This window comes from Hyphomicrobiales bacterium, assembly GCA_016710435.1.
Classification (GTDB): Bacteria; Pseudomonadota; Alphaproteobacteria; order Rhizobiales; family Aestuariivirgaceae; genus Aestuariivirga.
The window spans coordinates 3105715-3220232 of the sequence record JADJVV010000001.1 but is presented as its reverse complement, the minus strand read 5'-3'; the positions used below and the strand labels follow the sequence as shown (position 1 = coordinate 3220232).

The 114518-nt window shown below is 62.6% G+C and carries 106 protein-coding genes, 2 tRNA genes, 2 pseudogenes and 2 riboswitches (2 of these 112 only partly in view); of the genes and pseudogenes, 74 read left to right on the top strand and 36 right to left on the bottom strand.

Annotated elements, in window-relative coordinates; all coding sequences use genetic code 11:
- The 14 genes from IPM06_15680 to IPM06_15615 all read left to right on the top strand — a co-directional run.
- A protein-coding gene (locus IPM06_15680) for an NADH-quinone oxidoreductase subunit G (protein MBK8771861.1) crosses the window boundary here: on the top strand, positions 1-1692 show its 3' portion. Its footprint begins 387 nt before the window's first position; 1692 of the gene's 2079 nt are visible here — the last part of the coding sequence; its start codon lies beyond the left edge, outside the window; its stop codon occupies positions 1690-1692.
- Positions 1693-1696: 4 nt separating this feature from the next.
- Positions 1697-2734, top strand: coding sequence for an NADH-quinone oxidoreductase subunit NuoH (gene nuoH, locus IPM06_15675; GenBank protein MBK8771860.1), 1038 nt, complete (start codon positions 1697-1699; stop codon positions 2732-2734).
- Positions 2731-2979, top strand: coding sequence for a hypothetical protein (locus tag IPM06_15670; protein ID MBK8771859.1), 249 nt, complete (start codon positions 2731-2733; stop codon positions 2977-2979). Before nuoH ends, IPM06_15670 begins: the two co-directional genes overlap by 4 nt.
- Position 2980: 1 nt before the next feature.
- Positions 2981-3469 carry an NADH-quinone oxidoreductase subunit NuoI gene (gene nuoI / locus IPM06_15665; GenBank protein ID MBK8771858.1) on the top strand — a complete coding sequence of 163 codons (489 nt, stop codon included), beginning with the start codon at positions 2981-2983 and terminating at the stop codon, positions 3467-3469.
- A 10-nt stretch (positions 3470-3479) separates the two neighbouring features.
- The gene (locus tag IPM06_15660) at positions 3480-4088 is read left to right on the top strand and encodes an NADH-quinone oxidoreductase subunit J (GenBank protein MBK8771857.1); all 609 of its coding nucleotides are present in this window, start codon (positions 3480-3482) and stop codon (positions 4086-4088) included.
- A gap of 1 nt (position 4089) precedes the next feature.
- Positions 4090-4395 carry an NADH-quinone oxidoreductase subunit NuoK gene (gene nuoK / locus IPM06_15655; protein MBK8771856.1) on the top strand — a complete coding sequence of 102 codons (306 nt, stop codon included), beginning with the start codon at positions 4090-4092 and terminating at the stop codon, positions 4393-4395.
- Positions 4396-4406: 11 nt separating this feature from the next.
- Positions 4407-6461, top strand: a complete 2055-nt coding sequence (gene nuoL / locus IPM06_15650) for an NADH-quinone oxidoreductase subunit L (GenBank protein ID MBK8771855.1) — start codon at positions 4407-4409, stop codon at positions 6459-6461.
- The gene (locus tag IPM06_15645) at positions 6461-7972 is read left to right on the top strand and encodes an NADH-quinone oxidoreductase subunit M (GenBank protein MBK8771854.1); all 1512 of its coding nucleotides are present in this window, start codon (positions 6461-6463) and stop codon (positions 7970-7972) included. Before nuoL ends, IPM06_15645 begins: the two co-directional genes overlap by 1 nt.
- Positions 7973-7979: 7 nt before the next feature.
- The gene (nuoN, locus tag IPM06_15640; protein MBK8771853.1) at positions 7980-9422 is read left to right on the top strand and encodes an NADH-quinone oxidoreductase subunit NuoN; all 1443 of its coding nucleotides are present in this window, start codon (positions 7980-7982) and stop codon (positions 9420-9422) included.
- A 1-nt stretch (position 9423) separates the two neighbouring features.
- A complete protein-coding gene (locus IPM06_15635; GenBank protein MBK8771852.1) occupies positions 9424-10155 on the top strand; it encodes a biotin--[acetyl-CoA-carboxylase] ligase in 732 nt (243 codons plus the stop codon).
- Positions 10152-11819 carry a ribonuclease J gene (locus IPM06_15630; GenBank protein ID MBK8771851.1) on the top strand — a complete coding sequence of 556 codons (1668 nt, stop codon included), beginning with the start codon at positions 10152-10154 and terminating at the stop codon, positions 11817-11819. Before IPM06_15635 ends, IPM06_15630 begins: the two co-directional genes overlap by 4 nt.
- Before the next feature lie 30 nt (positions 11820-11849).
- On the top strand, positions 11850-14102 hold the full coding sequence (gene parC / locus IPM06_15625; protein ID MBK8771850.1) for a DNA topoisomerase IV subunit A: 2253 nt from the start codon (positions 11850-11852) through the stop codon (positions 14100-14102).
- Positions 14103-14239: 137 nt separating this feature from the next.
- On the top strand, positions 14240-14983 hold the full coding sequence (locus IPM06_15620) for a hypothetical protein (GenBank protein ID MBK8771849.1): 744 nt from the start codon (positions 14240-14242) through the stop codon (positions 14981-14983).
- Between the two features lie 127 nt (positions 14984-15110).
- Positions 15111-15872 carry a hypothetical protein gene (locus tag IPM06_15615; GenBank protein MBK8771848.1) on the top strand — a complete coding sequence of 254 codons (762 nt, stop codon included), beginning with the start codon at positions 15111-15113 and terminating at the stop codon, positions 15870-15872.
- On the opposite strand, the gene IPM06_15610 is transcribed toward IPM06_15615, so the two are convergent.
- Positions 15790-16542, bottom strand: coding sequence for a hypothetical protein (locus IPM06_15610; GenBank protein ID MBK8771847.1), 753 nt, complete (start codon positions 16540-16542; stop codon positions 15790-15792). The genes IPM06_15615 and IPM06_15610 overlap by 83 nt on opposite strands.
- Before the next feature lie 89 nt (positions 16543-16631).
- Positions 16632-17369 carry an arginyltransferase gene (locus tag IPM06_15605; GenBank protein ID MBK8771846.1) on the bottom strand — a complete coding sequence of 246 codons (738 nt, stop codon included), beginning with the start codon at positions 17367-17369 and terminating at the stop codon, positions 16632-16634.
- Positions 17370-17480: 111 nt separating this feature from the next.
- Here IPM06_15605 and IPM06_15600 point away from each other — a divergent pair, with 111 nt between their 5' ends.
- On the top strand, positions 17481-18353 hold the full coding sequence (locus IPM06_15600) for an NAD(P)-dependent oxidoreductase (protein MBK8771845.1): 873 nt from the start codon (positions 17481-17483) through the stop codon (positions 18351-18353).
- Positions 18354-18357: 4 nt separating this feature from the next.
- Here IPM06_15600 and hemB read toward each other — a convergent pair whose 3' ends face one another.
- On the bottom strand, positions 18358-19359 hold the full coding sequence (hemB, locus tag IPM06_15595; GenBank protein ID MBK8771844.1) for a porphobilinogen synthase: 1002 nt from the start codon (positions 19357-19359) through the stop codon (positions 18358-18360).
- 53 nt (positions 19360-19412) lie between these two features.
- A complete protein-coding gene (locus tag IPM06_15590) occupies positions 19413-20225 on the bottom strand; it encodes an extensin family protein (protein ID MBK8771843.1) in 813 nt (270 codons plus the stop codon).
- A 147-nt stretch (positions 20226-20372) separates the two neighbouring features.
- On the opposite strand from IPM06_15590, the gene IPM06_15585 reads away from it, so the two are divergent.
- The 7 genes from IPM06_15585 (at position 20373) to IPM06_15555 (ending at position 28559) form a co-directional block, all read left to right on the top strand.
- On the top strand, positions 20373-21197 hold the full coding sequence (locus IPM06_15585) for a hypothetical protein (GenBank protein ID MBK8771842.1): 825 nt from the start codon (positions 20373-20375) through the stop codon (positions 21195-21197).
- 215 nt (positions 21198-21412) lie between these two features.
- Positions 21413-21928 carry a winged helix DNA-binding protein gene (locus IPM06_15580; protein MBK8771841.1) on the top strand — a complete coding sequence of 172 codons (516 nt, stop codon included), beginning with the start codon at positions 21413-21415 and terminating at the stop codon, positions 21926-21928.
- Positions 21929-22186: 258 nt separating this feature from the next.
- Positions 22187-24214, top strand: coding sequence for a L,D-transpeptidase family protein (locus tag IPM06_15575; protein MBK8771840.1), 2028 nt, complete (start codon positions 22187-22189; stop codon positions 24212-24214).
- A 52-nt stretch (positions 24215-24266) separates the two neighbouring features.
- Positions 24267-25487 carry a 5-aminolevulinate synthase gene (gene hemA, locus IPM06_15570; protein ID MBK8771839.1) on the top strand — a complete coding sequence of 407 codons (1221 nt, stop codon included), beginning with the start codon at positions 24267-24269 and terminating at the stop codon, positions 25485-25487.
- Positions 25488-25571: 84 nt separating this feature from the next.
- A complete protein-coding gene (locus IPM06_15565; protein MBK8771838.1) occupies positions 25572-26915 on the top strand; it encodes a serine hydroxymethyltransferase in 1344 nt (447 codons plus the stop codon).
- Positions 26916-27038: 123 nt separating this feature from the next.
- Entirely contained in the window at positions 27039-27503 is a 465-nt protein-coding gene (gene nrdR, locus IPM06_15560; protein MBK8771837.1) for a transcriptional repressor NrdR, read from the top strand.
- A gap of 75 nt (positions 27504-27578) precedes the next feature.
- The gene (locus tag IPM06_15555; GenBank protein MBK8771836.1) at positions 27579-28559 is read left to right on the top strand and encodes a DUF1906 domain-containing protein; all 981 of its coding nucleotides are present in this window, start codon (positions 27579-27581) and stop codon (positions 28557-28559) included.
- A gap of 4 nt (positions 28560-28563) precedes the next feature.
- Here IPM06_15555 and IPM06_15550 read toward each other — a convergent pair whose 3' ends face one another.
- On the bottom strand, positions 28564-29490 hold the full coding sequence (locus tag IPM06_15550) for a DMT family transporter (GenBank protein ID MBK8771835.1): 927 nt from the start codon (positions 29488-29490) through the stop codon (positions 28564-28566).
- 77 nt (positions 29491-29567) lie between these two features.
- Positions 29568-29694: riboswitch (FMN riboswitch) on the bottom strand.
- Between the two features lie 168 nt (positions 29695-29862).
- Here IPM06_15550 and nusB point away from each other — a divergent pair.
- Positions 29863-30336 (top strand): transcription antitermination factor NusB, encoded by a 474-nt coding sequence (gene nusB, locus IPM06_15545; protein MBK8771834.1) that lies wholly within the window; start codon positions 29863-29865, stop codon positions 30334-30336.
- Complete coding sequence (locus IPM06_15540; GenBank protein MBK8771833.1) at positions 30333-31517, top strand: MFS transporter; 1185 nt, start codon at positions 30333-30335, stop codon at positions 31515-31517. The genes nusB and IPM06_15540 overlap by 4 nt, the downstream gene beginning before the upstream one ends.
- 48 nt (positions 31518-31565) lie before the next feature.
- Here the strand turns inward: IPM06_15540 and IPM06_15535 are convergent, their stop codons facing one another.
- Positions 31566-35261 carry a hypothetical protein gene (locus IPM06_15535; protein MBK8771832.1) on the bottom strand — a complete coding sequence of 1232 codons (3696 nt, stop codon included), beginning with the start codon at positions 35259-35261 and terminating at the stop codon, positions 31566-31568.
- Positions 35262-35641: 380 nt separating this feature from the next.
- Between IPM06_15535 and IPM06_15530 the strand changes: the two genes are divergently transcribed.
- Entirely contained in the window at positions 35642-37741 is a 2100-nt protein-coding gene (locus IPM06_15530; GenBank protein ID MBK8771831.1) for a sodium-translocating pyrophosphatase, read from the top strand.
- 241 nt (positions 37742-37982) lie between these two features.
- Positions 37983-38708: a porin family protein gene (locus tag IPM06_15525; protein MBK8771830.1), complete on the top strand. Its 726-nt coding sequence runs from the start codon at positions 37983-37985 to the stop codon at positions 38706-38708.
- Positions 38709-38718: 10 nt separating this feature from the next.
- Here the strand turns inward: IPM06_15525 and IPM06_15520 are convergent, their stop codons facing one another.
- The 3 genes from IPM06_15520 to IPM06_15510 all read right to left on the bottom strand — a co-directional run bounded on the left by IPM06_15520 (position 38719) and on the right by IPM06_15510 (position 40868).
- Positions 38719-39069 (bottom strand): hypothetical protein, encoded by a 351-nt coding sequence (locus IPM06_15520; protein ID MBK8771829.1) that lies wholly within the window; start codon positions 39067-39069, stop codon positions 38719-38721.
- Positions 39070-39167: 98 nt separating this feature from the next.
- On the bottom strand, positions 39168-40301 hold the full coding sequence (locus IPM06_15515; GenBank protein ID MBK8771828.1) for an amidohydrolase/deacetylase family metallohydrolase: 1134 nt from the start codon (positions 40299-40301) through the stop codon (positions 39168-39170).
- Positions 40302-40373: 72 nt separating this feature from the next.
- Positions 40374-40868 (bottom strand): outer membrane protein assembly factor BamE, encoded by a 495-nt coding sequence (locus IPM06_15510; GenBank protein MBK8771827.1) that lies wholly within the window; start codon positions 40866-40868, stop codon positions 40374-40376.
- A gap of 45 nt (positions 40869-40913) precedes the next feature.
- On the opposite strand from IPM06_15510, the gene IPM06_15505 reads away from it, so the two are divergent.
- The 8 genes from IPM06_15505 to IPM06_15470 all read left to right on the top strand — a co-directional run bounded on the left by IPM06_15505 (position 40914) and on the right by IPM06_15470 (position 46524).
- Positions 40914-41423, top strand: coding sequence for a ubiquinol-cytochrome C chaperone (locus IPM06_15505; protein MBK8771826.1), 510 nt, complete (start codon positions 40914-40916; stop codon positions 41421-41423).
- Entirely contained in the window at positions 41420-41923 is a 504-nt protein-coding gene (locus IPM06_15500; protein ID MBK8771825.1) for a DUF177 domain-containing protein, read from the top strand. The genes IPM06_15505 and IPM06_15500 overlap by 4 nt, the downstream gene beginning before the upstream one ends.
- A gap of 124 nt (positions 41924-42047) precedes the next feature.
- The gene (gene plsX / locus IPM06_15495) at positions 42048-43106 is read left to right on the top strand and encodes a phosphate acyltransferase PlsX (protein MBK8771824.1); all 1059 of its coding nucleotides are present in this window, start codon (positions 42048-42050) and stop codon (positions 43104-43106) included.
- Positions 43060-44076: a ketoacyl-ACP synthase III gene (locus tag IPM06_15490; GenBank protein ID MBK8771823.1), complete on the top strand. Its 1017-nt coding sequence runs from the start codon at positions 43060-43062 to the stop codon at positions 44074-44076. Before plsX ends, IPM06_15490 begins: the two co-directional genes overlap by 47 nt.
- Before the next feature lie 102 nt (positions 44077-44178).
- Entirely contained in the window at positions 44179-44499 is a 321-nt protein-coding gene (locus IPM06_15485) for an integration host factor subunit alpha (protein MBK8771822.1), read from the top strand.
- Positions 44500-44519: 20 nt separating this feature from the next.
- The gene (locus IPM06_15480) at positions 44520-45032 is read left to right on the top strand and encodes a MerR family transcriptional regulator (GenBank protein ID MBK8771821.1); all 513 of its coding nucleotides are present in this window, start codon (positions 44520-44522) and stop codon (positions 45030-45032) included.
- A gap of 73 nt (positions 45033-45105) precedes the next feature.
- The gene (locus IPM06_15475) at positions 45106-46398 is read left to right on the top strand and encodes a hypothetical protein (protein MBK8771820.1); all 1293 of its coding nucleotides are present in this window, start codon (positions 45106-45108) and stop codon (positions 46396-46398) included.
- A gap of 49 nt (positions 46399-46447) precedes the next feature.
- A tRNA-Pro gene (locus IPM06_15470) sits at positions 46448-46524 on the top strand.
- A gap of 18 nt (positions 46525-46542) precedes the next feature.
- Here the strand turns inward: IPM06_15470 and IPM06_15465 are convergent.
- From IPM06_15465 to IPM06_15440, 6 genes are all read right to left on the bottom strand, one after another.
- Positions 46543-47358, bottom strand: coding sequence for a glycosyltransferase (locus tag IPM06_15465; GenBank protein ID MBK8771819.1), 816 nt, complete (start codon positions 47356-47358; stop codon positions 46543-46545).
- On the bottom strand, positions 47359-48705 hold the full coding sequence (locus IPM06_15460) for a lipopolysaccharide biosynthesis protein (GenBank protein MBK8771818.1): 1347 nt from the start codon (positions 48703-48705) through the stop codon (positions 47359-47361). It abuts the gene before it with no gap.
- Positions 48702-49994 carry a hypothetical protein gene (locus IPM06_15455; protein MBK8771817.1) on the bottom strand — a complete coding sequence of 431 codons (1293 nt, stop codon included), beginning with the start codon at positions 49992-49994 and terminating at the stop codon, positions 48702-48704. The genes IPM06_15460 and IPM06_15455 overlap by 4 nt, the downstream gene beginning before the upstream one ends.
- A gap of 2 nt (positions 49995-49996) precedes the next feature.
- Complete coding sequence (locus IPM06_15450) at positions 49997-51514, bottom strand: undecaprenyl-phosphate glucose phosphotransferase (GenBank protein MBK8771816.1); 1518 nt, start codon at positions 51512-51514, stop codon at positions 49997-49999.
- Between the two features lie 110 nt (positions 51515-51624).
- The gene (locus tag IPM06_15445; protein ID MBK8771815.1) at positions 51625-52707 is read right to left on the bottom strand and encodes a glycosyltransferase family 4 protein; all 1083 of its coding nucleotides are present in this window, start codon (positions 52705-52707) and stop codon (positions 51625-51627) included.
- Between the two features lie 14 nt (positions 52708-52721).
- Positions 52722-53411, bottom strand: a complete 690-nt coding sequence (locus tag IPM06_15440; protein ID MBK8771814.1) for a polysaccharide export protein — start codon at positions 53409-53411, stop codon at positions 52722-52724.
- A 210-nt stretch (positions 53412-53621) separates the two neighbouring features.
- On the opposite strand from IPM06_15440, the gene IPM06_15435 reads away from it, so the two are divergent.
- The gene (locus IPM06_15435; protein ID MBK8771813.1) at positions 53622-55886 is read left to right on the top strand and encodes a hypothetical protein; all 2265 of its coding nucleotides are present in this window, start codon (positions 53622-53624) and stop codon (positions 55884-55886) included.
- A gap of 544 nt (positions 55887-56430) precedes the next feature.
- On the opposite strand, the gene IPM06_15430 is transcribed toward IPM06_15435, so the two are convergent.
- Positions 56431-56649 (bottom strand): hypothetical protein, encoded by a 219-nt coding sequence (locus IPM06_15430; GenBank protein ID MBK8771812.1) that lies wholly within the window; start codon positions 56647-56649, stop codon positions 56431-56433.
- A 46-nt stretch (positions 56650-56695) separates the two neighbouring features.
- Here IPM06_15430 and IPM06_15425 point away from each other — a divergent pair, with 46 nt between their 5' ends.
- On the top strand, positions 56696-56905 hold the full coding sequence (locus IPM06_15425) for a hypothetical protein (protein ID MBK8771811.1): 210 nt from the start codon (positions 56696-56698) through the stop codon (positions 56903-56905).
- 97 nt (positions 56906-57002) lie between these two features.
- On the opposite strand, the gene IPM06_15420 is transcribed toward IPM06_15425, so the two are convergent.
- Entirely contained in the window at positions 57003-57212 is a 210-nt protein-coding gene (locus IPM06_15420) for a DUF2842 domain-containing protein (GenBank protein ID MBK8771810.1), read from the bottom strand.
- 99 nt (positions 57213-57311) lie between these two features.
- Between IPM06_15420 and IPM06_15415 the strand changes: the two genes are divergently transcribed.
- Entirely contained in the window at positions 57312-58337 is a 1026-nt protein-coding gene (locus IPM06_15415) for a COX15/CtaA family protein (protein MBK8771809.1), read from the top strand.
- On the opposite strand, the gene IPM06_15410 is transcribed toward IPM06_15415, so the two are convergent.
- The 6 genes from IPM06_15410 to IPM06_15385 are packed head-to-tail and all read right to left on the bottom strand — an operon-like array spanning position 58322 to position 62878.
- Complete coding sequence (locus IPM06_15410; GenBank protein ID MBK8771808.1) at positions 58322-59599, bottom strand: O-acetylhomoserine aminocarboxypropyltransferase; 1278 nt, start codon at positions 59597-59599, stop codon at positions 58322-58324. The two genes, IPM06_15415 and IPM06_15410, sit on opposite strands and share 16 nt — an antisense overlap.
- A 58-nt stretch (positions 59600-59657) precedes the next feature.
- Entirely contained in the window at positions 59658-60212 is a 555-nt protein-coding gene (locus IPM06_15405) for a cytochrome b (GenBank protein MBK8771807.1), read from the bottom strand.
- A 50-nt stretch (positions 60213-60262) separates the two neighbouring features.
- A complete protein-coding gene (locus IPM06_15400) occupies positions 60263-60796 on the bottom strand; it encodes a CoA-binding protein (protein ID MBK8771806.1) in 534 nt (177 codons plus the stop codon).
- Positions 60793-61242 (bottom strand): VOC family protein, encoded by a 450-nt coding sequence (locus IPM06_15395; GenBank protein MBK8771805.1) that lies wholly within the window; start codon positions 61240-61242, stop codon positions 60793-60795. Before IPM06_15395 ends, IPM06_15400 begins: the two co-directional genes overlap by 4 nt.
- Complete coding sequence (locus IPM06_15390) at positions 61239-62030, bottom strand: enoyl-CoA hydratase (GenBank protein MBK8771804.1); 792 nt, start codon at positions 62028-62030, stop codon at positions 61239-61241. The genes IPM06_15395 and IPM06_15390 overlap by 4 nt, the downstream gene beginning before the upstream one ends.
- Complete coding sequence (locus IPM06_15385; GenBank protein ID MBK8771803.1) at positions 62027-62878, bottom strand: hypothetical protein; 852 nt, start codon at positions 62876-62878, stop codon at positions 62027-62029. The genes IPM06_15390 and IPM06_15385 overlap by 4 nt, the downstream gene beginning before the upstream one ends.
- Positions 62879-63118: 240 nt before the next feature.
- Between IPM06_15385 and rplM the strand changes: the two genes are divergently transcribed.
- From rplM to IPM06_15360, 5 genes are all read left to right on the top strand, one after another.
- The gene (gene rplM, locus IPM06_15380) at positions 63119-63583 is read left to right on the top strand and encodes a 50S ribosomal protein L13 (GenBank protein ID MBK8771802.1); all 465 of its coding nucleotides are present in this window, start codon (positions 63119-63121) and stop codon (positions 63581-63583) included.
- A gap of 6 nt (positions 63584-63589) precedes the next feature.
- Positions 63590-64078 (top strand): 30S ribosomal protein S9, encoded by a 489-nt coding sequence (gene rpsI, locus IPM06_15375; GenBank protein MBK8771801.1) that lies wholly within the window; start codon positions 63590-63592, stop codon positions 64076-64078.
- A gap of 279 nt (positions 64079-64357) precedes the next feature.
- On the top strand, positions 64358-67531 hold the full coding sequence (locus tag IPM06_15370; GenBank protein ID MBK8771800.1) for a hypothetical protein: 3174 nt from the start codon (positions 64358-64360) through the stop codon (positions 67529-67531).
- A 211-nt stretch (positions 67532-67742) separates the two neighbouring features.
- Positions 67743-68375 carry a hypothetical protein gene (locus IPM06_15365; GenBank protein ID MBK8771799.1) on the top strand — a complete coding sequence of 211 codons (633 nt, stop codon included), beginning with the start codon at positions 67743-67745 and terminating at the stop codon, positions 68373-68375.
- 306 nt (positions 68376-68681) lie between these two features.
- Complete coding sequence (locus tag IPM06_15360; GenBank protein MBK8771798.1) at positions 68682-70562, top strand: autotransporter domain-containing protein; 1881 nt, start codon at positions 68682-68684, stop codon at positions 70560-70562.
- A 152-nt stretch (positions 70563-70714) separates the two neighbouring features.
- Here IPM06_15360 and uvrA read toward each other — a convergent pair whose 3' ends face one another.
- Both uvrA and IPM06_15350 read right to left on the bottom strand, forming a co-directional pair.
- Positions 70715-73636 carry an excinuclease ABC subunit UvrA gene (gene uvrA / locus IPM06_15355; protein ID MBK8771797.1) on the bottom strand — a complete coding sequence of 974 codons (2922 nt, stop codon included), beginning with the start codon at positions 73634-73636 and terminating at the stop codon, positions 70715-70717.
- 99 nt (positions 73637-73735) lie between these two features.
- Positions 73736-74635 (bottom strand): DMT family transporter, encoded by a 900-nt coding sequence (locus IPM06_15350; protein ID MBK8771796.1) that lies wholly within the window; start codon positions 74633-74635, stop codon positions 73736-73738.
- Positions 74636-74854: 219 nt separating this feature from the next.
- Between IPM06_15350 and IPM06_15345 the strand changes: the two genes are divergently transcribed.
- Positions 74855-75490, top strand: coding sequence for a hypothetical protein (locus tag IPM06_15345; protein ID MBK8771795.1), 636 nt, complete (start codon positions 74855-74857; stop codon positions 75488-75490).
- 29 nt (positions 75491-75519) lie between these two features.
- Here IPM06_15345 and IPM06_15340 read toward each other — a convergent pair whose 3' ends face one another.
- The 3 genes from IPM06_15340 to gcvA form a co-directional block, all read right to left on the bottom strand.
- Positions 75520-76326, bottom strand: a complete 807-nt coding sequence (locus IPM06_15340) for a DUF3108 domain-containing protein (protein MBK8771794.1) — start codon at positions 76324-76326, stop codon at positions 75520-75522.
- 109 nt (positions 76327-76435) lie between these two features.
- Positions 76436-76858 (bottom strand): YkgJ family cysteine cluster protein, encoded by a 423-nt coding sequence (locus IPM06_15335; protein MBK8771793.1) that lies wholly within the window; start codon positions 76856-76858, stop codon positions 76436-76438.
- A gap of 6 nt (positions 76859-76864) precedes the next feature.
- A complete protein-coding gene (gene gcvA / locus IPM06_15330) occupies positions 76865-77812 on the bottom strand; it encodes a transcriptional regulator GcvA (protein MBK8771792.1) in 948 nt (315 codons plus the stop codon).
- Positions 77813-77948: 136 nt separating this feature from the next.
- On the opposite strand from gcvA, the gene IPM06_15325 reads away from it, so the two are divergent.
- From IPM06_15325 to coaD, 7 genes are all read left to right on the top strand, one after another.
- The gene (locus IPM06_15325; GenBank protein MBK8771791.1) at positions 77949-78086 is read left to right on the top strand and encodes a hypothetical protein; all 138 of its coding nucleotides are present in this window, start codon (positions 77949-77951) and stop codon (positions 78084-78086) included.
- A 200-nt stretch (positions 78087-78286) separates the two neighbouring features.
- Positions 78287-78790, top strand: a complete 504-nt coding sequence (locus IPM06_15320) for a single-stranded DNA-binding protein (GenBank protein ID MBK8771790.1) — start codon at positions 78287-78289, stop codon at positions 78788-78790.
- A gap of 33 nt (positions 78791-78823) precedes the next feature.
- Positions 78824-79900, top strand: a complete 1077-nt coding sequence (locus IPM06_15315) for a DUF1176 domain-containing protein (protein MBK8771789.1) — start codon at positions 78824-78826, stop codon at positions 79898-79900.
- An 82-nt stretch (positions 79901-79982) separates the two neighbouring features.
- Positions 79983-80324, top strand: a complete 342-nt coding sequence (locus IPM06_15310) for a hypothetical protein (protein ID MBK8771788.1) — start codon at positions 79983-79985, stop codon at positions 80322-80324.
- 157 nt (positions 80325-80481) lie between these two features.
- Complete coding sequence (gene gyrA / locus IPM06_15305; protein ID MBK8771787.1) at positions 80482-83202, top strand: DNA gyrase subunit A; 2721 nt, start codon at positions 80482-80484, stop codon at positions 83200-83202.
- A 47-nt stretch (positions 83203-83249) separates the two neighbouring features.
- Positions 83250-83870 carry a LysE family translocator gene (locus tag IPM06_15300; protein ID MBK8771786.1) on the top strand — a complete coding sequence of 207 codons (621 nt, stop codon included), beginning with the start codon at positions 83250-83252 and terminating at the stop codon, positions 83868-83870.
- Complete coding sequence (gene coaD / locus IPM06_15295; protein ID MBK8771785.1) at positions 83870-84373, top strand: pantetheine-phosphate adenylyltransferase; 504 nt, start codon at positions 83870-83872, stop codon at positions 84371-84373. The genes IPM06_15300 and coaD overlap by 1 nt, the downstream gene beginning before the upstream one ends.
- An 85-nt stretch (positions 84374-84458) precedes the next feature.
- Here coaD and IPM06_15290 read toward each other — a convergent pair whose 3' ends face one another.
- Complete coding sequence (locus IPM06_15290) at positions 84459-84938, bottom strand: GNAT family N-acetyltransferase (GenBank protein MBK8771784.1); 480 nt, start codon at positions 84936-84938, stop codon at positions 84459-84461.
- A 115-nt stretch (positions 84939-85053) separates the two neighbouring features.
- Between IPM06_15290 and IPM06_15285 the strand changes: the two genes are divergently transcribed.
- The 6 genes and pseudogenes from IPM06_15285 to IPM06_15260 all read left to right on the top strand — a co-directional run bounded on the left by IPM06_15285 (position 85054) and on the right by IPM06_15260 (position 89093).
- Complete coding sequence (locus tag IPM06_15285) at positions 85054-85572, top strand: peptidylprolyl isomerase (GenBank protein MBK8771783.1); 519 nt, start codon at positions 85054-85056, stop codon at positions 85570-85572.
- Entirely contained in the window at positions 85572-86057 is a 486-nt protein-coding gene (locus tag IPM06_15280) for a peptidylprolyl isomerase (GenBank protein MBK8771782.1), read from the top strand. The genes IPM06_15285 and IPM06_15280 overlap by 1 nt, the downstream gene beginning before the upstream one ends.
- A gap of 5 nt (positions 86058-86062) precedes the next feature.
- Positions 86063-86458, top strand: coding sequence for a hypothetical protein (locus tag IPM06_15275; protein MBK8771781.1), 396 nt, complete (start codon positions 86063-86065; stop codon positions 86456-86458).
- A 23-nt stretch (positions 86459-86481) separates the two neighbouring features.
- The gene (gene queA / locus IPM06_15270) at positions 86482-87513 is read left to right on the top strand and encodes a tRNA preQ1(34) S-adenosylmethionine ribosyltransferase-isomerase QueA (GenBank protein ID MBK8771780.1); all 1032 of its coding nucleotides are present in this window, start codon (positions 86482-86484) and stop codon (positions 87511-87513) included.
- Positions 87510-88637, top strand: coding sequence for a tRNA guanosine(34) transglycosylase Tgt (tgt, locus tag IPM06_15265; GenBank protein ID MBK8771779.1), 1128 nt, complete (start codon positions 87510-87512; stop codon positions 88635-88637). Before queA ends, tgt begins: the two co-directional genes overlap by 4 nt.
- A gap of 21 nt (positions 88638-88658) precedes the next feature.
- Positions 88659-89093 (top strand): annotated as a pseudogene (locus IPM06_15260) (carbon monoxide dehydrogenase subunit G).
- Positions 89094-89376: 283 nt separating this feature from the next.
- On the opposite strand, the gene IPM06_15255 reads toward IPM06_15260, so the two are convergent.
- The 4 genes and pseudogenes from IPM06_15255 to IPM06_15240 form a co-directional block, all read right to left on the bottom strand.
- A complete protein-coding gene (locus IPM06_15255) occupies positions 89377-90198 on the bottom strand; it encodes an ABC transporter permease (GenBank protein ID MBK8771778.1) in 822 nt (273 codons plus the stop codon).
- Positions 90188-91144, bottom strand: a complete 957-nt coding sequence (locus IPM06_15250) for an ABC transporter permease (GenBank protein MBK8771777.1) — start codon at positions 91142-91144, stop codon at positions 90188-90190. The genes IPM06_15255 and IPM06_15250 overlap by 11 nt, the downstream gene beginning before the upstream one ends.
- Positions 91105-92115, bottom strand: coding sequence for an ABC transporter ATP-binding protein (locus IPM06_15245; protein MBK8771776.1), 1011 nt, complete (start codon positions 92113-92115; stop codon positions 91105-91107). Before IPM06_15245 ends, IPM06_15250 begins: the two co-directional genes overlap by 40 nt.
- 62 nt (positions 92116-92177) lie before the next feature.
- Positions 92178-93354: pseudogene (locus IPM06_15240) on the bottom strand (ABC transporter substrate-binding protein).
- Between the two features lie 249 nt (positions 93355-93603).
- On the opposite strand from IPM06_15240, the gene IPM06_15235 reads away from it, so the two are divergent.
- The 5 genes from IPM06_15235 (at position 93604) to IPM06_15215 (ending at position 97846) form a co-directional block, all read left to right on the top strand.
- A complete protein-coding gene (locus tag IPM06_15235; protein MBK8771775.1) occupies positions 93604-94362 on the top strand; it encodes an ABC transporter ATP-binding protein in 759 nt (252 codons plus the stop codon).
- Between the two features lie 65 nt (positions 94363-94427).
- A complete protein-coding gene (locus tag IPM06_15230; GenBank protein ID MBK8771774.1) occupies positions 94428-95222 on the top strand; it encodes a transporter substrate-binding domain-containing protein in 795 nt (264 codons plus the stop codon).
- A 56-nt stretch (positions 95223-95278) separates the two neighbouring features.
- Complete coding sequence (locus IPM06_15225; GenBank protein ID MBK8771773.1) at positions 95279-95989, top strand: ABC transporter permease subunit; 711 nt, start codon at positions 95279-95281, stop codon at positions 95987-95989.
- A gap of 7 nt (positions 95990-95996) precedes the next feature.
- On the top strand, positions 95997-96686 hold the full coding sequence (locus IPM06_15220; protein MBK8771772.1) for an ABC transporter permease: 690 nt from the start codon (positions 95997-95999) through the stop codon (positions 96684-96686).
- Entirely contained in the window at positions 96683-97846 is a 1164-nt protein-coding gene (locus tag IPM06_15215; GenBank protein ID MBK8771771.1) for an amidohydrolase, read from the top strand. The genes IPM06_15220 and IPM06_15215 overlap by 4 nt, the downstream gene beginning before the upstream one ends.
- Positions 97847-97860: 14 nt before the next feature.
- On the opposite strand, the gene IPM06_15210 is transcribed toward IPM06_15215, so the two are convergent.
- A tRNA-Lys gene (locus IPM06_15210) sits at positions 97861-97935 on the bottom strand.
- A 176-nt stretch (positions 97936-98111) separates the two neighbouring features.
- Between IPM06_15210 and glmU the strand changes: the two genes are divergently transcribed.
- The 6 genes from glmU to IPM06_15180 all read left to right on the top strand — a co-directional run bounded on the left by glmU (position 98112) and on the right by IPM06_15180 (position 104343).
- Complete coding sequence (gene glmU / locus IPM06_15205; protein MBK8771770.1) at positions 98112-99467, top strand: bifunctional UDP-N-acetylglucosamine diphosphorylase/glucosamine-1-phosphate N-acetyltransferase GlmU; 1356 nt, start codon at positions 98112-98114, stop codon at positions 99465-99467.
- Between the two features lie 10 nt (positions 99468-99477).
- On the top strand, positions 99478-101304 hold the full coding sequence (gene glmS / locus IPM06_15200; protein MBK8771769.1) for a glutamine--fructose-6-phosphate transaminase (isomerizing): 1827 nt from the start codon (positions 99478-99480) through the stop codon (positions 101302-101304).
- A gap of 70 nt (positions 101305-101374) precedes the next feature.
- Positions 101375-101534, top strand: a riboswitch (FMN riboswitch).
- Positions 101535-101629: 95 nt separating this feature from the next.
- On the top strand, positions 101630-102613 hold the full coding sequence (gene ribD / locus IPM06_15195; GenBank protein MBK8771768.1) for a bifunctional diaminohydroxyphosphoribosylaminopyrimidine deaminase/5-amino-6-(5-phosphoribosylamino)uracil reductase RibD: 984 nt from the start codon (positions 101630-101632) through the stop codon (positions 102611-102613).
- Positions 102614-102630: 17 nt separating this feature from the next.
- On the top strand, positions 102631-103242 hold the full coding sequence (locus tag IPM06_15190) for a riboflavin synthase (GenBank protein ID MBK8771767.1): 612 nt from the start codon (positions 102631-102633) through the stop codon (positions 103240-103242).
- Complete coding sequence (gene ribA, locus IPM06_15185; protein MBK8771766.1) at positions 103239-103853, top strand: GTP cyclohydrolase II; 615 nt, start codon at positions 103239-103241, stop codon at positions 103851-103853. The genes IPM06_15190 and ribA overlap by 4 nt, the downstream gene beginning before the upstream one ends.
- Positions 103854-103866: 13 nt before the next feature.
- Positions 103867-104343, top strand: coding sequence for a 6,7-dimethyl-8-ribityllumazine synthase (locus tag IPM06_15180; GenBank protein MBK8771765.1), 477 nt, complete (start codon positions 103867-103869; stop codon positions 104341-104343).
- 135 nt (positions 104344-104478) lie between these two features.
- Here IPM06_15180 and IPM06_15175 read toward each other — a convergent pair whose 3' ends face one another.
- Positions 104479-104802 carry an iron-sulfur cluster assembly accessory protein gene (locus tag IPM06_15175; GenBank protein MBK8771764.1) on the bottom strand — a complete coding sequence of 108 codons (324 nt, stop codon included), beginning with the start codon at positions 104800-104802 and terminating at the stop codon, positions 104479-104481.
- Positions 104803-104859: 57 nt separating this feature from the next.
- Between IPM06_15175 and IPM06_15170 the strand changes: the two genes are divergently transcribed.
- The 6 genes from IPM06_15170 (at position 104860) to scpB (ending at position 113142) form a co-directional block, all read left to right on the top strand.
- Positions 104860-106053, top strand: coding sequence for a deoxyguanosinetriphosphate triphosphohydrolase (locus tag IPM06_15170; protein ID MBK8771763.1), 1194 nt, complete (start codon positions 104860-104862; stop codon positions 106051-106053).
- Positions 106054-106094: 41 nt separating this feature from the next.
- Positions 106095-107837, top strand: coding sequence for an arginine--tRNA ligase (locus tag IPM06_15165; protein MBK8771762.1), 1743 nt, complete (start codon positions 106095-106097; stop codon positions 107835-107837).
- 688 nt (positions 107838-108525) lie between these two features.
- Positions 108526-110265: an SPOR domain-containing protein gene (locus IPM06_15160; protein ID MBK8771761.1), complete on the top strand. Its 1740-nt coding sequence runs from the start codon at positions 108526-108528 to the stop codon at positions 110263-110265.
- A gap of 48 nt (positions 110266-110313) precedes the next feature.
- A complete protein-coding gene (gene nagZ, locus IPM06_15155) occupies positions 110314-111357 on the top strand; it encodes a beta-N-acetylhexosaminidase (GenBank protein ID MBK8771760.1) in 1044 nt (347 codons plus the stop codon).
- Between the two features lie 147 nt (positions 111358-111504).
- Positions 111505-112314 (top strand): segregation/condensation protein A, encoded by an 810-nt coding sequence (locus IPM06_15150; protein ID MBK8771759.1) that lies wholly within the window; start codon positions 111505-111507, stop codon positions 112312-112314.
- A gap of 45 nt (positions 112315-112359) precedes the next feature.
- On the top strand, positions 112360-113142 hold the full coding sequence (scpB, locus tag IPM06_15145) for an SMC-Scp complex subunit ScpB (protein ID MBK8771758.1): 783 nt from the start codon (positions 112360-112362) through the stop codon (positions 113140-113142).
- A 6-nt stretch (positions 113143-113148) separates the two neighbouring features.
- Here the strand turns inward: scpB and IPM06_15140 are convergent, their stop codons facing one another.
- On the bottom strand, positions 113149-114144 hold the full coding sequence (locus tag IPM06_15140) for a KpsF/GutQ family sugar-phosphate isomerase (GenBank protein MBK8771757.1): 996 nt from the start codon (positions 114142-114144) through the stop codon (positions 113149-113151).
- Positions 114145-114240: 96 nt separating this feature from the next.
- Between IPM06_15140 and IPM06_15135 the strand changes: the two genes are divergently transcribed.
- Positions 114241-114518, top strand: partial view of an outer membrane beta-barrel protein gene (locus IPM06_15135; GenBank protein ID MBK8771756.1) — the beginning only. 1078 nt of this gene lie beyond the right edge of the window; 278 of the gene's 1356 nt are visible here — the first part of the coding sequence; the start codon lies at positions 114241-114243; the stop codon falls past the right edge of the window.

The window sequence follows — 114518 nt, the reverse complement described above, 5'->3', positions numbered from 1 at the left end:
AACCGCTTCGTGGAAAACAAGCGCGCAGTGGAAGACAAGGACTTCGGCCCGCTGGTAAAGACTCAGATGAACCGCTGCATCCAGTGCACGCGCTGTGTGCGCTTCACCACGGAAGTGGCCGGCATCAATGACATGGGTCTCATCGGCCGCGGCGAAGACGTGGAAATCACCACCTATCTCGACCAGATCATCACATCGGAACTGCAGGGCAATATCATCGACCTGTGCCCGGTCGGCGCGTTGACGTCGAAACCCTATGAATTCAAGGCGCGTCCGTGGGAGTTGCGCAAGACCGAAACCATCGACGTGATGGATGCGGTCGGCTCCAACATCCGCGTGGATGTGCGCGGGCGCGAAGTGATGCGCATCCTGCCGCGCACCCATGAAGACGTGAACGAGGAATGGATTTCCGACAAGACGCGCTTCGTGTGGGACGGCCTGAAGACGCAGCGCCTGGACCAACCTTATGTGCGCGAGATGGGCAAGTTGCGCCCGGCCTCGTGGACGGAAGCCCTGGCGCGCGTGGCGCAGAAGATGAAAGCCGCAGGGCCTGCCCGGACGGGTATTCTGCTGGGCGATCTCGTGTCGGCGGAAGAGGCGTTCTCGCTCAAGGAACTGGCGATGAAGCTCGGTGTTGCCAACATCGATTGCCGCCAGGACGGTTCGCCGCTGGGCGAGCATGGGGGGCGCGCCGGCTACCTGTTCAACTCGACCATCGCCGGCATTGAAGAGGCCGACGCCATTCTTCTCATCGGCTGCAACCCGCGCCTTGAGGCGCCGGTGCTCAATGCCCGCATCCGCAAGCGCGCGGGGCGTGGCGGCTGCATCATCGGCGTGATCGGCGAACAGGCTGATCTCACCTACAAGTATCACTACATGGGTGCCGGACCCGAGACGCTGGCGACGCTCGCCGATCATCCCATGGCGAAGGCGCAGAAGCCGATGTTCATCATCGGGCAGGGCGCATTGGCGCGGGCCGATGGTGCTGCCGTGCTTGCACTGGCTGCCAAGGCCGCTGCCGCCATTGGCGTCGTTCGCGGCGACTGGAACGGCTTCAACGTTCTGCACACGGCGGCAGGCCGCGTGGGCGCGCTTGATGTGTGCGCGCTGCCGGGTGAGGGCGGACTTTCCGCCCGCAAGATGATCGCCGGGGCGGGCAAGGGCGACCTCGATGTGATGTTCCTGGCCGGGGCTGACGAATTCGACATGAACGGCCTTGGCTCGGCCTTTGTCGTCTACCTTGGCACGCACGGCGATGCCGGCGCACACCGCGCCGACGTGATTTTGCCGGGCGCCGCCTACACCGAAAAGACAGCAACCTACGTCAACACCGAGGGGCGGCCGCAGCTTGCCTTGCGCGCGGCTTTCCCGCCCGGGGATGCCCGTGAGGACTGGGCCATCATCAAGGCGCTGTCGGATGAACTGGGCGCCAGCCTGCCGTGGGTGACGATCGGTGCACTGCGCGCGGCCATGTACAAGATCGCGCCGCAACTGGCTTCCATCAACACGGTTGCGAAGGCGGACGCCGACGCGCTCTCCGAACTTTCCGCAGGGGAGGGGGCGACCGACAGGAGCGGCTTTGCCTCGTCTGTCACCGACTTCTATCTCACCAATCCGATTGCCCGCGCCTCTCGCATCATGGGCGACTGTTCGGCCCTGAAATCGGGCCGCAGGCTGCAGGCGGCGGAGTAAGACCATGACCGAGATCGTCATCCTCCTTGCCATCATCGCGCTGCAAAGTGTCGCCCTTCTGGTGGGCCTGCTCATTGCCGTGTCGTTCCTCATCTACTTCGACCGCAAGGTGTGGGCTGCCGTGCAGATGCGCCGCGGCCCCAACGTGGTGGGCCCGTGGGGCGTGCTGCAATCCTTCGCCGACCTTCTGAAATTCGTGTTCAAGGAAGCCATCATTCCCGACGGCGCGAACAAGGGTGTTTATCTGATCGCGCCTATCGTGACGTCGGTGCTGGCGCTGGCGGCCTGGGCGGTGATCCCGCTCAACGAAGGCTGGGCAGTGGCCGATATCAACGTGGGCGTGCTCTACCTCTTCGCGCTGTCCTCGCTTGGCGTCTATGGCGTGATCATGGGCGGCTGGGCCTCCAACTCGAAATATCCGTTCCTCGCCGCGCTCCGCTCCGCCGCGCAGATGGTGTCGTATGAAGTGTCAATCGGCTTCGTCATCGTCACGGTGCTGCTGTGCGCGGGATCGCTCAATCTCTCCGAGATCGTGCTGTCGCAGAAGACCGGCCTCGGCACGATGCTTGGCCTGCCGAACTCGTTCCTCGACTGGTACTGGCTGCCGCTCTTCCCGATGTTCGTGATCTTCTTCATCTCGGCGCTGGCGGAAACGAACCGCCCGCCCTTCGATCTCGTGGAAGCGGAATCGGAGCTCGTTGCCGGACACATGGTGGAATATTCCTCGACGCCGTACCTGCTGTTCATGCTGGGTGAATACGTGGCGATCACGCTGATGTGCGCCATGACGGCGATCCTTTTCCTCGGGGGATGGCTGCCGATCATCGACGTGGCCGTGCTGAACTGGGTGCCGGGCATCGTCTGGTTCCTGATCAAGCTGGTGTTCGTGTTCTTCATGTTCGCCATGGTGAAGGCGATCGTGCCGCGCTATCGCTATGACCAGTTGATGCGCCTCGGCTGGAAGGTGTTCCTGCCGATCTCGCTCGCCTGGGTGGCGATCACAGCAGGCGTTCTGGTGATGATGGGGTGGCTGCCATCATGACGCTTTCCCTTCCCGGTATTGCCTTTGCCATCCTGTTCCTGGGCCTCGGGCTTGCGGAACTCTATGTATTCATGCGCGCCGTCTATCCCGTGCTGAGCCTTCGCCACGAGACGGCAAAGGTGACGTACAGCCATGGCCGCAGCCCGGCCCTCATCACCACTCTCATCCGTCTGCAATGCCTCGTCGCCATGCCGCTTTTCGGCTACGCCGTGGGCGTGCAGTTCTTCACTCCGGGAGCCCACTGACATGCGCCTGGCCGCTGCCGCCCGCTCGCTGTTCCTCAAGGAATTCGCCTCCGCCACCTGGCTTGCCCTCAAGTACATGGTGTCACCCAAGGCGACGCTGAACTATCCGCACGAAAAGGGCATCCTCAGCCCTCGCTTCCGTGGCGAACATGCGTTGCGCCGCTATCCGAATGGCGAAGAACGCTGCATTGCCTGCAAGCTGTGCGAGGCGATCTGCCCGGCGCAGGCCATCACCATCGAGGCAGGCCCGCGCCGCAACGACGGTACGCGCCGCACGACGCGCTATGACATCGACATGGTGAAGTGCATCTACTGCGGCTTCTGCCAGGAAGCCTGCCCGGTGGACGCCATCGTGGAAGGACCGAACTTCGAATTTTCGACGGAGACCCGTGAGGAGCTGCTGTTCAACAAGCAGAAGCTGCTCGACAACGGCGACCGCTGGGAACGCGAGATTGCCCGCAACATCTCGCTCGACGCGCCATACCGCTGAGGATTGACCCATGGCCGCAACGCTTTTCTTCTATCTCTTCGCCGCCCTCGCGGTTGCTTCCGCCGTGATGGTGATCACGGCGCGGAACCCGGTGCATTCCGTGCTGTTCCTCATCCTGTGTTTCTTCAATGCCGCGGGACTGTTCATCCTGATGGGGGCCGAGTTCCTGGCGATGATTCTCGTGGTCGTCTACGTGGGCGCTGTCGCCGTGCTGTTCCTCTTCGTCGTCATGATGCTCGACGTGGACTTCGTGAAGTTGCGTGAAGGCATGGCAAGTTACCTGCCTGTGGGCGCGGTGATCGGGCTCATCGTGCTTGTTGAACTGGCGCTGCTGTTCGGCACCTGGACCATTGCTCCGGAAGCGCTGAAGAGCGCGGCGGCACCGGCACCCGCCGGTGGCATTTCCAACACCGCGGCACTGGGTGAAATCCTCTACACGAAATACGTCTACTGGTTCCAGGCTTCGGGCCTTGTGCTGCTCGTTGCCATGGTGGGCGCCATCGTGCTGACGCTCCGCCACAAGGAAGGCGTGAAGCGCCAGAGCATTGCCGCGCAGGTGGCGCGCACGCCGGCCACCGCCGTTGAAATCCGCAAAGTCGAACCGGGGCAGGGACTGTAAGATGATCGGCCTTTCACATTATCTCACGGTTGCCGCGATCATCTTCACGATCGGCATCTTCGGCATCTTCCTCAACCGGAAGAACGTCATCATCATCATGATGTCGGTGGAACTCATCCTGCTGGCGGTGAACATCAATCTGGTGGCATTCTCGACCGCGCTCAATGACCTGGTGGGCCAGGTCTTCGCGCTGCTGGTGCTGACAGTCGCTGCCGCCGAGGCCGCCATCGGCCTTGCCATCCTTGTCACCTACTATCGCAACCGCGGCACCATCGCGGTTGACGACATCACACTCATGAAGGGCTGACGAGTAGCATCATGTATCAGGCAATCGTCTTCCTTCCACTCCTGGGCGCGATCATCGCGGGCCTTTTCGGAACGTCGCTGTTCCGCAACATGGGCTCCGACAGCGCCGTCTATGGCGGCCATGGCCATGACACTCACGGCCACGACGACCATGGCCATGTCCACGACGACCACGGCGGACATTATCACGGGCCGATGTGGCCCATGTACCTGACGACGGGACTGCTGTTCGTCTCGGCCATTCTCTCCTGGGTGAACTTCTGGGGCTTCCTGCACGAAGGGCACGACACGAAGGTTGAAGTGCTGCGCTGGATCACCTCCGGCACGCTGCAATCCTCCTGGGCGCTCCGCATCGACGCGCTGACCTCGGTGATGCTGGTTGTGGTCAACACGGTGTCGGCGCTGGTCCATCTCTATTCGCTTGGCTACATGAGCCACGACGAGCACCAGCCGCGCTTCTTCGCCTATCTCTCGCTCTTCACCTTCGCCATGCTGATGCTGGTGACGAGCGACAACCTGCTGCAGATGTTCTTCGGCTGGGAAGGCGTGGGCCTCGCGTCCTACCTGCTCATCGGCTTCTGGTACACGCGGCCCGCGGCCAATGCGGCCGCGATCAAGGCCTTCGTCGTCAACCGCGTGGGTGACTTCGGCTTCGCGCTTGGCATCTTCGGCGTGTTCATGGTCTACGGTTCGATCGAGTTCGACACCGTGTTTGCCGCGGCACCCAACGCTGTCGGCAAGACCATGCATTTCCTTTCCTGGGAGTGGGATACGCTGACGGTGCTGTGCCTGCTCTTGTTCATGGGCGCCATGGGCAAGTCCGCGCAGTTCCTGCTGCACACCTGGCTGCCGGATGCCATGGAAGGCCCGACGCCGGTTTCCGCCCTCATCCACGCCGCCACCATGGTGACGGCGGGCGTGTTTCTGGTGGCGCGTCTTTCGCCGCTGTTTGAACTCGCTCCCGTGGCCCGCGACGTCGTGATCATCGTCGGTGCCGTCACGGCGTTCTTCGCGGCGACGGTCGGTCTCGTCCAGAACGACATCAAGCGCGTCATTGCCTATTCCACCTGTTCGCAGCTTGGCTACATGTTCGTGGCGATGGGTGTTGGCGCCTATGGCATCGGCATGTTCCACCTGTTTACGCATGCGTTCTTCAAGGCGCTGTTGTTCCTTGGCGCAGGTTCGGTGATCCATGCCATGTCGGGCGAGCAGGACATGCGGAACATGGGTGGCCTTGCGCCGCACATCCGCATTACCTGGGCGATGATGCTGATCGGCACCTTCGCGCTGACGGGTGTGGGCATTCCCGGTCTCTTCGGCTTTGCCGGATTCCATTCCAAGGATGCCATCATCGAAAGCGCCTTCATGTCGGAAGCCGCACCTCACATGCTGGCTTTCGGCCTCCTGGTGATCGCGGCCTTCTGCACCTCGTTCTATTCCTGGCGTCTGGCCTTCATGACCTTCAACGGTGCGCCGCGCGCCGACAAGGAGACGATGGACCACGTGCATGAGAGCAGCAACGTGATGCTGATCCCGCTCTATGTGCTGGCGCTTGGCGCCATCGTCGCGGGCTTTGCCTTCGAGCACTATTTCATGGGCCATGAAGAGGCGGTGTTCTGGGGCAAGTCGATCTTCCGTGCGACCGACAACGAGATCGTGCACAAGATCCACGAAGCGCCGGTGCTGGTGAAGTGGTCGGCGACCATCGCCATGCTGTCGGGCTTCCTGCTGGCCTTCCTGTTCTACATCCGCAACACGGAACTGCCGAAGCGTCTGGCGGCCATGCACCAACCGATCTACCAGTTCCTGCTCAACAAGTGGTACTTCGACGAACTCTACGACTTCCTGTTCGTGCGCCCGGCCATGTGGCTTGGCCGCTTCCTGTGGAAGAAGGGTGATGGCGAGGTGATCGATGGCCTCGGTCCCGACGGCGTGTCGGCGCGTGTCATTGACGTCACCGACAAGGTCGTCCGCCTGCAGACGGGTTATGTCTACCACTACGCCTTTGCCATGCTGATCGGCGTGGCGGCACTTGTTTCCTGGTTCTCGTTTGGGGGCACACACTGATGAACTGGCCCTTGCTTTCGGTCGTCACTTTCCTGCCGCTTGTGGGCGCGCTGACGCTGGTCTTCACCGGCGGCGATGAAGCCGCAACAGCCAAGCGCGCGCGCTACACGGCCCTGTGGACGACGCTCGTCACCTTCGCGGTGTCGATCCTCATTCCGCTGAACTTCACGATCGCCGAACCGGGCTTCCAGCTTCTGGAGAGCCATGCGTGGATGGGCGGGTTTGCCAGTTACAAACTTGGCGTCGACGGCATCTCGATGCCGCTGGTGATGCTCACCACCTTCCTCATGCCGATCTGCATCCTGGCCTCATGGCACGTGGACAAGCGGGTGAAGGAATACATGATCGCCTTCCTGGTTCTGGAAACGCTGATGATCGGCGTGTTCGTGGCGCTCGACCTTGTGCTGTTCTACGTGCTGTTTGAAGCTGGTCTCATCCCGATGTTCCTCATCATCGGCATCTGGGGCGGGCCGCGGCGCGTCTATGCCTCGTTCAAGTTTTTCCTTTACACGCTGCTCGGCTCGGTGCTGATGCTGCTCGCCATCATTGCAATGTACTGGCATGCGGGCACGACGGACATTGTGGCGCTGCTGGCCAAGCCCGACACCTTCCCGCCGGAAATGCAGACATGGCTGTGGCTTGCCTTCTTCGCGTCCTTCGCGGTGAAAATGCCGATGTGGCCGGTGCACACCTGGCTGCCGGATGCGCATGTGGAGGCGCCGACAGCGGGCTCCGTCATCCTGGCGGCGATCCTGCTGAAGATGGGCGGCTACGGCTTCCTGCGCTTCTCGCTGCCGATGTTCCCGGACGCCAGCCTGTACTTCCAGAACTTCGTCTACGCGCTTTCGGTGGTGGCCATCGTCTACACCTCGCTCGTCGCCCTGATGCAGGAGGACATGAAGAAGCTGATTGCCTATTCGTCCGTGGCGCACATGGGCTTCGTCACCATGGGCATCTTCTCCATGACGCGGCAGGGCATCGATGGCGCGATGTTCCAGATGATCAGCCACGGCCTTGTGTCCGGCGCGCTGTTCCTCTGCGTAGGCGTTGTCTATGATCGCATGCACACGCGCGAGATCGCGGCCTATGGCGGCCTGGTGAACAGGATGCCGCTCTATGCGGCGGTGTTCATGCTGTTCACCATGGCGAATGTCGGCCTGCCGGGTTCCTCCGGATTCGTCGGTGAATTCCTGACGCTGATCGGCACGTTCCAGAACAATACCTGGGTGGCGTTCTTCGCCACCTCGGGCGTCATTCTTTCTGCCTGCTATGCACTGTGGCTCTATCGCCGCGTGGTGTTCGGCAAGCTGGAGAAGTCGACGCTGACGTGGATGCCGGACATGACTCCGCGCGAACTGGCAATGCTGGCGCCGCTTGTGGTGCTGACGCTGTTCTTCGGTGTGTACCCAGCGCCCATCCTCGACACGGTGGCAGCCTCGATCGAGGGCCTGCTCAAGTCCGTGCAGGTGGCCGCTGCCCATCTCGACACCATCACCCTTACGATGAAGTGACCCCATGATGACCTTCCTGCAACAGGCTGATGCCGCTGCCGCCGCCCCGGAAATCCTGCTGGCGGTGCTGGCGATGGTCCTGCTGATGCTCGGTGTGTTCAGCCGCCGCGAGGCCTATGGCATCGTGGCCTCTGGCGCCGTGATCGCGCTGCTCGTCGCCATGGCGGCGGTGATCTGGGGCACGGGCGAGGGCAAGGTGACGGCCTTCGGCGGAGCCTTCGTGGTGGACGGCTTTGCGCGCCTGATGAAGGTGCTGGCCATGTCGGGTTCCGCCATTGCCATCATCCTGTCCGGGCGTTTCCTCGCGCGCGTCCACATGGCCAAGTTCGAATATCCGGTGATCATCCTGCTCGCCACGGTGGGCATGATGATGATGATTTCGGCGGGTGATCTCATCTCGCTCTACATGGGCCTGGAATTGCAGTCGCTGGCGCTTTACGTGGTGGCGTCGATCAACCGTGACGATGCCAAGTCGTCGGAAGCGGGCCTCAAGTATTTCGTCCTCGGCGCACTGTCATCGGGCATGCTGCTCTATGGCGCGTCGCTGGTTTACGGCTTCACCGGCACGACGCAGTTCACCGGTATTGCGGCCGCGCTGGGTGCCTCGGGCTCCAGCCTCGGCGTGCTGTTCGGGCTTGTGTTCATCATTTCCGGCCTCGCCTTCAAGGTTTCTGCCGTGCCGTTCCACATGTGGACGCCGGACGTCTATGAAGGTGCACCGACGCCGGTGACGGCCTTCTTTGCCGCCGCCCCGAAGATCGCCGCCATGGCGCTGTTCGTGCGCGTTCTCACCGGACCTTTCGCCGCCGTGGTTGCGGACTGGCAGCAGATCGTGGTGTTCGTGTCGATTGCCTCCATGGTGCTCGGCGCCTTTGCCGCCATCGGCCAGACCAACATCAAGCGCCTGCTGGCCTATTCGTCCATCGGCCACATGGGCTATGCGCTTGTCGGCCTTGCGGCGGGCAGCGATGAGGGCGTGCAGGGCGTCGTCATCTACATGCTCATCTACCTGTTCACCACGGTTGGCGTGTTCGCCTGCGTGCTGGCCATGCGCCGCCAGGGCCGTGCGGTAGAACAGGTTTCGGACCTCGCGGGCCTTGCGCGCACCAACAAGGGACTCGCCTTCGTGTTCTCCATGCTGATGTTCTCGCTCGCGGGCATTCCGCCGCTGGCGGGCTTCTTCGGCAAGTTGTTCGTGTTCATGGCTGCGGTGAAGGCCGGGCTTTGGCTGCTCGCCATCATCGGTGTGGTCGCCAGCGTTGTCGGCGCCTACTACTACCTGCGCATCGTGAAGATGATCTACTTCGATGAGCCGGTGGATGCGTTCGATGCCGTGGATGGTGAAGTGAAGACCGTGGCCTATGCCTCCGGTGCCTTTGCACTCGTCTTCGTGCTGATTGCGCAGCCGCTCCTGGCACTGGCGACCGCTGCCGCGCAGTCCCTGCACTGAGGTGCCTCCGATCGCGCCCGTCCAGCGTTTCGCCACCATTGATTCTACCAATGCGCAGGCGCAACGGCTGGCCGCTGCAGGCACGCGCGGCCCCTTGTGGCTGGTGGCGGACGTGCAGGAAGCGGGCAAGGGACGGCTTGGCCGCAATTGGGTATCGCCGGCGGGCAATCTCCATGTCTCCTACCTTGTTCCCGTCGCGGCCCCGGTGCAGGCCATTCCGCAGATTGCCTTTGTGACGGCATTGGCCGTGCATGACACGGTGTCCCGGTTTTGCGGCACCGCGCGTGTGCGATTGAAATGGCCGAATGATTGCCTGCTGGCTGGTGGCAAGGTTTCGGGCATCCTGTGCGAGACGGTGGAGGGCGGGCAGGTGGTGATCGGGTGCGGCATCAACATCGCCCACAGTCCGCAGGGCCTCGCCTACATAACATCGCGCCTCCACCAATATGCACCGGAAGCCAGCGTCGATTCAGTATTTGCCACCTATGCGGCGGCGTTGGATGCGCGCCTCGCCGAATGGGCTGACGGTGCGGGATTCCCTCAGATCATTCGCGCATGGGAAGAGCGGGCCCACGGGCTTCATTCCCCCGTGCATGTTGAAAGCGGCAACAGTGTTTGGGATGGCGTGTTCGATGGCCTCGCAAGCGATGGTGCGCTCGTGGTGAAGTGTGGGGATGGCTCGCGTCAGGCAATCCACGCGGGTGATGTTACATTCAGGGCAGGTGCAGCATGAGCAGCCGTCGCAAGCGCGGGGAAGACCAGGGACTTGTTCTGCTGCCGCTTGGCGGCACGGGCGAGATCGGCATGAACTGCTACTGCTACGGCGTGGGGCCGGTTGAGTCCCGTGAGTGGCTGATGGTTGATCTCGGCGTGAAGTTCGGCGGCGATGCGGAACCGGGTGTCGATGTGATCCTGCCGGACGTGGGGTTCATGACGTCAAACCGCAACGATCTGGCGGGGCTGATCATCACCCATGCGCATGAGGATCATATCGGCGCGGTGCCGTGGCTCTGGCCGCAGTTGGGGTGTGATGTGCATTGCACGCCCTTCGCCGCGGAACTGCTGAAACTGAAGCTGAAGGAACACGGGCTGGATGGCGATGTGCCGGTGATCGTGCATCAGCCGGGCAAGCCTTTCAAGGTTGGGTCGTTCACGGTTGAATATGTGGAGGTCACGCACTCCATTCCGCAGTCGCATGCGCTGTGGATCAAGACCGAGCAGGGGCGTGTGCTGCACTCCGGCGACTGGAAGATCGACCGCACGCCGGTGTTGGGAAAGCCGTTCAACGAGAAGCGTTTCATCGAAATCGGCAAGGAAGGCGTGGACGCCTTCGTGTGCGATTCGACCAACGTGCTGCGCGAGGGCGTGTCACCTTCCGAGACTGATGTGGCGGCGACATTGACCGACATCATCAAGGCCGCACCCGGCCGCGTGGCCGTGACGACCTTCGCCTCGCATGTGGAACGCATCACCTCGGCCGTGCGGGCGGCGCGGGCGGCAGGGCGCGAGGTGGTCATCGCCGGGCGTGCCATGCGCAACACGATCGAAGCGGCGCGCATTTGCGGCATGCTGGAAAACACAGGTGCCTTCCTGGACGAAGCGGAGTTCGGCTACCTGCCGCAGGACAAGATCATGCTGCTGTGCACCGGCAGCCAGGGTGAACCGCGGGCGGCCATTGCCCGCATCGCCGAGGACAATCATCCCAACGTCGCGCTTGAGAAGGGCGATCTCGTCATCTTTTCGGCGCGCACCATTCCGGGCAACGAAAAAGAAGTAGGCGCGGTCATCAACAACCTCGCACGGCTGGATGTGGATGTGATCACGGCGGACGAGGCGCTGGTGCATTCCTCGGGGCATCCGCGCCAGGGCGAGTTGCAGCAGATGTATGGCTGGGTGAAGCCCAAGGCGCTCGTGCCGATGCATGGCGAACCGCGCCACCTGCGTGCCCATGCGAAGTTTGCGGAGGAGCACGGCATCGCGGATACACTCATTCCCGAAGATGGTAAGATCCTGCGGCTGGCGCCGGGGCCGCTCGCCATCGTGGACGAGGCGCCGGCGGGTATCCTGCATGTGGATGGCAAGCTGATCGTGCCGGGGGTCGATGGACCTGCCAGGCAGCGCCGCAAGCTCTCCTTCGTGGGACTGGTCGTGGCGGGTGTCGTGGTGGATGACCGGCTGGACCTCGCTGATGATATCGAAGTGATCATCGATGGTGTTCCGCCCGCTCTCGGTGAGGTGCTGGAGGAAGCGGCCGAAAAGGCATTCACCTCGCTGCCACGGCAACGCCGCAAGGATGCCGCGGTGGTTGAGGATACGGTGCGCCTCGCCATCCGGCGTGCAGCCGAGGCGGAATGGGGCAAGAAGCCCGTCGTCAAGGTAATCGTCGTCCGGGTTTAGCCCGCAACCCCCTGCTATAATCAGCGAATCATGAGCAAACACGTACCCCCGCCGCCACCGCGGGCCCCCGACATCGAGCCTGTGGAACTGAAGGATGCGCTGGAAGAGCGCTATCTGGCCTATGCGTTGTCCACCATCATGCACCGGGCGCTGCCCGATGTGCGTGACGGGCTGAAGCCGGTGCATCGGCGCCTGCTGCATGTGATGCGGCTGTTGCGGCTGGACCCGAGTGCCGCCTTCAAAAAGTCCGCCAAGATCGTCGGCGACGTGATGGGCGGCTATCATCCGCACGGCGACCAGTCGATCTACGATGCGCTGGTGCGCCTGGCGCAGGACTTTTCCTCGCGCTACCCGCTGGTGGATGGGCAAGGCAATTTCGGCAACATCGATGGCGATGGCGCTGCTGCCTACCGCTACACCGAAGCGCGAATGACCGAAGTGGCAGGGCTGCTCCTCGACGGCCTTGACGAAGAGACGGTGGATTTCCGCGCCAACTATGACGGCTCGGTGCAGGAACCCGTGGTGCTGCCCGGTGCATTCCCGAACTTGCTGGCCAACGGGGCCACGGGCATCGCCGTCGGCATGGCCACCTCCATTCCGCCGCACAATGCAGCGGAATTGTGTGATGCCGCCCTGCACCTCATCAAGACGCCCAATGCGGGCGTGGAGAAGCTTACGCAGTTCGTGGTGGGACCGGATTTTCCGACGGGCGGCGTCGTGATCGACAGCCGCGAATCCATCATCGAGGCCTACAAGACGGGCCGCGGTGCCTTCCGGGTGCGGGCGCGCTGGAGCCAGGAGGAACTGGGCCGCGGCGGCTGGCAGATTATCGTCACCGAAATCCCGTACATGGTGCAGAAGTCCAAGCTGATCGAGCGCGTGGCCGAGCTGATGTCGGACAAGAAGCTGCCTCTCATCGGCGACATTCGCGATGAATCGGCCGAAGACATCCGCATCGTCATTGAGCCGAAGACACGCAACATTGATGCGACGTTGCTGATGGAGCAGCTGTTCCGCAACACCGAGTTCGAGTCGCGCATTCCCCTCAACATGAACGTGCTCTCCGGCGGCAAGGTGCCGAAGGTGATGAGCCTGCGCGATGTGCTACGGGAGTGGCTGGATCATCGCAAGGAGGTGCTGGTTCGCCGAACCAATTTCCGGCTGGGCGAAATCGCGCGGCGCCTGGAAATCCTGGGCGGTTATCTCATCGCCTATCTCAACCTCGACGAGGTGATCCGCATCATCCGGGAAGAGGACGAGCCCAAGCCCGCCTTGATGCAGCGCTTCGACCTCACGGACACGCAGGCCGAAGCCATTCTGAACATGCGCCTGCGCGCCTTGCGCCGGCTGGAGGAGATGGAAATCCGCCGCGAGAATGACTCGCTGATCAAGGAACAGAAGGGCCTGAAGGGCCTGCTCAAGTCCGAGGACGAGCAGTGGGAGACGATCAGCGGCGAGATCAAGGGCATCAAGGAGAAGTTCTCCAAGAAGACCGCGCTGGGCAAGCGCCGCACGGATTTCGCCGAGGCACCTGATGTGGATGCCGACCTGGAAGAGATGATGACGGAGAAGGAACCCGTCACCATCGTATGTTCGGAGAAAGGCTGGATTCGCAGCATGAAGGGCCATCTGGAGGATGCCTCCGGCTTGACCTACAAGGATGGCGACCGCGGCAAGTTCGTGGTGAACGCCATGACGACCGACAAGATCATGCTGTTCTCTTCCTCGGGCAAGTTCTTCACGCTGGAGGCGTCGCGCCTGCCGGGCGGGCGCGGCCATGGTGAACCGGTGCGCCTGATGGCGGATGTGGATGCGGCGGATACGGTTGTCTCGCTGTTCGTGCATCAGCCGGGCACGCGCCGGCTGCTTGCCTCGACGGAGGGCGACGGTTTCGTTGTCGCCGAAGACGAGTGCGTGGCCAACACCCGCAAGGGCAAGCAGGTGCTGAACGTGAAGGCGCCTGTTGAAGCGCAGTCCTGCGTGGTGGTGCCGCCGGATGCGGACCACGTGGCCACCGTGGGCGAGAACCGCAAGCTGCTGATCTTCAAGCTTGCCGAGGTGCCGGACATGGCGCGGGGCAAGGGCGTGCGTCTGCAGAAGTTCAAGGATGGCGGGCTCAGCGACGTGCAGTGCTTCAAGCTGAAGTCGGGCCTCATCTGGATCGACAGTTCAGGCCGCGAATTCGTCTCGACGGACCTCGGAGAATGGATCGGCGAACGGGCGCAGGCCGGACGGTTGCCGCCCAAGGGTTTCCCGCGCAACAACCGGTTCCGCAACGGCTGACGCGTTAACCAAGGTGGATCCGGTCGGTTGAATTGACTGGCCGTGCGTCAGTGCCTGTTGACTGCCATGGCGGACAGCAATTGATGTATCGCACAAAACATGTCTTGGCTCCCCGCCGTGCATTGTGAGGGGCAGGCATGACACGGCGTTCCATATGGATCGTGAATGGAGAAGCGCGCGCGGCAGGACATGATCCGCCTCACGATGACGCGTGGCGGCTGATGAACGAACAGGGCGCGGTGCGCCTTGTGTCCGGACCGGCAGGCACGGAGTTGCGCTGGGTTGTGGCATCACCGCATGTGGGCTCGCTGTTTTCTGCCGAGGCAATGCTGCCATACCTGCAGGCCCCCGTGATGCTGCGCTTCTATGCGGCGGGATGGTTCGAGGAACGCCTTGAGACGGTCGATGAGGCGGCCTGCCGCATCCGCGCACTTGTCATGAATGCTGACCGACACCTGAGCAGCCGGGTGTTCGTGCATGAGCCCGACGTGTCTTCGGCGCGGGTGCCCGGCCTGTTACAAGACGTGCTTCGCGAGAAGGCGGTGGCAGCGGAACACAGTGTTGAATGCCGATATGAACCGGAACTCGATGGTTTTGTCGTCTGCCGCGTGGGCGAACGCTCGGCAATCGGACGAATTTGGGGCACGGACCAATCGACCTTTCCCTGCCTCGCCACAGGAGCGCTGGGGCGCAGTGCCAGCCAGTCCTACGGGCGGGCGGTCTCGCAAGGCGTTCCGGTCTATGAGCAGGTGATCGCGGCCTTGCGTTTTCCCGACCAGACCGTGCGCTGGGTACCGTATCATCGGGTGATCCTGCCCATTGCGGAACGTCGCGTGCGGGTGGCCAGCGAATACGGCGACGTGGATTTTCGTGTGCTTTAGAGGGCTTGCCGTCACCAAAACGTTGCAAATAATTTAACGAGTTATTTCCCTTTGCGCCTTAAAAGAAATTAAGGAGGCCCTGTTCTGGGGTGGGTCACCGCTCATTTGTGATGAATCGCGCGGACTCATGTACAATCTCGAACTGTGGATCGACAAAGGATCGTTCTGCTCCCGGCCTACCCGCCCGGATGGCGGACCTATTTCTGACCGGAAGCTGCTGCACAACAACAACCTGGTGAAGCTCGAGACCGGCACGAACGGGACTCGCGTGAGCTGGGTGATGTTCGGCGCAAACTGGGCGTCGCTGCTTTTCCTCCGCGAATTCATCGTCACCTGCGTCGAGCCGATCACGCTGGTCTATTTCAATGCAGGCTGGTTCGAGGAGTCTCTCGGTTCTTCCGTTGATGCTGCGCACCGGATTGAAAGCCTGATCTACAAGAGCGACGTGCGCTTCTCCGAGCGCGTCTATATCGCGGATACCCGTCCGAAAGCCGCCAGCATGCCGGAAGCCCTGCGCTCCATCGTGGAGGCCGGCGAGATTCCCGACGGGCAATCGATTGTCTGTGCTGTTGATCCAGGCCTCGGCACGAGCAAGGTGGAACACATCGGCGAAGAGTCGCTTCTCGGCAAGGTGTGGGGCAGGGTGCCGATTTCCTATCCCGCGATGTCCGGACATAGTTACGACCGCATCGTATCCCAGCCGTACTTCGATGTCCTGCGGTCAGGACGCATGCACTACGATCAGGTGCTTGCCTCGATGGTGATGCCCAACGGCGAGCAGCAGTGGTTCGGCTACCACCGCGTCATCATCCCGGACAACCCTTTGCATGGAGTTTCACGGGTGAAGGTGGCGTGTGCACGGGCTCCCGTTGAGATAAAGCTGCTTTAGCGTTCCAGACTTCGATCATTGTCTCCACGGCATGCCGCTCCAGCACGTAGAGGTATTCGAACGGATCAATGCCGTCGGAAGCCAGTTGCCAGCGCATGAAGCCCAGTTCCAGCATGTTGTAACCGGCGCGGCTCAGGTGGCCGCGTTCGACGATGCGCGCGCCAGCAAGGCACCAGATCGCATCCGGCTGCCACTTGATGTAGCTGAGAATGAGCGCAATCCGGACGAAGTGTTCGATCAGGTCGCGGTTGCGGTGGTGTTTGTCGACCCAGAGTTCGCCGTGATAGACGAGCTTGCCCGTGAGCCGCTCCGAGATGCTGCCCCTGGGCGGCCTGGCGTGCGAGGGGACCATCAGTTCCTGGCGGCGCATGTAGGCGCCGATCATGTAGTTCACGCACCAGTCGGCGAGGTTGGTATCAATGACGTCGCAGCGGAAGGCCTGGAGCCCGACGACCTTGCCGTCGGCTTCATGGAGGCTCAGCCAGTGGGCGCGCTCGTGGCTGAAAACGCCGACTTCAGGATGGTGCATGGGCGCGACTTCGAAGCCGCGGGCTGCCTTCTTGGCTTCGTTGAAGGCCACCATGTCACTGCTGACCTGAACGGTGACGTTATGCGCCCGCAGCAGTTCTGACAGCTTGGTGGCAGCCTGAGCCAACGCAAGCGGATTCATGATTCCAAAAGTGTTCATATCGCCCCAAATCAGCCGCCTGATTTTGATGGCGAGGTAAGCGTTAGACCATCGCCCTGTCAATTGCCGGGTTAGGTGCGATGCAGCACCCAGCCATGTACGGAGAGGCGCTCCTGGGGGAGAAAGCGGGCCTTGTAATGCATCTTTGCGGAGTTCTGCACGAGGTAGCCGAGGTAGACATAGGGCAGGCCCATGCGGCCCACGCGCAGAATGTTGTCGAGGATGATGTAGGTGCCGAGGCTGCGTTGTTCGAGCGACGGTTCGTAGAAGCTGTAGATCATCGACAGGCCGTCGGAGAGCACATCAAGCAACACGGCGGCGACCAGTTCGTTGGGCGCCTGGGGATGATCCGGCGGCAGGCGGTATTCCACCATGCGGCTGTCCACCAGGTTGTCGTCCACCATGGCGGCAAAATCGAGCACGGTCATGTTGGCCATGCCGCCTTCCGAGTGGCGCGTATCGATGTAGGCACGGAAGACGGAGTATTGCTCGCTGGTCGCCTCGGCCTTGACCACGGAGGAGCGAAGATCGCTGTTCTTCGCCATGACCCGGCGGAAGCCGCGCGTCCATTCGAAGGACTCCACCGGCACCCGCACCGAAATGCAGGCCTGGCAGCCGTCGCAGGCCGGGCGGTAGGCGATGTTCTGGCTGCGGCGGAAACCGCCTTGCGAAAGTTGCGAATTCAGGCCGCGCGCATCCGGCCCCACAAGATGCGTAAACACCTTCCGCTCCAGCTTGTCGTGGAGGTAGGGGCAGGGACTGGGCGCAGTGATGAAGAACTGCGGAAAATTGCGGCGTTCAACGGTCATGGTTCTGTTCGGACGGACACTATGTCCCGGGCCAGCCGAAGCTGCAAGAGTTCTGGAAAAGGAACTAGCCGTGCTCTATTCCCTCGCAAAACCGGAACGAGGAGTGGAACAATGACGGTGCGTGCGGCATGGCTGGGTCTCGGCGTGATGGGTTATCCGATGGCGGGGCATCTTGCCGCCAAGTCGGGGGCAGGTCTCACGGTGTACAACCGCACGGCGGAGAAGGCCGCGCGCTGGGTGGGCCAGCACAAGGGGGCTTCGGCCACGACGCCCGCGCTGGCTGTGAAGGATGCGGACTTCGTATTTGCCTGCGTCGGAAATGATGACGACCTACGCTCCGTCACCATCGGGCCTGACGGAGCCTTCGCGGCAATGAAGCGCGGCAGCATCTTCGTCGATCACACAACGGCTTCGGCCGATGTGGCGCGGGAACTCCATGCGGCGGCAAAGGCCCGGGGCATCGGCTTCGTGGATGCGCCGGTTTCCGGCGGGCAGGCGGGGGCGGAAAACGGCGTGCTCACCGTGATGTGCGGTGGTGACGCGGATGACTATGCCAAGGCCGAGCCGCTGATCATGAGCTTTGCGCGGATGTGCAAACTGCTGGGCGCCCCGGGTTCGGGGCAGCTTGCCAAGATGTGCAACCAGATTGCCATCGCGGGCCTCGTGCAAGGCCTGGCGGAATGCGTGCATTTCGGCATGAAGGCGGGCCTGGACATGGAGAAGGTCGTGGAGGTCATCTCCAAGGGTGCCGCCGGTTCGTGGCAGATGGAGAACCGCCACAAGACCATGATCGCGGGCAAATTCGATTTCGGCTTTGCGGTGGAATGGATGCGCAAGGACCTGGGCATCTGCCTCAACGAGGCGCGGCGCAATGGCGCGCATCTGCCGGTCACGGCGCTGGTGGACCAGTTCTATTCCGAAGTGCAGAAGATGGGCGGCAAGCGCTGGGATACGTCCAGCCTGATGGCGCGGCTGCAGAAATAAGGGATCAGCCGCGCAGGCGCTTTGCCACGTCCATCGCGAAGTAGGTGAGGATGCCATCGGCGCCGGCCCGCTTGAAGGCGAGCAGGGATTCGGGAATGACCTTTTCCGGGTCGAGCCAGCCATTCTGGCAGGCGGCCATCAACATCGCGTACTCGCCGGACACCTGATAGGCGAAGGTGGGTACGCCGAATTCGCGCTTCACGCGCGCGACAATATCGAGATAGGGCATGCCCGGCTTCACCATCACCATGTCGGCACCTTCGGCGAGGTCGAGTGCTACCTCGCGCATGGCTTCGTCGGTGTTGGCGGGGTCCATCTGGTAGGTGCGCTTGTCGCCCTTCAGCTTTCCACCAGAGCCCACGGCCTCGCGGAAGGGACCGTAGAAGCCGGATGCGTATTTGGCGGAGTAGGCCATGATCTGCACGTCTTCGTGGCCTGCGCTTTCGAGCGCGGCGCGGATGGCGCCAATGCGGCCGTCCATCATGTCGGATGGCGCTATCACGTCGCAGCCTGCCTCGGCCTGCACCAGCGACTGCTTCACCAGCGCGGCAATCGACTCGTCGTTGAGGATGGTGTTGTCCTTCATCAGGCCATCGTGGCCATGGGCAGTGTAGGGATCAAGCGCCACGTCGCACATCACACCCAGATTTGGCACGGCCTTCTTGATGGCGCGCACGGTGCGGCAGACAAGGTTTTCGGGATTGCAGGCTTCGCGGCCGTCATCGGTGCGGAGGGAGGGATCGGTGTTGGGGAAGAGCGCGATCATGGGAATGCCAAGCGCCGCCGCTTCGGCCGCACGTTCCACCGCAATGTCGATGGACTGGCGCACCACGCCAGGCATGGAGGATACCTGTTCCACCTTGCGCTCGCCCTCGATGACGAAGATCGGCCAGATGAGATCCGACACTTGCAGCGTGTTCTCGCTCACAAGGGCGCGGGCCCAGGCGCTCTTGCGGTTGCGGCGCATGCGGAGGGCGGGATAGGCGGACTGGGGTGTACGGGTCATGGCGGTGCTATAGACAGTCTCGGGCGGGATTTCCAATGCGGCCAAACGCTCCCTCACTGGCAGATGCGGTAGCCATTGCGGCGGCGGGCGAGGTCGATGTGGAAATGATCGCCGTGGTAGGGATCGGTGCCCGGCCCCAGCACGGTTGTGAAACGGATGCAGGCGTCGCGGCGGATGCGCTGCAGGAAAGCCGACTTGCCACCGAGACCCACCAATTGCCTGAGGCCGCTCCAGTCTCCCTTGATGTTGGTGGACGCGCCGTCGCTGAAACCGAGGGTGGAGACGTCGAGGGCATTGGCCTTGGCATGTTCGCTGAGCTTGCCTGAAGACGCATTGTTGCGGCGCCGGCAGGCATAGGCTGAGGCGTTGTGGACGACGGTGAGAGTCTTGTTGAGGTGTTCCGCCGCGGCGGGTTTCACCGACCAGACCACCCAGGCATGGAGCGCCTCCGCCAGGGCGCAATTGGCTTCCGCTGGCGGATCAATGCGCACGCCCCCCATGGAGCGGATCAGAATGGCGCCGGGTGTGCCGCAGCCGCCGTCCTGCCCGATGGGGGCCAGGGGTTCGAAATCGATGTCCAGCCCTGCGAGGCGGGTGCGGCAGTCCTTCTGCGCGGCAGCAACCGTGGCGGCGTCCCAGTTGCCACTGCCGCCGGGGAAGCGGATGGCGAGGGGGCGGGCCTTCTGGGTGGTGGCGGGTGCATCGGGAACAATCTCAGCGGGTTCCGGGTTTGAAGCGGGAGGTGTGGGTTTCATCCGGGGCAAGACCACTTGCCCGGGCTTGAGACGAGGCAGCACGACTTGACCGGCGGCTGCGGGCGCAACGAGGGCGGCGATGAGGGCGAGGACGAGAGGCCAGGATTTCATGGAAGGCATTCTTCCCCACAATGCGGGCAAGAGCAACCTGACGTTAACCATGTCACCGCCTTTGCACCCTGGAGGTTTGGCAAAATTTAAGCATGTTGACCCAGACTGCCGCCAGTTTGTGTGGGTATTTTGTCTTTGGGGTCTGTCATGAAATTCGTCGCCGGTATGTTTGCAAGTCTGCTGATCCTCATGGGGTCCGGGGCACGGGCGGAGGCGGTCTCGCCTGAGCAGGCGGCGGAGATGCTGGCGCATGCCTGGATGATCGACAACCGTTGCAACGTGCTGGGCAACGACGAGCGCGATGCCCTGACGACGCTGGTGGCGCGGGCGGAACTGGCACTTGCCGAGAAGAAATCGGTGACAGCGGCCCGCAATGCCATCGGGCGCGGACGCGCCAGCGGAACGGCCGCTCCCTGCAACGGCGAGAGCGCACAATCCGTGCGGGATGTTTTCGAGGCAGCGCAGTCGGCCACGGCGGGTGCGGCACTCGACATGCCGGCGAGCGTTGCAGCACCGGTCGCAAAGGCGGCTGTCGTTCCTGCTCCGCCTCCTGTTACTGCCGCGCCGACGAGTGTGGCCAATGACGAAGTGCCTGAGACCGTGGCGCTGGTGTCGGCGGAGCCGCTTGGTGAACCTGTGGTGCCAGCTGTGGTACCGCGCAAGAAGGTGGCGAAAGCCGTGATCACGGAGCCCCGCACGCCGCAGAAGCCTGCCAAGGTTGCCATGGTCGTGAAGAAGGCCCGCCCTGCCAAACCTGCGGCGCAGAACACCGCTACGGCCAGTGGCTATGCGGTAACGGCGGAAGCCTACTACAAGGAATTGCGCTGCCGCACGAAATCCGGCCGCGCCATGAGCGCCATGTATTCAATCGTGCTCCGCCAGCACCGCGCGGCCATTGCCTCGCAGGGCAAGGCCGCCGTGCGGGCGTTGCTGCGCGCCGCGGAAGCCCGGGCCGCACGGGGTTCATGCTGAACGGGCGATGGCATTCGCCGGTCATGTTTGATTCATCTCGTTCGAAAAGCCCCCGTAAACTGTCAGACAAATCGGGGCTAAAAAGAGAAAATGTAATTCCAAATTTACCGAGACTGTTCAGGCCGCTTTAAAGGGAGCGGCAGTAATTTGACCACATCAGGGAAACGGACATTCAAAAGAAGCCGATCCCGCTGACAAAGGGAATAGGTGGTCAAATGAATACGCAAGTTCTGGGGAACCTGGCGATGCAGCCTGTCGAGGCGAAGCGCCAGAACATCAAACACAAATATCTTGAAGCGCTGACGCTCATCGAGCGCCTGCATCGCCGTCTGCTCGACGTCATCAAGGACGATTTCGAGCGCACCGGCGAAAAGGAAGTCAATCCTGTCCAGGCATTGCTCCTGTTCAACATCTCGGATGCTGAACTCACGGCAGGCGAACTGAAGACGCGCGGCCACTACCAGGGCTCCAACGTCTCCTACAACCTGAAGAAGCTCGTGGAAGCGGGCTACGTGAACCACGAGCGCTCGGCCAACGACAAGCGTTCGGTCCGCATCAGCCTCACGGACAAGGGCCACGAAATCCGCCGCCGCGTGGATGCCCTCTACAATCGCCAGCTTCAGGCTGTCGAGGAAGTGGTGGGACTTTCGGCCGACGAATTCGAGCGCATCAACAAGGCGCTGACCCGCCTGGAACGCTACTGGACGGACCAGATCCTGTATCGCCTGTAAGCGACGCAGACATCACATCAATTTGAGGCCCCGGAGGACATCCTCGCGGGGCCTTTTGCTGTTGCCGAAGTGCATCACTGGAGCGGGAATCTTGCCCCGACCGGGGCGCAAAAGGTGGGATTCGCCTGTGCATTTGCGGCTTTGCCCCGAATCCGCCCTGTTTTGACCGTCCTAGGGGCGTGTTTTGACGGCGGCCCCCCCGGATGATATGTGACATCGTGAGCGGTGTGGCGTTTGAATAAGGTAGGCATCTGCAATATGGCGAATTTCTCTCTGAAGCGGCGGTCCTCCCGGATTCTCGCCAGTGTGCTGGTCATGGCTGCGATGCTGCCCGTCGCCCACAGCGTGACGCCGGCGCGGGCCGAGAGCGGGTTCGAAGACCTGATGGCGCGCCTCAGGGCCAAGAAGTCCAAGGGCAAGCAGCCGCAGGAACAGAACAACACCATCACCAACGCCAATACCGGCCACGACGCCACCGTGGGTGGCGGCAAGGCCACGACCGAGACTGCTGTCGTCGTGACGCAGAACGTTGCGCCCATGCTTTCGCCATCGGGTGCGGATGAACTGCGCGCGGCTGAAACGCGCTATCGCGCCATCATTGCGCAGGGCGGCTTCCCCAAGGTGGCGCGCGGCAACCTGAAGAAGGGTGCCAAGGGCAAGAACGTCATCGCCCTGAACCGCCGCCTGTTCGCGGAAGGCTACGTGCGCCAGGAGGCGACGGACGGGGAATTCGCGGGCATATATACGTCTGCCACGGAAGACGGCGTACGCCGCTTCCAGCAGAACATGGGACTTGCCGCGACGGGCCGTTTCGATGCGGTGACGGCGGATGCCATGAACATTCCGGCGGAGCGCCGCCTCGCCGCCATCAATGCCAACATTCCGCGCCTTGAAGCCTATGCCGAGGGTCTGGGCAATCGCTACGTCATCGTCAACATTCCTGCCCAGCAGATCGAAACCGTTTCCGATGGCCGCGTGTTCTCGAAGCACAATGCGATCGTGGGCCGTCCGGCGCGTCCTTCACCGGTGGTGATGGCTTCGCTGTCGGACATCAACTTCAATCCCTACTGGAATGCGCCCGTCTCGATTGTGGAGAAGGACATCATCCCCAAGCTGCGGGGTGGGAACGACATCCTGCGCGAAATGAACATCCGCGTGTTCAAGGGCTTCGGCGGACCTGAAGTGGATCCCGACAGCATCAACTGGCGCACCGCCGTTCCGGACGACTATCACTTCCGGCAGGAACCGGGCGAGGGCAACGCCATGGCCACCGCCAAGATCAATTTCCCCAGCCCCTTCGGCGTCTACATGCACGACACGCCGGAAAAGCAGCTGTTCAATTCCAACAACCGCTTCTTCTCTTCGGGTTGCGTGCGTGTGCAGAACATGTCGATGCTGGTGAACTGGGTGCTGAACGGCCAGGACGGAATCGGCGAGGCCGAAATCTCCTCGCTCGCGGAGACGCTGGAACGCAAGGACGTGAAGCTGATCGAGCCGCCGCAATTGCGCTTCGCATATCTCACGGCGTGGCCGACAACGGGTGGAACGGTCGCTTTCCGCAACGACATTTATGAACTCGACGGCACGGGCTTCGTGGTGGGCCAGCCGATGCCTGTTGGAGAAACGAGCCCCGACGGTCAGCGCTTCGTGCTGAAGCCGCTGCCGCGACTCGTGGCCTCGGTCGAGGATGACAACAGCAGCGGCGGTTTCTTCGGCTTCCGCAAGAAGAACCTCAAGCCTGGGGAAAAGAGGCCGGTGTCGTTGTTCAACACGAACAAGGATGGCGAGACCGAGCAGACGGGCGGGACGTTCCTGAAATCCAATGCGCCGGTGAAGAAGCCGCTGACGGGCAAGCCCGTGAGCAAATCTGCCGATGCAAAGACCAAGGCAAAGGGCAAGAAGGATACACCCGGACTGTTTGACTGGGCTGCGTGGCGCAAGGAACAGGCGGCGCAGGCCAAGGGTGGCAAGCCCAAGAAGATCGTGAAGAAGGACGCCACCACCGCCAAGACCAAGACGGTTGCCAAGAAGAAGCTGCCGGTGGCTGCGGACGAGAAGAAGGTCGCTTCCACCGACAAGGATGCGACCCCTGCAAAGGCCAAGGCTGCGGACACCACTGCCGCCAAGGCTGCGACCGCCGACAAGAAGGCACCAGATGCTGCGGCCAAGAAGCCTGCCGCCAAGACGGTGGCGTGCAAGCCGGGCGCGGACGGCAAGCTGCCGGACGGCTGCAAGGCGGCGGATGCCAAGAAAAAGCCGTTGGTGCCCGTTACAGCCTCAAATTAAGCGACTTGAGCGAGATCAAGTACCGCGGCTGCAAAGGGCGTAGACATTCGTCATGGCAAAGTTTGACTATGCGGGCGCCTTCACCGGGGCCATCGACAAGCTCCACGACGAGGGCCGCTACCGCGTCTTTGCGGAGCTGAGCCGCATCCGCGGGAAATTTCCGCGGGCGCTGTATCACACGGCGCGGGGAACGCGCGAAATCACGGTCTGGTGCTCGAATGACTATCTGGGCATGGGGCAGCATCCCGAGGTGCTGGCGGCCATGCATGATGCACTGGACGAAGTGGGGGCAGGGTCCGGTGGCACGCGCAATATTGCGGGCACCACGCGATTCCATGTGGAACTCGAACAGGAACTGGCCGACCTGCACGGCAAGGACGCAGCGCTGCTGTTCAATTCCGGCTACATGGCCAATGCAGCGGGCCTATCGACGCTGGCGAAACTTCTGCCCGGCTGCGTGATCTTTTCAGACGCCAAGAACCATGCCTCCATGATCGATGGCATTCGCCAGGGCGGGTGTGAGCGGCACATCTGGAAGCATAACGATCTCAATGACTTGGAGCGGTTGCTGAAAGCGGTGCCTGAAGGGCGTCCGGTGATCATCGCCTTTGAGTCGGTCTACTCCATGGATGGCGACATTTCGCCCATGGCGGCAATCTGCGACCTGGCGGAACGCTATGGTGCGCTGACCTACCTCGACGAAGTGCATGCCGTCGGCATGTACGGCGCGCGGGGTGGCGGTGTCGCGGAACGCGATGGCCTGCTGGCGCGGATCAACGTGATCGAGGGCACACTGGCCAAAGCCTTTGGGCTGATGGGCGGCTATCTCGCAGCCGATGCGTCCGTGATCGATGCGATCCGCAGCCATGCGCCGGGCTTCATTTTCACGACGTCCATTTCGCCGGTCATCGCGGCGGGGGCCACGGCCTCGATCCGTCACCTCAAGGCATCTTCGGTAGAGCGGCAGCAGCAGCAGAAGCATGCCCGGCTGCTGACCCGTGAACTCCAGGCCAGGGGCTTGCCGGTGATCGACACGCCCAGCCACATCGTACCGGTGATGGTGGGTGATCCCGTGGCCTGCAAGTTGCTCACCGACCGGTTGCTGGCCGACCATGCGATCTACGTGCAGCCGATCAACTATCCGACCGTGCCCAAGGGTACGGAGCGGATCCGCCTGACGCCGGGGCCTTTCCATGGCGAACTGGAGATTGCCCGGCTGGTGAAGGCGCTGGACCTGCTCTGGGGCGAGATGGGGCTGCGTCGCGCCGCATAAGGGTGCATGTCGCAATTCGCAGTTCGCGGGCGGTGGGTTCCCTGTATAGAGCCCCAACGATCCTCATTCAGCGGAGATTCCACCATGGCGAAGAAGACGGCTGCCAAGTCCAAGAAACCGGCGAAGGCCAAGGCCAAGAAGAAGGCCGCGCCGCTGTTCCCCGGCTTCTTCAAGGACAAGCTCGCGAAAGCCGATCCCAAGGTGGCCAGGGCCATCACGTCGGAGTTGCTCCGCCAGCAGAACGAAATCGAGCTGATCGCCTCCGAGAACATCGTTTCCAAGGCGGTGCTGGAAGCGCAGGGCTCAGTGATGACCAACAAGTACGCGGAAGGCTATCCGGGCCGCCGCTACTATGGCGGTTGCCAATACGTCGACCAGTCCGAGCAACTGGCCATCGATCGCGCCAAGCAATTGTTCAACGCCAACTACGCGAACGTGCAGCCGCATTCGGGTGCCACCGCGAACCAGGGCGTGTTCTTTGCCCTGTTGCAGCCGGGTGATACCTTCATGGGCCTCGACCTCGCCTGTGGTGGTCATCTCACCCATGGTTCGCCCGTCAACCAGTCGGGCAAGTGGTTCAAGGTTTCGTCCTACAAGGTGCGGGAAGATACCCTGCAGCTTGACTACGATGCCATCGCAAAGCAGGCGCTGGAGGTGAAGCCGAAGCTGATCATCGCCGGTGGCTCGGCCTATCCGCGCGTCATCGACTTCAAGCGCTTCCGCGAAATCGCCGACAGCGTGGGTGCCTACCTGTTTGTCGACATGGCGCACTTTGCCGGCCTCGTGGCGGGTGGCGTGCATCCGAACCCCGTCGAGCATGCGCATGTCGTGACGACAACAACACACAAGACGCTGCGCGGACCGCGCGGCGGCATGATCCTTTCCAGGGATGAAGACCTCGGCAAGAAGATCAATTCCGCCGTGTTCCCCGGCATCATCGGCGGGCCGCTGGAGCATGTGATTGCCGCAAAGGCCGTGGCCTTCGGCGAGGCGCTGAAGCCCGGCTTCAAGAAATACGCCAAGCAGGTTGTCACCAATGCCAAGGCGCTGGCGGAAACGCTGGTGGCCGGTGGCTGCGACATCACCACGGGCGGCACGGACACGCACCTGATGCTGGTTGACCTGCGCAAGAAGGGCCTGACCGGCAAGGCGGCGGAAGCGGCCCTGGGCCGGGCCTTCATCACCTGCAACAAGAACGGCATTCCCTTCGACACCGAGAAGCCCATGATCACATCGGGCATCCGTCTTGGATCTCCTGCGGGCACGACGCGCGGCTTCGGTGAGGCCGAATTCCGTGAAGTTGGCACGCTGATCACCGAAGTCCTGGACGGCCTTGCCAGCAATGGCGAGGACAAGAACGGCAAGGTGGAAGCGGGCGTGAAGCGCAAGGTGCTGGCACTGACCAAGCGCTTCCCGATCTACGGGTAGGCAGACATACCAGACCGTCATTCCGGCGCAGGCAGGAATCCAGTATCTTGCGAGTCGGCGGCTGGTGCTGCCCCTGGACCCCGGCCTGCGCCGGGGTGACGGATTTTGGGAGTGTGACCATTCATGCGCTGCCCCTTTTGCGGGAATGCGGAAACGCAGGTGAAGGACAGCCGGGCGACGGAGGACAACTCCGCCATCCGGCGCAGGCGTGCTTGCCCCGATTGCGGCGGGCGCTTCACCACGTTTGAGAGGGTGCAGCTTCGCGAACTCATGGTGCTGAAGAAATCCGGCCGGCGCGCACCCTTCGACCGGGACAAGCTGATGCGCTCCGTGCAGATCGCGCTCCGCAAGCGCCCGGTGGATGGTGACCGGGTGGAGCGCATGGTTTCCGGCATCGTGCGGCAACTGGAAAGCCTGGGCGAAAATGAAATCCGCTCCGAGCAGATCGGCGAGTTGGTCATGGAAGGCCTGAAGAACCTCGATGACGTGGCTTATGTGCGTTTTGCCTCGGTCTACAAGAATTTCCGCGATCCCAAGGAATTCGGCGAAATCATCGGCTCGCTCTCAGGCGAGGATGGCAAGTCCTGACGGTTTGACAGCACGCCGGGATTGTACCCTATAAGGACGTGGGGCGGGGCCTCGCGAATCCGGGGGGATCGGCGAATGCGTCATTGGCTGGTGATTGCTGCACTTCTTGGCGGACCCAATTTTGCGTGGGCGGATGGGCCGTCTTGCAACACGCACAAGGAATTCTCCGCGGTCGACATCTCGCAACCGGTGACGACCATCACGACCAAAAGCGGCAAGTCCGGTGTTGAAGCGTTCAAGGTGATCGGTGTGCGAACCATCGCGCGCTACTACGACTGGATCACCGACGAGACGACCTGCAAGACGCTGTTCCCGGCCGAGTCCGATGCGCTGATCAAGGCCGGCTTTTCCATCCTCACGATCTTCCAGCATGAGAACTCCGATCCCGAGACCTTCCTCGACAAGAGCAGGGGCGCGCGGGATGCGCGGGAAGCTCTGAAGATTGCCGCCGCCAATGGCCAGCCCGCGAACTCCGCCATCTATTTCGCCGTCGATGGCGTGGACCAGGCGATCAAGGACTCGGTGTTCGAGTGGCGGGTGAACAAGGGACAGGCAGTGCAGGCGGCGCGCAAGAAGCGGCTGCTGAAGGCCAATCCCTCTTTCCGCAAGCACATCAAGTTCTACGAACGCTTCCGGCACTATCACAAGGCGAAGTTCGGCAAGCAGGCGGAAGCAGTGACGGAGCGTGACATCATCCCTTATGTCGATCATTATTTCCGCGAGCTGAACCGCGTGATGAAAGCGGACGGGCGTTATCGCATCGGCGGATATGGCAGCGGCATGGCCTGCGAGCATCTGCTCAAGAACAAGCTGGTGGAGTTCTGCTGGCTCGCCATGTCCACAGGCTGGCCGCGCTCCAAGGAGTTCCTCTCCAGCGGGCGCTGGAGCCTGGTGCAGCAGCGCACGACGTTCTGCAAGGCCTGGCAATTCAACGGCCGTGAAAGGGCGCGCTTCGACTTCAATCGCATGAAGGGTGGCAACATTGGTCAATGGAACAAGAAGGGCAAGGTGACAGCCGCCGCCGGCCTGCCAGCAAAGTGCAAGCCGAGCTGGTGAGCGCTCACGCCGCTTTCAGTTTCATCCGCTTGTTTCGGTTTTCCTGCAGGAGCAGGAAGAGCGAGGCCGCCATGATCATGGCGAGGCCGAGCCAGATCACGCCCGTGGGCCAATAGCCGAAGAAGAGTCCGTAAATCAGCACGTTGCTGATGAGCTTCAGATCATCGAAGGGCTGGACGAAATTGGCATCCGCCGCGGCGTAGGATTTCGACAGCAGGTATTGCGCCACGAAGACGAGGAAGCCGCCGAGGATGAGGAGCCAGAGCACCGTGCCCGCCGGCACTTCGAAGCCAGCGCCCACCGACCAGAACAGATTGATGGGCGTGAGCAGCAGGAGAAGCCAGGTGGTGAGGGTCTCCGGCGTTTCCTTGCGGCTCAGGTATTTCGTCAGCAGCGAAGCCGCGCCCCACATGATGGCGGCCACGATGGGCAGCAGCCAATAGACGTTGAAAGCCTCGCCCCAGGGATTGGTGACAATGAGGGCACCCGCAAAGCCGACCAGGGACGCGATCCAGCGGTTGGCGGTGACGTTCTCCTTCAGGAAGAGACGCGCACCGACCAGCACGAAGAAGGGCGACGTCATGGTCAGCGCCACGACTTGCCACACCGGCACGCCCCGGGAGATGGCGATGACGAAGGCCTGCAATCCGGCGGCGGAGAGAAGGACGCGGAAAATATGGGGCAGGGGCTGCGAGGTGCTGAACTTCAACTGCCCGGCGCGCCACAGGAAGGGCAGCGAGATCAGCAACGCAATGGCATATTGCCAGAAGGTATCGGACTGGGGCTTGAAGCCGAGGCCTCCGTAGTCGGCGCTGGAGGTGATGACGAAGGTCACGGCATTGATGATGGCGAAGGTGATGCCGGACAGCACCATGAACAGCGGCCCCGCAAGAGATCGGTTGGCTGAAGGTGTCGTCTGGGTCATGTCCATGTCTCCTCATTGCGCCTTGCACAGGTGCGACATGGAAGGGGCGCTTCCCCGCGCATGCGCACGGAGGAAACCGCCTGTCCCATCCTCTTCCATCCGGACTATACCGTCGGCCCCGGAATTCCACCGGATCTGCTGTCACCCCGCAAAGGGCCGCTCGCGGGCTTTACCGCCGGTGGGGAGTTTCACCCCGCCCTGAGAACGAAGCCAGCCCTTGGACCGGCACCTGTGAAATATGAGATGTTACGGTTCGGAGCAAGGTCCGGACCCGTCATCTGGCCATGCATTGCCGTCATGTGGGGTGGGGCTAGCGGGCCGCATCGCAAACGGCTATCAGGCGCTCCGCAAACGCTGATTGAAAGTGCCTGACCGATCATGACCACGCCGCGCCGCCCGCCCGTTTCCCGTTCCGCCGCCCGGCTGGGTGCTGTTCAGGCCCTGTACCAGATGGACATTGCTGCAACTGACGTGGGCGAGACTCTGGCGCAGTTTTCGGCGCGGGCCCAGGGCGAGAATTTCGAGAACGGTGATTGTGGCGAGGCCGACTACAAGCATCTTCGCGAGGTGGTGGAAGGCGTGGTGCGCGAGCAGCCGCTGCTTGATCCCGCTCTCGACGCGATCCTCGACAAGGAATGGCCGCTGCATCGCCTGGACGTGACGGTGCGGGCCATCCTGCGCGCTGCTGCCTTTGAACTGTTCTTCATGGACAAAGTGCCAGCCCGCGTGGCGCTGAAGGAATATGTGAACGTCACCGATGCCTTCTTTGACGGTGGTGATGAGCCGCGTTTCGTGAACGGCGTGCTCAACACGCTGGCGCGCAACCGCCGCCCGGACGAGTTTGCCGCATGAGCGCGCCTGCCTATGACGACAGCAAGGCCATGCGCAACGCATTCGTGCTGGCGGTGGCGCAGGCGCTCTATGGCAGCACAACGACGGCACTGGTGGTGACAGCAGGCCTGATCGGTTCGCAACTGGCGCCCAATGCCTTCTGGGCAACGATGCCCATGACCGCGATGATCGTGGGCACAGCATTGACGACCTACCCGCAATCGCTGCTGATGCGGCGCATCGGACGGCGCACGGGATTCATTCTCGCGGCGCTGGTCGGCAGTGCCGGTGCGCTGACCGGGGCCACGGGGATCTTCCTGCGACGTTTCGAACTGGTGCTGCTGGGGGCGCTGCTGATCGGCGTGTATCAGGCGTCCTCATCCTACTACCGTTTCGCCGCCGCCGATCTTGCGAGCCCTGCCTTCCGGGGCAAGGCCATATCGTGGGTGATGACGGGGGGCATCATCTCGGCGCTGCTGGGCAGCGTGATGGTGATGTACACGGTCGATCTGTTCGCACCCGTGACCTTCGCTGGCACGTGGGTGACGATGGCCTGCCTCGCCGCGCTGGCGACGCTGGTGCTGGCCTTCGTGGACATTCCCAAGCAGGACGCGGCCATCACTGCCAGCGGCCGCCCGCTGGGGCAGATCGCGTCACAGCCGGCCTATATCGTGGCGGCAGGCGTGGCGATGGTTTCGTACGGAATCATGGTACTGGTGATGACGGCAACGCCCGTGGCCATGCTTGGATGCGGATTTTCCGTGCAGGATTCAAGCTGGGTCATCCAATGGCATGCGCTGGCCATGTATGTGCCGAGCTTCTTTACGGGTGCCGTGATCACACGCATCGGAGCTTCACGCACGGCCATCATCGGCATGGTGATGCTCGTGCTGGCGGCCGTGGCGGGGCTGCTGGGCATTCACTTCGAGAACTTCGCCGTAGGCCTGGTGCTGCTCGGCATCGGCTGGAACTTCGGTTACATCGGTGGCACGACGCTGCTCACAAACACCTATGAGCCGCTGGAGCGCAACAAGGCGCAAGGGCTGAACGATCTTCTCGTGTTCGGAACGACGACGATCACATCCCTGTCCGCCGGCGCGTTGATGGCAGGAGCCGGGTGGAATGCCGTGAACTGGGCCGTCATTCCGCTCGCCGCGATAGGGGTCGCCCTCATCGTGTGGCTGTGGCGCCGGCCGAAGTGACGGCAGGCGGGTCGCTGCTCCGGCTAGCCCCGTTGATGTTTACCTTTGTCAGGCGAGCAGTGTCAGATCACCGTCTGTCACGTTGATGGACGTGACACTTGTGATGCCGTTGAGACGGATCACGGAGTCGGTTGCCGTGACGCCTTCAAGTCCATCCGAGATGAAGACGTAATAATCGCCCGTTGCGTTGATGCGGAAGAGGGCGAATTCGCCGGCGCTGTCGCCCGCTGCCGTGAAGCGTGCGGCAATGTCTGCCAGAGCATCGACCTGTGAGCGGCCAGAACCGGCGGCGAAGGTCGCGATGCCAGTGGCAGCATCGATTGATGCCTGTGTGACGGTCGCGGACGCCTGCGAACCGCCGATGAGAAGATCAGTGGCAAAGTTGATCTCATCGCCAATGCCGACGGCACCTTTCTGGTAGTCCTTGACCTGGTCGTAGGTGCTGGGGGCCTGGCCCGTGTCGCCCAAGTTGAATACGAAGCTGTCGCTGCCAGCACCGCCGAAGAGAAGGTCCGCGCCCATGCCGCCGGCAATCGAGTCGTTGCCGCCGTTGCCGTACAGCGTGTTGACAGCGCCGTCGCCGGTAATCGTGTCCGCGGCGTTGGAGCCCTGGACGCGTTCGATGCTGTAAAGCTTGTCGCCTTCGGCCTCACCTCCGGAGTTGAAATTGGTAACGAGGTTGACGGTCACTCCCAGAGTGCTGGTATTGTAGTAAGCGATGTCGGAGGTTCCGGTGCCGCCATAGATGTTGTCCGCGCCCGCGCCACCGTAGAAGACATCGGTGCCGTCGCCGCCGTAGAGGTCGTCGTTGCCGGTGCCGCCGTACAATGTGTCGTTGCCGTTCTCTCCGTGGAGGGTGTCGTTGTCGTTTTCGCCGTAGAGCTTGTCGTTGCCCTCGCCGCCGTAGATTGTGTCTATCCCGTTGCGGCCATACAGAAGATCATCTCCGCCGTTACCGACAATGAGATTGTCGGCATTGTTGCCAGTGATCTTGTCGGCAGATTCCGAGCCGACGACACCATTGATGTTGTAGAGCTTGTCGCCCTGGGCATCACCACCCGTGTGGACGTTTGTCAGAAGATTGACGGTCACGCCCGCTGCGGAGGAGGCGTAGGACGCCACATCGTTGCTTCCCGCCGTGCCGTAAATATTGTCGGCCCCGGCGCCGCCTTCAAAGGAGTCCTGGCCCAGTCCGCCATAGAGATCATCCGTCCCGCCTCCACCAGATATGGTGTTGCCAGCATCGCCGCCATGTACGACGTCATTCCCGAGCCCGCCGGACAGGCGGTTAAATCCGGCGTTGTTGCCGGTGATGGTGTCGCTCAATCCGGTGCCGGTCACTGCGATGGTGTCCTGTTGCCCATCACTGTTCCAATTGAGGAAGGTCATTCCCGAAATATCGATGGCAAGCCCCGACGGATATGTCTCCGGTTCTGGGCCAATTTCAAAGGTATCCGCCACGGAACTGCCCGTGACCTGGTGAATGCCGTCCGCGTCGATCACGTCGGCAATGCGAAGGTATGCCTGGTTATGGCCATCTGCGCTCTGGGTGGTGAATACGAGGTCTTCAAAGCCGAGCAGGGCGCGTGTCGGTCCATCGCCGCTGGCGCTTGAGAGGCCGCCGAGATCCACACTTGCGCCGGAAACCTCAAGGCGATCATTTCCTGCGCCTGCATCGAACGTGTTGAGATAGAAGAACTGCCGGTAGGTTTCCCCGGTTGATTGCGGCACGACAACTTTCACGACGTCATCACCTCCACCCGTGTCGATGGAATCCTCTCCGCCGCCCGTTGTGACGATATCATTGCCGTCGGACGTCTTGATGATGTCGTTGCCCGTGGTGCCGTTGATGATGAAATTGTCGGTTTGCGAATAAGTTGAAGGTCCGCCGCTCGCCTGCACAAGGACAGATACGGTGTCGCTCGACGTCGTGCCGCCCGCGTTGAATTCGGTGATGGTTCCTGCTCCGGCATTGTTGGTGACATCGATTTCGATGTGGTTCAACAGTTCCGGAGGCGCGGTGAGCTTGGAACTCATGTCGGACCAGTCCAGCGTGTACGTGCCGGGGCCTGTCGCGAAATCCACCGTGATGGTGGCGCGGGCGGGTGGCCGGTCATCCGGATCGTTGTCGTCGAACTTCCACAACAGGTCGATGGATGCGGGAGGAGCATCGGCCCCGACATACTGGTAGGCGATGGAACTCATCACCTCGTTCACCTGGGCACGGGTCGTACCCGCACTGAAGGTGAGGACGAGAAGACCATCGACTTGCGATACGTTGCCAATCTCGTTTCCGCCGAGGAGCAGACTGGTGCCGTCGGTCAGGGCGCCCAGATTTCCGGTGGCAACGAATGTGTCGTGGCTGTCCGCACCCGAGTCCCGCTCAATGCGGAGAGATGAGCCGCCATAATCGTCCGCAAGGTCAAATTCGTCATCGTAAACCTGCGCGGTGCCGTCGAGCAGGGTGGGGCCATGGCCAACGTCGTGGGATACGGTTCCGCCGACGGTCTTGCCTTCGCCGAAGTTGGTGTCGTAGCGGCCTTCTGCCGTGAATCGCAGCACCACAAAGTCAGTGTCGGCCCTGGAGCCAGTGAGAAGTATGTTGCCGTCAAGGTCAAAGGTGATGTCGGTGGCGACGACGCCTTCAAACTGCGGGAAATTGGTGATCACGTAGCCATTGCCGTTGCCAAAGCCTGCCGTGTCCAGTGCGCCAAATTCGTCATATTGGGCGATGACGCATTGCACCTCGCCCAACCCGCCATAGCTGATGCCGGCGACAAGGAACCTGCCGTCGGGCAAAACACAAACGCTGCGGCCTTCTTCCGACGTGCCGAGGTCTTCGATATGAAGATACGTCACCGTATCCGTCGTGCTGTCGTACTTCATGACGCGGATGTCGGATCCGCCGGCGAAGACGTCCGCGGCATTGGCGCCGCCAACCACGACCAAGCTGCCATCCGGCAGGACTGCAACGTTGCGATTGACTTCGTCGGCCGAACTGCCGCTGGACACAAGCATGCCGGGCGTGGCGCTTGAGGCGTTGAACGTGGCGTCGATGCTGCCGTCACTGTTGTAGCGCACGATGACTGCATCAGTGTCGTGACCATTGAAGGTGCTACCAACCACGATGATCTTGCCGTCAGCCAACATTACCGCATGTTGGGCGGTATCGGGTTGACCGGCTCCGGTGATCTCAGTGCGCACGAGGCCGCCGGTGCCGAAAGTCGTGTCGAGATTGCCGCTGGAGTCATAGCGCCGGAGTATAAAGTCGGTATCGCCCGCAGGTCCGCCGGTGCCGACGAGGATGATGTTCCCGACGTCATCGAGAAGAACCGTGCGGCCGAGATTCATGTCTGTCGTGGGCAGGTCGATGACGACGCCACCGACGCCAAAGGACGTGTCTGCCTCGCCCGATGGCAGCAGACGGACAAGCGCGAAGCTGCCACCAGCATCTGAAAGGCCGGCGACGATGATGTTGCCGCCTGCGTCGATCACCAGGTCATAGGCTTCGCCCCCGCCCAGCGCGGGGACCGTGGTGATGCCGGTGGCCGCAAATGATGTATCCAAGATACCTTCGGCAGTGAATTTTGCGACACAGAATCGGTAGCCCGTTCCATCATCGGCGAGACCCGCCACGAGAATGCCGCCATCTGCCAGTTGCACAACCTGCTGCGGACTGGAGAACGTTGCCGACACGGAAGCCGTGGCAAAACCGAGGTTGAAGCGCGGGCTGGTGTTGGTCATGTAGACGATCCTCGTTTGGTCGGGATAAGCAGGCGTAACCGTGTAGCGACGAGGCGGGGAGCGAGTCCGTCAGAAGGCCCAGCCTCCTCGCCTCATCCGCGGTCCATGACTTCAGTTGCATAAGCGGGCTTGGTTAAGGAAATGGTTGCGCCCGGTGCCATCACAGGACCTTGGAATGACACGACACCCTCACAAGCCTGAGTGACGCCCATCATTTCCCTCGCCTTTTCCGTCTTTTCGCCCATTGAGTTCGTGGCGGAATCTTGGCATATCCCGCGCAACCCAAGCCCTTTGGCAGGGAAGCGTATGCGCCGATGACTGTTCCGGCGCTGCGGCCAACGGTCGGGCGGGGGCAACTCAACCTTTAAGGATTCCCTCCCATGAACACAGCACTTTGGCTGATCGTCCTGGCAGGCCTGCTGTCCGTCGTTTACGGCTTCATCACCTATTCGGGTCTGATGAAGGCCGACGCCGGCAGCGCCCGCATGCAGGAAATTTCCGCCGCCGTCCGCGAGGGCGCGTCGGCCTATCTCAAGCGCCAATACACCACCATCGGCATCGTCGGCGTGGTGATCTTCGTCATCGCCTGGCTGCTGCTCGGCAAATTTGCGGCGCTGGGCTTTGCCATCGGCGCCATCCTGTCGGGTGCGGCGGGCTTCATCGGCATGAACGTGTCGGTGCGCTCCAACGTACGCGTGGCACAGGCGGCGACCAAGAGCCTGGCCGGTGGCCTCGACCTCGCCTTCAAGGCGGGCGCCATCACGGGCCTGCTCGTGGCGGGCCTCGGCCTTCTCGGCGTTGTGCTGTACTTCGGCTTCCTCACCGGTTCGCTGGGGCTTGACCCGACGTCGCGCCCGGTCATCGACGCGCTCGTGGCGCTCTCCTTCGGCGCCTCGCTCATCTCCATCTTCGCGCGTCTCGGCGGCGGCATCTTCACCAAGGGTGCCGACGTGGGCGGCGACATGGTGGGCAAGGTCGAAGCGGGCATTCCCGAGGACGATCCGCGCAACCCCGCAACGATCGCCGACAACGTCGGTGACAACGTGGGCGACTGCGCCGGCATGGCCGCCGACCTTTTCGAAACCTACGTGGTGACGACCGTCGCCACCATGGTTCTCGCGGCCATCGCGCTTCCTGCAGAAATGAAACTTGCCGGCATGATCCTGCCGCTCGCCATCGGCGGTGCGTGCGTGATCACCTCGATCATCGGCACGTATTTCGTGAAGCTCGGTTCCTCCAACAACATCATGGGCGCGCTGTACAAGGGCGTGCTGGCGACGGGCGTGCTTTCGCTCGTGGCGCTCTATCCGGTGATTTCCTACACCTTCGGCAGCATGTCAGTTGATCTCGGCGGCTTCACGCCGATGTCGCTGTTCTATTGCGGCATCGCGGGTCTGGTGATCACGGCGGCGATCATCTGGATCACCGAGTACTACACCGGCACCAACAAGCGCCCGGTGAACTCGATTGCCGAAGCCTCGATCACCGGCCACGGCACCAACGTCATTCAGGGTCTCGCCGTTTCGATGGAAGCGACCGCGATTCCGGCGCTGATCATCGTCGCCGGCATCCTGGTGACCTTCAACCTCGCAGGCCTCTTCGGCATCGCGGTGGCCGTGACGACGATGCTGGCCCTTGCCGGCATGATCGTGGCCCTCGACGCCTTTGGTCCGGTGACGGACAACGCGGGCGGCATTGCCGAAATGGCAGGGCTCCCGAAGGAAGTGCGCCACAACACTGACGCGCTCGACGCTGTTGGCAACACCACCAAGGCCGTGACCAAGGGCTATGCCATTGCGTCCGCCGGTCTGGGTGCGCTGGTGCTCTTCGCCGCCTACACGCAGGACCTCAAGACGTTCTTCCCGGGCGTTCCGGTGTCCTTCGACCTGTCGTCGCCTTACGTCGTGGTCGGCCTCCTGTTCGGTGGCCTGCTGCCGTATCTGTTCGGTGGCATGTCGATGACGGCCGTGGGCCGCGCGGCCCAGGCAGTCGTCGTGGAAGTGCGTCGCCAGTTCAAGGAAAACCCCGGCATCATGAAGGGCACGTCGAAGCCCGACTACGCCCGCGCGGTTGACCTTTTGACCAAGGCCGCCATCAAGGAAATGATCATCCCGTCGCTGCTGCCGGTGCTCTCGCCGATCGTGGTGTACTTCGTGATCAATGCCATTGCCGGACAGGCGCAGGCCTTCGCTGCCGTGGGCGCCATGCTCATGGGCGTGATCGTCACGGGTCTCTTCGTCGCCATCTCCATGACGGCGGGCGGCGGTGCCTGGGACAACGCCAAGAAGTCGTTTGAAGACGGCTTCATGGATAGCAAGGGCGTGAAGCACCTGAAGGGCTCGGACGCCCATAAGGCCTCTGTCACCGGCGACACCGTCGGCGACCCCTACAAGGACACCGCAGGCCCTGCCGTGAACCCGATGATCAAGATCACCAACATCGTGGCACTGCTGCTGTTGGCGGTGTTGGCGGGGCACTAAGAGGCCGCCACTTCGTTCGCCGCGTTGCGGCGAGCCACACCAAGACGCTGGAAGGCCGGAGCAGGCAACTGCTCCGGTTTTTCTTTTTCAGCATGTGTTCGCGGAGAAATTACATCTTCTTGCAATCGCCCCAATTGTGCACCGTGATTGCCCCATTCGCGTCGTGCGGGTGTCCCATTTTGACACGAAGAAAGGTTGACGGCGGTGGGACGGCTCAATCTTGAGTCGAGGGTATGCCGATATGAAGTCTGTGAGCGTGATGGCCGTGGCAGCGGCTGTGTGTGTGGGTGTTGCGGGCGGCGCCTGTGCGGAAAACGTCAACCGTGTATTGAAGGATGATGGTCCGGGCATGCCGATTGTGCCGGCGTCGGCGCCGGCGGCATTTGTCTGGCAGGGATTGTATGTGGGCGCGAGCCTGGGGGGCGGCTGGGGGACATCGACCCAGACCTACAATCGCGCCGGTGATCACGGCACGGCGTCGCTTGATCCCGCTGGCGGGGCCGCGGCGCTGAGCGTGGGCTACAACTGGCAGGTTGCCAATAACTGGGTTGCGGGTGTCGAAAGCGATCTCGGCATCATGAATGTGAGCCAGGGCGCCACCACAGTGTTCGACGGGCATGTGTGGAGCACCGACATGGGCCCCCTGTGGGGCACGATGCGGGGCCGCGCCGGTTATTTGTTCTCCGATGACCTGATGGCCTATGCCACGGCCGGCCTCGCCTTCGCCAGCATCGATGATACATCGATCGGCAATACGGCCGGAGAGACCGCGGCGGAAAGTGGCTTGCGGCTCGGATTGGCACTTGGGGTCGGCGTCGAATACGCCATGGACGAGACGTGGTCTCTCAAGGCCGAGTTCATGCACATGGATTTTGGCGACCTGAGCGGACAGAGCGCCAATGCAGAAGACTACAGCTTCGAGAACAGCGTCAACATCCTGCGTGTCGGTGCCAACATGAAGCTGTGAACCTCACGCCTCACTGAGGCCAGACGTACTTGCCGCGCACCCAACCCAGCCTGCCGTTTGGTGACATGACCTGGCACCAGACGTTGGGCTTGCTCATCCTGCTGTATTTCCAGTTGGCGGAACCGCCGGCGTCGACGCGGAAGGAGGCGTTGGTGACGGTGTTCTTGCAGCGTCCGGTGAGCGAGATGTTGTCGCCGTTGTCGTAGGTGTAGAGCACCTGCGAATAGGACGCGGGCCATTTGCGCTGGTAGAGCACGTCGTTGGACGACACATGCACGACCGTGCCACCCCAGAACGCGGAGGCGAGGGCGGGCGTTGCGATGAGGACTGCGAGTCCGGCGAGCAGGGTGCGTTTGAACATGGAAGCTCCTTCAATGGCAAAGCGTGAACTTGCCTGACACCTTGCGGCGTGGGGGCTGAACCGGGCGTGAACGGCAGGTTGTCGAATGATCAGGCGGATCAGGCGGGATGCCACCACTTGCCGCCGAGCACGACGCCACGGCTGGTGAGCTTGCGGTCGCCCGGGAGATGTTCGCCTACCGTGTCGGTGTAGTCGAATTCGCCTTCATCGAGGGAGAGGAGCGTGGCGTCGCCCACGGAGCCGGGCTTGAGGGAACCCAGTTCGAGACGCTTCAGCGCGAAGGCGGCGTTGCAGGTGGAGGCGGCGATGACATCGTTCAGGCTCATGCCGAGGCAGAGGAACTTGGACAGAGTCGTCACCTGGTCGAAGGTGGGCCCATTGATGCATAGCTTGTGAATGTCGGACGAGATGGTGTCAGGCTGGAAGCCGTTGGCCAGCATGACGCGCGCGCTCTTGAAGGCAAACGAGCCCATGCCGTGCCCCACGTCGAACAGCACGCCGCGCTTGCGGGCGGCTTCCACGCAGGACTTGATCTTGCCTTGTCCGGTGAAGGGCACATTGGGGAAAGGACGGAAGCAATGGGTGAGCACGTCGCCGGGGCGGAGACGGCTGACCACGTCATCATAGGAGGGCGGCGGTTCGTCGATGTGCGCCATCAGGGGAACGCCCGTGTGGGCGGCAACCTGAAGCGCAATGTCAAGCGGCGCCACGCCCTGGTCGCCGGAGGAGTAGCGGCCCACGCGAACCTTCATGCCGACGATGAGATCGCGGTTGGCTTCCACGACGTCGATTGCGGCGGCCGGGTTCATGAGGCGGAGGTTTTCGCTTTCGCCGACCTCCAGACCGTAGTCGAGGCCATAGATGCCGGCGTGCGAAATGTGGAGATAGGGCAGGATGCGGACAGCCGACTTCTCAATGACGTGGGTGCGGAATCCGGCGAAGTTGCCGGGGCCGGCGGAACCCGTATCGACGGATGTTGTCACGCCGGAGCGGCGGCAGAAATCTTCGGCGTCGATGCCAAGGGATGTGCCGCCCCAATAGACGTGGGTGTGCATGTCGATGAGGCCGGGTGTCACGATGAGGCCGCTCACATCCTTCACCGTGGTTGCGGGCGCGCGGGCGATGGACTTTGCCACGGCGGCAACCTTTCCTCCGGCAAACCCAACTTCAACGATGGCATCGAGATGTTGCGACGGGTCGATGACGCGGCCGCCGGTCAGAATGAGGTCCATGGTGCGTTCCCTTTGCCGCACAGGCTGGCAAAGGCGCGCGGGCGCGTCAACGGGATGCGATTGGCGTTGCGGTCAGAGGGCGTTGCGGATGACGCTGCCCACGGGGCCGCCCTTGCCGCTCAGCAATTCCTGGATCAGGCTGAATTCCTGTCCGATCACGGGCGTCTTGCGGTCCAGCATGTTGATGACGCGGCCATCTTCAAGGCCGTATTGCGCGACGTTGGTCACCTGGTCGCCACGGTCGAAGCGGATGGCGATGACTTCGCGGTTCTGTTCCTGCGGATCAAGGAAGGAGCGCTGCGAGGTGGTGCTGGAGATGTAGTAGTAGCTGTCGCCCTGCAGGTTGACGCTGGCGGTGGTGGAGGGCGAACCCATGATGGCTTCAACCTCGGACTTGGCCATGCCCTGCTTCACCTGATTGAGGGCACCGGGCTTGGCATAGTAACCACGGCGGTTCACCATGGGTTGGCAGGCGGCAAGAAGGCTTGCAGCCGCAGCCGTGCCCAGCCATATGAAGGAGCGCCGCGAAACCTTGCCCGAAGAATCCTGCATGTCCGTATTCGTCACTGTTTTCCCGACCTCTTGCCCGAAACACCTGACCGGGACAAGCACATGTTCCTGACGCGCCTGTTTGCCCGGAAGCCCGACACCGCGCGGGCCTTGTACGAAGCGATTGTGGCCGCGGCGCGGCGGGTGGTCTTCTACGAAACCTGGGATGTTCCGGACACCGTGCAGGGGCGCTTCGACATGATTTCGCTGCACCTGTTCCTGGTGCTGGACAGGTTGAAGGGCGAGGGCGCAGCGGGGGAGGATTTCCGCCAGCGCCTGACCGACGGCTTCTTCCTCGACATGGACCGCTCGCTGCGGGAGATGGGGGTGGGCGATATTTCCGTCGGCAAGAAGGTGCGCAAGATGGCGGAGTCCTTCTATGGGCGGGTGCGGGCCTATGATGCGGCGCTGGCGAAAGGCGAAGGCCTTGGCGATGCGCTCCGCCGCAACCTGTTTCCGGAATCGCCCCAACAGGATGTGTCCGCCCTGGTGGAATGGGTCGGTGCGGCGCGGTCGGCATTGCAACAACAGGATACGGCCCGGTTGATGGCCGGAGAGGTGACATTTCCATGATGCCGCAGGTGCCGGAATTCTCACGCCCCATCGAAGTTGCGCGGGTGGGCCCGCAGGGCAGCACGGAATCCATCACGGCAGATGCCAAGGAATGCGTGGCGCTGGCCGCGCGGCTGCAACTGCCTGCCGTCCATGCCGTGCGCGCGAAGCTGCATATGAAGCCGTGGCGCGGTGGTGGATTCAAGGTGAAGGGCGAGGTGAAGGCCGACATCACGCAAGTCTCCGTCGTCAGTCTCGAAGAGTTCCGCAGCGAGGTGACGTTCGACGTGGAGCGCTATTTCCTGCCGCATGTGAATGCCGAGAGTGATGAAGAGATCGATGCGATCAGCGACGGGATCATCGACATCGGCGAAGTGGTGGCGGAGACGCTGGGGATCGAACTCGACCCCTATCCGCGCAAACCTGGCGAGTCGTTCCAGTCCGGGCCCGATGCGGCGGAGGAACGGCCCACCGCCAAGATCTCGCCCTTTGCCATCTTGAAAAAGAACGGTGACGCCTGAGGCGCCGGAGGCCCAGGTGCTTGATCCGGGCCAGGAAATTTCATGGTTGTTTCAGACGGGCAAGCCTCTATTTTGGTCAGCCGCGGCTGGGCCACCCCCGGCCGGATGATTCGTGCGAGAGTGAATGGCCGACAAGCTGACGATATCCCTGGATGCCATGGGCGGTGACCAGGGGCCTGAGATGGTGATCCCGGGGGCGGCGCTTGCGGCCGAGCGGCGGCCCGGCTTTTCCTTCCTGCTGTTCGGCGACGAGGCGCGCATAGCACCGGTGCTGGCGCAATATCCCAAGCTGCATAAGGTCGCGACGATCCGCCATACGGATGTGGCCGTGGCCATGGACGACAAGCCGAGCCAGGCGCTGCGCCGCGGCCGCGGCAAGAGCAGCATGTGGCAGGCGATTGACGCCGTGCGCAAGGGCGAGGCGGCTGCCGCTGTTTCCGCCGGCAATACGGGTGCGCTGATGGCCATGGCGCGGTTCATCCTGCGCACGGTGGAGGGCATCGAGCGCCCGGCCATCGCAGCAGTCTGGCCCACCATGCGCGGGCAGAGCGTGGTGCTCGACGTTGGTGCCACGGTCGGTGCCGATGCGCGGCAGCTTCTCGAATTCGCGGTGATGGGCGAGGCCATGGCGCGCTGCCTGTTTGGTGTGCAGCAGCCGACGGTGGGCTTGCTCAATATCGGCGTCGAAGAGATCAAGGGCAACGAGGCTGTGAAGGAAGCTGGCCGCTTGCTGCGTGAATTGCAGTTGCCGCTGCACTATCACGGTTATGTCGAAGGCGATGACATCGGCAAGGGCACGGTTGACGTGGTGGTGACGGAGGGCTTCACGGGCAACGTGGCGCTGAAGGCGGCCGAAGGCACGGCCAAGCAGATCAGCAGCTTCCTGCGCACCGCGCTGACGCGGACGTTGATGGCCAAGCTCGGCGCGCTCCTGGCCTCCGGCGCGTTCCGCGCTTTCCGCGACCGCCTTGACCCGCGCAAGCACAATGGCGGCGTGTTCCTCGGGCTCAACGGCATCGTGGTGAAGAGCCACGGGGGAACAGATGCAATCGGTTTTGCCACGGCCGTGGATGTGGCCATCAACATGGTATCGAACGGCCTGGTGGCGAAGATCGCAGAGGACGTGGCGCAGGTGAATGCGCTCCTCACGCCCGCAGCGGCGGCCGCCACGGCAGCGGAATAGGAGAGAATGCGTGCGTAGTGTGATCCGTGGCGTCGGCTCGGCCCTGCCCAAGCGCGTCATGACCAACGATGACATGAGCAAGGTGGTGGATACCTCCCACGAGTGGATCGTGGAGCGTACGGGAATCCATGCGCGCCATATCGCGGGCGAGGGCGAGACGACACGGACGCTGGCCGTTGCCGCTGCGAAGGATGCCCTGGCCGCTGCCGGCATGGCGGCGGATGAAATTGACCTGGTGATCGTTGCCACATCGACGCCGGACCAGACCTTTCCAGCCACGGCAACATCCGTGCAGGCGGATCTCGGCATTCACCACGGCATGGCCTTTGACGTACAGGCGGTATGCTCCGGCTTTGTCTATGCGTTGACGACGGCGGATGCGCTGCTGAAGGCGGCGCAAGGGAAAGCCGCGCTGGTGATCGGCTCCGAAACCTTCTCGCGCATTCTCGACTGGACGGACCGCGGCACCTGCGTGCTGTTCGGTGATGGTGCGGGTGCATTCGTTCTCACGGCGGAAGAAAACCCGGGCGACCGTGGCATTCTCGCCTGCAAGCTTCATTCAGACGGACGCTACAACGACAAGCTCTATGTGGACGGCGGACCTTCCACCACGAAGACCGTGGGGCACCTTCGCATGGAGGGCAAGGAAGTGTTCAAGCACGCGGTGGTGAACATTGCCTCGGTGATGCAGGAAGTGCTGAACGACGCAAAGCTGCCGGCCTCCGCCATCGACTGGTTTGTGCCGCACCAGGCGAACCGGCGCATCCTTGAGGGGACGGCGCGAAAGCTCGGCATCTCGGAGGACAAAATCGTCCTTACGCTGGACCGCCACGGCAATACATCGGCGGCCTCGATCCCCCTCGCCTTCGATGTGGCGGTGAAAGATGGGCGAATCAGGAAGGGCGACCTTGTGCTGATGGAGGCCATGGGTGGGGGGTTCACCTGGGGTGCGGTCCTGGCCCGGCTTTAAGTTTTCCACCTAAGTCTTTGAGAAGTGGCCTCAATCATTCGCTCGGCAATTGACCGGGCTGGCAAAGCGCTCTAACTTGCCAGAACCTGAGGGAGGAAGCGCATGGGCAACAAGACTCTGACGCGGGCCGATCTGGCGGAAACCGTTCACCGGGACATCGGCCTGTCACGCGCCGAATCTGCCGAGATGGTCAACGACGTGCTCGAATTCGTCTCGCAGGCGTTGGTCAACGGCACCTCCGTGAAGCTCTCATCTTTCGGTACCTTCCTCGTGCGTTCGAAGCGCGAGCGCATGGGCCGCAATCCCAAGACGGGCGAGGAAGTGCCGATCACACCGCGGCGTGTGCTGGTGTTTCGCCCCAGCCAGGTGATGAAGAACATCATCAACGGGCACGAACCCGGCACTGACGACACCGACAGCTGACGACGGCAAGGAACAACTCCGTGGAAAAATCACCTGACGCATTCCGCACCATCAGCGAGGTGGCGGATGAATTGAACGTCCCGCAACATGTGCTGCGCTTCTGGGAAACACGATTCACGCAGATCAAGCCGATGAAGCGCGCCGGCGGGCGCCGTTATTACCGTCCGGCTGACGTCGACCTCGTACGCGGCATCCGCGTGCTGCTGTACGGTGAAGGCTACACCATTCGCGGCGTGCAGAAGATTTTCAAGGACGATGGCGCGGCGGTGATCGTGGCCATTGGACGGGGCGAAGCGAAGGCGCGGAAGCCCGAACTGCTGGCGGAGAAGGCTCCGCCGCCGGGCATGGCGAAGGCGGCTCCCCGCATCGTCAAGGGAACGGCACCGGCTCCGGGGCGGGCTCCGATGGCGCGTCCCATCGGCGAGGCACCGAAGATCGTGCACAAGCTCACGGGCGGGCAGACCGATACGCTGAAGGCCGCGCTGCGCGACCTCACCGACGCGCGCAAACTGCTGGATCCGACCACGCGCTGATGTTCAGCCGCTCCGGCCTCTGCTGCATGGCGCGGGCGGCGCATGATGGCCCGGTACAGCGAATGCGCGTGACATGACGTTCAAACGCATGATTGCCGTACTGGCGGGCTATGTGGGCGCGCGCTTCCTGGGCGCGGGGCTCGGCCTGCTGACGCAGCTGGTGCTGGTGCGGGCGCTGTCACCGCCGCATGTGACGCAGGTGTTCATCGCCATGAGTGGTGCTGCCTTCATGTCGCTGCTGATGAACGGCGGGGAGACGCAACTCGCAAGTACGCAAATGCCGAAGCTGCTGGCCCGTGGCGAGCGGCGGGCGATTGCAGCCTTTCATGGTTTCGTGTTGCGCAACATGGTGCTGTTGTTTCTCGTGCTGGCGATTGGGTTAGGCGTTGTCTGGGCCCTTCGCCTGCTCTCTGATGATGTCGCCGTTGCGCTTGCCGTCGGCCTCGTTGCTGCGCCGATGTCGGGGTACATGCGTTACAATGCCATGGTGGCGAACAGCCTGCGCTGGTTTCCGCTGTCCTATGTGCCGGATTTCATCGTGCGGCCGATGCTGTTCCTCGGAACGATCTTCGTCTTTCTGGTGGCCGGGCTTTGCCACAATGTGGAGCTCGTGCTGGGCGCGTTCGCCGCTTATGTGTGGGGCGTGGCACTGGGGCAGGCGGCGCTCATGCAGGGAGAGGCGCTGAAGCCTTCGCACTGGACGGCCTATCGTCCGCTCTACGCGCGTGCCTTGCGGCCGCGCAGCATTGCCCTGCTGCTGGTGAGCATCGTGTCCTTTGCCTTTGCCGACGTGGTGATGCTGCTGGCCGGTTTCCTGTTCGCTCCCGATGATGCCGCCGTTGTGGGCGTGACGGTGCGTCTTGCTGCCATCGCGGGATTCGTATTGCAGGCGGCGCAACTGTTCACGTTGCCGGACTTCACCGAGTCCCTGGCGCGGCGCGAGACTGGGCGTGCCAACGGCATGCTGTGGCGGACCAACAGCCTGACCGTGGTAATGGCGCTTGCCGGGCTTGTGGCCGCGTTGCTGCTGGGGCGCTGGGTGCTGTCGGTGTTCGGCGAGCACTATGAAAAGGGCGCGGCACTGCTGACACTGTTCCTCGTGGGGCAATCGATCCGGGCGCTGGGGGGCATGAACCAGAACCTGCTGGCGATCGGCGGCTATCAGGTGCGCACGGCGTGGCCGTGTTTCGTGGCGCTGCTGGTGCTGTGCGGCGCGGCTTTCGTGCTGGTGCCATCAGCGGGGCTGCTGGGCATCGGCTATGCCGTCATTGCGGCGGAACTGGCGTGGATGCTGTTCCTGGCATTGCAGGCCCAGATGCTGTGCGGGCGCCGGGCAGACCTCCTGTGGCTGGCCCGGAACGCCTGAATTTCAAGGTGGACAAGGAACGGGCTGCACGGTACACGCTGGCCCAAGTCGGAGCGTAGCGCAGTCCGGTAGCGCACTAATCTGGGGGGTTAGGGGTCGCTGGTTCGAATCCAGTCGCTCCGACCATTCATCCTTCCCCGCCAGTTATTTTCCCATGACGCCGCGCAACGCGGACTTGATCCGCCGCAGGGCGCCGATGGGCATCACCATCAGTGCCACGGTGCGCGCGAGGCCAAGCCAGGTGTGGATGCTGGTCCAGTCGGCATAGTCCCATTGCAGGCGCAGGCGGCTGTTCAACTGACGCTTGCGCGAACCGCCGGAAATGGATTCCGTCATCTCGATGGTGCGGTAGAGAAGTTGCGGCACGTTGCCCATGCGATAACCGTTGGCATTGGCCCAGAACTCCATGGCGTAGTCTTCGGCTGCCGGATAGGCCGTGGAATAGGCCTTGAATGCGCGCAGGAAATCCATGCGGAACATGATGGAGGCGTGAGTGAGCGGCGCGTTGTAACGCAGGCGCCGGGCGCAGCCTTCCGGCGTTTCAGGATTGAGCACGTCGATCTTCAGGCCAGTCACTTCGTATTCGTAGCGCACATGGCTGCTGATGACGGCGATGTCCGGATGTGATTGCAGGTAGGCCTTCTGGATGGCGAAGCGGTCGTCCATGTTGATGTCGCCGTTATCGACACGGGCGACAAAGGCGTAGTCACCCTTCAGGATCTCTGCGAGGCCCGCGTTCAGCGCGCCCGTGATGCCGGCATTCTGGGGCAGTTCGATGAGGCGATAGTCGATGCCCTTCAGGAGGGCGTGGTAGTCGGGTTTCGTCTTGCTGCCATCGTCGACGAGATAGAGACGGCACGGCACGGTCTGGCGGCGGATGCTGTCGAGGGTCATCACGAGTTCTGCTGCGGGATTGTACACCGGCATGAGCACGGCGATATCAGGAGCGGTCATGGTCATTCAGTGATCCGAAAGGGGGCTGCGGCGGAGGAGCGAAAAGACCGAAGGGTCGATTCCGATTTCCCGGCGCAGGAGATGGATGGCGAGGAGATTCCAGATGGCGATGCCAAGGGCGCTGGCCGCTGCCGCCGCGATCATGCCGTAGCGCGGCACGAAAACGAGTTGCAGGGCAATGACGAGGGCATAGACCACCGCCATGACGCGGAGATAGGTCCATTCGAGTTTCGTCATCTGCATCAGATAGGCTGAGGGACCGGCGATGGCATCCACGGTGAAGCCGAGGCCGAGGATGATCAGGACACCGTAGGCTTCGACGTAGGCCGGATCGAAGATCGCCAGCAGCATGTTGCCGAAGAGGGCGAGGAAGCCCAGTCCGGCCAGCGTTGTCACGGCGATGGCCAACGCAAGGAGGCGGCAGATGCGTTGCAGTTCCGCCATGCGCCCGGCATGGAAACTGGCGGCCATCATGGGTGCGGCCACCATGCCGCCCGCGATCATGGCGAGGCCGAGGAGGCTGGCGGTCTTCTGGGCCGCGAAATAGGCGCCGGCCTGTTCGGCCCCCAGCGTGCTGCCGACAACGATCACGTCGAACTGCTGGATGAGGGCGTAGAGGACGCCGGAAAACCAGAGAGGCAGCAGCGGGCGGGCCCATGTCTTCCAGTCAGTCTCAGCCGTGCCGGTTCCGGTCAATTGCCGGCTGAGGCTGATGTGCTTGTAGAGTTGCGCTCCGCAGACGACCAGCATGATGGCCAGACAGGCATAAACCGCGGTGCGGGCATCGGCGACGCCAGAAGTCTTCAACACCGCAAAGGCGAGGAGTGGCGCGAGGATGCGCCAGCCGATGTCGCGGGGCGCGAGTGCCCAGATGGTGTTGCCCTGGGCGCGAAGCGCGCCCGAGAAATAATCACCGAAGGAGAAGGTCGCGGCGAGGAGTGCGGTGAGAAGCCAGGCTTCCGCGAAGCCCAGGGTAGAGGTCATCACGCCGAGCAGGCTCAGAGCTGCGCCGAGCGCCGTGACCAGCAGCGCAGCGGCCAGGAGCGTACGCAGGCTGAAGCGCACCAGGCCGCGCGCCTTGGCGCTCTCGTGCCGCTCCATGTGCAGAGGCCAGAAGCGCATGACATGGGTGGGAAGGCCAAGGCCGAACAGCGCCGAAAGCAGCACGGCGAGATTGAGGCTGTAGCCGAAGTAGCCGTATTCCGTGGCATGCAGCATGTTGGCGAAGGCGACCAGCATGAGATAACTCGTGCCGGCGCTGGCGACCTTGATGAACAGGGCAATCGCGCCGCTGCTGAAGAGGCGCGATGCGAGGCTGGGGCCTTGTGCGTGATCGGCGGGAAGCGGCGTCATGGTGCGGCGCCTCTCCTGATGTCTTTGAGATTCCAGCCGGCGGCGATCTCTTCGAAACTGGGCGGGCGGATGCCGTAGGCAAGGCTCGCGGCGAAGAAGCCCCAGACGAGTCCCGTCATCCAGTAGAGGTGGCGCCAGTGTTCGGTATCGATCTGCACGCCCTGGAAGGTGACTGCGATGTAGCAGCTGTAGACGGGGATGGCGTAGGCCTGGAATGGCGTGCGAGCGAGGATCGTGCGGAAGCCGACGACGATGCTGGAGAGCACGAACAGCATGAATGAAAAGCCGCCCAGCCATCCGCCCGAGGCAAAAGAGTTGAGGAAGGTGTTGTGCGGCGCGAGGTTGTACATCGCCACGAACTGGTAGGGCCCGAATCCAAAGGGCAGTTGCATGAGCTTCGGAATGGAGTTGAGCTGGTTGCCGAAGCGGCCTGTTTCGCCCGCGTCGTAATCCTTCACCAGTGTGAAGCGGTCGAGGAAGAGTTCGCGCGTGGCGGGGATGGACAGGAGTATGACCAGGATGACGGCGAGCAGTGCAATGCCGAGGACGGCAGAAAAGACGATACGGCCGCGAAGCTGCCGCGATGGCGAGAGGAGGTAGGTGAGGCCGATGGTCATGGCGCAGGCCATCAGCCCGTTGATCCAGGCGCCGCGCGAGAAGGCGAGGAAGAGCGAAGCGAAGATCATCAGGAAGCTGATGATGGCAATGGGGCGCAGGCGCAATGTGCCGAGGATGAAGGCTTGCAGCATCGTCACCATGGGCAGCACAAGCCAGGTGGAGAAGACGTTGGGGTCCTTGTATCCGCCAAGTGCACGGCCACCGAAATCAGGAAAGTAGGTGTAGAGCGGTTCGACCTTGAAATAGCTGACGAGACCGAGGAATCCGCCGATGGTGGCGCCCACCCAGTACGCCTTCGCTATCTGCTGATAGCGCACCAACGGGTCTTCGCTGATGTAGGCGGCGAAGAACACGCCGGACATGGTGGTGTAGACGAGGCCGAAGATGAAGGCCTTCGAATCCAGCATGTCGTAGGGGATCATCGTGTAACTGATGAGGACCGAGACGTTGTAGGTGAGGAGCAGGAGGAACAGCGGCATGATGGCCGGCGTAAAACGCAGGCCGCCCGTGAGGCAGAAGGCCAATGCCAGCATGAAGAACAGGTCGCTGGGGGCGGGTTCCATCTTCACGAAAAACGAGGTGATAAACACCATGCTGACCAGAATGGCCCGCACCTTTGCCGCCGTGAGCCCAAAAAGGGCCGGGGCTGTGGGTGTGGGGGCAAGGGTCATGGTCAATATGCGTTCTTGGTGTTGAACAAAGCCAGCGGAGTTCTTGCCAAGATGTAAAGATCGAAGGTTAACGACCAGTTTTCGATGTAGTGGAGGTCGTGCTCGACGCGGGCCAAAATCTTCTCCTCCGTGTCGGTTTCGCCGCGCCAGCCGTTGACCTGGGCCCAGCCGGTCATGCCGGGCTTCACCTTGTGGCGGGCGAAGTAGCCCTGCACGGCGTTTTCATAGAGGGTTCCCGCTGCGCTGGCGCGGGTGGCGTGGGGGCGGGGGCCGACGAGCGAGAGGCTGCCGTTCAGCACGTTGAAGAGTTGCGGCAATTCATCCATCGTCGTCTTGCGGATGAAGCGGCCGACGCGGGTGACGCGCGGATCATCCTTGGTGACGAACTTGCGGGCGTCCACATCCGCCTGGTCGGTGTACATGGAGCGGAACTTGTAGACTTCGATCAGTTCATTGTTGAAGCCGTAACGCTTCTGCTTGAACAGAACCGGTCCCTTGCTGTCGAGGCGGACGGCGAGTGCCACCAGTGCCATGAGCGGCGACAACAGGAGCAGGGCGAGGCCCGCGATCACACGGTCTTCCACGGCCTTCAGCAACGGCCCCCAATCGCCCAGAGGCTTGTCGAAGAGGTCCAGCAGGGCGAGGTTGCCGATGTAGGAATAGGCGCGGGGACGGTAGCGCAGGCGCTGGGCGTGGGCGCTTAGGTGAATGTCCACGGGGAGAATCCACAGGCGCGAGACGATGGTCATGAGACGCGACTCGGCGGTGACGGGCAGCGTGACGATGAGCGTATCGACGCGGGTGTTGCGTACAAAGCCGACGAGATCATCAATGCTGCCCAGCTTGCGGAGGCCGCGGGTTTCCATGGGGCTGCGGTCGTCGTTGCGGTCGTCGAACATGCCGACGAGCGTGATGCCGGTGTCATGGGAATGCTGGAGGGCGGCAATTGCCTGCTCGGCATCCGTGCCGCCGCCGACAATGACGGCGCGGCGGTTGAGCTGGCCGTGGGCGTTGAGATGGCGGACGACGGCGGCAATGGCCACACGGATGATAAGTACCCAGCCCAGACCGGTGATGCCCCAGGCGAGAAACCATGCGCGAGACAGGTTGTGGCCCATCTTCATGGCAATCACCCCCAGCGCCACGGCGGCGAAGAGGCAGACCCAGACGAGGGCAATGCGGGTGGAGGTCCGCAACGGATTGAGCAGGACATCGAGTTTGTAGAGCCCCGCAATCTGCGACGTGATGGGAAACCCCAACGTCATGGCGCCAACGATGGCGGCATAGAACAGTGGTGGCGTGGCGAGTTCCAGCCCCGGGTAAAGCGCCAATTGTGCCACGGCGGCCGCGAGAATGGCCGTTGCCTCGATCAGGCGAATGAGGGCGATCGCCACGCGCGGCGCCACGAAGGGCTTGGCGTTCACCAGTTCCACGGGAACATCCGGAGGGAAGCCGTGATCCTTCAGCTTGGAGAGATCAACGGGACTTGCCGACAAGATTTGGCGGGGATCGAATTTCATTTGCCGTGCACCACTTTGAGACAAGAAGCCTGTCAGTGGGCAAGGGGAGCAAGCACAAGGCCGGACGCGAGATCCGTTCACCACGCCTGTCCAGCATGGTGAACCAAGTGTTAACGGCCCAGGGTTCCGTAGAAATTCGTGATGGTGCCGGCCATGGTGGCAACCGAATAGTGCTGGTGCATGGCTTGTGAAAGGTCTTCCGCCTTCCGACGGGCAAGTGCCGGGTTGGCGAGAACCTTGCGAATGGCATCCGCGATGGCGGCGGCATTGGGTTCGCAGAGCATGGCGCCGGGAAGCACTTCCGGAATGCCACCCACATTTGTGGCAATCATGGGCACGGCGGCGGCCGCTGTCTCCAGAACGACATAGGGGAAGGACTCGTTCCGGGATGGGACCAGCATGAGACGGCCCAGCGACAGCGCCTGGCGAATGGGCAGGCGGCCCGCAAAAGCGACGCGCTCCGACAATCCCATGGATTTCGAAAGGTTGGTGAAGTTTTCCAGTTCCGGGCCATCGCCAACAACCGTCAGGGTGATGTTGCCGATCTCGCGCACGGCAGCGAGCAGCATGTCGATGCCCTTGAGGTGGCGGACTTCGCCCACGAAGACGAGATCGGTTGCATGGGCGGCGGGACGGACGGCCTGGAACTCGGCAGGCCACAGGCCGTTGTGCGCAACCACGGAGGGCTTGCCAGCGAGCCCAACCTTCGCAGCAAAGAGTTGCTTCTCATAGTCGCAGACGAAGACAAAGCCGCTGCCCATCCGCGCGAGGATTTTCTCGGTTCCGAGAAAGATTGCTCCGGCGGGGCTGCGCCAGGCATAGTGCAGGCTTCCGCCATGGGGCGAATAGACCGAGGGAATGCCCAGCTTGCGGCCCACGAGCCGGGCGAGAAGGCCGCCCTTGGCGCCGTGGCCGTGGATGATGTCGAAGGTGCCCGCCGCTGCATGACGCCGGACGGCGGCCATGACGGCCACATCCGATGGGCCGGGCAGGCGAGAGATCGCCCGTGTGGCGACGCCTCCGGTGCAGAAGGCGCGGCAATCGGCAAGCTGGCGTTCGGCATTTGCGCCGCCAGTTGAGGAATCACAGAACAGGCCAACGTCATGTCCGAGGTCGGACTGGCCCTGTGCGAGGTCGCGCACGTGACGGAACAGGCCACCCACGGGGCTGCGGAAGACATGGAGAATGCGCACCAGCCTGCTCCGGATCAGAACCAGCGTTCGCGGATGAAAACGATGTCGCCGGGATAGACCTGGGTGGTCACGGGCACCTTGTAGGTCTTGGTGCCAGTGGCGGTGCGCCGCGTCATGAGGACGGCACCCTGGTCGGCGCGCGGACTGTAGCCGCCAGCGGTGGCGATGGCCTGCTGCACGGTCAGCCCACCTTGATAAGGGAAGGAACCTGCCGTGGTGACTTCCCCCATGATGTAGAAGGGACGGAGATTGATGGGCTGCACCGAGACCTTGGGATCACGGAGGTAGCCGGCCTTGAGGCGGCGGACGATGAGCTGCTCGATGTCGCCACTGGTGAGGCCTGCAACGGGAACGGACTGCACATAGGGCAGGGAAAGGACGCCGGACGGATCGACGACATATTCGCCGGTAAGGTCCGTTTCTCCGGCGACGCGGATGCTCAGGCGGTCTCCTGCGCCGACACGGTAGCCTGTGCCGAATTCATAAGCCGCGGCGTGTCCCTGTGTTGCAAAGGGGGGCAGCGCGCCGACGTTGTTGTGATCGGGCAGTTTGGTGATCGAGGCGACGGCGTCCGGGCCTTCAGCAAGCTGGTCTTCTGCGGTGATGCCAGTGCCGCCGGGAGGCGAGGCGGGTCCATCAGTTTCCCACGTATTGGCGCACGCCTGAAGCATCACGGCCACAACGATCAAGGAGAGAAAACGCATTGGACACCACATTCACACTAACTGCACGCAGGAGGGATGCCGCCTGCATGATTGGGCAAGGCATAAGCAATCATGGTGAACAATGACTTAAGCCCACGAGGGTGTTCGCGTTAATGGAATGGAAACCATAAAGTCCGAAACGTCAGGGTTGCGGAGCGCGCCAGCCTTCCGAGTCGTTTGTCTTATTCGTGTTTGCGTTTCAGGGACGTCATGCAGCAGCCTCTTCCGCCAACATCCAGCCTCAGCATCGCGGATATCGCGCGCGGCATGGTGCGCCGGCCTCTTCTCATTCTCGCGTGCCTCGGCCTTGGTGGCCTCGCAGGCCTCGGCATCCTTGCAGTCAACGCGCCGCAATATGCAAGCGAGTCGCAGATTCTCGTGGCCAACCTTTCGACGCCGTTCGACCGCCCCAACAACACGCAGGAACAACGCAGCGACCAGATCGACGACCGCTTCGTGACCTCGCAGGTTTCCGTGCTGAAGTCGGAAGACCTGGCGCAACGTGTTGTGAAGCAGCTGCAACTGGAAGGGCAGGGCGAGTTTGATCCGCTGCGCAAGGGCGTGGGCAAGGTCAAAAAGACAATGCTGGCCATGGGCTTCGGCACTGACCCGCGGTTGATGAGCGGCGAGCAGCGCGCTGTCGAGCACCTGATCAAGAATGCGTCGATCTATCAGATCCCGCTGTCGAACGTGATTGTCGTCCGCTATGCTGCACTTGACGGCAAGACGGCTGCGGCGGTGGCGAACGCGCTGTCCGAGACTTATGTCTTGTCAACGCGCGAAAGCCAGTCCGGCCCCAATGCGCGCGCCCGTGACTGGCTGGGTGGGCAGATTGACGTCTTGCGCCAGAAGGTCTCGGCCTCCGCAGCCGCCGTGGAGACATTCCGCGCAGAAGCGGGATTGCTGAAAGGCCAGACATCAACGCTGGGCACGCAGGAGATTTCCGAACTCAACACCCAGATCACGCTGGCCGAGGCTGCAAGCAGCGAGGCCCGTGCCAAGGCCGACGAGATTTCCTCCATGCTGGAGAGCGTCGGCTCTGTCGATGCTTCCGCCGATGTCCTCAACAACACGGTGGTGCAGCGCTTGCGCGAGCAGCAGGTTGCGGCGATGCGCAAGGTTTCGGAATTGTCCGCGACGTATCTTCCCAGCCATCCCAAGATGATTGCGGCAAGCCGCGAGCTTTTGGGGGTTGAGAAGCAGTTGCGCCGCGAAGCGCTTCGCGTTGTGGATTCCTTGCAAGGCCAGGCGAAGGTGGCCGAGGCGCGAGCCGAAAGCCTGCGCAAGGGACTGGAACAACTCAAGTCGCGTGAAGGCGGTGCACTTCAGAGCGATGTGAAGCTGAAGGAGCTGGAGCGTGAGGCCGCGGCGGATTCCGCGCTGCTTGAAACCATGCTGGCGCGCTATGCCGATGCAAACGCGCGGCAGGACCTCAACCTGCAACCGGGTTATGCACGCATCATCCAGACGGCGAGCGTGGCCGCTGTGCCGTTCTTCCCGAAGGTCGGCCCGACACTGATGCTGACACTTCTCGCGGGTCTCACGGCCGGCCTTGGGCTTGCGTTTCTCTTTGAAGTGATCCGGCAATCGGGCCGCGTTGCCGAAGCAGCAACACCGGTGGCCGGTCCGCAGGCGGAACGTGCCATGCCTGCCGTCGCGCATGTGATGCAGGGCCGGGCGGATGTTTCCATTCCGCCGCTGGATATCGTTGTTGACGAGGCAGACGCGGCAATCATGCGGCGCGCCATGACAGTGGCGCCGGTGCAGGCGGCTGCGCCGGAACCTGTGCCTCAATTGCTGGCTTCGCTTCCCGTCGTGCCGCAGTTGATCAAAGCCTTTGTGCAGCTCGACAATGTCGATGCCGTTCCGGAACTGGCCGAACCGCTTCAGCGCATGGCTGCTGCCATTGCCGACAATGCGGGCAAAGGTGTTGCAAAGTCCTATGCGCTCACCAGCATCGGCGGCACGTTCGATACGGCCTTTGCCAGCGTGGCGTTGGCGCGCGCCCTTTCTGCCCGCAAGCTGAAGACCATGCTGCTGGATATTTCACCGACACGCCCCAACGTGCAGGACCTCATGGCGCTGACGGACGGGCAGGGGCTTTGCGAATTGCTGGCCGGGCAGGCCGACGTGGCCAAGGTCATCGTGCGCGATCACAAGAGTGCGGTGCAGGTGATGCGGCTGGGGATGCCGGGAGCCATCGTGCCGTCACAAACGCTGGCGGCGCGCATGCCTGCTGTGCTGGCCTCGCTGGCGCAGGTGTATGACGTCATTCTCGTCAATGCCGGTGAAGCGTCGGCTGCCACGCCGGATGCGGTGCAAGGGATGGCTGCGATGATCTTTCTTGCGTCTGCTCAGCGGCAGAAGGACGCCGTGGCCGCCGCCAAGACTTTGTCGGCACGGGGCATACGGCAGGCCTATTTCGTGAAGCTGGATACTCATGTTGCTGATGGCGCGCTGAAGGCGGCGAGTTGATCGTAACTGCCGCACCCGTCCGTTAAGGAATCCGTTACGGGGGGTGTGGTCTTTTTCCCGCCGCATGTCTGCTTCCACGACACTTCTGCGTTTGACTTTCGAGGCTCTGCACCGCACCGGTGCGGCTGTTGCGTTGCGCCCTTGGGCACAGGGCCTGGGTGTGATCTTCTGCATGCATTCCGTGCGGCCCGCAGTTGCTGCGCCGGATGGCTTTTCGCCCAACAGCGGCTTGTCCTCGACGCCGGAATTTCTCGATGCGGCGCTGACCATGTTGCAGGCGGCGGGCTATGAGTTCCTGTCATTGGACGATGCCTTGCTGCGGATTGCAGGCAAGACGCAATCGCTGCGCCCGTTCGCCGTGTTCACGCTGGATGACGGCTATCGCGATAATCTGGTGCATGCCCTTCCGGTGTTTGCAAAGCATGATTGTCCCTTCCTCGTCTATGTGGCGCCCGGTTTTGTGGATGGCAGCGCTGAGATGTGGTGGCTGGCGCTGGAACGCATGATCGCCGCGGGGAGCGGAGAAATCAGCATGCCCGGTGCATCAGCTGTCCTTGATGGAAGCGCTGCGGCGAAGGCGAAGGCCTGGGGAGCCCTGGCGCCCACGCTGCAGGCGATGCCGGAACATGTGCAACGGCAGTGGGTCCGTGAGGCGTGTGAACGTCACGGTATCGATCTCCGGCAGATGTGCCGTGATCTGATCATGGACTGGAATGAGGTGCGGCGCATGGCGGAGCATCCGCTTGCGACGATCGGTGCGCATACCAACAATCACTTTGCGGTGTCCCGCTTGCCGGAAGACCAAGCGCGTGCGGAAATCGCGGATTCAGGCCAGCGGCTGCAGCGCGAGCTCCAACGGCCCGTTCGCCATTTTGCCTTTCCTTATGGCAACGTGGGGCATGCGGGGCCGCGTGACTTCCGCATGGCGGCGGAAGCCGGCTATGCCAGTGCCGTCACCACCCGCATGGGGGCCGTATATGCTGACCATGCGGCACACATTCATGGATTGCCGCGCGTGATGGTGTCGAGCAAATATGACCGGATGCACTGGTTGAAGGTGCTGGCGTCAGGGCTTCCGGGGCGCATGAGTAACATGGGACGGCGGCTGAACGTCGGCTAGACGGGATCGGGCCTGGACATCCACTTGATGATGATCATGGCAACAGGCACCCAGGCCACGCCCGCGATCACATAGTACGACAATTCCGCAAGCATGCCGTGGCCCACCACATATTGTCCGCCAATGGCCATGGCGACGAGGGCATAGAGGGCAATCCAGAAGACGGTGGCAAAGGTGCCTATGAGCTTGCGCGTGCGGAGGGTCATGGCCTCTCCTTATCGCCGCGGGCGGGTGCGGGGAAGGGGCGCACGTGCGCCCCCGATGGATGGCTTGAAGCAATCCGGGGCAGGCTCTATCTGGCTGGAATGATACCCGCTCCCACCCGTATGCCTCCCGCCGTGTCCATCTGGCTCTGGGCCGTCGCCTTCCTGATCTTCTGCATGGTGATTGTTGGCGGGGCGACGCGCCTCACCGACAGCGGTCTTTCGATCACGGAGTGGAAGCCCATCCTCGGCGCCATACCGCCGCTGACGGAGGCGGACTGGCTGCAGGCATTCGAAAAATACAAACTCATCCCCGAATACCAGGTGCAGAACCGCTGGATGTCGGTTGCAGATTTCAAGTTCATCTACTGGTGGGAGTGGAGCCACCGTTTCCTCGGCCGGATGATCGGCGCCGTGTTCCTGCTGCCGCTTCTCTATTTCGCGGCCATCAGGGCCATACCTCGCGCCATCTGGCCGCGGCTGGTGCTGCTGTTCGTGTTGGGGGGTGCGCAGGGTGCGCTCGGCTGGTTCATGGTGGCGTCCGGCTTGAGCGAACGGATTGATGTGAGCCAATACAGGTTGGCGGCGCACCTCACCTTTGCGGTGGCGTTGTTTGCGGGCGTGGTGTGGACGGCGCTGGGATTGAACCGTACGCGGCAATGGGCTGCGACGGCAGACAATCTTCTCGCCGCCGGTTTGATCGGCTTGATCTTCCTGCAGATCGCGGCGGGCGGGTTTGTTGCAGGGCTGGATGCGGGCTTTGCCTCCAACACCTGGCCCATGATGAATGACGAATGGATTCCTGCCGGAATGTTTGTCACGGAACCGCAGTGGAAGAACCTGTTCGAAAATGCGCTGACGGTGCAGTTCAACCACCGGCTCATCGCCTACGTGATCCTGGCTTACGTCCTGTGGATGGCGCGGCGTTCACCCCGCACCGGCTGGTTCGTGGCGGCGGCGGTGTTGATTCAGATGGTGCTCGGGATCATGACCGTTGTGCACGGCGTTCCGCTCAGCGTGGCGCTGATGCACCAGGGCGGGGCGTTGATCGTGCTCGCCCTCGCCCTGTGGCATCTTCACATGCGTCTGTTGCGGCCCGCGGGCCTTGCAGCCTATGCCATGGCCTGATCGAGATCACCGATGATGTCGGCCACGTCCTCGATGCCGATCGAGAGGCGGACGACATCCGGGCCTGCGCCCGCCTTCACCAGCTGATCCTTGGAAAGCTGGCTATGTGTGGTGGAGGCAGGGTGGATGATCAGCGAGCGCGTATCGCCGAGGTTGGCGAGGTGCGACAACATCTTCACCGATGACACCAGCTTGATGCCGGCGTCGTAGCCACCCTTGAGGCCGAAGGTGAAGACCGCGCCCGCACCGCGCGGGGCGTATTTCTTCTGCAGCGCGTGATGCTTGTCGGATGGCAGGCCGGCATAGTTGACCCACGACACCTTGGGGTGCTTGGCCAGCCATTCCGCCACCTTCAGCGCATTGTCGCAGTGGCGCTGCATGCGAAGCGACAGGGTTTCCATGCCGGTGAGGATGAGGAACGCGTTGAGCGGCGCAATGGCCGGACCAAGGTCGCGCAGGCCCAGGACGCGACAGGCGATTGCGAAGGCAATGTTGCCGAAGGTCTCGTGCAGCTTCATGCCGTGGTAGCTGTCGTTCGGTTCCGAGAGGAGCGGATACTTGCCGCTCTTGGACCAATCGAAATTGCCGCCATCAACGACGACGCCACCCATGGAATTGCCGTGGCCGCCCATGAACTTGGTGAGGGAGTGAATGACGATGTTGGCGCCGTGCGCAAACGGCGTGCACAGGTAAGGCGTGGCCAGCGTATTGTCCACGATCAGAGGCACGCCTGCCTTCTGGGCGATCTTTGCAATGGCGGCAATGTCGGTGATGCGGCCACCGGGATTGCAGATCGACTCCACGAAGATCGCTTTGGTCTTGGGAGAGATCGACTTTTCAAAACTTGCCGGGTCTTCGCCGTCAGCCCAGACGACATGCCAGCCGAAGGATTTGAAGGAATGGTTGAACTGGTTGATGGAGCCGCCGTAGAGCTGGCGCGCCGCCACGAATTCATCGCCCGGCTGCATGATGGTGTGGAAGGCCAGCAACTGCGCGGCATGTCCGGATGCCACGGCAAGGGCAGCCGTGCCGCCCTCCAGCGCCGCCACCTTGGATTCCAGAACCGCCTGGGTGGGGTTCATGATGCGGGTGTAGATGTTGCCGAAGGCGCGCAGGGCAAAGAGGTCGGCCGCGTGCTGCACGTCGTTGAAGACGTAAGCCGTGGTCTGATAGATCGGTGTTACCCGCGCGCCGGTTGCGGGGTCGGGGGCACCGCCGGCGTGAATGGCAAGCGTGTCAAATCCGGGTGTCTTGTCGGCCATGTGATCCTCCATCATGTGCCGCAAAACTAGAACGCCTGCGCCGATTGCGCAATTGCGTTCAGCGGAACATCATGCGCCGCATCAGGCCGTCCTTGTCGATGAACTGGTGCTTGAGGGCGGCCAGCACATGAAGCGCAATGAGGATTTCGGCGAGAGTGCCCGTCAGTTCATGCAACTCGCCCGTCCATTCCCCCAGGTTTGGCCAGACATCCAACGGGAAGAGTTTGAAGAATGAGATAGCCTCGGGGTTCACGCGTTCGGCGCCATAGGGGGCGAGGGCCATCCAGCCGAAAAGCGGAATGAGAAGTGTGAGCAGATAGAGCATGCCGTGCAGCGCCGCGGTGGCCTTCACCTGCCAACCCGGCATGGACGGCAGCGGCGGTGCGGGGTGGCTGATCCGCCAGGCGATGCGCACGAGGCTCAGGATGAGAACGAGAATACCCAGCGACGCGTGGGCCGTGGGCTGCCAACCCGCGAGGGATTCGCCGCGATGCACCTTGATGTAATCCTCGCCGGGAAAGAGCAAAAACAGGACCAGCAGCGCGATGATCCAGTGGAGTGCAATGGCCACGTTGGTGTATTTGGCGGAAGCGAGGGCAGGTGCTGTCGTCATGGTCGTCTCGATTGTGTTGCGGCGGCGCGGCGCCAGTTCCCGATGATGCGCTACGTCTTCTTTACACCGAGTCCCAGGCTTTGCATGCGTCCGCTCTCGTGCAATTGCTGGCGGCGCGACGAAATGAAGCCGGGATCGCCGCCGACCCAACCCCATTCGCCCGAGAGCTTGCCATATTCCATCTTGGGGCAGCGGTTCATGACGACTTTCAGGCCGGCGGCCTCGGCCTTGGCGGCCGCGGCATCATTGCGCACCTGCAACTGCATCCAGATCACTTTCGGCTTATCGGGCAAGGCCAGCGCCTCGTCGACAATGGCTGCTGCCGCATCGGCATTGCGGAAAATGTCCACCATGTCGATGGGGCCGGGAATGTCGGCAAGGCTTGCGTAGACCTGACGGCCGAGCAACTCCTGGCCGGCAAGGCCCGGGTTCACCGGATGGACGGTGTAGCCTTTGTCGATCAGATACTTGGTGACAAGATAGGAGGGGCGCACCGTGTTGGCGGATGCGCCGACCAAGGCAATCGTCTTGACCTCCTGCAGGATGGTTCGGATGTAGTCGGGGCTGTAACTGTCGTGGTTCATTGGGGTGTGGCCGGCAAAATGACGTGACCGCTGCTGTCAATGGTGATGAAGGGATTGTGCGCCACTTCCCAGAGATGGCCATCGGGATCAGCGAAGTATCCTGAATAACCGCCCCAGAAGACCTTGTGCGGCTGTTTCACGGCAGTCGCGCCGCAGGCCAGCGCATGGGCAAAGATGGCGTCGGCCTCGCGGTCGCTTGTGGCGTTCCAGGCCAGGCTCACGCCCCGGAAGGCGGGCGGTACCGTTGGTGCAAGCCCGGCATCGGCGGCGAGGTTGTCGTGGCCGAAGAGGGCGAGCACCGTGCCATTGATATCGAAAAAGGCGACGGAGTCGTTCCCCATTGTGTGCGGTGTGAGACCGAGCCTTTCATAGAACGAACGGGATACCGCGAGGTCGCGCACACCAAGGGTCACGAAGTTGAGGCGCGGCGCATGAGGCTGTGTCACAGCGGGGGCCAGTGCGGCTTGCGCTTGCTGATGAAGGCATCCAGGCCTTCGCAGGCCGCGCCGTCGAGCATGTTGCGAGTCATCACCGTGGCCGTGAAGGCGTAGGCGTCCTCCAGCGGCATGGCGCGTTGTTCGTGGAAGGCGCGCTTGCCATAGGCGATGGCGGATTGGGATTTTCCGGCGATGCGCTGTGCCAGTGCCGAGACATGCGCTGTCAATTCGTTCTGCGGGACGATGGCGTTCAGCAGTCCGGCGCGCGCGGCGAAATCGGCGTTCATCACGTCACCGGTCAGAAGCATTTCCATGGCCTGTTTGGCGGGCACATTGCGCGACAGCGCCACCATGGGCGTGGAGCAGAACAGCCCGATGTTCACACCGGGTGTGCAAAATCTGGCGCGTGAAGAACCGTACGCCAGGTCGCAGGTGGCGACGAGTTGGCAACCGGCGGCACTTGCGAGGCCATCCACCTCGGCGATCACGGCGCAGCGGTGGCGGGCGATGCTTGTCATCAGCCGGGCGCATGTGGCGAAGAGGGCAGCGAAATAGGCTTCGCCCTTGTCCGCATCGGCGCGGCGGGCCGTGAGCTGTTTCAGATTGTGACCGGAGGAGAAGACGTCGCCAGCCGCTGCAATGATGATGGCACCGATGGCATGGTCTCCTTCCGCGTCGTCCAGCGCGGACTGAAGTTCGGCCATCATGGCTTCGGAGAGGGAGTTGCGCGTTGGCGTGTCGTTCAGCGTGAGACGAAGTACTGCGCCTTCCCGCGCCATGCGCAGGTGCGTGGTCATTCCTCTTCGGTCTCGAGCATCTTGAGTTTTTCGGCGTAGACCGGATCCTTCATCATCTCGTCCACGACCTTGCGGTTGTTGTCCGAGGGGATCATGGCGCTGAGGGCCTGAACCATACGGTCGCGCATGTCCTGGGCCATTTCCGTGTCATTCTTCACTTCCTCGATCTGCTGCTTGAGATCGGCCGTCTGGTCGTCGAGGAGGTTGGTGTAGGCGAAGCCGACGGTGGTGATGGTGGTGTTCCACTCATTCGCTGTGCCGAAGCCGAAGCTCTTGATGTCGGCCTCGAAGGCCTTGCCCTGGGCGTCCTGGTCCACGAAGTCCTGGAGGTTCTCGTAGTTCTCCAGCGGCGCGTCCTTATACTTGTCGTGGACGAGCACATAGGCATCCATGGCCTTGCGGGCGGTGTCGGGCGTCAGTTCCACCACCTCGACAGTCGGGATTTCGCCAACGCTGAATCCTTCCTGACCTTCCGGCGAGAGATCGGGAAGCACTTCATCCGGAGTGGGTTCCTGCTGGGCGGCACCAGGTGCCGGTGCTGCCGGCGGCGTTCCAGGCGGAGTCGCCGGGGCTGCCGTGGCTGGAGGTGTGGTAGCCGGTGCAGGGGGAGCAGGCGGCGCTGTGGTGGCAGGCGGCGGTGCCGGAGCAGGCACGGCCGGCGCGGGCGTGGCGGCGGGGGTCTGCTGCGCCACCGATTCGTCCGGTGACACGAATTCATCCCAATAGCTGGGGGGCAAGGGCGGGAGGTCTGTGGAAGCGGGAATACGGGCAAAAGCCGCCGGGGCCATGCCCCACGCGACGAGCAACGCCACACTTGTCAGACCGGCCTTGCAGCCCACGGAACGCATGAGCCCATCTCCCATTCGGCGCGGAGGATAGGCGACAACGCGGCGGGGTGCCAGTGGCATTGACAGTGTTTTCAGGGAAAATGTAAACTGCGCGGGTAATATGTTACCACATAGAAAAAACGCCTGTTTACGCCGCTTTCCGTTGACATGGTGGGGGCCCTCGACTATCAGCCGCGACGAACAGGCGCCATTGTTAGAGATGGCGTCTCTCGTTTTCCGGCCACTTTGAAAGTTCCAGAGATGAAAACCTATACCGCAAAAGCTGCGGACATCCAGAAGCAGTGGGTGCTGATCGACGCGGAGGGCCTCGTTGTCGGCCGTCTCGCCACCGTCATCGCCAACCGTCTCCGCGGCAAGCACAAGACCACCTTCACGCCCTCCATGGATTGCGGTGACAACATCATCGTCATCAATTGCGAGAAGGTTCTGCTCACGGGCAAGAAGCGCGACCAGAAGAAGTACTACTGGCACACGGGCTTCCCGGGCGGCATCAAGGAACGGGTCGCCAAGGACTATCTCGATGGCAAGCATCCGGACCGCGTGCTCGAAGCCGCTGTCCGCCGCATGCTGCCGGGTGCTTCGCTGAAGCGCCAGCAGCTTACCAATCTCCGCATCTACAAGGGCGCCGCCCATCCGCACGAGGCACAGAACCCTGTGAAGCTCGACGTGAAGGCCATGAACGCCAAGAATTCTGCAAGGGGCTAATTGACCATGGCTGAAGCAACAACACTCGCCAACCTGGGCCAGGCCATGGGCCTCGGCTCCGCGCCGGCCGCGGCTCCTGTCACGCCGGCCAAGCCCAAGCTCGACAAGCAGGGCCGCGCCTATGCCACCGGCCGACGCAAGGACGCCACGTCGCGCGTCTGGGTCAAGCGCGGCAAGGGCAAGATCACCGTCAACGGCAAGGCGATCGAGCAGTATTTCGCCCGCCCGGTTCTGCGCATGATCGTGCAGCAGCCGCTGGTCACGTCGAACCGCCTGAGCGAACTGGACATCGATTGCACCGTCGTCGGTGGCGGTCTTTCCGGACAGGCCGGTGCAGTGCGCCATGGCCTTGCCCGTGCCCTTACCAATTTCGAGCCGGAACTGCGTTCGGCCCTCAAGAAGGGCGGCTTCCTCACGCGCGACAGCCGCACGGTGGAACGCAAGAAGTATGGCCGGGCCAAGGCCCGTCGCCGCTTCCAGTTCTCGAAGCGCTAATCTGCTTCCCATACCAGTTGCGAAAGGCCGCCTTCCGGGGCGGCCTTTTTGCATTTGGCACAGCGACACAACCAGAAGAAGAGTGATAGCGGATTTTTAACCACGTGCGGATACGCTGTCGCTTTCTGAGTTTGTGTGATGTCTGTGTGGTTGTTGAGATGGCTGGTGGCGATCTGGGTGGCGTTGTTCGCCGCAGCCGCTGGCGCATGGGCAAGCGACACGTTCCCCGGTACAATCTTAAGTGGTTCCTCCGGAAGTATTGCCGGGACGACCGCGGGCATGACGGGTGAAACGGGCGAACCCAACTTCATCGGTGGTGCAACCACCTCAGATTGGTATTCCTGGACTGCGACTGCCTCCGGCCTTTTCACCATCGGCACTTGCAACATTACCTCCGAGACGGTGACGAACACCGACACGACCCTGGCAGCGTATACGGGGTCTGCCGTGAACGCCCTCACGGCGGTTGGAACCAACGATGACACGACGGGTTGCAACAGCACCGTCAATGCCAATTACGGCAGCTTCCTCTCCTTCAATGCGGTGTCCGGCACCACCTATCGTTTTCAGGTGGACACCTATTCAAGCGGTGCGACAGGCACGTTCACCCTGCGCTGGGGCCTTTCGGCACTATCCGTTGCAGTGACCGATGCCACGGCGACCGAGGGCGGCGATACGGCAGCTTTCACGGTTCGCCCCGTCAGTCCGCCAGCCGGCAGCTCGGCTGTCACCGTCACGATCGGTGCGAGTTCGCCCGCCTCCCAGTGCACCTTCGCGCCGACGACTCTTACGTTTACGGCAGCCAACTTCACCACGCCGCAGACCGTGACGGTGACCGCGGTCAACGATGCCTCCGCCGAAGGTACGCATTCCTGCGCACCCGCGACCATCACGGCAGCAGGCACGGGCTATGCCGGCATCAGCGCGACCCCGCCTACCATCACCATCTTCGACAATGACAATCCCAACTTCACCATCTCAAAAGCGGTGAGCGCCGGTTCCATCAACGCCCCCGGCACCCTGACTTACACGATCACGGTCGACAACAACGGCACCGCGGTGCTCACCAGTCCTGTGGTCACCGACACTCTGAAACTCGGTGTCACGACGCTGACGCCGACATCGGGGCCGACGCTGACGTCCGGTGACACGAACAGCGACGGCATCGTGCAGGATACGGAGACGTGGCTCTATACCGTGACCTACAACGTCACTCAGGCGAACATCGACACAGGCGGCTCATTCACCAACGTGTCGACATGGGCATGTGCGCAGGTGGCGGTGAAAACGTCCAACACGGTCACCACGACCATCACGCAGACGCCGAATTATACGATTGTGAAGGCGCAATCGAGCGGACCATCGCCGGTGACGGCCGCTGGCAACGTCATCGGCTATTCCATCACGGTGGCCAATACGGGCAACGTGACGCTGACGTCGCCTTCGCTCACCTCCGACACGTTCCAGCTGGGCGGAGCCGCCCGCACGCTGACGGCGGGACCCACATTGTCGTCGGGCGACACGGATTCGGATGGCGCCCTCGATGTGGGGGAGACGTGGATCTATGCAGCCACCTACACGGTGCCGCAGACCGACGTGGACGGCACGGGATCCTACACCAACCAGGCCGCTTATTCGACCACACAGGCGGGCGCCAAGACCAGCAACACGGTGACGACAAACGTGACGCGCACGGCGTCGTTCACCAACAGCAAGGCCCAGGCGCTTCCCGCTGCGGGCGGACCCATCACAGCGGCGGGGCAGACGCTTTCGTACACGATTGCTGTTGCCAATTCGGGTAACCAAACACTCACTGGCCCGGTGATGGTGAGCGATACCTTCCAGTTGGGTGGCGTGGGGCGGACGCTGGCGGCCGGTCCCAGTTATTCCTCAGGTGATACCGACAGTGATGGTGCCATTGATGTGGGTGAAATCTGGACTTACACCGCGAGCTATGTGTCGACCCAGGCCGATATCGACGCGAGCGGCAGCTTCACTAATGTCGAAACCTTCGACACGGCGCAGACCGCGCCAGTCACTTCCAACACGGTGACGACCGGCGTCACGCGCTCGCCCTCGTTCACCAATGTGAAAAGCCAGTTCTCCGGCCCCAACCCGGTGACGGCGGCGGGGCAGGTGATGACCTATCGCGTGACCATCGCCAACACGGGCAACCAGACGCTCACGACGCCCGTTGTGGTGAGTGACACGTTCCAGCTTGGTGGTGCGGCTCGCACCCTGAGCAGCGGTCCGGCCTATACCTCGGGCGACACTGATTCCGATGGCGCCATCGACGTGGGCGAGACGTGGCTCTACAGCGCCACCTATACAACGACCCAAGCCGACATTGATGGCACGGGGAGCTACAGCAACCTCGCACAATTCGACACGGCGCAGACTGCGCCAGTCACTTCCAACACGGTGACGACGAGCGTCACGCGGTCTCCTTCCTTCACCGTGGCGAAGGCCAAGACGTCCGGGCCTGCCACGATCACGGCCGCGGGGCAGGTGCTCGGATATACCATCACGGTGGTGAACAGCGGCAACCAGACGCTCAACGGACTGTCGATCAGCGATACCTTCCAGTTGGGTGGCGCCGCGCGCACGCTGACGAGCGGTCCCAGCTATGCGAGCGGCGACACGGACAGCGATGCTGCCATCGACGTGGGCGAGACGTGGACCTATGCGGCGTCCTACACCGTGCCGCAGACGGACATGGACGGCATCGGCAACTTCACCAACAGTGCCACCTATGACACGGCACAGACCACACCTTCGACCACGGGCACCGTGACCACGAATGTTTCGCGCACGGCTTCGTTCTCGATCCTGAAGGGGCAGACGGGTGGGCCCAACCCTATCACCGCGGCGGGCCAGACGATCACCTGGCTCATCACCATCAGCAACACGGGCAATCAGACGCTGACGGGCCTCAGCCTCACCGACTCGTTCACCCAGGCCGGGAGCGCGCGGACGCTCACAAGCGGGCCAAGCTATTCGTCTGGCGACACCGACAGCGATGGCGCCGTGGATGTGGGCGAGGTCTGGCTCTATGGGGCGACCTATACCGTGTCGCTGTCCGACATGAACAACGGCGGCACCTATTCCAATACTGCGACCTTCGACACGACACAGACCGCGCCCACGACTTCGGCTGCGGTGACGACGGCGATCTCGCAGACGGCGACACTCAGCATCGACAAGTCCTTCGTCATCACCACCGATGGCGGCACCATCGGCCAGGCGGATCCGGGCGACGTCATCACCTACTATTACGACGTCACCAACACCGGCAATGTGACGATGACCAATATCTCCGTTGGTGACGCCCACAGCGGCACCGGCACACCGCCCACGCCTTCGCCGGCGCTTTTGGCCTCGCTCAATCCAGCCGGAACATTCCAGTTCACAGCCACCTACCACGTAACGCAGGGCGACATCGACGCGCAGTAGGCCGCACTTCGTCCGGAGCGGGCGGATGGGGGTGACGGGATAAAATCTATGCGTGTGCAGGCCCGCCGTTTTCCCGTTCAAGGTTCACTCCGCGGCGCAAGACGGCATTGAATGTTGGGGCGCGGAATGTCACCGTATGCAACGGGTTCAGTGCCGTCTGGTGGACGGACATCGAGCCCATCCTGTCTGTATTGTGACGAGTATCTTGGCGATGAAGCATACGAACATTGCTGTGCTGGAGACGCGGTGGTGGGCCCGGTCGAATGTGTCCGTGCGGGGCTTTTTCGACCTGATTGCCGATATCCACTGCGACAATCCCCACACCTATCACTATGAGATGGTGAATTCCGAGCAGGCGGCCAAAGAGGCCATCACGCGCATCGGATCGTTGCGGCATTGCAAATATCTCTACTTTGCCTCGCATGGCGACGAGGGCGGCCTGCACTTCGAGGGTGAGCAGCGCCTGACCCGCACCGAACTGCGGAACGCACTCGCTGCAAGCGATGGCTCGCAATTCATCGGCCTGTATCTCGGCGCTTGCGCCTTCGGGGCGCGCAGCCTCGCCGATCACCTGTTCAAGAATGGCGATGTGAAGCTGAAGTGGGTGGCGGGCTACAGCAAGGATCTGGACTGGGTGCAGTCCTCGGTGCTCGACCTACTCGTGCTGAACGAGATCCTCGGGCGGCGGCGCAAAGGCGATAGCACGCCGCAACACCTGCAGCGCTCGATGAAGAAAGTGAACAAACTCGCTGGCGGACTGATCAAGGAACTGGGCTTCGGATTCTATGTGCCAAAAGGCCGGCGCGGCGGCGTGAAGAACTTGCTGGATGGGGACGAGGTGTGAGGTTTTTCCCAAAGCCACGGCGTGCAGGCGTCGCGTTTCGCTCCTCACTGTGACAGGGGTCACCTGGTGAGTTGCCTGGCAGCGGGACATGTTCACACGCTGATATTTCTTGATGATCTCGCGTGAGCAATTCGTCGCCCCGGCATTTCAAGTCCTGAGCATGCTCAGGTCGGGGACCTCCCGGCTGGAACTCCGTGCACGAATTTGCCTTTGTAACGACGAAAAAGGCAATTTTTGATTGTAGCCTGCGTCTTTTTTTCAACCTCCTCCTCTGCTGGACTGCAACCGGGGTGGGGAGAATAAATCATGTGGCGACAAGTCCACCTCGCGTCTGGAATTGCAGTTTCTATTCTTGCAAGCATGGGCACGGCATTGGCCGGGTCTTTTTCCGAGACTTATTTTTTTGGTGACGGCCTCACTGACGCCGGTTTCTACAGACCCTTGCTGCCAAGCTCCGTTCGGCCAGTCACGGGGCAGTTCACCACGAATCCTGCTGATGTCTGGGCGCAAATCATTGCTGACGAACTGGGGACTTCGGCTGATCCCAACGGCAACGGACAGACCGGCACGAATTATGCAAATGGCGGTGCCCGCGTCGTCGTCGATTGGGTGGGTGCCCTTGGTCCTGTTCCGTCGATGAACACTCGGGTGAACGATTACCTGACAGAACACGGCGGTGTGGCGGATCCGGGTGCGCTGTACACCGTCTGGGGTGGCATGAATGACATCGCTTTGGTGCTAGCGGGTATCGCTCCTCCCACAGCCATTGACGATGCTGTGGTGGGCGAGGTTGCCATGGTGCAGGCGCTTGCCAACGCGGGTGCCCGTTACGTCCTGGTGCCTACTGTCTACGATCTCGGTGTTGCGCCAACTTATCGTGCAGCGGGGCCGGCGGCTCAGGCAGATGCAACGGCCCTGACACAAGATTTCAATAGCCAACTCTTCGACGGCCTCGCTGCTGCAAATCTTCCTGTGATCCCATTGAACACGTTCGCGCTGCTGCAGGAGGTGGTTGCCGATCCTGCACTCTATGGCTTCAGCAATGTGACGGGAACGGCCTGCATGCCGCAGATCACCGCCAATTCCCTCACATGCAATCCGACCTCGTTGGTGGCTCAGGATGCGCCCTATACCCATCTGTTCGCGGACGGTGTGCATTTGTCGGCCGGCGGGCACCAGTTGCTGGCGCAGTATGCGCTCTCCGTGCTGGATGCACCGGCGCAAATGGGCCAAATCGCAGATTCGGCAGTGACCGGAGGGCGCGCAAGGTTCCAGTCTCTGACGGAGCATCTGGGGCAACCCAGCGAGCAGGGAAACTTCTGGTGGGGGCAGGGGTTGGCCGGGCTTGCTGATGGCGATGAGAACCTTGATGCCATGGCGGGAGTGAAACATGTGCGGGGCAATGTCACGTTCGGTGTGCATGCGGGCTTCGGCCGGCAAACGCGCGAGGAGGGCCGCGACGAGATCAATTTCGTCATGCCGACCTTCTTGAGAACGCCCCCAATGATCAGGGTGGAGGATATCAACTACCAGATCGCGGGAAACGGGACGGAGCACGATGCGACGGAGGCCAGTATTGGCGGGTTTGTCGGCTGGCGCGGTACGAACCTGTGGATGAACAGTCTCGTCAACGTTTCACTCGCGGACTACGACATCACGCGCACTGTCGCACTTGGCGCGGCCACGCGGCGGCATCACGGCGAGACGCATGGCCACAGCGCAAGCCTGGGCTTCACAGCCGGATATGACGTCGAGATGGACAAGCTGACCGTGACTCCGCTGGCCAGCCTTTTGCTTCAATACGTTTCACTGGATGGTTTCGCGGAAGACAATCCGGACCTTTCCACCTCCATGCGCTTCCTCGACTTCAACCGCAGGTCAGCGATAGGGAGCCTCGGTGCCGAATTCGCTTACGAACTGACCGACCTGACGGAGGTTTTTGCCCGCGCCACATGGGACCATGAGTTTGCCGGTGTTGGCAGCAACCGCGCGCAGCTCCAGTCCATTCCCGGTAGCCTGCCGTTTGCTTTGCCGGGCTCGGACAGACCTTCGGACAACGTGACACTGCACACAGGCTTCCGTTCCAGGCATGAGGCCTTCAACGTGACGGGCGGCCTGATCTCCAGCCTCGTCGTGGGCGGGGACACGAACGTCACGGGCTATGTGACGTTGAGCCGGAGTTTTTGAGGGTGGTTGCCTCCCAGGTTTAGTACCTTGCTTAGCAAGCCTGCAGGAATGCGGGGCGGGCCTTACACATTTTGAGGCACACCCCAAGGTGAGGGACAGGCGCAATGGCAACCTGCCACGTCAGTTTCTCATGCCGAGTTACGAGGAGTTGGTCACTCCGCTGCTTCCTTCCGTCCCCGCTTGAGCACGTCCTTGAGGTAATGCCCTGTGTAGCTGCGGGGATTGCGGGCGACGTCTTCCGGGGTTCCGGCGGCTACGATTTCGCCGCCGCCGTCGCCGCCTTCCGGGCCCAGGTCGATGATCCAGTCGGCGGTCTTGATGACTTCGAGGTTGTGTTCGATCACCACCACGGAGTTGCCCTGCTCCACCAGTTCATGCAGCACCTCCAACAGTTTCTTCACGTCGTGGAAGTGCAGGCCTGTTGTGGGTTCGTCGAGCAGGTAGAGGGTGCGCCCCGTCGAGCGGCGGGAGAGTTCCTTTGAGAGCTTCACGCGCTGGGCTTCGCCGCCGGAGAGTGTCGTCGCCTGCTGGCCGATCTTGATGTAGCCGAGGCCGACACGCTGCAAGGTTTCCAGTGTGTTGCGCACGGCGGGAACGGCCTTGAAGAAGTCGGCGCCTTCGGTGACGGTCATTTCCAGAACGTCAGCGATGGACTTGTCCTTGAATTTGATCTCCAGTGTTTCGCGATTGTAGCGGTGGCCATGGCAGGCATCGCAGGTCACGTAGACGTCCGGCAGGAAGTGCATCTCGATCTTGATGACGCCATCGCCCTGGCAGGTTTCGCAACGGCCACCCTTGACGTTGAAGGAGAAGCGGCCAGGCTCGTAGCCGCGGGCCTTGGCTTCGGGCAATCCTGCGAACCAGTCGCGGATCGGCGTGAAGGCGCCGGTGTAGGTGGCCGGGTTGGAGCGCGGCGTGCGGCCGATGGGGCTCTGGTCGATGTCGATGATCTTGTCGAGGTGTTCGATGCCTTCAATGCGGTCGTGCACAGAAGGGGCTTCGCGTGACCCCATGAGCTTGCGGGCGAGTGCGCGGTACACGGTATCGATCAGCAGGGTGGACTTGCCGCCGCCGGAGACGCCGGTGATGCAGGTGAAGACGCCGAGCGGGATTTCGGCGCTGACGTTTTTCAGGTTGTTGGCGCGGGCGCCAGAGACACGGATGGAGCGGCCTTTCTCCCAGGTGCGGCGCTTCCGGGGTACGGGCACCTGTTCGAGGCCCACCAGATATTTCCCGGTGAGGCTCTCGGGATTCTGCATGACCTGCTCGGGCGTACCTTGCGCCACCACACGGCCGCCGTTCACGCCCGCGCCGGGACCAATGTCCACGACATAGTCGGCGAGGCGAATGGCGTCTTCATCGTGCTCCACAACAATCACGGTGTTGCCGATGTCACGGAGGTGGATAAGGGTCTTGAGCAGGCGGTCATTGTCGCGCTGGTGCAAGCCGATCGAGGGTTCGTCCAACACGTAGAGGACGCCGGTGAGGCCGGACCCGATCTGCGAAGCGAGGCGGATGCGCTGGCTCTCGCCACCCGACAGCGTGCCAGAGACGCGGTTGAGGGACAGGTAATTCAGGCCGACATCGACGAGGAAGCGCAGGCGCTCGCGGATTTCCTTGAGGATGCGGGCGGCGATTTCCTTTTGCTTCGGCGTGAGGGTGAAGTCCAGTTGGGTGTACCAGCGGTCGGCATCGGCGATGGACATTTGCGTCACCTCGCCGATGTGCAGCTTGTCGATCTTCACGGCCAGCGCCTGTGGCTTGAGGCGGAAGCCGGTGCAAGCGTGGCAATCATGGTCCGACTGGTAGCGGGAGAGTTCCTCGCGCATCCATTCGGAATCCGTCTCGCGCCAGCGCCGCTCGATGTTGCCGATCACGCCTTCGAAGGGCTTCCTGGTCTTGTAGGTGCGCAGGCCATCATCATAGGTGATGGTGATCTCGTCCTCGCCGGTACCGTTCAGGACGGCGTCGCGGACCTTCTTCGGCAGGTCCTTCCACGGTGTCGTCATGGAGACCTTGAAGTGCCTGGCGAGGGCCTCCAGCGTCTGCATGTAGTAGGGCGAGGTGGCGCCTGTCTTGCTCCAGGGCGCAACGGCGCCGTCGCGGAGGCTGAGGGTTGTATCGGGCACCACCAATTCCGGCTCGAACTTCAATTCCGTGCCGAGGCCATCGCAGGTGGGGCAGGCGCCGAAGGGGTTGTTGAAGGAGAAGAGGCGGGGCTCGATCTCCTCGATGGTGAAACCGGAGACGGGGCAGGCAAAGCGCTCAGAGAATATAATGCGCTCGTGCGTTTCGTTCTTCGACTTGTTGGCGCTTTCCTCCGACGTCTGCGACGGCGGCAGCGGCTTGTCGGCGAATTCGGCAATGGCCAGGCCGTCGGCCAGTTTCAGCGCGGTTTCGAAAGAGTCAGCGAGGCGGGTGGCGATGTCTTCGCGCACCACGATGCGGTCCACGACAACATCGATGTCGTGCTTGTATTTCTTGTCGAGGGCGGGAACGGCATCGATCTCGTGGAAGATGCCATCCACCTTCACGCGCTGGAAGCCCTTCTTCTGGAGATCCTGCAGGTCCTTGCGGTACTCACCCTTCCGTCCACGGACGATTGGCGCGAGGATGTAGAGGCGGGCACCTTCGGGGAGGGCCATGACGCGGTCCACCATCTGCGTCACCGTCTGGGCTTCGATGGGGAGGCCGGTTGCCGGCGAATAAGGCACACCGACGCGCGCAAAGAGCAGGCGCATGTAGTCGTAGATTTCGGTGACGGTGCCCACGGTGGACCGCGGGTTGCGGCTCGTCGTTTTCTGCTCGATCGAGATGGCGGGCGAGAGGCCGTCGATCTGGTCGACGTCCGGCTTCTGCATCATCTCAAGGAATTGGCGGGCGTAGGCTGAGAGTGATTCCACATAGCGGCGCTGGCCTTCAGCATAAATCGTGTCGAAGGCGAGGGATGATTTTCCGGAGCCCGAAAGTCCGGTGAAGACGATCAGCTTGTCCCGGGGCAGTTCGAGGGAGACGTTTTTCAGGTTGTGCTCGCGGGCACCCTGAATGGAAATCACGCGTTTCTGTTCGGCCATGGCACCCGGACTAGAATAAAAGGGGAACGAAGACAAGAAATTCGAAGTTTAGCCTGCGCATGGCAGCACCGTGTCAGGAGCCGCCGGGATTTCCACAACTCAGATGGCGCGGCTTGGTTTCCGGGGCTTGCGGAACTGCATCAATACATGGCCAAGCAGGGCGAGGAAGACGACGCTGCCGCCGATGATGGTCATGCGGGTTGGCACCTCGCCATGCACAAGCCAGACCCAGATCGGCGCCAGCACCGGCTCCAGCGTGCTGATGAGGGCTGCGAGGGCGGCGGGCACCATGCGGGCTCCGGTGACGAAGATTGCAAGGCCGAAGCCCAGGTTCACGGCACCGAAGAGGATGAGCCAGGCAAAGTCCACCGCCGAGACGGCAAAGCTGGTGGTCATGATGCCGGAGAACAGGGCGGCAAGCGCCACGCCGAAGCAGACGGCCGGGACCATCTCGATGTTGTGGTGGCGGCGGGTGATGACGGTTGCGATGGAGAAGGCGATGGTGATGACCAGCGCCAGGCCGTCGCCGATCAGCGAGACTTCTCCGGTGAAGGATTGCGAGACCATGATGGCGACGCCGGTGATCACTGCGGCGATGGCAATCCAGGTCCCGCGGCTCACGGCTTCACGGAACACGAGGAAACTGATGAGTGCCGCAAAGAGGGGCGCGCCGGCCTGCATGAGCAGAATGTTGGCGACCGTTGTATGGGCGAGAGCCACCACGAAGGACGTGGAAGCGATGCAGAAGCAGAGACCCACAGCAAGGCCCGGCCAACCCATCACGCGGAAATGATCCACCGTGCCCTGGGGCCCGTGTTTCACCGCCATGTAGAGCAACAGGAAGACGGTGGCGAAATAGGAGCGCCAGAAGACGACCGTCCAGCTGTCGGCCTCGATGAAGCGGCGGATGGTGCCGCCGAAACTCCAGGTGAGCGCAGCCCCACCCACCAGCAGAAGGCCGGCCGTCACGGAATGGCGGAGGTGCGGGGAGGTTGTCATTGATGCAGCCGTATTCAGGATTGGGCCGCCGCGCTAAGGGAACCGGCGCTGTTTGGCAAGCCTCAATGCCCAGGAGTCAGGCAGTCCAGCTTCCGGGTGACGGGTTATCGTGCGACCCGCTCCGCAGGGCGGGGACAATGGAAAAATGGCTTTGCAAGGGCAGGTGGACACCTTAAAAGGTGAATCAATGCAACCCCTCTGATTTGCGGAATTTTTCCCGTGTCATTCATCGTCCGGCTGATGTTCGTGGTCATTTCCCTGGCCACCTGTTTGACCACCGCACGCGCCGATGACAGCGTTCCGGGAAATGACTCGATCGCAATCTTCGCAGGTCAGGCCACGTGGACGAATTTCGTGGAGAGCATGTATGCGCCGTGGCGCAACGACATGGCGGACCTTGGCGTCGTCGGGCTTGCCTATTCGCATCGCTTCGGCTCGGTGAACGACATCACGGGAGGCATCCTGCCGCCGGTGATCGGTGATCATCTGTTCGTTGAAGGCGAAGTGGGCGGCTCGTTCCGCTTCGGCGATGAGGACCTGGGCGAAGGCTGGGCTGCTGCCTACCTGCGCTACGACAACCTGCCCTGGAACGACTACGTCTACACCACCATCGCCGTGAACACGGGCGTGAGCTACCTCACGGAAACCTCGGAATTCGAGCGTAGCCGCGACAGCAAGTCGGAAGCCGCGAAGCTGTTGCATTACATGGGCCCGGAAATCACCTTCGCCAATCCGGAGAACAAGAACCTGGAACTGCTGGTGCGTTACCACCACCGTTCGGGTGTGTTCGGATTGTTCGATGACGTGGTGAGCGGATCGACTTTCATCACCGCCGGCTTGCGCTACCGCTTCTGATCATCAATTGATGTGTGACGGGCAGGTGGCTACTGGTCGGCCTGCGCGCTGACCCGCTGGCCATCAACGGAGACGCTGGCGGCAGATACGGTGACAGTCATGCCCTTGGTCTTGCCCACCACCTGCAACGGCACATGCAAGACCTTGCCTGACGACAACTGCACAGGTCCCAGGGTGAGAGCGTAGGTTTCCACTTCCGTGTCGCCCTTGTCCACGGCAACGCCTGCAACCGGTGTCCAGGTCAGCTTGCATTCCATGGCGTTGCCGGCGTCCTTGCGGAAGGCCAATGCCAGGTCGAACACATCCTTGCCGTCGTAGACGCGATACTTGCCGGAGCAGGGCTTGTCCTGCTGGCTGTTGGCCATTTTCAGGATTGCGGTGAGCGGATCGGACGTTGACTTGCCCAGCGCCGAGGCCACCGCCGATGGCGGGGGCTGCACTTCGCCGGAGTAGGAGACGGTGACGCCACCGCCCGGCTGCCAGGTCACGTCCGTCGACTTGGCCTTCTTGCCCTTCTTCTTGCGGTCGTTGCCGTAAACGCCGGGAATGAAGCGCTCGCCGTCCACGGTTCCCGAGGCGGAAAGGTTCATCTTGTAACCGGTGAACATGTTGGAGACGCCGGAGGTCTTGCCAAAGAGCGAGGCTTCGAAACTGCCGTCACTGATCTCGGCGCGGTAGCTGGCCTTGAGGACAGTCGAGCCCGCGACATCGACGACGTAACCCAGTTCGATCACGTTCCCCGCCCACGCTGCGGTGGAGGGTACAGCCGCCATGATGCCCATGGCAAATCCTGCCACTGCCCATCGCCTCGCCGTTTCGTGCATCGCCTGGTTCATTCGTACATCACACCCCATTGGCCGCCATCCTTCAATGGCTGGCAGCGCCGCAACGCTTGCGCGGTCAATTTGACAGGAATGGGGCGGGTTTTCTGCGCCGCGGTGACGTTCAGTTCTCGATGTTCCATGTCGAGGAGATGAAGGTCTCGTCTTCCTGGGTTTCGCGTTCGAACTTCAGGAAGTCGTAGTAGCCGCAGTTGTCGTCGCCGGGGAATTCGCGGCAGGTGGAGGGGCGCGCGAGATAGATGGTGCAACGGCGGGCTTCGGTATCGAAGAACTGGCAGATCTTGCCGTAGTGCGTGTCGGCCTTGCGGCGCATGATGCGCTTGTAGCCGTGGGTCGCCTTGAAATACTTCTTCTCGGCCGCCGGAAGAGTCATTCCGAAATGCTTGGCGATGCGGGCCGCGTCGCGGTCCTTCACTTCGATGACGGGATAGGAGCAGCAATAGCCCGGGCACTTCAGGCAGTCATACTTGAGCTTCTTCGGGCGCGGCTTTGCTGCCGCCGTCTTGGTCTTGCCAGTCTTCGCCATGGTTCCTCACGCAGCCGGAGCAGTCTTGGCCAACGGTTTCTGGTCCTTCGCGCGGATCAACTGGAAGCGGCGATTGGTTTCCACCATCTCGCCCATCAGCCATTCGCGGAAGGCCCGGGCCGTGGCTTGCTCCTTGGACCCTTTCTTGCGGACAATCCAATAGCTGCCGTGATCCTTCATGTCGATTGAGAAGGGGCGCAAAAGCCAGCCTTCCACAAGAGAATCAGTGCAGAGGATCTGGTCGCCCAGGGCAAAGCCCTGTCCGGCTTCGGCGGCCTCGATGGCGAGGTGGTTCTGGAAGACGGTGCCGCGCCAGTCCATCTCGGCGCGGACGCCTGCTTCCTTCAGCCAGTCGGCCCAGTATTCCTTGCGGCTTTCGTGGAGAAGGGTGAAGTCGTCCAACTGGGCAGGCTGCAGTGCCGGCTGATCGGCGATGAGCTTGGGTGCGCAGACCGGGAAGATCACCACATCCGACAGCTTGAACATCTCCACGTCGTCCCAGGGGCCGCGGCCATAGCGGATGCCGAGGTCGTAGTCGTCGGCATAGAAATCGATGAGGCGGTTGGAAGCATCGATCGAGAGTTCAATATCGGGGTGAAGGTCGCTGAACTTGCCGATGCGGCCCACGAGCCAGCGCGAGGCGATGGCAGGCTCCACCGATACCTTCAGGGTGCGGGCATCGCCCACGGCTGCGGCTTCGCGGGCGGCATCAGCGAGTTGATCGAAGAGGGGCGTGAGCTTCTGGCCGAAGATGCGGCCTGGTGCCGTCAATTCGACGCCCCGTCCGGTGCGGGTGAACAACTCCGTGCCGAGATATTCCTCCAGCTCCCGGATATGGCGGCTGATGGCGGCGTGGGTGACAAAAAGTTCGCCCGCCGCATCGGTGAAACTCTCGTTCCGGGCGGCGGCTTCGAAGGCTTTCAGGGCATTGAGCGAGGGGAGTCGGCGGGCCATGGCAAGACGTTAGCACAAGTCGTGTAACTTTTTCTAACATGTCATGTCAGTTTTCGCCGTTTGTCTTTTTGCACCTGCGAAGTTACCTTGCAGACATCCGGAAAAGACCCGGACCAAGATTTGATGAGGACTTACCATGAACTGGATTCTTGAAACATATTCAGACGTTTACAGCACCGCGATGATGCATGACGTCAAGGCTCGCCATCATGCTCCGGCGAACCGCAAGTCGAAGACCCTGAACAAGATCGTGCGCTTTTTCCATCGTGGATAAGGCATTCGGACTGTTCGTTTTCGCAAACGCACAATAACGGGACCCTGGTTGCAGAATCAGGGTCTTGTTTTTTGTCGTTTGATAGAACATATAGCGAACATGTTCTGGTTGTGGACGGCGGTGTTTAGCGGATGCAGCGCCTTGCGGCGGGGACTATGACGGCGGTGAACAGTGCCTATCTGATGTGACAAGGGAGACGCGTGATGGCTGGATCGGTGAACAAGGTGATTTTGGTGGGCAACCTCGGACGTGATCCGGAAGTGCGCCACACACAGGACGGCAAGCCCATCGTCAACCTCTCGATTGCCACGTCTGAAAGTTGGCGCGACCGCAACAGCGGGGAGCGCAAGGAAAAGACGGAATGGCACCGTGTGGTGATCTTCAACGAAGCGCTGGCCAAGGTGGCGGAACAGTACCTGAAAAAGGGCTCGACGGTTTATATCGAGGGCCAGTTGCAGACGCGCAAGTACACGGACCAGTCGGGTGCCGAAAAATATTCGACCGAAGTGGTGCTGCAGAATTTCCGTGGTGAGCTGACGATGCTGGGCGGTCGCCCGGGCAGCGAGAGCGGCGCCAGCAGCGGCGGCTTCGGCGGTGGCGGCGACGACTTTGGCGCATCCTCGCCGATGGAACGTCCGCGCGCGGCGGGCGGCGGTGCCAAGCAGAGTTTCGCGCGTGACCTTGACGATGAGGTTCCGTTCTAGTCTGGTGCGGCTTCCATACCGGGGAAGCCATTCATGCGCCGTTCCTGTCTTGCAATCCTCGCAATCGCCGCACTGAGCCCCTGCGCCGGGGCGGACGAGCCATACATGGACGATCGCTCGGACGCGGCGAGCCTCGTGCGGTCGCTCTACAATGCGGTGAACCGGCACGAATACGCCCGCGCGTATGATTACTTCACCGCGCCGCCCGCCAAGACTTTCGATGCCTATGTCCAAGGCTACGAGGGGACGGCACGCGTCGACGTGATCACCGGCCGGGTGAAATCCGATGGTGCCGCGGGTTCGGTGTTCTATGCTGTGCCGACAGCCGTGCGTGCCAGGGATGGCGCGGGCAAGACCAGTTATTTCGCGGGCTGTTATACGGTGCGCGCCGTCAACGGAACGGTTCAGGATCCGCCCAACCGGCCGCTGCGGATCGAGTCCGCCAAGCTCAAGGTCAGCACCGAGGCGGACTACACGTTCTTCGGCCTTCCCGATTGCGGCAACGGCGCGGAGGAGGGAAATGAGGCCCCGCCCGATGCTGCTACGCTGCTGAACCAGGCCAGGCAACGCTTCGCGTCCGAGATGGCCTTCGCGTGCGACAAGGTTGCGGAGACATTGGGCGGGATGAATGAACCGGAAGTCTATCCCCTGACCTATAAGCCGGACTACGCGGGTGCCGATGAGCCCGCGCAGACTTTCACGCTCTTTGCCTTCACCTGCTCGGTCGCGGCTTACAATGTGAGCAATGTGTTCTACGGTTATGAACCGGTGTCGGGCCTGCAGCGGCTGTCGTTTGCCAGTCCGCATCTCGCGCTCACATACGAGGACCAGGAACAGACCAAGCTGACCTCGATTGCCGTCGATGGATTTGCGTCGGACAGCATTCTCACCAATGCGGAATTCGATCCCGCCACGGGCACCATCAACCACTACGCCAAATGGCGGGGAATCGGGGATGCCGCCAGCCATGGCGAATATGTCTTCCGCGAAGGGCAGTTCGTGCTGAAGGAATATGACGTGGACCCCACCACGGACGAGCAGATGAATCCCTATCTCCTTGTAAAGGATGGGAAGATGGTGGCGAAACCGGAGCTGATTCCGGACGGCTGATTCCTTGCCGCGGGGACATACTGTCGTCACAATTGACGGCTTTTTGCACCGCAACAAATCCACTCATTGATGGGGCTTATCCATGACTTACCGGTTTTCGCTTGCCGCGGCTCTCGCCGCCTGCCTTCTCTCGCCGGCCGCCCATGGGGGCGACAAACTCTCGTCTTCCGAACTTCGCCAACTGGCGCCCGGCCAGTACGCCGTGAACGTGATGGGGCTTGTCAGCATGACCGTTTCGATGCGCCCGAATGGCGTCATCACGGGGCAGGCCAAGGGCGAGAAGGACCGTGGCCTGTGGCGCGTGAAGGGTGAGCAGCTTTGCATCGCCTGGTCGAAGTGGAACGATGGCAAGACGTCCTGCGCCGCCCTTTCCGGCGACAATGGCAGCTATCGCGGCGGTGGTCTTTCCATCCGCCGAATCTGAGCCTGATTCCAACCGCTTGCGCGGGCGCAGAATCTGCGAAAAACCTGCTGATTTCATTGCCCTGACACGGTGGCGGGAGTAGTCTCACGCGGATGTTTCGCGAGTCGTGGTCCGGGCCTTCCGGAGCCGTTCGCGGCGGGAACCAGCAGAGGCATTTGTGGCCGACAAGAACGACGACAAGGCAGGCTTGCCGCCTGCCAATCCGAACGAGATTTCGCCCATCACCATCGAAGAGGAGATGCGGCAGAGCTATCTCTCCTATGCGATGTCGGTCATCGTCAGCCGCGCCCTGCCGGACGTGCGCGACGGCCTGAAGCCGGTGCACCGCCGCATCCTCTACACGATGGATGAAAACGGCTTCACGCCGGACAAGCCCTACAAAAAATCCGCCCGTATCGTCGGTGACGTGATGGGTAAGTACCATCCGCACGGCAATCTGGCGATCTATGACGCGCTGGTGCGCATGGCGCAGGACTTTTCGCTGCGCCTGCCGCTGATCGACGGGCAGGGCAATTTCGGCTCGGTGGACGGCGATCCGCCAGCGGCCGACCGCTACACCGAATCGCGCCTGGCGCGCGCCGCGATTCCGCTGCTGGACGACCTGGACAAGGACACGGTGGCTTTCCAGGACAACTATTCCAACGAATTCAAGGAACCGACGGTTCTTCCCGCCAAGTATCCCAACCTGCTGGTGAACGGGGCAGGCGGCATTGCCGTTGGCATGGCGACCAACATGGCGCCGCACAATCTGGGCGAAGTTGTTGATGCCACGCTGGCGCTGATCGACCGTCCGGAGATCACGGTTGAGGAATTGCTGCCGATCATCCCGGGTCCGGATTTCCCGACGGGCGGCATCATCCTGGGGCGCAGCGGCATCCGCAGCGCCTTCATGACGGGGCGCGGCAGCATCACCATGCGGGCGCGCGTGCAGGTGGAGGAAATCCGCAAGGACCGGCAGGCACTGGTGCTGACCGAAATTCCCTACCAGGTCAACAAGTCGACGATGATCGAGAAGATCGCCGACCATGTGCGCGAGAAGCGCATTGAGGGCATTTCCGACATTCGTGACGAAAGCTCGCGCGAAGGCATGCGCGTCGTGATCGAGTTGAAGCGCGATGCGGAGCCCGACATCGTGCTGAACCAGCTCTGGCGCTATTCCGACATGCAGACCACGTTCTCGGTAAACAACGTGGCCCTCTCCGGCGGGCGGCCGGAAATGCTCAACCTGCTCGACCTGTTGCGGTCGTTCGTGTCGTTCCGCGAGGAAGTGATCACGCGGCGCACCAAGTTCCTGCTGAAGAAGGCACGCGACCGTGCGCATGTATTGGTGGGCCTGGCCATTGCCGTTGCCAACATCGATGAAGTGATCCGCCTCATCCGCTCGTCGCGGGATGCGGCGGCGGCGCGCGAAGCGTTGATGGCGCGTGACTGGCCGGCGCGCCAGCTGGAACCGCTGATCGCCCTCATCGCCGACCCGCGCCACCGCCTGAAGGGCGACGGCACCTACCGGCTGTCAGACGAACAGGCACGCGCCATCCTGGATCTCCGCCTGCAGCGCCTCACGCAACTGGGCCTCGAAGAAATCACCGAGGAGCTGGAAAAGCTCGCGGCCGAGATCAAGGACTACCTCGACATCCTGTCGTCGCGCGTGCGCGTGCGCCAGATCATCCGCGATGAACTGATGGCGGTGAAGACCGAATTCGCAACGCCCCGCCGCACCGACATCGTGGAAAACGAGGGTGAGGTTGACGACGAGGACTTGATCCAGTCCGAGGACATGGTGGTGACGGTGAGCCACGCGGGCTACGTGAAGCGCGTGCCGCTCTCGGCCTACAGGGCGCAGCGGCGCGGCGGCAAGGGCCGTGCGGGTGCTGCGGTGCGCGAGGAAGACTTCGTCACGAAGATGTTCGTGGCCAATACCCATACGCCCATCCTGTTCTTCTCGTCCCTTGGCACGGTGTATCGCATGAAGGTGTGGCGCTTGCCGGTGGGCACGCCGCAATCGCGCGGCAAAGCCCTGATCAATATCCTGCCGTTGGAGAACGGCGAGCGCATCACCACCATCCTGCCGCTGCCGGACATGGCGGAGGGCGCATCCAAGCAGTATCTGATGTTCGCCACGGCCTCGGGCAATGTGCGCCGGAACGAGCTGGAGGATTTCGAGCTCATAAACCGCAACGGCAAGCGCGCGATGAAGCTGGATGCGGGCGACCTGATCATCGGCGTCGATCTGGCCGAGGAGCAGGACAACGTGCTGCTGACCACGGCCCAAGGCCAGTGCATCCGCTTCGAGGTGAACGACATCCGCGTGTTCAAGGGACGCGAGTCCGATGGCGTGCGCGGCATCCGTCTCGACAAGGATGACAAGGTGATCTCCATGTCGATCATCAAGCACTTCGAGGCGACGCCGCAGGACCGCGCCGCCTTCGTGAAGATGTCGCGCGCGGTTGCGGGCGACGAGGCCACGCAGGAGGGTGATGACGACGCCCCGGTGGAGGCCATGCTGAGCCAGGAACGCTATGCCGAAATGAGTGCCGCCGAACAGGTGATCCTCACCATTTCCGCCAACGGTTATGGCAAGCGCACCAGTGCCTATGAGTACCGCGTGTCGGGCCGTGGCGGCAAAGGCATCACCGCCATGGCGGTAAATGAGCGCAATGGTCCGCTGGTGGCGTCTTTCGCGGTGGAAGAGCAGGACGAGATCATGCTCGTCTCCGACCAGGGACAGATGATCCGCTGCCCGGTGCACGACATCCGCAAGACCGGACGTTCGGCGCAGGGCGTGATCGTGTTTGACACGGCCGACGACGAGCATGTCGTCTCGGTGGAACACATCGGCGAGAACGGCGGCATGAACGGTGGCGACGAGGCGGAGTGAGGCCCTCGCAACTTGCGTGGGCGTGCGGCCTGTGATTTGTTCGGGCCATGATTGCTGCTGAAGCCTATGTCGCCTTCTGCCTCGCCGCGCTGGCGTTAGCCGCCGTGCCGGGGCCGACGGTGACGGTCATCATCGCCAACTCGTTGCGCTTTGGCGCGCGGGCAGGGCTTTTGAATGTTGCCGGCACGATTGCAGCAGGGTTGGTGTGGCTGGCGCTCGCCACGCTGGGGCTTGGCGCCGCCATCCGGGTCATGGGAATCTGGTTTGACCTGCTGCGCTATGCTGGTGCGATCTATCTGATTTGGCTGGGTCTGCGCCTGCTGTTTTCCAAAGGTTCGGCTTTTGACGGACGCGCCGCCACGGGTGCGGGCGCGCACGGATTCTTCTGGCAGGGGTTTGTGGTGCTCATGTCCAACCCGAAAGTGCTTGTGCTGTTTGGCATGCTGATTCCGCCATTCCTGGGGGCGAACGGCGACATCGAGCGGGGCACACTGCTGCTGGGCGGGACGTTCATCATCATCGCGGCTGTGACGGACACGGTCTACGCGCTGCTCGCGGGCCAGGCGGGAAGCTGGATGTCGCGGTCGCGCATCCGGGCCGTGGAAGTGGTGAGCGGCACATTCCTCGCGGCGGCAGGCGTCTGGATGGCATTGAAAGGAAGGGCGTGATGGCGCGCATCGGTTTTTATCCGGGGTCGTTCGATCCTGTCACATTCGGACACCTCGACATCATCGCCCGGGCGGCGCGCGTGGTGGACAAGCTGGTGATCGGCGTTGGCGTGCATGTGGGCAAGCAGGCGCTCCTCTCGGCGGCCGAGCGGATCAGCCTCATTGAGACGGTAACGAAGCCCATCGCTGAGCATTCGGGCCTCAAGGTGAGCGTGATGTCCTTTGATGACCTCGCGGTGGCAGCGGCGAAGCGGGCGCATGCGCAAGTGATCATCCGTGGACTGAGGGACGCCTCGGATTTCGACTATGAAGTGCAGATGGCGCAGATGAACGGGTCGCTGGCGCCGGATATCGAAACCGTGTTCATGGCGGCTTCACCCGCGACGCGCATGATTGCCTCCTCGCTGGTGAAGCAGATTGCCCGAATGGGCGGCGACACCTCGCTGTTCCTGCCGCACGAGGCAGAGACGGCCCTGCGGGGGGCGATGGCGCGGCGCGTCTGAGGGGGAACAAGGCCAGTGAGCGACCAAGACCAGCTCCGGCCTCCGCGGGGTTGACGGTTTGTGATGGTGCGGCCCTGGTGGTCGCTTACAGCATTTTCCCGAGGAAGACGGTCCCTGCGACGGGAGTTTCGTAATAGGGCGCGACGGGAGTGAAGCCGAGGTTGGCGTAGAGGTTTTGGGCGCCGGCCATGGTGGGAAGCGTGTCCAGCCGGATTTCGCGGTAGCCCAGCAGACGGGCGGTGGCGAGTACCTCCTCGGCGAGTGCCCGGCCACAGCCGGTGCCGCGGCCCTGGGGGCTCACGAACAGGCGTTTCATCTCGCAGACCAGTGGCGGTTCCAGCGGCCGGAGGGCGGCGCAACCGATGGCAGTTCCCGTGCCGTCGCGGGCCAGCAGCAATTCGCCGTGGGGTGGTGCGTATTTCCCCGGCAGGCCTGCCAGTTCGTCGGCAAAGCCCTGGTAGGACAGGTCCACCGGCAAACTGCCGGCGTAAGCCTTGAAGAGGCTGCGGATGGCGGCAAGGTCGTGCTGGCCCCGCGCCGCGGAGATGGTGAGGGCAGGCGGCATCGTGCTCTTTTGCGAGTTTGAGCAAAGGCGGGCAATACCCAAGTTGCGCCGCATTTGAAGGTCAGCTAACCCCTCCCGTGACTTTTTGAGAGTCATCCCAACTGGAGAACTTAACTTGAATCAGATCAGGAAATGGGTGCTGGCCGGCGCTGCGCTTGCCGCCCTGGCCGCTCCGGCCGCTGCCGCCGACAGCATCAAGATCGACACCTCGGACAATTGCAGCTTCACCATCAAGCTGCGCCCGGACCTCGCGCCCAAGCATGTGGCACAGGTTTCGAAGCTCGCCGCCGCCGGCTTCTACGACGGCATCGTGTTCCATCGCGTGATCGATGGCTTCATGGCCCAGACGGGCGACCCCACCGGAACCGGCACCGGCGGCTCCAACGAGCCTGACCTTCCCGCCGAGTTCACCAAGGAACATTTCGCACGCGGCACGGTGGGCATGGCCCGCTCGGCTGATCCGAACTCGGCCAACAGCCAGTTCTTCATCATGTTCGCCGATGGCGGCTTCCTCGATGGCCAGTACACGGTGTTCGGCCAGGTGGACGCAGATGGCATGAAGTGCGTGGACCAGATCGAACGCGGTGAACCCGTGGCAAACCCCGACAAGATGACAAAGGTGACGGTGCAATAATGGCTGATCTCGAAAACACCCTGTACATGGACATTGCCGATGCCAAGGGCACGGCCAAGGGCCGCGTGACGATTGCGCTCCGCCCCGACCTGGCACCCGGCCACGTGGGCCGCATCAAGGAACTGGCCCGTGAAGGCTTCTACGACAACGTGGTGTTCCACCGCGTGATCGAAGGCTTCATGGCGCAGGGCGGCGACCCGACGGGCACTGGCATGGGCGGCTCCAAAAAGCCGGACCTGAAGGCCGAGTTCTCCAAGGAACCGCATGTGCGCGGCGTCTGCTCCATGGCGCGCTCGTCCAACCCGAACTCGGCCAACAGCCAGTTCTTCATCTGCTTCGGCGATGCGTCATTCCTCGACAAGCAGTACACCGTGTGGGGCAAGGTCACGTCCGGCATGGAGATCGTGGACGGAATCAAGCGCGGCGAACCCGTGCGCGAACCGGACAAGATCGCCAAGATGCAGGTCGCGGCTGACGCGGCATAACACCCATGAAGCGCCTCGTCTTCCTCATCGTCCTGGCCGCGATGGCAACGCCTGCGGCGGCGACGGAGTGGACGATCTGTTCGTCCAAGGGAGACGAGGCGTCATTCAGCGTGCTGGTGGGATCACTGGGTATCGGCACGGCGACGGAATTCAAGCTCGAGGTGGGCAACAAGATGTGGTCCACCCGCGATGGCGAAGGCACCGTGATCACGCGCGGGCAGGCCTTCGAGGATGACAAGACAATCCTTATCGACGTGATGGACGAAGGCATGGGCGCCGTGGTGGCGGAATTGCGCGTCTTCAAGGCCGTGGAAGGCGATGCCCCCGTTGCCATGGGCGGCACCCTGCGGGTGCCGGGCGTTGGCGCCTGGGTGGTATCCTGCGAGGGCGGGGAGGGCTGAGGCTTTCTCCGGCGTGGCCAATCATGCGCGTTTCCGATTTTGATTTTGAGTTGCCCGCGGAGCGGATTGCCTTGCGTCCGGCGGTGCCGCGGGAGGCGGCGAAGTTGTTGGTGGTTTCGCCCGATGCCTTGCGCGACCGGACGGTCTCTGACCTGCCTGCGGAATTGCGCGCCGGTGATGTGCTGGTGTTCAACAACACGAAGGTGATCCCCGCCGCCCTGTCCGGTCATCGCGTCGGGCGGCTTGGCACCACCCCCCGGATCGAGGCGTTGCTGCACCAGAGGATGGACGGCGCAACGTGGAAGGCATTCGTAAAGCCGGCGAAGAAGCTGATCGCCGGAGACCGCCTGCGTTTCGGAGAACTTGAGGCACACGTTTCCGCCAAGGGCGAGGCGGGCGAGGTGACGCTGGTCTTCAGTGAAACGGGCGCCGACCTTGATGCCGCGCTCGCCATTGCGGGCCGCGTGCCGTTGCCGCCCTATATTGAATCACAACGCGCGCAGGATGCCCAGGACAAGGCCGATTACCAGACCATCTACGCCCGGCACGACGGTGCGGTGGCCGCGCCGACGGCCGGACTGCACTTCACTGAAGACTTGATGAAGGGGCTGCAAGAAGCTGGAATAACACATGAATTTGTGACGCTTCATGTTGGGGCTGGGACCTTCCTGCCGGTGAAGGCGGAGGATACCGCGGACCACAAGATGCATTCCGAATGGGGCGAGGTGCCTGCCGACGTGGCGGCGCGGCTGAAGGTGGCGCGGGCGGAGGGCCAGCGGGTGATTGCCGTCGGCACAACGTCGCTGCGGCTTCTGGAGGCCAGCGGACTTGAGCCTTTCAGGGGGGCGACGGACATTTTCATCACGCCGGGCTATCGCTTCCGCGCAGTCGATGGCCTCGTCACCAATTTCCACCTGCCGCGCTCCACGCTGTTCATGCTGGTCTCGGCCTTTGCCGGGCAGGCGCGCATGAAGGCTGCCTATGGCCATGCCATTGCACAGGGCTATCGCTTCTATTCCTACGGCGATGCCAGCCTGCTATGGCCTGCGCCATGACACGCGCTTTCGGATTCACATTGCAAAAGACGGACGGGGCCGCGCGCCTCGGGACCGTGCACACGGGGCGCGGCGACATCCGCACGCCGGCCTTTATGCCGGTGGGCACGGTGGGTACCGTGAAGGGGCTCTACCTCGACCAGGTGAAGGAGACAGGGGCCGACATCATCCTCGGCAACACCTATCACCTGATGCTGCGGCCCGGTGCGGAACAGGTGGCGAAGCTCGGCGGCCTGCATAAGCTCATCCGCTGGGACGGGCCAATCCTGACGGACTCCGGCGGTTTCCAGATCATGTCGCTCTCCAAAATCCGCAAAATCCGGGAGGAGGGTGCGACGTTCCAATCGCACATCGACGGCAGCAAGCATTTTCTCTCGCCGGAGCGGGCCATGGAAATCCAGCGGCTGCTCGGGTCCGACATCCAGATGCAGCTCGACCAGTGCATCGAATTTCCACATACGGACAAGGCGGCGGTGAAGGCGATGGAGCTTTCCTTGCGCTGGGCCGAGCGCTCGCGCGTGGCCTTCGGGTCCCAGCCCGGCAAGGGCAACTTTGGCATCGTGCAGGGCGGCACCAATGAAGCGCTGCGGCTGCGCAGTGCGGCGGGGCTCGTGGAGATCGGCTTCGAGGGCTATGCCATCGGGGGCCTCGCCGTGGGCGAAGGGCAGGCGCTGATGCTATCGACCATTGATTTTACGGCACCCGCGCTGCCGGTGGACAAGCCGCGCTACCTCATGGGCGTGGGCACGCCCGACGACATTCTGGAGGCGGTGGCGCGGGGCGTGGACATGTTCGACTGCGTTCTGCCGACGCGCTCCGGGCGGCACGGCCAGGCGTTCACGCGCTTCGGCAAGATCAACATCCGCAACGCCAAGCATGCGACCGACATGCGTCCATTGGACGAGGAACATCCATGCCCGGCACTGTCGCAGTATTCGCGGGCCTACCTGCATCACCTCATCCGCTCCGGCGAGATGCTGGGGATGATGCTGATGTCGTGGGCCAACATCGCCTACTACCAATCGCTGATGCAGGGCATGCGCGCCGCCATTGCGGAGGGGCGCTTCGAGGATTTCCGCCGTCAGACAAAGGAACAGTGGCAGCGCGGCGAATCTGCGGCATAATCCGCGGGAGGAGGAAACCCCATGAAGATGAGCGGTGAAGAAATCATCGAGGCCCCGATCGAAACGGTGTGGAAAGCGCTGAACGATCCCGATGTCTTGAAGCAGTGTATTCCAGGCTGCGAGAGCATCACCCTCACGTCGCCCACGGAAATGAAGGCGCGGGTGGTGGTGAAAGTCGGCCCGGTGAAGGCGGGCTTCAACGGCGTCGTTCACCTGAAAGACCTGCACCCACCGAAGAGCTATCGCATCGAAGGCAAGGGCGAGGGTGGCATGGCGGGACAGGCGGCAGGCGGCGCCAGCGTGAAACTCGAGACCGTGCCGGAAGGCACGCGCATGACCTATGACGTCGATGCCGAAGTGAAGGGCAAGATGGCGATGCTGGGGTCGCGGCTGATCGATTCCACCGCGCGGTCGTTGGCGGGACAGTTCTTCGACAAATTCGCAACACTCGCAGCTCAGATGGGGGCAGCCGCCCCGGCCCCGGCGAAGAAGGTCGTGGCGAAGAAGGTGGCGAAGAAGGCTCCCGTGAAGAAAGCGGCGGCCAAGAAGCCAGCGGCGAAGAAGGCTGCCGTGAAAAAAGCTGCCGTGAAGAAGGCTGCTGTGAAGAAGGCCGGTGCCAAGAAAAAGGCCAGGAAGCGGTAAGACGCCGCCACTGCAGGGTCTGCCTCTGCAATCGCTCCTGTTTCGAAGGTTTGTCATCGCCGGACTGGTTCCGGCGACCCATAGTCCTTGCTGATCTCTACTTTCCTGCGCCGCCGGTGTGTTCGGCGTCCTTGGTGAGGTAGTAGGCGAGGACGATGGGGATGAAGGTGACGGCCATGACGAAGATCGCCACCACGTTGGTAACGGGGCGTTGGCGGGGACGGATCAATTCGTCGAGCATCCAGATGGGGAGTGTCTTTGAGCCAATACCGGTGCCCGCCGTGAAGGTGGTGACGATCACCTCATCGAAGGAAAGCGCAAAGGCGAGCATGCCGCCCGCCAGCAGCGCAGAGCCGATCTGCGGCAGCACCACGTGACGGAAGGTCTGGAAGCCATCGGCACCCAGGTCCATGGAGGCCTCGATCATCGAACCGGAGAGTCGGCGGAAGCGGGCGAGGGCGTTGTTGTAGACGACGACGATGCAGAAGGTGGCGTGGCCGAGGATGATGGTCCAGGTTGAGAAGGACATGCCGAAGATGTCGAAGGCCGAGCGCAAGGCAATGCCGGTGATGATGCCGGGGAGCGCAATGGGCAGGATGAAGAGCAGCGAGATCGAATCCTTGCCGAAGAAGCGCGCGCGCGAAAGCGCTGCTGCGGCCAGCGTGCCGAAGACGAGTGCCATGGCCGTTGCGATGAGCGCCACTTTCAGGGAGAGGAACAGCGGGTTCCAAATGTCCGGCCTGTCGTACCACGCCACCGAGAGCCAGTGGGTGGTGTAGCCGGGCGGAGGAAACTGGAAGCTCTTCTCCTCCGAGGTGAAGGCGTAGAGCACGATCAGCATCAGCGGCACGTGCAGGAAGAGCAGCCCGCCCACGGCGGCGGCGGCGAGGGGCCAGCCGGCCCCGCGGTCAGAGCGCATCGAAGGCTCCCATGCGGCGGGCGATCACAAGATAGATCCCCATGATGACGATGGGCACCACAGTGAAGGCAGCAGCCAGCGGAATGTCTCCGGCGGTGCCTTGCAGGGCATAGACGGTGGAGCCGATGAAGGGGCGCGAATTGCCGATGATCTGCGGGATGATGTAGTCGCCCAGGGTCAGGGAGAAGGTGAAGATCGAGCCTGCAATGATGCCCGGCAGGGCGAGCGGCAGGATGACGGTGCGGAAGGTCTGGCGGGGCGTTGCGCCCAAATCCGCCGAGGCCTCGATGAAGTTGGCAGGCACGCGCTCCAGTGCCGCCTGTGTCGGCAGGATCATGTAGGGCAGCCAGATGTAGACGAAGACGATGAAAGTGCCGATGTAGCTGATGGACAGCGATGGGCCGCCCACGGTGGGAAGTGCGAGAAGGCCATCGAGCAGCCAGAGGAGGTGCAGCTTCGCCGCCACCCAGGTGACGATGCCTTCCTTGGCGAGGATCAGTTTCCAGGCATAGACCTTGACGAGATAGCTGGACCAGAGCGGCATCATGACGGCGAGATAGAAGAGCGCCTTGCCCCAGCCGCGGGCATAGCGGGCGGCGAAATAGGCGATTGGGAAGGCCAGCACGGCAGAGGCGAGTGTCACTGCTGCCGCCATCAAGACCGTGCGCAGGATGATGGTGAAGTTGGAGCTTTCGAAGAGCTGGGCGTAGGTGGCGAGGGTGAATTCGTGGAGCACGAGGCCGGAGAATTCATCGAGCGAGTAGAAGCTCTGGAGCAAGAGCGTCAACAGCGAGCCGATGTAGACAACGCCGATCCACAGCAATGGCGGAAGCAGCAGCAGGATGGTGAGCAAGCCGGGATGGCGGAAGAAGGTGTCGGCAAGCGTGCTGCGGCGGATGGCGGCGGTCATGCGCCCTCCATGGTCACGGCATCGGCGCGGTTCCATACGAGTGTCGCGGTTTCACCTTCGCTGACGCTGGCGAGCGGGGCGGGAACGACGGCGGCAAGGCGCGTGCCGTCGCTGTCGATGACGATGCGGGTGACGGAGCCCTGATAGCTGACGGAGGCGACGCGGCCCGTGGCAGAAGCGGATGCAGCCGGCAGTTTCTCCTTGCCGTTGCGAATGGAAATCTTCTCCGGCCGCAAGCTCGCCCAGGACTTCGTGCCGCCATGGGCCGCGAAGAAGTCCGGGGCGAGGACATTGGAGGAACCGACGAAATCCGCGACGAAGCGCGAGCGCGGGCGTTCGTAGACATCCGCCGGTGAACCTGCCTGCACGATCTTGCCGTCGTTGAAGATGGCGACACGGTCAGCCATGGAGAGCGCTTCACCCTGATCGTGGGTGACAAAAATGAAGGTGATGCCAAGCTGCTTCTGCAGGGCCTTCAGCTCTTCCTGCATCTGCTCGCGGAGCTTGAGATCGAGGGCGCCCAGCGGCTCGTCGAGGAGAAGCACCTTGGGCTGGTTCACGAGGGCACGGGCGAGGGCGACACGCTGGCGCTGGCCGCCGGAGAGTTGTGCTGGCCTGCGCGCCTGGAAACCGTCGAGCTTCACCATCTTGAGCGCTTCGGTGGCGCGGGCCTCGCGGTCGGGGCGGGCGACGCCCCTGATCATCAGGCCATAGGCCACGTTCTCGCCCACGGTCATGTGGGGAAAGAGGGCGTAATCCTGGAAGACGGTGTTGACGTTGCGTTTGTAGGGCGGCAGGCCCTCGGCGGTTTCGCCAAAGATTTCGATGTGACCGGAAGTCGGCTGTTCAAATCCGGCGATAAGGCGCAGGCATGTGGTCTTGCCGGAGCCGGACGGCCCCAGCATGGCAAAGAATTCGCCCTCGGCAATATCGAGCGTAACATCATCAACAGCGCGCACCGTGCCGAAGTGGCGCGACACGTTCTGGAAACTCACGGCAGTCTGCATGGTCCGTCCTGAAAAAGGACCCCGGTTTTGACGCCGGGGTCCTGGATTGCGTTGCCTCGGGCTTACTGACCCATGACCTTACGGTATTCCTTGTCCCACTGCGAATAGGGGACGCAGGCACCTTCTGCTTCGCACTTCGAGGTCGGCGTGCGCCAGAACCAGATCTTGTCGAAGTTGTCGAAGCCGTTGGTGGCGCAGCCCGTGTCGGTCAACAGCATGTTGCCCTTGCAAGCGGCGGGGACGGACGGCACCGAGCCGAACCAGGCGGCAAGATCACCCTGCACCTTGGCGTCAATCGAGTGGTTCATCCACATGTAGGCGCAGTTGGGATGGGCGGCTTCCGCGTGAAGCATGGTGGTGTCGGCCCAACCCGTTGCACCTTCTTCCGGCACGGTGGAAGCAATGGGAGTCTTTTCCATCACCGCCTTGTCGGCCTGCAGCAGGTTCACCTGGAACGGCCACGAGGAGGAGGCGACAACGCCTTCGTTCTTGAAGTCGTCGATCTGCACCATGGCGTCATGCCAATAGCGTCCGACAAGCTGGCGCTGTGCCGACAACACTTCCATCACTGCCGCGAACTGCTCCTTGTTCAGTTCATAGGGGTTCTTGATGCCCAGTTCGGGCTTCTTCTTCATCAGGTAGAGCGCTGCGTCAGCCACGTAGATCGGACCATCGAAGGCCTGCACGCGGCCCTTGTTGGACTTGCCGTCCGACAGGTTCTGTTCCTCGAAAACCACGCCCCAGGTCTTGGGTGCTTCGGGGAATATCTTGGCATTGTAGGCCAGCACGTTCGGCCCCCACTGGTAGGGAACGCCGTAGTGTACGCCATCGACGGTGTGCCATGGCGCATCCTTCAGGCGGTCATCGACGGCCTTCCAGTCCTTGATGAGATCGACGTTGACGGGCTGAACCTTCTTGCCCGCGATGAGGCGGAGCGAGGCATCGCCGGAAGCCGTGACGAGGTCGAAGCCGCCCTGGTTCATGAGCGTGACCATTTCGTCCGACGTGGCGGCGGTCTTGACGTTGACCTTGCAGCCCGTTTCCTTTTCGAAGCTCGTCACCCAGTCGAAAGTTCTTGTCGGTTTCGCCGCGTTCGATGTAGCCGGGCCAGGCCACGATATCGACCTGGCCTTCGCCCTTGCCGATTTCCTTCACCTGCGCCATCGCCACGCCACTGAAGGCTGTGGTGACTGCCGCGGCTGTCAGAATCGACACGCAGGCCTTGAGCATTGACTTCATGATCTTCTCCCTTACGAGTTTCCAGGGGCCTCTGTTGTTCCGTCCGGCATCTTTACAGGGGGCCGCCCCAGTGGCCCACGTCCCTGCATTGTCCGTTGGACGGATGGACAACGATAACCTGAGTTTGACCGGGAGGTAAAGAACCCCTAAGGTCTGAAGCCAAGCTGGCCGATCAGAGAGCCGGCGGTCTGGGATGTGTACGGGGCGAAACGCGTGAATTCCACTGCAGCGCAAGGCAGCAACGGCAATATGGCTGTGGTGGTCGATGACCTCCACAAATCATTCGGTCCACTTGAGGTGCTGAAAGGCGTTTCTCTGGAGGCGCGGCAGGGCGACGTGGTGTCGATGATCGGCGCTTCCGGCTCCGGCAAAAGCACTTTCCTGCGCTGCATCAACTTTCTTGAAATGCCGACCCGCGGCCGCATTGTGGTGACGGGTGAGGAAGTGGCGCTCAAGCCCGCCAAAGACGGCAATCTCCATCCGACCGACCGGCGACAGCTGGAACGGGTGCGGACTCGACTCGGCATGGTGTTCCAGAGTTTCAACCTGTGGCAACACATGAGTGTACTTCAGAACGTAATGGAAGCGCCGGTGCATGTGCTGAAGGTGCCGCGCGCCGAAGCGAAGGAGCGTGCAGAGGCGCTGCTCCACAAGGTCGGACTCTACGACAAGCGTGACCAGTATCCGGCGTTCCTCTCCGGCGGGCAGCAACAGCGTGCGGCCATTGCCCGGGCGCTCGCCATGGAACCGAAAGTGATGTTGTTCGACGAACCCACATCGGCGCTCGACCCGGAACTGGTGGGGGAAGTGCTGAAGGTGATCCGTGGGCTTGCGGACGAGGGCCGCACCATGATCCTCGTCACCCATGAAATGAAATTCGCGCGCGATGTCTCCTCCCACGTCATCTACCTGCACAAGGGTGTGATCGAGGAGGAGGGGCCGCCGCGCCAGGTGTTTGGCGCTCCGAAGAGCGAGCGCTGCAAGCAATTCGTCTCTGGAATCCATTGAGGTTCCGGAAAACGGAGAACAGGAGGCCGGCCGACGCCGGTTTCTCAATAACAGGGAGTAGTACAATGAAATTCAAGACCCTCATGATGGCCGCTGCCGCGGCCCTTGTGCTTGGCGCTGCCGGTGCCACGACTGCCAAGGCGGACCTGGTGTTCGCCACGGACGCCGCGCCTTATCCGCCCTTCACCTCGCAGAATGCGGCCGGCGAATGGGAAGGCTGGGAATATGAAGTGCTGATGGCTATCTGCGCCGAAATGAACGAGAAGTGCACGCTGATCCCGATCGCCTGGGACGGCATCATTCCGGCCCTGCTGGAAAAGAAGATGGATGGCATCTTCGGCTCCATGTCGATCACGCCTGAGCGCCAGAAGCAGATCAACTTCTCGGACGTGTACTACAACACGCCGTCGATGGTCATCGGCCCGAAGGGCGGCGACAAGAACATTGCCCCCGAAGCCCTGAAGGGCAAGACCATCGGTTCGCAGGCTTCCACCACGCATGCCAACTACGTGGAAAAGTACTTCGTGCCGGCTGGTGCGGTGTCCAAGACCTACAAGGGCCAGGATGAAGCCAACGCCGATCTCGCGGCGGGCCGTCTCGACTACGTGCAGGCCGACAGCATCACGCTGTTCAACTTCCTCGCCACCGATGAAGGCAAGGCCTGCTGCGAAGCCTACGGCATGGTGCCGGAAGATGACGCGGTGCTCGGACCGGGCGTGGGCGTTGGCCTTCGCAAGGAAGACACGGCTTTGCTTGAGAAGCTGAATACTGCCATCCACGCCATCGGCAAGAAGGGCATCTACGACAAGCTCGCCGAGAAGTATGGCCTGGCAGGCAAGCTCGCGACGCCGAAGGAATAACACTTCACGCAATGGCCGCCCGCGCAACGGGCGGCCATTGTCTTTTGGCGGGCCCCATGTTCCCCACGGTTCTCGAATTCGGAAAGACTGGCTTTGGCGACGAGCTGGCACGGGGTGCGCTCTCGACGCTGTTCATTGCCGCTTGCTCTTTCGCCATCGGGCTGGTGCTGGGGCAGTTGGGAGCCGCGGCGAAGCTTTATGGCGGGCCGTTTTCCCGCTTCATGGCCAACATCTACACGACCGTCATCCGCGCCGTGCCCGAACTGGTGCTGATCCTGCTGCTGTTCTTCGCCGGCACCAAGGGCATCAGTGCCCTGGGCGTGGCGATTGGCTATGGCCCTGTCGACATCAACGGCACATTCGCGGCCATCCTCGTCCTGGGTTTCGTGCAGGGTGCCTATTCAACCGAGGTGATCCGCGGCGCCATCCAGGCCATTCCCATCGGTCAGATCGAGGCGGCGCGCGCCTTCGGCATGTCGGGCTGGCAGGTGTTCTTCCGCGTAGTTGTGCCGGCGATGTTGCCCAATGCCATTCCGGGCCTCGCCAACCTGTGGCTGATCGTCATCAAGGACACGGTGCTGATCACGGTGACGGGCGCATCCGCCGAGCTGGCGCAGATGACCAAGAACGCCGCCGGGTTCACCAAGCGCTATTTCCTGTTCTATTTCGTGTCCGGCTGCATCTACCTGGCGATGACGCTGGTTTCGAATTTCTTCCTCTCACGGCTGGAAGCGCATGTGCGCCGCGGCCAACCCAAGCTGGCGTGAGGGCAGCATGGACTGGAGCTGGCTCCCCAAATATCTGCCGATGCTGATCCAGGGATTGGGAGTGACGATGCAATTGCTCGTCATTTCCATGGGGCTGGGATTGGTCCTCGCCGTGCCCATCGGGCTGGTGCAGGTCACAGGCCCGAAGTGGCTGAGCCGCATCGCCCTTGCCTATTGCACGGTGATGCGCGGCACGCCGCTGCTCATCCAGCTCTACCTGTTCTACTACGGCCTTGGCAGCGTGCTCGCCACGTTCCCCGAATTGCGGCAGAGCATGTTCTGGCCGATCCTGCGCGAAGGTTATTTCTACGCCATCCTTGCCTTCGCTCTGAATGAGGCGGGCTATGCCGGGGAGATCATGCGGGGTGCCTTCCTCTCGGTTCCCAAGGGTGAACTGGAGGCCGCCCGCGCCATCGGCATGTCGCCATGGCAGGTGCTGCGCCGGGTGTGGCTGCCGCGAGCCATCCGCAATGTCCTGCCCACGCTGGGCGGCGAAACGATCCTGACACTGAAGTCCACGCCGCTTGCGGCGCTTGTGACGGTTGTTGACTTGTTTGGGGTAAGTGACCGTGTCCGCCAAGAGACCTACATCATTTATGAACCATTGTTGCTTGTGATGGTCATCTACATGATCCTCACCTTCATCATCACGCGTATCTTCGCCGTGGTGGAGAGGCAGATACCGGCGCGCAGATGATCGAAGACATTATAGCCCAATACGAAGAGCAGCTCGTGGCCATTCGGCGCGACCTGCATGCCAATCCGGAACTGCAGTTCCAGGAACACCGCACAGCAGCCGTGGTTGCCGACATCCTGTCGCAACTGGGCTTTGAGGTGACGACAGGAATTGCTGGCACGGGCGTTGTCGGCACGTTGCGCAATGGTTCAGACGAACGCGCCATCGCTATCCGCGCCGACATGGATGCGCTGCCGATCACGGAAACGACGGGCGTGAGCCATTGTTCGACGGTGCCCGGCGTGATGCATGCCTGCGGCCACGACGGCCACACAACGATGGTGCTGGGCCTTGCCTTCTACCTTTCCACCAACCGGAATTTCGACGGCACGGTGCACCTGATCTTCCAGCCTGCGGAAGAGGACATCAGCGGTGCGCTGCGCATGATCGAGGAGGGAATTTTCGACCGCTTCCCGGTGGATGCGGTGTTCGGCCTGCACAACATGCCGGGTTATCCGGTGGGGCAGGTGCTGGTGAGGCCGGGCGCGATCACGGCGGCCGTCGATATCGTCAGTGCACGGATTGTCGGCGTCGCCGGGCACGGGGCCCTGCCGCACCAGGCGGTGGACCCGGTTGTGGCGGCATCTTCTGCCGTCATGGCGTTGCAGACAGCGGTGGCGCGCAATGCCGATCCGCTGGAACCCACCGTGGTGACGGTGGGTGCCATCAATGGCGGCGTGCTTGCCACGGCCATTCCGGAAGAGGTCTCGCTGAAGATCGGTGTTCGCACCACGAGCGAGGCGTCGCGGGCGTTGATGGAGCGGCGCATCCCGGAAATCCTGCAGCAGCAGGCGGCGTCATTCGGGTGCCGGGCGGACGTCGTCTATGGTGAAGGCTACCGTTATCCTGTCGGCATCAACACGCCGCAGATCGCCAACATGGTGCGCGACATCGCGGTGGAGATGGGACAGGACCAGCGCGCCGTGGAACTGCCGGGGCCGATCATGTTCTCTGAGGATTTCGCCTATTTCCTGCAACAGGTGCCGGGGTGCTACTTCGGATTGGGGTCCGGCAACATCAAGAGCCTGCATGACCCGGGCTATGACTTCAACGACGCCGCGCTGGTGCCGGGTGCGGCCTTCTGGGCGCGCATCGTGGAGACGTTTTTACCGTTACAGTAAACGTTGAGTGAAAGTGGTGAGCCGGGCGGGAATCGAACCCGCGACCACATGATTAAAAGTCACGTGCTCTACCCCTGAGCTACCGGCCCCCCGGGGTGTGGAATCCCGTCGCGCGGGGTCCTTCTAGGGGTGTGGACCGGGAGGGTCAAGCGGTGCGTCACAGATAGAAATGCCACAATTAAGGGACTAATCACCCGTTTCCTGTAGGGCCGAATCTTGCAGGGCGCCACGCCCTCGCGGGTTTACGGGGGTTCTACGGGGACACATGTCTGGATTAGCAGTCGTCATACTTGCCGCGGGAATGGGGACCCGCATGAAATCGGATATCCCGAAGGTCTTGCACCGCGCGGCGGGGCGGAGCCTTCTGGGCCATGTGCTGCATGCCGCGAAGGCCGTGGGGCCGAAGCATATCGTTGTCGTGCACGGGCCCGCGCAGGACGCCGTGAAGAAGGAGAGCGCCGCCATCGTGCCCGATGTGCGTTTCGCCGAACAGGGCGAACGCCGTGGCACGGGCCATGCCGTGATGATGGCAGAACAGGCGCTGAAGGATTTCACCGGCACGGTGCTGGTGCTTTATGGCGATGCACCGCTGGTGCAGCCACAGGCGCTGCTTGATCTTGTCGCCGTGAAGGATGCCGGCGCGCGCATGGCCGTGATGGGTTTCAAGGCCGTCAATCCGTTCGGCTACGGCCGTCTCATCCTGCAGAGCGACCGCCTCATAGCCATACGCGAGCAGAAGGATGCGAGCGAAGCGGAGCGTGCCATCGACCTGTGCAATTCCGGCGTCATTGCCATCGGCTCACATCACCTGTGGCCGATGCTGCACAAGCTCTCGCCCGCCAATGCGCAAGGCGAACTCTATCTCACCGATGTGGTGGAACTGATGCATGAAGCGGGGCAGGCCTGCGCCATCAGCCTGTGTCCGGAAGCCGATACGGCAGGTGTGAACGACCGCGTGCAACTTGCTGCCATCGAGGCCGAATTCCAGCGCCGCCTGCGGCAGAAGGCCATGCTGAATGGTGCGACGCTGGTTGATCCGGCCACGGTCTATTTTTCTGCCGACACGGCAGTGGGGCGCGATGTGGTGATCGAGCCCAACGTGTTTTTCGGACCGGGTGTGCAGATCGGTGATGATGTTCACATCCTCGCCAACAGCCATATTGAGGGCGCGAAGATTGCGCGAGGCGCACGCATCGGGCCGTTCGCCCGGCTCAGGCCTGGCGCCGAACTCGGCGAGAATGTGCACGTGGGTAACTACGTCGAGATCAAGAAGGCGAAACTCGGCAAGGGCGCCAAGGCGAACCACCTGAGTTACATCGGCGACGCTGTCGTCGGTGCGGGATCCAATATCGGAGCAGGGACGATCACCTGCAATTACGACGGGTACGAGAAGCATTTGACCGAGATCGGCGAGAATGTTTTCGTCGGTTCCAACAGTTCGCTTGTGGCGCCGGTGCGCGTCGGCGCGGGCGCCAATATTGCTGCGGGAACCGTGGTTTCCGCCGATGTCCCCGCCGATGCACTGGCGATCGGGCGACCCGCCTTCGACGTTAAGGATGGCTGGGCAAAACGTTACCGTGCGGCCAAACAGGCACGCAAATTGCAAAAATCGAAGGGTTAAGGAGCACTCCATGTGTGGCATTGTCGGCATTCTGGGCAAGGAGCCCGTGGCACTTTCAATCGTTGAAGCCCTTCGGCGCCTGGAATACCGGGGCTATGACTCGGCTGGTGTCGCGACGCTGGAAAATGGCGGCATCGAGCGCCGCCGCGCGCCGGGCAAGCTGAAGAACCTGGAGGAACGCTTGCGTTCGGAACCGATGACCGGGCTTTCCGGCATCGGTCATACACGCTGGGCGACGCATGGTGCGGCGACGGAGACCAACGCCCATCCGCACACGGCGGGTGACGTGGTCATCGTGCACAACGGCATCATCGAAAACTTCCGGGAATTGAAGGAAGAGCTGATCGCCAAGGGCCATACCTTCCAGACGCAGACGGATACCGAAGTGGTGGCGCATGCCATCGCCGACCAGCGCGCGCAGGGGAAGTCACCGGTGGACTCGGTCAAGGCCGTGCTGCCGCGCCTCCATGGTGCGTTCGCCTTCGCCATCCTGTTCAAGAGCGAGCCTGATCTCCTGATCGGCGCGCGCCAGGGCTCACCGCTCGCGGTCGGCCATGGCGACGGGCAAATGTATCTCGGCTCGGATGCCATTGCGCTTGCGCCCTTCACCAACAAGGTGACGTATCTGGAAGACGGCGACTGGGTCGTGGTGACGCGCGGCTCGGTGAAGATTTTCGATTCCAACAACATGCCCGTGGTGCGGCCGATGAGCTTCAGCCAGGCCTCGTCCATGCTGGTGGACAAGGGCAACCACCGCCACTTCATGGCCAAGGAAATTGCCGAGCAGCCGGAAGTCGTCGGTCACACGCTGGCGGAATACATCGACTTCGCCAACCGCGCCGTGCGCATGCCGGAGAACATGGCCTTTGATTTCTCCAAGCTGGACCGGGTTTCCATCACGGCTTGCGGCACCGCTTCCTACGCCGGCCTGACGGCGAAGTATTGGTTCGAGCGTATCGCCCGACTGCCGTGCGATGTCGATATCGCCTCGGAGTTCCGTTACCGCGAAGCGCCGCTGGCCAAGAACGGGCTGGCAATCGTCGTGTCCCAATCGGGCGAGACGGCGGATACGCTGGCGGCCTTGCGCTATTCCAAGTCTCAGGGGCAACACACGCTGGCCGTGGTGAACGTGCCTGAATCCACCATCGCCCGGGAATGCGAGATGGTGGTGCGCACCTATGCCGGACCGGAAATCGGCGTGGCCTCCACCAAGGCCTTCACCTGCCAGCTTTCCGCCCTTGCAGCACTTGCGCTTGTGGCGGCAAAGCAGCGCGGCCATCTGCCTCCTGAAAAGGAACAGGAACTGGTGGGCGCATTGCTGGAGGCGCCGCGCCACATGGCAGAGGTGCTGCATCAGGAGAAGCACATCGCCGCCGTGGCGAAGGATATTGCCGGGTCTCGGGACGTTCTGTTCCTGGGCCGTGGGATCATGTATCCCATCGCCATGGAAGGGGCGCTGAAACTGAAGGAAATCAGCTATATACACGCGGAAGGTTATGCGGCGGGTGAACTGAAGCACGGGCCAATCGCGCTGATCGACGAGAATGTGCCGGTGCTGGTGCTGGCGCCGCACGACGACCTCTACGAAAAGAGCATCTCCAACATGGAGGAAGTGGCGGCGCGCGGCGGCCGGATCGTGCTGATGACGGATGATGCGGGTTGCCGCAACAACGCCGGCAAGACCTTCCACTGCATCACCATGCCGAAGATGCACCCCTTCATCAATCCGCTCGTCTATGCGCTGCCGGTGCAGCTGCTGGCCTATCACGCCGCCGTGCAGATGGGCACCGACGTGGACCAGCCGCGCAACCTGGCGAAGAGCGTCACGGTTGAATAACACGTGATCGTCAGCACCCTTGCGTTTCGGCGCGGGGGGACTAAATAAGCGCTGTTTGTGAATAACAGACGTTCGTTCTCAGGGCGGGGTGCAATTCCCCACCGGCGGTAAATCGGTTTCGGCCGAAAGCCCGCGAGCGGTTGCCTGTGTATCTCCCGATACATGGCAATGTCAGCAGACCCGGTGTGACTCCGGGGCCGACGGTATAGTCCGGATGGAAGAGAACACTGCAATGCCGTGCCGGTTCCTGCGAGGGGCCGGGAGGGCATTTGCCGTTGCGCCCTGGTTACGCCGTCAAAGGACGAGTCGAAAACCGAGCAGGCGCATGTTGAGCCTCGACAAAAACACCGGACTGGAAGCGGACGTGATCGCGGGCGCCTTTGCGCGCGCGCTCGCGGCGGCGGAAGCCTATCGCGGGGCGACGTCGCCCAATCCGCCCGTGGGTTGCGTCGTGCTGGATGCGGAGGGCCGTGAGCTTGCCGTGGCGGCGCACCAACGGGCGGGGGAAGGCCATGCGGAGGCACAGGCCCTGGCCCTTTGCGCCATGTCGGGCACCACGGCGCGCGCTCATACCATCATCGTGACGCTGGAGCCGTGCAACCACACCGGCCGCACGCCACCGTGCTGCGATGCCATCCTCGCCACGCCCATCCGCCATGTGTGGATCGGCGCCGCTGATCCCAATACGGCGGTGAAGGGCGGCGGGGCGCGGCGGCTGGCGGAGGCGGGGCTTGAGGTGCACTGGATCAAGGAGATCGACAGCAAAATCGCCGCACGGGCGGAGGAACTCGTCACACCCTTTGCCAAGCGCATGCGCAGTGGCATTCCCTGGGTGACGGTGAAGCAGGCCCTGGATGCGAAGGGCTCCATGATCCCGCCACCGGGGCAGAAGACCTTCACGTCGTCGGCATCGCTGCTATTTGCCCACGAGTTGCGGAAGCGTGCCGATGCCATCATCACCGGTTCTGGCACGGTTCTGGCCGATGCGCCGGAATTCACCGTGCGGCGCGTCAGCGATCACCCCGGCAAGATCCGCGACCTTCTCATCCTCGACCGCCGTGGGCGGGTGCCGGAGAGTTATCTCGCCGCCGCCGCGGCGCGCGGGTTTCGTGCGCGCCGAAGCCCTACCTTGTCCGATGCGCTGAAAAGCGCGGCCGCCGCGGGCGCCGTGGAGGTGCTGGTGGAGGCCGGCCCGGCGGTGACGGCGCATGTCCTTCAGTCCACCCATTGGGACGAACACATCATCATCCAGAAATCCACAGGCGGTGCAGGGCGCGATGCCATCGAGCGCCGGCTGCGGGGCCGTTAGGAGACAGGAACGACACCATGTTTTCGGGAATCATCGAGAAGCTCGCCACCGTGCACTCCGTTTCGGAGGAAGACGGCACGCTGGTGCTGGAAATCGCCACCGGTTTCGACGGGCTGGAACTGGGCGAAAGCATTGCCGTGAACGGCGTGTGCCTTACCGTCGTGCGCTTCAACAGCAAGGGCTCCGCCACCTTCTTCGTGAGCCGCGAGACTATGGCGCGGAGCAACCTCGGTGACTTGCAGGCCCTCGGGCACGTGAACCTTGAACGCGCGGTAAAGCTGGAAACGCGGCTCTCCGGTCACCTGGTGCAGGGTCATGTGGATGGTCTGGCGACACTTGAATCCATCATGCCGGATGCGGAGGCCTTCAAGCTGGTGTTCGCCATGTCGCCTGATCTGGCTCGCTATTGCGTGGAGAAGGGATCGATTGCGCTCAATGGCATCAGCCTCACACTGAACAGCGTGGAGAACGACGATCCGGCGCAGACGCGGATCGGAATCACCATCATTCCCCATACGTGGAGCCATACAAACCTGAGCGACCTTTCGCCCGGCGACGATGTGAATGTCGAGGTCGATGTGATCGCCAAATACGTGGAGAGGTTATGTCAGCCTTATCGTCCCTCATGAGAGACACAGCGCCCGCGACGGGCGTCATTGAAATCGCGCGCGCCCGCATGCCGTCGGCCTATTCCGATGGCGAGCTGGAAATGCGCGCCTACCGGGACACCACCACGGGCGTGGAGCATGTGGCGCTGGTGAAGCCGGTCACATCAGGCGTGCCGCTGGTGCGCATTCATTCGGAATGCCTGACGGGCGAAGCATTCGGTTCCTTGCGCTGCGATTGCGGCCCGCAATTGCAGGAGGCGATTGCGCAGGTGGACAAGAGCAACGGTGGAGCGGTGATCTATCTGCGTGGCCATGAAGGCCGGGGCATCGGTCTTGCCAACAAGATCCGCGCCTATGCCTTGCAGGACAAGGGGATGGACACGGTCGAAGCCAATCTCGCCCTGGGCTTTACGGCCGATGGCCGCGACTTCGCCATTGCCGCGCGCATTCTTGAAACGCTCGGCATGACGCGGGTGGAGTTGCTCAGCAACAATCCCGCCAAGGCAATGGCGCTGCAAGACCACGGCATTGCCATTGCGGCGGTGCGCGCCATCCTCATCGCGCCCAATCCTCACAACATCAAATATCTGGCGGCCAAGCGGGACAAATTTGGCCATGCCCTCAGCATCTGAAAAGGAGCGCTCCATGAGCAAGGCGAAGAAGAACAAGACCCCGGTGATCGCCATTGTGGTCAGCGAATTCAACGAAGTGGTGACACATGGACTGGTGCGGGGGGCGCGCGGGTTTCTGGCGGAACACCAGATCGACGTTGACGATGCCCACGTGTTTTCGGTGCCGGGGGCTTTCGAGTTGCCGCTGGTGGCGGAGAAGCTGGGGCGCACCGGCAGGTTCGATGGTGTCATCATCCTCGGCTGCGTGATCAAGGGCGAGACGGCGCATTTCGAATACATCAGCCTCGCCGCCACCCACGGAACGATGATGGCCAACCTCAACTGTGGCGTTCCGATCGCCTTCGGCGTCATCACCACCTACACGGCGGAACAGGCGGAGCGCCGCGCCAAGGACGATGATTTCAACAAAGGTCGCGAAGCCGCCTCCGCCTGCCTGGGCTCAATCAACGCGCTCCGTGCCGTGGCGGCGCTGAAGAAGAAAAAGAAGTAGGGGAAAACCATTTGTTCCCCGTCCTGTCGTCGCGGTGACGGAAGGAGTGGGGTCGTGGTGCCGAGAGGGCGTTGGTGGCGGCGGTCGACGGGTGGTGGCCGGAGTAGACTCCACCTTGCCGGGGGGCGTCAGCGCCTAGAGTGAAAAGCTCGTGCCGCAGCCGCAGGAGGATTTGGCCTGGGGGTTCTGCACGCGGAAAGATTGGCCCATGAGATCGTCCACGAAATCCACCGTGGCGCCATCCATGAAGCCCAGGGACATGCTGTCCACCAGCACGGTTGCGCCGTCGCGTTCGAAGGCCGTGTCGTCATCGACGCGGTCTGAGTCGAGCTTGAATTCGTATTGGAACCCTGAGCAGCCGCCGCCATTGACGGCAATGCGGAGTGCGCCGTGTTGGGGTGCAATCTCAAGAATGCGTTTTGCGGCGGCCGGAGTTACGGTAAGGGCGGGTACGGTCATGCAAGGGATTTTGGGTTTGGCGGGGCATTTGTCAAGAACGGCAGGGATGTGGTGTCCATGAGCCACCTGCAACCCTATGCCTGCCACTCCACCCGGAGCCGTGGCCGCCTGGTGCCGGAACCGCCGGCCCCGCCGCGTTCGGACTTTGCCCGCGACCGTGACCGCATCATCCATTCGGCGGCCTTCCGGCGGCTGAAGCACAAGACGCAGGTGTTCGTGTACCACGAGGGTGACCACTACCGGACGCGCCTCACCCATTCGATTGAAGTTGCGCAGATCGCCCGGGCCATCTCGCGGGCACTGGGCCTGGATGAGGACCTGACGGAGGCGCTCGCCCTGGCCCATGACCTCGGACACACGCCCTTTGGCCATGCTGGCGAACGCGAGCTTGATGCTCTCATGGTGGAGCATGGCGGCTTCGACCACAACGCGCAGGCTCTCCGCATCGTGACGCGGTTGGAGCGGCGCTATGCGGCCTTCGACGGCTTGAACCTGACCTGGGAAACACTGGAAGGACTGGTGAAGCACAACGGTCCTCTGACCGATGCGGAGGGCCATGCGCTCGGTCCGTACCGCGAAAAGGGGTTGCCGCCCGCCATCATCGAATATGCCGAGGTGCATGATCTGGGCCTGTCCCAGCATGCTTCGGCGGAGGCACAATCGGCAGCCATTTCCGACGACATTGCCTACAATGCCCATGACATCGACGATGGTTTGCGGGCGGGATTGTTCAAGATCATCGACCTGGGCGACATCCCGCTGGTGGGGGAGGCGCTGGGGCAGGTGCTGAAGGCCTATCCGGACCTGGAACAGGGGCGGGTGGTCCATGAGACGGTGCGCCGCGTAATCTCCGCCATGGTGAACGACGTTCTCGCCACCAGCCGAAAGAGCCTGAAGCGCCTCGGCCCCAAGAGCCCGGATGATATTCGCGCGGCGGGCGAGACGCTGGTGACATTCAGTGCACAGATGAAGGAGAACAACCGGATCCTGCAGCAGTTCCTTTCGCACTCCATGTACCGGCATGACCGGGTGATGGACATCATGGCGCGAGCCCAGCGGGTGATCCGCGACCTGTTCACCGCCTATATGAACGACGAGAAACTTCTGCCAAAGGACTGGCGTGAGGATGCGCCTATTTCCGACCAGAGCCGGTATGCCCGGCAGGTGTGCGATTTCCTCGCGGGCATGACCGACCGATTTGCGCTGGACCAGCACAAGCGCCTGTTTGACCTCGACCCTCTCTTTCGTTAAGCGAAAGTTAAATAAATCAATCAATTATTTAGCGATTCAGTATGAACCTCTTTGCGCACTTTCACGGCCTCGTGGAGCAGGCCCTCAACGACCTTGCAGCCGGCGGGCAGATTCCCGCGGGCCTCGACCTGTCACGCGTGGTCGCCGAGCCGCCGCGTGATCCGTCGCATGGCGATGTGTCTTCCAATGCCGCGATGGTGCTGGCCAAGGCCGCCAACATGCAGCCGCGCAAGCTGGCGGAACTGCTGTGCGCGAAACTTGTTGCGGCACCTGACGTGAGTGCGGCCGAGATCGCCGGGCCGGGTTTCATCAACCTGCGTCTTGCGCCCTCCATCTGGCCGACGTTTCTCGATTCTGTTTCCGCTCTGAAGGAGCGCTTTGGCAACTCGACCCTTGGCCAGGGCGAGAAGGTCAACGTGGAGTATGTTTCCGCCAATCCCACAGGCCCCTTGCATGTGGGGCATTGCCGGGGTGCGGTGTTTGGTGATGCGCTGGCGGCCCTGCTGGCCGTGACGGGCTACAACGTCTCCAAGGAATACTACATCAACGATGCAGGCGCGCAGGTCGATACGTTGGCGCGTTCCGCCTACCTCCGCTACCGCGAGGCGCTGGGCGAGGACATCGGCGAGATTCCGGCGGGCCTTTATCCGGGGGACTATCTCAAGGCCGTCGGTGCTGAGCTGGCGAAAGAGTTCGGCCGCACGCTTCTCGACAAGCCTGAAGCGGCGTGGCTGGAACCCGTACGCGCGATCGCGATCGCCATGATGATGGACCTGATCCGTGATGATCTTGCTGCGTTGAACATCCGGCAGGAGGTGTTCTTCTCGGAAAAATCGCTGCACACCTCGGGTGCCGTCGATGACACGCTGGCAAGCCTCGAAAAGGCCGGGCATGTCTATCAGGGCCGGCTGGACAAGCCGAAGGGCGAAGTGCCGGAAGACTGGGAAGACCGTGAGCAGACGCTGTTCCGCGCCACGGCCTTCGGAGACGATGTCGATCGTCCGCTGAAGAAATCCGACGGCAGCTTCACCTATTTTGCCTCCGACGTGGCCTATAGCCGTGACAAGATTTCGCGCGGCTTCAAGCAGCTGATCTATATCCTCGGTGCCGATCACGGCGGTTATGTGAAACGCCTCCAGGCCGTGGCCTCGGCCATCGCCGGTGAGGGCAAGGTGCAGGTCATCGTGCGGCTGTGCCAACTGGTGAAGTTGTTCCGCAACGGCGAACCGGTGCGCATGTCCAAGCGGGCAGGGGAATTCGTGACGCTGCGCGATGTGGTGGACGAGGTTGGTCCGGACGTCGTGCGCTTCATGATGCTCTACCGCAAGAACGAGGCACCGCTCGATTTCGATTTCGCCAAGGTGACAGAGCAGTCGAAGGACAATCCGGTTTTCTACGTGCAGTACGCCCATGCGCGCATTTGTTCGGTGCTGCGCAATGCCGAATCCGAAGGTTTCGGCGCGGCGGAAGAGAGCGATGTGCAATTCGATCTGTTGACGGACGAAGCCGAGCTTGCGGTGATCCGCCGGATGGCCGCCTTTCCGCGCTTGCTCGAAGCGGCGGCACTGGCCCATGAGCCTCACAGAATATCTTTCTATCTCTATGATTTAGCGAGCGATTTTCATGCCCTTTGGAACAAGGGCAAAGAAGCGCCGCATTTGCGCTTCATTATCCCCGCCCAACGGCAACTGACGATGACTCGGATAGCGTTTCTCCGCGCAATCCGCTATTCTCTTGCCAACGGGCTTAACATTCTCGGCGTAAGACCTGTCGAGGAGATGTAGGAACGGGCAAAGGGTATGGATCAGAATTCCAGCAACGGAACGGACAAGCGCAGCTGGCGGGAACGCCTGGGCATCGGCGCGGGCAAAGATATGCCCCGCATTGCCGATGAATTTACGCCTGCCGCTCCGGCTCCGGCGCGTCCTGCCGCGGTGAAGCCCGCACCCATGGCGCCGCGCCCCCAAGTGAAGGCCGCACCGCCACGCGGCACGCCTGCGGCGGCACCTGTCGGTGCCACGGGCGAGAAGCTGGCCGAAAAGCTCAAGGCCCAGCGCGAAGCGCAGGAACGCCTTGCCGAACAGCGCGTGCAGGCTGCCAGCCAGCGCGCCGTCGTGAAGCCCGAAGCCAGCAATGGCGCCAAGCCGAAATTCACCTTCGCCGTCGATGACAGCGATCAGCCGAAGCCTGCCGCTCCGGCGCCGCGCCCGGCGCAAGCTGCCGTTCCACCCGCACCTCCTGTTGCTGCTCCGCCCAAGTCCGCTGTACCACCGCGCAGCATGGTGCCGCCGCCGTCCATGTCTCCGGCGCCGATGACGCCGCCGCGCGCCCCGCTGGGTGCTGAGCGTCCGATGATACCGCCGCGTCCTGCCGGCGCGATGCCGCCGCCTGTCGTGCCGGCCCGTCCGCAATCGCGTTACACGCCGCCGCCTGCTGGTGGGTATGGCAATCCGCCGTCCTATGGCGGGACAGATGCCGCCACCGTACCGCCCGATCGATCCGGGGGCGCGGGGATATTCCGCGGGGGGCTATCAGCCGCCGCCGGCCTATGCGCCGCCGCCTCCCGTCAGCAACTATGGCAACCAGCCGCGCCTCAACATGCCGGCGACGCCGCCCGCCGGTCCTGGCTTCAGCACTGAGAATTTCGATTCGCGCGGGCGCAGCATGCGTCCGCCGCCGCGTCCCGCCGTTGGCGGTTTCCGCGCCGAGGAATATCCTGAACACGATGTGTTTTCCGACACGCGCGCCACGCGCCGTGCCACCGCGGGCGACTACACCCAGGCCTATCGCGACGAACAGGCTTATGAGGAAGACCTGCCGCCGTCACGCGGTCCGCTTCTGCCGCTGGTGTTGCTATTCCTGCTCGCGCTCGCTGCTGGCCTCGGCCTGTGGTGGGTTTACCAGAGCAGCCAGGACAAGACCCTGGCTGGTGGACAGGGCAACGCGCCCGTCGTCCAGGCCCCGGCCCAGCCTGCCAAGGTCACGCCGGATCCGGCTCCGCAGGCCAACGCGCCACCGAAGAAACTGATCTACGACCGTATCGTGGGCGACCGCGAAGTGCTGGGCGGCGATGTCATCCAGTCGGAAGAGGTTCCGGCACAACCGGGTGACAGCACCAACATCCAGCAGGGGGCCGACCCTGCGGCCGGAGCCGACGGCGGAACGCCGGGCGCCGACACCACGCCTGCCTCCGGTCAGGAGGAACTGGTGCCGCTGCCGCTTCCGCCTCCGCCAGGCGACACGGGCGCGGGCGACCAGCAAGGCGCTCTTCCCGGGGACAAGACCTCGAACCAGGCCATGATCAACCCTGCCGCCGGCGCAAGCCAGGCGGCAGACCCGTCTTTGGCGGCTACCGGAAAATCCGATCCTGGGGGAATAAATTCCGCTGTTAAGAGCGATTCTGTGGCGACAGACTCGACTGCGGGTCAATCCGTGCTCCCCGTTCCGCCTGAGCCGGGGCCTGTTCCGGGCGGGACCGAGACGGCGGCGGACACAGGCAGCGAAACCATCAGCGAACCTGATCCCGCGCCAGCCGTTGCGCCGGTGAAGAAGAAGGTCATGGAGAAGAAGCCAGTCAAGACAGCAGAGAAGAGTCTCGGCTCAAAGCCTGTCGTACTCGTTCCGCCGTCCAGGAAAATCAATTCGCTTGCGGAAGAGGATGTGGCCAGCGCCGAGACGGCTGGTGGCACGGCCTCCATGAGCAGCAACAGCGGCGGTTTGTATGATGGAGATGCCGTGGTGGCTCCGCCTGCGGCGGGAACAGCGGCGGCTGCGCCTGTGAAGAAGAAGCGCACCATCGCTGACCTGTTCAAGGGCGAGGACAGCGCCGATGAACCCGTGGCTGCTCCTGCACCCATCCAGCAGCAGGCGACGGCACCTGTGAAGATCACGCAGCCTACGCCACAGCCCGCGCCGCAACAGGCTCCCCAACCCGCACCACAACAGCAGGCTTCCACCGGGGGCAGCGGTTATGTGGCACAGCTTGCCTCGTTTGCGAACCAGTCAGACGCGAGCAAGGAGTTCGGCAGGTTGAAGGCAAAGCATGGTGCCGCCTTTGCGGGATTGTCACCCATCGTCACCCAGGCGGTTGTCGGCGGCAGCACGCGGTACCGTTTGGCAGTTGGCGTCATGCAGAGTCGTGAACAGGCAAGCGCCGTCTGTGCAAAACTCTTCGCCGCTGGCGAGCGGGATTGCCTTGTGCGGCGGCAATAGCCAAAACGCTGGGTCTTAATAGTCGTTCTCTTGTTTCAAGGAAATCTTATGGCGCGTACACCCGTTGGCGCATTCATCAGCGGCTGCTCGGGGTACGCCCTGAGTGATGCCGAAACCGCATTCTTCACGAAGGCCAATCCCTGGGGCCTGATCCTCTTCAAGCGCAATTGTGAATCGCCGTCGCAGATCAGGGCGTTGACGTCGGCCTTCCGTGCCGCAGTAGGCCGCAAGGACGCGCCCGTGTTCATCGATCAGGAAGGCGGCCGCGTGCAGCGCATGGGCCCGCCCGTGCCGGAGTGGCGCAAATATCCGGCGGCCGAGGATTACGGCCGGCTGTATCAATCTTGCCCGCTGCATGCCTTGCGGGCCACGCGTCTCGTGGCGCGGCTGATGGGGGCTGACCTTGAGGCCGCCGGCATTACCGTGAACTGTGCGCCAGTGCTGGACCTGCCGCGGGAAGATACGACACCCGCGATTGCAAGCCGCACCTTCCACGCCCGGCCCGAAGCGGCATTGTCGCTGGCGCGCGCCTACATGGATGGCCTGATGGACGGCGGTGTTCTGCCCGTGATCAAGCACATTCCCGGCCATGGCCGCGCCGTGGTGGACAGTCACTATGATCTCCCCGTGATCAAGGCGACCCGCAGCGAACTGGAGGCCCATGACTTCCAGCCGTTCGCGGGACTTTCCGCCTGTCCCATGGCGATGACGGCGCATGTTGTGCTGGAGGCGATCGACGCCGATCACCCCGCCACGCAGTCAAAGCGCGTGGTGCGCGACGTGATCCGCAAGCAGCTGGGCTACGGCGGGTTGCTGATGACCGACGACCTCTCCATGAAGGCATTGTCCGGGACGATGACGGAGAAGGTGCAGGCCTCGCTCGATGCGGGGGTGGATATGGTTCTGCATTGCAACGGTGTTCTCGCGGAAATGGAAGAGGTTGCGGCTGCTGCTGGGCCTCTCAAGGGCAAGGCTCTGGCGCGGGCCAAGGCCGCTCTCAGGGCGCGGCGCAAGCCTTTGCCCTACGACGAAAAAGTGGCGTTACGCGACCTGGAGGCGGTGCTCAAGGCGGGCGTGAAGACCACGGCCTGAGCACGCCTTCAAATTGCAGTTGAAAGGCCCGCCTTTGAGATGGGCAAGGCCCCGCCCGGGCGCTAAAAGCCCGTCATGAGCATGAGCAACGATACGCCTGATCCCGGGTCAAGCCCGGTGCCGGAAAGTCCGGCACCGGATGCTGCGATGGCTGATCCGGCGCAGGGCTGGCCCGATGGCGAGGGGGCTTTGCGGCGCGAGGCGCTGCCTTCCGAAGACGAGCGCCTGATTGTCGACGTGGCTGGGTTCGAAGGTCCGCTGGATCTGTTGCTCGACCTTGCGCGCACGCACAAGATCGACCTGTCGCAGATTTCCATCCTGGCGCTCGCCGACCAGTACATCGCCTACATGGAGCGCGCCCGCGCCATGCGGCTGGAGCTTGCCGCGGACTATCTGGTGATGGCGGCGTGGCTGACCTATCTGAAGTCGCGGCTCCTCATTCCCGCACCGCCTGCGACGGAAGGCGAGGCGACACCGCAGGACATGGCGGCGCGCCTGGCGTTCCGCCTGCAGCGCCTGCAGGCCATGCGGGAGCGGGCACAGAGCCTGATGGACCGGAGCCAGCTCGGCATCGATGTCTTCTTCCGCGGCGCGCCAGAGCCTCTGGTGATCGACCGGCAGCGGGAATATGCCGATACACTGCTCGACCTGCTGAAAGCCTATGCGGACCGGCGCTCCAAGAAGATGGTGCGGCAGACATATACGGTGAAGCGCCAACCGGTGTGGAGCATCAAGGAAGCACGCGAGACGCTGGAGCGGCTCGTCGGCGCCATGGATGAATGGGGCACCTTCGACACGTGGCTTGAGCGCTATCTCGCCACACCGGAATTGCGGCGCTCGGTGCGCGCTTCGAGTTTCACGGCCAGCCTGGAACTGGCACGCGAGGGCGTGCTGGAACTCCGCCAGGATGATGCCTTCAAACCCATCTATCTGCGGCGCCGCGGCGCAGCAGCCTAAACGACAGGACAGATCACCGTGCCATCGACACTGACAGCCATCGAGATGAACGCGCAGCCGGACGACGGCACGGACGCGGACGCGGAGCAGGGAGCCGTGGTGACCATGCATCCTCACGCCGAACGGAGCCAGCATCTGCGCATCCTCGAAGCCATCCTGTTTGCCGCGACCGAGCCGGTGAGCCTGGAGAAGTTCAAGGAGCACCTTCCCGAGAGCGCCGACATTGCGGGTCTTCTGGATGACCTGCGCGAGAACTATGCGAACCGTGGCGTGAATCTTGTGCAGCTGGCAGGCAAGTACATGTTCCGCACTGCCGACGACATGTCCTTCGTTCTGCGCAAGGACGTGCAGGAACAGAAACGCCTGACCAAGGCCGGCCTTGAGACCCTCGCCATCATCGCCTACCACCAGCCGGTGACGCGCGCCGACATCGAGGACATTCGTGGCGTGGCGATTTCCAAGGGCACGCTCGACACGCTGCTTGACATTGGCTGGATCAAGATGCGGGGCCGTCGCAAGTCGCCGGGCCGTCCCGTCACCTACGGCACCACCGAAAACTTCATGCAGCATTTCGGCCTGAACGAAATCACCGACCTGCCGGGCCTGCAGGAACTGAAGGCCGCGGGCCTTCTGGAGGCCAACCTGCCGCCGGGCTTCGATGTGCCTGTGCCGAAGTCGGCGGAGGAACTGACGGCGGATGAAGAGCCGCTGGACGGCACCGAACAGATTCCGCTGGAGATGCACTTGCCGGATCCCGATGCGCCGCCCGCTGCGGAAGCCGTTGCGCCGGAATCGCCTGCCGAAACTCCGGACGAAAGCGCGACCTGATCGCGCTCAGCTCACGCCGATCCGCAACAGGTCGTGGATATGGATGAGGCCTTCTGGCTTTCCGTTCCCGTCCACAACGAAGACCGCGGTGATGCGCGCGCCGTTGAGGAATTCCAGCACTTCCCCGGTGAGCATTCCCGTGCCGATGGTCTTCGGCGCGCGGGTCATGACGTCGTCAACCCGCTGGTCCATGAGACGCGGGCCCATGTGGCGGCGCAAGTCGCCATCGGTGACGAGACCGACAATCCTTCCCGCCTGATCGACGACGCCCACGCAGCCGAATGATTTCTGCGTCATGGTGAGGATGGCCTCGGCCATGGATGTTCCCAGTGCCACGAGCGGCAGGCGCTCGCCCGCGTGCATGATGTCGCTGGCGTGTTTCAATTGCGCGCCCAGTTTTCCGCCGGGATGGAAGTTCTTGTAGTCCATGGGCGAGAAGCCCTTGTCCTCCAGCAGCGCCATGGCCAGCGCGTCACCCAGCGCCAGTTGCAGCAGCGTGGAGGTGGTGGGCGCCAGGCCGTTGGGGCAGGCCTCCTTCGCTTCCGGCAGTTCCAGCACGATGTCTGCCTCCCGGCCAAGCGTGCTGGCGCGGCGCGACGTCATGGCGATGAGCGGGACCTTGAAGCGGCGGCTGTAAACGAGAATGTCCCGCAGTTCGGCGGATTCGCCGGAGTTGGAGAGCATGACGACCACGTCCTGGGCGGTAATCATGCCGAGGTCGCCATGGCTCGCCTCGGCGGGGTGGACGAAGAGGGCAGGCGTGCCGGTGGACGCCAGCGTTGCGGCGATCTTGCGGGCGATGTGGCCGCTCTTGCCCATGCCGGTGATGATGACGCGGCCCGGCGCCTTGCGGATGACGGCGACGGCATCCGCCAATGCCTCGCCGAGGTTGCTGCCGAGTGCCTGTTCGAGCGCCTGCATGCCGCGGGTTTCCGTTGCGATGGCGGCGCGGGCGGAAGCCTGCCAATTGCGGCGAAGGGCGGGAAGGTCTGTTGCGGTCATGGTCCCCGCATTTAGTCCATTCCCGGCGCTTTGCCACTGCTCATTGGAACAGGGCGTCAAGGCCCTGTTAACCATGTTTTCTTAGAGAAGGAGGCGATGTTGTGTGTCAGTCGTCCCCTTTGTGTGCTCGCCGCGGCAAGCCTGTACGCGCTTGCCGCGGTTCAGCCTGTGCTGGCGCAGGATGCCAGTGCCGACGACCTGTATGGGCCGCTGATGGATTCGGTGGAACCTCCGCCACCACCGCCCATTCCCGGTTATGCCGTCATTTCCAGCACGGATGATCCCGCTCCGCCCTTGCGGCGCAAGCGCGCGCCTGCCCCTGATCCCTATGCCGCGCCCGGGCTCCGGCAGGGCGGGCTTACCTATTTTCCGAC

Bases quoted from the DNA above. Each gene is read 5' to 3' on its own strand.
- IPM06_15190 (MBK8771767.1), top strand. From the start codon at position 102,631: ATGTTTTCGGGAATCATCGAGAAGCTCGCCACCGTGCACTCCGTTTCG.
- IPM06_15660 (MBK8771857.1), top strand. From the start codon at position 3,480: ATGGCCGCAACGCTTTTCTTCTATCTCTTCGCCGCCCTCGCGGTTGCT.
- IPM06_15525 (MBK8771830.1), top strand. From the start codon at position 37,983: ATGAAGTCTGTGAGCGTGATGGCCGTGGCAGCGGCTGTGTGTGTGGGT.
- tgt (MBK8771779.1), top strand. From the start codon at position 87,510: ATGACACGCGCTTTCGGATTCACATTGCAAAAGACGGACGGGGCCGCG.
- rpsI (MBK8771801.1), top strand. From the start codon at position 63,590: ATGGCTGAAGCAACAACACTCGCCAACCTGGGCCAGGCCATGGGCCTC.
- IPM06_15230 (MBK8771774.1), top strand. From the start codon at position 94,428: ATGAAATTCAAGACCCTCATGATGGCCGCTGCCGCGGCCCTTGTGCTT.
- IPM06_15430 (MBK8771812.1), bottom strand. From the start codon at position 56,649: ATGCGCACCGATCGTCGCAAGCGGATGCTCCGCCATGCGCCGCACCTC.
- IPM06_15335 (MBK8771793.1), bottom strand. From the start codon at position 76,858: ATGGCGAAGACTGGCAAGACCAAGACGGCGGCAGCAAAGCCGCGCCCG.
- IPM06_15250 (MBK8771777.1), bottom strand. From the start codon at position 91,144: ATGGAACCGCGCCGATGCCGTGACCATGGAGGGCGCATGACCGCCGCC.
- IPM06_15215 (MBK8771771.1), top strand. From the start codon at position 96,683: ATGATCGAAGACATTATAGCCCAATACGAAGAGCAGCTCGTGGCCATT.
- IPM06_15540 (MBK8771833.1), top strand. From the start codon at position 30,333: ATGAGCGCGCCTGCCTATGACGACAGCAAGGCCATGCGCAACGCATTC.
- IPM06_15490 (MBK8771823.1), top strand. From the start codon at position 43,060: ATGCGCTCCTCACGCCCGCAGCGGCGGCCGCCACGGCAGCGGAATAGG.
- IPM06_15630 (MBK8771851.1), top strand. From the start codon at position 10,152: ATGAGCAGCCGTCGCAAGCGCGGGGAAGACCAGGGACTTGTTCTGCTG.
- IPM06_15450 (MBK8771816.1), bottom strand. From the start codon at position 51,514: ATGAAATTCGATCCCCGCCAAATCTTGTCGGCAAGTCCCGTTGATCTC.
- nagZ (MBK8771760.1), top strand. From the start codon at position 110,314: ATGGCGCGTACACCCGTTGGCGCATTCATCAGCGGCTGCTCGGGGTAC.
- IPM06_15220 (MBK8771772.1), top strand. From the start codon at position 95,997: ATGGACTGGAGCTGGCTCCCCAAATATCTGCCGATGCTGATCCAGGGA.
- IPM06_15160 (MBK8771761.1), top strand. From the start codon at position 108,526: ATGCCGCCACCGTACCGCCCGATCGATCCGGGGGCGCGGGGATATTCC.
- IPM06_15275 (MBK8771781.1), top strand. From the start codon at position 86,063: ATGAAGCGCCTCGTCTTCCTCATCGTCCTGGCCGCGATGGCAACGCCT.
- plsX (MBK8771824.1), top strand. From the start codon at position 42,048: ATGGCCGACAAGCTGACGATATCCCTGGATGCCATGGGCGGTGACCAG.
- IPM06_15410 (MBK8771808.1), bottom strand. From the start codon at position 59,599: ATGGCCGACAAGACACCCGGATTTGACACGCTTGCCATTCACGCCGGC.
- coaD (MBK8771785.1), top strand. From the start codon at position 83,870: ATGGCGCGCATCGGTTTTTATCCGGGGTCGTTCGATCCTGTCACATTC.
- IPM06_15460 (MBK8771818.1), bottom strand. From the start codon at position 48,705: ATGACGCCGCTTCCCGCCGATCACGCACAAGGCCCCAGCCTCGCATCG.
- nuoL (MBK8771855.1), top strand. From the start codon at position 4,407: ATGTATCAGGCAATCGTCTTCCTTCCACTCCTGGGCGCGATCATCGCG.
- nuoI (MBK8771858.1), top strand. From the start codon at position 2,981: ATGCGCCTGGCCGCTGCCGCCCGCTCGCTGTTCCTCAAGGAATTCGCC.
- IPM06_15435 (MBK8771813.1), top strand. From the start codon at position 53,622: ATGCAGCAGCCTCTTCCGCCAACATCCAGCCTCAGCATCGCGGATATC.
- IPM06_15370 (MBK8771800.1), top strand. From the start codon at position 64,358: ATGACGGGTGAAACGGGCGAACCCAACTTCATCGGTGGTGCAACCACC.
- IPM06_15175 (MBK8771764.1), bottom strand. From the start codon at position 104,802: ATGACCGTACCCGCCCTTACCGTAACTCCGGCCGCCGCAAAACGCATT.
- IPM06_15670 (MBK8771859.1), top strand. From the start codon at position 2,731: ATGACGCTTTCCCTTCCCGGTATTGCCTTTGCCATCCTGTTCCTGGGC.
- IPM06_15580 (MBK8771841.1), top strand. From the start codon at position 21,413: ATGAATACGCAAGTTCTGGGGAACCTGGCGATGCAGCCTGTCGAGGCG.
- IPM06_15325 (MBK8771791.1), top strand. From the start codon at position 77,949: ATGAACTGGATTCTTGAAACATATTCAGACGTTTACAGCACCGCGATG.
- IPM06_15565 (MBK8771838.1), top strand. From the start codon at position 25,572: ATGGCGAAGAAGACGGCTGCCAAGTCCAAGAAACCGGCGAAGGCCAAG.
- nuoN (MBK8771853.1), top strand. From the start codon at position 7,980: ATGACCTTCCTGCAACAGGCTGATGCCGCTGCCGCCGCCCCGGAAATC.
- queA (MBK8771780.1), top strand. From the start codon at position 86,482: ATGCGCGTTTCCGATTTTGATTTTGAGTTGCCCGCGGAGCGGATTGCC.
- IPM06_15315 (MBK8771789.1), top strand. From the start codon at position 78,824: ATGCGCCGTTCCTGTCTTGCAATCCTCGCAATCGCCGCACTGAGCCCC.
- IPM06_15645 (MBK8771854.1), top strand. From the start codon at position 6,461: ATGAACTGGCCCTTGCTTTCGGTCGTCACTTTCCTGCCGCTTGTGGGC.
- IPM06_15350 (MBK8771796.1), bottom strand. From the start codon at position 74,635: ATGACAACCTCCCCGCACCTCCGCCATTCCGTGACGGCCGGCCTTCTG.
- IPM06_15485 (MBK8771822.1), top strand. From the start codon at position 44,179: ATGGGCAACAAGACTCTGACGCGGGCCGATCTGGCGGAAACCGTTCAC.
- IPM06_15555 (MBK8771836.1), top strand. From the start codon at position 27,579: ATGCGTCATTGGCTGGTGATTGCTGCACTTCTTGGCGGACCCAATTTT.
- IPM06_15440 (MBK8771814.1), bottom strand. From the start codon at position 53,411: ATGCGTTTTCTCTCCTTGATCGTTGTGGCCGTGATGCTTCAGGCGTGC.
- IPM06_15575 (MBK8771840.1), top strand. From the start codon at position 22,187: ATGGCGAATTTCTCTCTGAAGCGGCGGTCCTCCCGGATTCTCGCCAGT.
- glmS (MBK8771769.1), top strand. From the start codon at position 99,478: ATGTGTGGCATTGTCGGCATTCTGGGCAAGGAGCCCGTGGCACTTTCA.
- IPM06_15420 (MBK8771810.1), bottom strand. From the start codon at position 57,212: ATGACCCTCCGCACGCGCAAGCTCATAGGCACCTTTGCCACCGTCTTC.
- nusB (MBK8771834.1), top strand. From the start codon at position 29,863: ATGACCACGCCGCGCCGCCCGCCCGTTTCCCGTTCCGCCGCCCGGCTG.
- IPM06_15360 (MBK8771798.1), top strand. From the start codon at position 68,682: ATGTGGCGACAAGTCCACCTCGCGTCTGGAATTGCAGTTTCTATTCTT.
- IPM06_15340 (MBK8771794.1), bottom strand. From the start codon at position 76,326: ATGAACCAGGCGATGCACGAAACGGCGAGGCGATGGGCAGTGGCAGGA.
- nuoK (MBK8771856.1), top strand. From the start codon at position 4,090: ATGATCGGCCTTTCACATTATCTCACGGTTGCCGCGATCATCTTCACG.
- IPM06_15140 (MBK8771757.1), bottom strand. From the start codon at position 114,144: ATGACCGCAACAGACCTTCCCGCCCTTCGCCGCAATTGGCAGGCTTCC.
- IPM06_15180 (MBK8771765.1), top strand. From the start codon at position 103,867: ATGAGCAAGGCGAAGAAGAACAAGACCCCGGTGATCGCCATTGTGGTC.
- hemB (MBK8771844.1), bottom strand. From the start codon at position 19,359: ATGACCCGTACACCCCAGTCCGCCTATCCCGCCCTCCGCATGCGCCGC.
- hemA (MBK8771839.1), top strand. From the start codon at position 24,267: ATGGCAAAGTTTGACTATGCGGGCGCCTTCACCGGGGCCATCGACAAG.
- IPM06_15505 (MBK8771826.1), top strand. From the start codon at position 40,914: ATGTTCCTGACGCGCCTGTTTGCCCGGAAGCCCGACACCGCGCGGGCC.
- IPM06_15415 (MBK8771809.1), top strand. From the start codon at position 57,312: ATGATACCCGCTCCCACCCGTATGCCTCCCGCCGTGTCCATCTGGCTC.
- IPM06_15255 (MBK8771778.1), bottom strand. From the start codon at position 90,198: ATGCGCTCTGACCGCGGGGCCGGCTGGCCCCTCGCCGCCGCCGCCGTG.
- IPM06_15280 (MBK8771782.1), top strand. From the start codon at position 85,572: ATGGCTGATCTCGAAAACACCCTGTACATGGACATTGCCGATGCCAAG.
- rplM (MBK8771802.1), top strand. From the start codon at position 63,119: ATGAAAACCTATACCGCAAAAGCTGCGGACATCCAGAAGCAGTGGGTG.
- nuoH (MBK8771860.1), top strand. From the start codon at position 1,697: ATGACCGAGATCGTCATCCTCCTTGCCATCATCGCGCTGCAAAGTGTC.
- IPM06_15550 (MBK8771835.1), bottom strand. From the start codon at position 29,490: ATGGACATGACCCAGACGACACCTTCAGCCAACCGATCTCTTGCGGGG.
- IPM06_15600 (MBK8771845.1), top strand. From the start codon at position 17,481: ATGACGGTGCGTGCGGCATGGCTGGGTCTCGGCGTGATGGGTTATCCG.
- gcvA (MBK8771792.1), bottom strand. From the start codon at position 77,812: ATGGCCCGCCGACTCCCCTCGCTCAATGCCCTGAAAGCCTTCGAAGCC.
- ribA (MBK8771766.1), top strand. From the start codon at position 103,239: ATGAGAGACACAGCGCCCGCGACGGGCGTCATTGAAATCGCGCGCGCC.
- IPM06_15515 (MBK8771828.1), bottom strand. From the start codon at position 40,301: ATGGACCTCATTCTGACCGGCGGCCGCGTCATCGACCCGTCGCAACAT.
- glmU (MBK8771770.1), top strand. From the start codon at position 98,112: ATGTCTGGATTAGCAGTCGTCATACTTGCCGCGGGAATGGGGACCCGC.
- ribD (MBK8771768.1), top strand. From the start codon at position 101,630: ATGTTGAGCCTCGACAAAAACACCGGACTGGAAGCGGACGTGATCGCG.
- IPM06_15520 (MBK8771829.1), bottom strand. From the start codon at position 39,069: ATGTTCAAACGCACCCTGCTCGCCGGACTCGCAGTCCTCATCGCAACG.
- IPM06_15300 (MBK8771786.1), top strand. From the start codon at position 83,250: ATGATTGCTGCTGAAGCCTATGTCGCCTTCTGCCTCGCCGCGCTGGCG.
- IPM06_15475 (MBK8771820.1), top strand. From the start codon at position 45,106: ATGACGTTCAAACGCATGATTGCCGTACTGGCGGGCTATGTGGGCGCG.
- IPM06_15455 (MBK8771817.1), bottom strand. From the start codon at position 49,994: ATGACCCTTGCCCCCACACCCACAGCCCCGGCCCTTTTTGGGCTCACG.
- IPM06_15225 (MBK8771773.1), top strand. From the start codon at position 95,279: ATGTTCCCCACGGTTCTCGAATTCGGAAAGACTGGCTTTGGCGACGAG.
- IPM06_15390 (MBK8771804.1), bottom strand. From the start codon at position 62,030: ATGACCACGCACCTGCGCATGGCGCGGGAAGGCGCAGTACTTCGTCTC.
- IPM06_15610 (MBK8771847.1), bottom strand. From the start codon at position 16,542: ATGAATCCGCTTGCGTTGGCTCAGGCTGCCACCAAGCTGTCAGAACTG.
- parC (MBK8771850.1), top strand. From the start codon at position 11,850: ATGAGCAAACACGTACCCCCGCCGCCACCGCGGGCCCCCGACATCGAG.
- IPM06_15590 (MBK8771843.1), bottom strand. From the start codon at position 20,225: ATGAAATCCTGGCCTCTCGTCCTCGCCCTCATCGCCGCCCTCGTTGCG.
- IPM06_15585 (MBK8771842.1), top strand. From the start codon at position 20,373: ATGAAATTCGTCGCCGGTATGTTTGCAAGTCTGCTGATCCTCATGGGG.
- IPM06_15245 (MBK8771776.1), bottom strand. From the start codon at position 92,115: ATGCAGACTGCCGTGAGTTTCCAGAACGTGTCGCGCCACTTCGGCACG.
- IPM06_15400 (MBK8771806.1), bottom strand. From the start codon at position 60,796: ATGAACCACGACAGTTACAGCCCCGACTACATCCGAACCATCCTGCAG.
- IPM06_15365 (MBK8771799.1), top strand. From the start codon at position 67,743: ATGAAGCATACGAACATTGCTGTGCTGGAGACGCGGTGGTGGGCCCGG.
- IPM06_15535 (MBK8771832.1), bottom strand. From the start codon at position 35,261: ATGACCAACACCAGCCCGCGCTTCAACCTCGGTTTTGCCACGGCTTCC.
- IPM06_15235 (MBK8771775.1), top strand. From the start codon at position 93,604: ATGGCTGTGGTGGTCGATGACCTCCACAAATCATTCGGTCCACTTGAG.
- IPM06_15150 (MBK8771759.1), top strand. From the start codon at position 111,505: ATGGCTGATCCGGCGCAGGGCTGGCCCGATGGCGAGGGGGCTTTGCGG.
- IPM06_15310 (MBK8771788.1), top strand. From the start codon at position 79,983: ATGACTTACCGGTTTTCGCTTGCCGCGGCTCTCGCCGCCTGCCTTCTC.
- IPM06_15385 (MBK8771803.1), bottom strand. From the start codon at position 62,878: ATGCGTTCCGTGGGCTGCAAGGCCGGTCTGACAAGTGTGGCGTTGCTC.
- uvrA (MBK8771797.1), bottom strand. From the start codon at position 73,636: ATGGCCGAACAGAAACGCGTGATTTCCATTCAGGGTGCCCGCGAGCAC.
- nrdR (MBK8771837.1), top strand. From the start codon at position 27,039: ATGCGCTGCCCCTTTTGCGGGAATGCGGAAACGCAGGTGAAGGACAGC.
- IPM06_15465 (MBK8771819.1), bottom strand. From the start codon at position 47,358: ATGACCATGACCGCTCCTGATATCGCCGTGCTCATGCCGGTGTACAAT.
- IPM06_15620 (MBK8771849.1), top strand. From the start codon at position 14,240: ATGACACGGCGTTCCATATGGATCGTGAATGGAGAAGCGCGCGCGGCA.
- IPM06_15165 (MBK8771762.1), top strand. From the start codon at position 106,095: ATGAACCTCTTTGCGCACTTTCACGGCCTCGTGGAGCAGGCCCTCAAC.
- IPM06_15615 (MBK8771848.1), top strand. From the start codon at position 15,111: ATGTACAATCTCGAACTGTGGATCGACAAAGGATCGTTCTGCTCCCGG.
- IPM06_15530 (MBK8771831.1), top strand. From the start codon at position 35,642: ATGAACACAGCACTTTGGCTGATCGTCCTGGCAGGCCTGCTGTCCGTC.
- IPM06_15405 (MBK8771807.1), bottom strand. From the start codon at position 60,212: ATGACGACAGCACCTGCCCTCGCTTCCGCCAAATACACCAACGTGGCC.
- IPM06_15170 (MBK8771763.1), top strand. From the start codon at position 104,860: ATGAGCCACCTGCAACCCTATGCCTGCCACTCCACCCGGAGCCGTGGC.
- IPM06_15290 (MBK8771784.1), bottom strand. From the start codon at position 84,938: ATGCCGCCTGCCCTCACCATCTCCGCGGCGCGGGGCCAGCACGACCTT.
- scpB (MBK8771758.1), top strand. From the start codon at position 112,360: ATGAACGCGCAGCCGGACGACGGCACGGACGCGGACGCGGAGCAGGGA.
- IPM06_15605 (MBK8771846.1), bottom strand. From the start codon at position 17,369: ATGACCGTTGAACGCCGCAATTTTCCGCAGTTCTTCATCACTGCGCCC.
- IPM06_15500 (MBK8771825.1), top strand. From the start codon at position 41,420: ATGATGCCGCAGGTGCCGGAATTCTCACGCCCCATCGAAGTTGCGCGG.